Below are 115343 nucleotides of genomic sequence, written 5' to 3' on the forward strand. Positions count from 1 at the left end.
TGGATAGGGAGCGGCCGGGGTGAAACTGACGGGAACAAAACGTATCCCCGGAGTGAAGCGCCGATTCAAAGCCCAGGACAGATCACGCGCCTTTATCCATGGGGCACCAATCAACAGAAACGGAGTATCCGTTCCTCTTCCGACAGAAAGATTTGTTCCTTCGATCAGTCCAATACCGGGATAGACAACAGCTTCTTCCAGGCTACGGAGATTCGGAGAAGGATTAATCCATTCCAGTCCGGTTGAATCAAACCAGTCCCCCCGCTCCCAACCTTGCATTTTGACGACGGTCAAGGGTGCGTTGAGATGGCGTTCTCCATTAAAGTAACGAGCCAGTTCTCCCAAGGTCATGCCGTGACGAACCGGTTCAGGCATGTAGCTGGTGTAGCTTTCTTTCCCTGAGACCGAAAACGGTCCCTGAACAAAAGATCCGCCCAAGGGGTTTGGTCTGTCGAGTACGACAATCTCCACATGAGACTTTGCTCCCGCCTCCAACAAATAGCCGGTTAAAGTCTCATAGGTATAGAAGCGGACTCCGGCATCTGCCAGATCCACGATGATTGCATCCAGAGAGGACAATACCTGAGCCGAGGGCCTGCGTGCCGCATCCGTCGCACCGTAGAGGCTGGTCACGGGCAACCCACTCGGCTCATCGACCGTGTCGTGAACATCGGTCGTATCTAAAGCCGCCCGAATGCCGTGCTCTGGACTCAGAAGACGCGTCAGTTGAAAACCTGGAACTGCGGCAGCAGCATCCTTGTGCAAGATATCCACGGAACGCCGTCCATCTTGATCGAGTCCAGTTGGATTCGTCAGCAGCGCAGCACGAAGATGCCCACCGTGCTTGGTGACCAATTGACGAAGCTCAGCATAGTGATCTGACTCCAGAACATCGATGCCGGTCTTCACCTGGACATTACGGGTCATCCAACGGCGAAGCCCGGTCATAGATTCGTTATACCCGGTTACATGCGCGGCAAGGTCGTCACCCTTAAGATCCAGAGCGGCAGCGGCAGCCGTGGCCACGGCACCACGCAATGGAGTGATTGCCTTCTTCAGATGTGGATGAACAGAGTTGGTCAAAAGCACAACATACGTATCTGTGGTTGGATCCATCCACAGCGAGGTACCCGTAAAACCGGTATGACCGAAGGAGCCTACGGGAAACAGCTCGCCACGATTGCCTGAGAAGGCTGACTCAATATCCCACCCAAAACCCCGAAGCTGTGTTCCAGTCGCAGGCTGCTCAGGAATCGACATCTTTTGAGCTATTAACTGCTGCATCGGAAATGCAGAAGGTTTGCCTGCAAGTAAATAGAGAAGACCCTGGGCATATCGTGAGACATCATCAGCAGTACTAAACATTCCCGCATGGCCGGCAACACCGCCCATCCTTCTGGCCGTAGGATCATGAACCACACCGCGTAGTACGTGATTCTGCTCATCGTACTCGGTCGGAGCAATCATGGATTTCCAATCAGCAGGAGGAAGATACCGGGTATGCGACATTCCTAAAGGGATAAAGACATTCTCACGCGCATATTCGTCCAGAGTTTTGCCGGAGAGCTTCTCCACTAAAGCGCCGAGGACGATGAAATTAATGTCACTGTAGCGGAATTCGCTGCCAACAGGATTCAGAGGAACACAGGTAAAGGCACGGCGGAGTCCCTCTTCTTTACCTCGCCATTGATCCTTAAGCTCGACATCAGCCGGCAATCCAGAATAATGCGTCAAGAGGTCACGAATCGTAATGTGGTCTTTACCGGATTGACCGAACTCGGGCAGATATTTGGCAACCGGATCACTCATGCGAAACATGCCGCGTTGGTATAGCTGCATGATGGAGGTAGCTGTAGCCATCGGCTTCGTGAGTGAAGCCATATCGAAGATGGTGTCCTCCGTCATCTCTTCACGGGTAGGCTCAAGAGAGCGCATTCCGTAGGCGCGGTGATAGACGACCTTGCCGTTATGACCGATGACAACGACGGCTCCCGGAATTTCCTTATTTTCGATACTGGCCTGTATCAGGCGATCAATCGAGGAAAAATCCTGGGCGCGAACAACAACACAGAGGAAACAGAGGAATGCAAATACAGCGACAAAACGACAGCGCGATATCATAACGTTCTCCGAGAGTCAGTCAGCAAAAACTTGCCTGGAGCATTTCCCGCAAAGGTGTAGACCAAGGCACAGAGCATACGCAGCTTTCCACAAAAGAGAGCCTCTCTTCTGTATCGGCAGCAAGTCTATACCTATGCGAGAAATGCTTTAAAGTCCAACAACCTTGAAGATGCGCTTGCCTTTAGAGCATTTCAGGTTCAGTGCAGCCCCAAACGATTGACGGAGTGTCGATCTGTCAAGAAACAATCAGACAGCTCCACCTGTTGCGGGACCATACCCAACCAAATGCTCTAACAACTTGGAGACTGGGAATTGGCAACCAAGGGAAAGCATTGCATAGTTGGGGATAATTGTTGCACAGCCGCGCAATAACCGACAGTCCCACTTGGCGGCAGAGGATGAACATAGTCAGCGTCGTCGCTTTTGCTACCCTAAAGCTATGAGCTTTTCTACGAGAAATTCGCGTTTCCCCTCAGGCCAAACGTTGCTGATCGATGCCGACGACACGCTTTGGGAGAACAACATTTATTTCGAACGCGCAATTGCCACATTTATCTCTTATCTGAATCATCACGAATACACACCGGAAGAAGTCCGCGAAAAGCTATATGAGGTAGAAAGAGCCTGTGTAAAGGAACGGGGCTACGGGCTGGCAAGCTTCACGCATTCGCTGATCACCTGTTTTGAACGTTTGAGCCCGGAACCTATTACCAAAGAGAAGCACGAAAGAATTGTGAGTTTTGCTCAAGCCATTGCAGAAGAGGATATCGAGTTGCTTTCCGGAGTTGCCGAATCACTCCCCCAATTGGCCTCTCGTCATAAATTGATCCTGATGACCAAAGGCAATCACGAAGAACAGACGGATAAGCTGGCTCGTTCTGGTCTGGGAATGCACTTTGCGGCTGCAGAAGTCGTAAAAGAAAAAGATGCCGATACGTATCGCAATGTCTGCAGGAAATACGACCTCAATGCTCAATCAACATGGATGATCGGTAACAGTCCCCGTTCCGATATTAACCCTGCGCTCGCCGCCGGGCTCCATGCAGTACTCATCCATCATCCGTTTACTTGGGCTTTGGAGCATGAGTCATTAAGCACGCCGTCTGAAGGCCAACGCTTCCTGACGGTAGAAAACTTTGGTTTGCTTCCGGATTGGTTCTAACAGGCATTGTTCAGGGCCAGAACTAGAGCTAACACCCAGACCGGAATAAGTCCGTAAACGGTCGGGGCTAAACATCTCCTTCTTCCAAACCAGTACCTCTCGGCACAATACCAACGCCGGAACAGTTAGAATTGTTCAAAAGAGGTACACCTCACAATTCAGACTGTCTCGCTTTGCGCATTCCGGCAGCAAATTACGCCGGTTGAAGCGAATACGACAGTACAATAGTTCTGCCAGGCTTTTCCCTAATTAACAACATTCGCTCAAAGGGCTATATGCCTATTCTTTTAGTGGTAATTTCTTGCCTTTGTTTTGCCGCAGCTGGGGTTGTGTATTACTCGATCGCCTCGCATCGGCTACGCGCAGCCCCGTGGGAAGCTCTTGTTGCGCAAATTCAGCCTGTTGACCAAAAAATTCTGGAATCCATTGCCCTAACCACGTTACAACCGAGAACAAATCCGGTGATCCTGGAATCCTCGGAATTATGGGATCTCCTTGGTGGACTTGAAGGACTTGAGCGAATGAAGAACAACTCATTCATTCTCATTGCGCTTGCAGCATATGCCCAACGATGGAATCAAAAGGAAGCGTCAATAGTTGCCGAACGCATGCGCCATGATGCCATCCAGATCAAAAAGGCCCTCCGTCACATCCGGTTAGGACTGCTGCTGCACCGACACCCCTACGGACAACCGTTCTATCTCAACGATGCCGTCACCGCGTATTACCTCATGACGCAAAGATTGTTAATGCTTTACCAGGTGAGCCATGAGGGACTGCTTCCCCAACTTTCGCAAGCGCTCTAAGAACAAGCCTGTAAACGACACAAAATAAATGAGATAAAGATCGGGATGAATATTTTCTTCTTGACCTGGAACAACGCATCTGATACCAACTATTTAGAGTCATGCAAACGGATAAGGCAGTTTTGGACATCGATCTAGTCTTGATGAAAGACTCCAGCAGCTCTGTCTCCTCCGTCATTGCCATGCAATCCGATTTTTCCATTATGGTGCGAATTAGCATCGGAGCGGGTGTCATGGCCTAGCGAACTCACCAGTTCACACATCGAGGCCATCACCCGCTGAAGCGGCTGGTGGCCTTTCCTTTTGCCCTCAATGAAATGGAATTGGAGATAGAAATTGAGTTCTGTAACACTTGCATCCATCGAAGCAGCTCACGAACGTATCCGATCCGCAATTCACTGCTCTCCCTGCCAGATCTCGCATAACCTTTCCCAGTCTGCGGGACTACCAGTCTTCCTGAAACTCGAAAACCTGCAGCGCACGGGATCGTTTAAAGAGCGTGGCGCACTCAACAAACTCCTCACATTGACAGAAGAGGAAAAGCGTCGTGGCGTAATCGCAGCAAGTGCAGGAAACCATGCCCAAGGAGTCTCCTATCACGCCTGCAGCCGGGATATTCGAGCTCAAATCGTGATGCCACTGGCAACCCCGCTGGTAAAGGTCGCGGCAACCCGCGATTTTGGAGCAGAAGTCATTCTTCATGGAGCCAACTACGATGAAGCCTGCGAGGAAGCTCTCCGTCGCTGCAATACCGAAGGACTCACCTTCATCCACCCATTCGATGATCCGGAGGTCATTGCAGGGCAAGGAACGATCGGCTTGGAGCTACTCGAACAAGTTGAGGACTTGGAAGCTGTAATCGTACCAATCGGTGGTGGAGGGCTTATCAGCGGAATCGCCTGTGCAGTAAAGGAATCAAATCCAAAGATTAAGGTCATCGGAGTTGAACCGGAAAAACTGCCATCCATGCAGCGAGCTCGTGAACAAGGTATGCCGATTACCCTGCCGGCTGAGGCAACCATTGCCGACGGTATCGCCGTAAGGAGAGTCGGCGAATACACCCTTCCTCTGGTACAGAACTATGTCGATGACATTATCTCCGTCGATGATGAAGAGATTGCCAGCGCCATTCTAGTGCTGCTGGAACGCGAAAAGACACTCGCCGAAGGAGCTGGAGCCGCGGCCCTTGCAGCCCTGATGCAACACAAGACGCATCTCGAAGGCAAGCGAACAGCAGTGCTCGTCTGCGGAGGCAACATCGATGTTACCCTCCTTGCCAAGATCATCGAGCGCGGACTGGTGAAAGACGGACGTTTGCTTCGTGTTCGGGTCTACCTTCTGGACAGACCTGGAGCATTACTTCAACTGACCGAGATTCTGGCTAAACTTAGGGCCAATATCGTAGAGACGTTGCATAACCGCGCTTACTACGGAGTAAGTCTGGGTGAAACGGTAATCGATATTACGCTCGAAACCAGGGGTGCGGCCCATATCGCCAGCATTTCCGAGGCTCTAGACGAAGCAGGATTCCGCTTCGAGCGAATTCAATAGATGCCCTCACGTCATATTTCAGTCGCATAATCATCGAACGCCCACACTTCCGGCCCTGTATTGGCCGGAAGTATGGGCTACGAAAGCCGTCTATACGGTATTCGCACCAGGCTTTGTTTTTAGCTCCAGAGGCTGCCATCTTTATATCCCGCTTGACCCTTCTCTCCTCAATCATCTAGTTTGGTCGGCGAAGATTTTTGTAGCAGACCTCACCTCTCGAAACGGACATATGTCTGAACAACGGGATCGATACGGCCTTTTTCGAAATCCGCCATCCACGATAAGAGCAGCTGTACCTGAACTTCTGCCCATATTTCTCGCGATTTCTGCCCTATTTAGGAGGAGACAGGCTCCATGGAATACATACTTGCCCTTGATCAAGGCACTACAAGTTCGCGTGCGATTCTCTTTGCCAAGGATGGCAAAATCGTTGCTCAGGCGCAGCACGAGTTTCAGCAGATCTACCCTAATCCTGGCTGGGTAGAACACGATCCCTACGAAATCCTCACATCGCAATTGAGTACCGCAGTAGAAGCTCTGGGCAAAGCCGAAGCAAGACCCCGAGACGTAGCCGCGGTCGGAATTACGAATCAGCGTGAAACTACGATCGTGTGGGACAGAGAGACAGGAAGACCTGTTTATAACGCCATTGTCTGGCAGGACCGGCGCACAGCATCGGCCTGTAGCAAACTTGTAGAAGATGGCGCAGAAAAAATCATCCGCGAAAAAACAGGCCTGCTAATCGATCCCTACTTTTCAGCCACGAAGATCGCATGGATACTCGACAACGTACCCGGCGCAAGAGAGAAAGCGGAAGCGGGGAAATTGGCGTTTGGAACAGTAGACAGCTGGCTGATCTGGAACTTGACGAGCGGAAAGCGGCACCTGACAGACTACACCAACGCATCCAGAACCATGGTCTTCAACATTGCCGAAGGGCGATGGGATCAAGAGATTCTCAAGCTTCTAAATATCCCCGAAAGCATGATGCCGGAGGTCGTCTGGTCGAGCGAGACAGTTGGCGAGATCACAACGACACTAGGGCTTGGCTCAATTTCTATCTCTGGAATTGCTGGCGATCAACAATCTGCGCTCTTCGGCCAACTTTGTTTAAATCCCGGCGAGGGCAAAAACACTTATGGAACGGGATGTTTTCTTCTCCAGAATGTAGGCAGCCGATTTGTCCTTTCGGAAAAGAAGCTAATCACTACCCTTACCTGCAGTCTCTCCAGAAAACTGGAGTATGCATTGGAGGGCAGCATTTTTGTTGGTGGAGCAGTGGTACAGTGGCTGCGAGATTCGATGAACTTCATTCGCAGCTCGCAGGATGTTGAGAATCTGGCGCTCACAGTCAAAGACAGTGACGGAGTTGTTTTTGTTCCTGCCTTTGTTGGCTTAGGCGCTCCTCACTGGGATCCCTATGCCAGCGGAATGATCATCGGACTGCAGCGTGGAACACAACAAGGCCATATAGCCCGGGCAGCACTGGAGAGCATCGCATTCCAAGTGGCAGATGTTGTCGAGGCCATGAATACCGATGCGCAACAGCCCTTTCAAGAACTGCGTGTAGATGGAGGAGCCTGCATCAATAATCTGATGATGCAGTTTCAGGCCGACATCTTGGGTATTCCTGTCGATCGTCCTGAACATATCGAGACAACTGCATTGGGCGCAGCGTATTTGGCTGGACTTGCAACTGGATTCTGGGGTAGTCCGCAAGAGATATGGGCAAAACGCAAGAACAACACACGCTTTGAACCTTCGATGGACACAACACGGGCAAAAGAGCTGCGACACAAATGGCATAAAGCCGTAGAACGAGCAAAACACTGGACAGAGGAGAGCAATTCATCCCGATGAAACGCGAAGAGATGCTGGACCGCCTCGCAGGCCGCTCGACTCCCTGGGACATCGTCGTCATTGGTGGTGGGGCCACTGGCGCAGGCATTGCCGTCGATGCTGCCTCGCGAGGATTTGAGGTGCTTTTGCTTGAAAGCGAAGATTTCGGCAAAGCAACTTCGAGTCGCAGCACAAAGCTGGTCCATGGCGGGGTCCGCTATCTGGAGCAGGGCAACATCTCCCTTGTTATGGAAGCATTGAAGGAGCGTGGGATTCTTCGTCAAAACGCTCCCCACCTCGTTCACGATCTCGCCTTCGTCGTGCCCAATTACTCCTGGTGGGAGACTCCCTTCTACGGAATAGGAATGAAGGTCTACGACCTTCTAGCCGGAAAGTATGGCTTTGGCAAATCTCGGATTCTCACTCAGGAAGAAACATTGCAACGAATTCCTACGCTCAAGACCGACGGCCTTCGCGGAGGGGTTGTATATTACGATGGGCAATTCGATGATTCCCGTCTGTTAATTCATCTGTTGGCCACAGCTGCCGATCACGGAGCAACGCTGCTGAATTACATGCCGGCAGTGGAATTGACCAAAGATCAGGAAGGCTACCTAAACGGAGTCGTCGCTCAAGATAGCGAAAGCAGTACGCGATACACAATCCCCGCAAAGATCGTAATCAACGCAACGGGCATCTTTGCCGATCAAGTCCGCCGATTGGCAGAACCCGAAGCCAAAAGCATGATCGCCCCTAGTCAGGGTATCCATCTGGTCTTTGAAAGATCGTTTCTGCAAGGTGACAGCGCCATTATGGTGCCCCATACCCGAGATGGCCGCGTACTCTTCGCAATTCCCTGGCACAATCACGCTGTCGTGGGCACAACCGATACGGCCATCGATCAGATTTCCTATAATCCCCTGCCCTTCGCAGAGGAGATAGAATTTGTCCTGGAAACAGCAGCTCAATATCTGAGCCGTCCGCCTAAGCGAAGCGATGTACTCAGTGTTTATGTCGGCATTCGTCCCCTGGTAAAGCCCATCACGTCGGACGGGCAACCGGGCAAAACCTCGACAATCTCCCGCGATCACACTATTCATGTCGATAACTCCGGCTTACTGACCATCGTGGGGGGAAAGTGGACGACCTATCGGCACATGGCAGAAGACTGCGTCGATCACGCAATTATGCTGGGCAAGCTGCAAGATGAAAGTTGCATGACCAAAGATCTGAAGATCCATGGCTACCACGACCACATCGAGGATTTAGGAAACCTCTGGGTCTACGGAAGCGATGCAGACAAGATCCGAGCTATTGCCGATACAGATGCAACCTTGGCCGCACCGCTCCATCCTCAGCTTCCATACACTGGAGCCGAGGTTATCTGGTCGATACGAGAAGAGATGGCTCGCACGCTGGACGACGTCTTGTCACGACGCACAAGAGCACTTTTTCTCAATGCTCAAGCTGCAATGGATATGGCTCCGATGGTGGCCAAACTCATGGCGAAAGAACTTGGCAAAGAGCCGTCCTGGATTGATGCACAACTTTCCGATTTCCTGGCTCTTGCACAAAAGTATTTAATCCAGTAAAAACAAGAACGCTTCATCGGCATCTCGAAACAAACAAATCTGATCCAGGTACGTGAGGGAATGCGATCTCCTTATTTCGGCGAGTTCATGGGCACGTTGATCATGATTCTGCTTGGTGACGGCGTTGTTGCCGGCGTATTGCTCAAACGCTCGAAGGCAGAAAGCTCCGGATGGATGGTAATTACCGCGGGTTGGGCCTTCGCTGTTCTTTGCGGAATCTTTGCTGCCATCTTATGCGGAAGTCAAGATGCGCATCTCAATCCTGCAATCACATTGGCATTTGCAGCCAAGAGCGGAGACTTTAGCAAGCTGCTTCCCTATGCACTGGCACAAACCGCCGGAGCTTTCCTGGGCGCAACGCTTGTGTGGCTACACTATCTTCCGCACTGGAAGGAATCCTCCGATCCGGAAGCAAAGCGTGGAATCTTCTGTACGATTCCCGCAATACGCCAGCCTTTGGCTAACCTCTTCAGCGAAATTATCGGGACAGCAGTCCTCGTTGTTGTAGCAGGCGCAATGAGTTCGAAGCTGGTTCTCTCTTCCGGAGCAGCGGCAGGAGTTTCACCTTACCTGGTCAGCTGCCTTGTCTGGGGAATTGGCCTTTCCTTGGGAGGAACAACTGGTTATGCAATCAATCCAGCTCGGGATCTAGGTCCGAGAACAGCACATTTTGTGCTACCTATCGCAGGGAAAGGGACTTCGGACTGGAGCTATGCACCCATCCCCATTCTTGGACCGGCAATCGGAGGACTCTTGGCGGGCCTGTTCCTGCGAGCTTTGGGAGCATAAATCAGGCACCTTTTCTCGGAGCACAATCTTCCATATCCCCTTGTATCTTTTTAACCGCGTGGGGAACGGCGGGCCATACAACCGCGATATTCTCGATTGCTCCCTTCGGACTACCGGGAAGATTGAGGATCAAGGTTCGTTTTCGAATTCCAGCAACAGCACGCGAGATCATTGCGAATGGAGTTTTGGCAAGGCTGCTCGCACGCATCGCCTCCGCAAAACCAGGGATATCCCGGTCCAATATCTTCAGTGTCGCTTCCGGAGTCACATCCCGTGGAGACACTCCAGTTCCTCCAGAGGTCAATACCAGATCGAAGCTTCCACTGTCACAGAGTTCCACCAAGCGGGCCGAAATTTGATCGGCTTCATCTGGAATCACCTCGGTAGCACCGATTTCTACAGTGCGCTCGGAGAGCCAGGCAGCCAGGGCCGGACCGCTTTCGTCGATTCGTTCCCCTCTCGAACCTTTGTCGCTGATTGTTAGAATTGCAGCCTTCATTCCTCTATTTCGTCTCCTCAAACTCCAGGTAGCCGCTCTGCTCCGACAGGAGATGAACCTTGACCACATCTCCAGGAGAAAACAGTACACCTTCTTCCGGAAGTAAAGCCAGGCCATCGGCACATAAGAGGGTCTTTAGGGCTCCTGTATTCTGTTTCCCTGCACTATAGGCAATACGTTTTCCATCTTCGACAGCAAGACGCACACGCAGAAACTGCAAACTGCCGGGCTTCTTGCGGATCTCTTCCTGCAAAATCGCGGTGACCGAAGCTCTCAATACCCTTCTATGTCCCAGCATCTTCCGGAGTGCGGGCCGCACCAGCCCTTCGAAGGAAATCAGTGAAGCAACCGGATTTCCGGGGAGACAAAAGATCGGTTTGCCATTGTGCCTGTAAAAGCAAGTTGGCGATCCCGGTCGCATCGCCACCTGAACGAATATCTCCTGGGCTCCAAGATCCTGAAGTACCGCACGCACCAAGTCTCTGGCACCAACAGATACTCCAGCAGAAGTAATCAAGGCATCTGCCTGAAGCCCCTCCAGGATCTTTTCCCGATGTTCAGCATGATTGTCTTTTGCAATGCCGAGAATCAGAGGGATTGCGCCACATTCGGCAACTGCAGCTGCCAAGGAAGGTCCGTTGCTGTTCACAACTCGGCCATAGCCAGGAGCGTGACCAGCTTCAACCAATTCATCTCCTATCGAGAGGATGGCCACACGAGGTCTGCGATAGACTACCGCGCTATGTTTCCCGCAACATGCCAGCATGTTGATCTCAGCTGGCCGAATTAAGACCCCGGGCTCAAGCAATCTCTCACCGCTACAAACATCTTCCCCCGCGCGGCGAATATGTCTGTAGCGACGAACGGGCGCGTCGATCAAAACATGACCATCGCTCTCAACTGCTTCCTCCAGGGGCACAACAGCATCTCCGCCAATAGGAATTGGAGCACCTGTCATGATTCGGATTGCAGAGCCTTTCCGAAGCGGCTCCGAAGGCACAGCACCCGCAGGAAGGCATCCAACGATAGGAAGGCTAGCAGGACTCTGACAATCGTCGGCATGTACCACATAGCCATCCATTGCAGAGTTGTCATACGCGGGAAGATCCCAAGGAGCGACAATCTCCTCGGCAAGAATGCGTCCGAAAGAGTCCTCGATTTTGGCAACTTCTGTACCTAGAGAAGAAACATGTTCGAGGATGAGGAAACGAGCCTCCTCAAAACTTGGCATAGTACAACCCAAAGATCCTGCATGTGACAGGCAAAAAATCCCTCCTGTTTGCAGCAGGATATCAGGAATTCCTCCGCCAGGGAGGCAGGCACAGATCTGCTTCCGCAGGGTAGTTGGAGTAATAGATCGAAAGCTTACAGGTTATGAGGAAGGTTGTACTCCCCGATGCACAACCCTTGTACACCGGGGAGAGGAAGGAAGATTCGGCTAGCAACAATTTTGGAAGACACTGCTCCCCATACAGCTGGAGCCTTGGCCATTCCGTACAATCTTCTCGCCAGCGGTATTGCCCAAGGTTCCGCTAAAAGGTGCAGCAAGGTTGATATCCAGCCCCATCATTTGCGCCATAACTACGACGGCGTCACGCTGATGGTCGATATTGGGAATGCAAGGAGGCTCTGCATCGATAAAGAAGATCACCTTGCCATGCTCGTTGGGCACTGGATCCATCACGGGTAGAGGAGAACCTCTCAACTCAAAACCTTCGACGTTTTTATAGATCAGCGTCTGTGTCATACCCATATATTTCAGATCCGCCCCACCTCCTCCGGCAAAATGACCGCTGACATCCATATAGTCGGTAGTCCAGCGATCAGGAATAGGAAGACTGACAGCAAGGTCCCACCCTTGCCCCAAAGGACGCATACCTTCCGGCCATAGATTCTTGTCTCTGATGTCCTTTTCCAGTTTGCTGGCAGAAAGATTCCTTTTGATATCTGGCGTTAACTCCAGCTTGTATCGTCTAGGCGCAAGCATAAGTAGCGGACGATCCTTTGTTTTTTCATCGTACGGTTCATAAGGATTGTTCCATTGATCGTGAATGCCGGCACGGTAAGTGTGGCCACAATCCGGCGCAAATACATCGATACCGGAAACGGCATCGGCGTTTGAATCAATACTCAAGGCAAAGACGAAGCATCCTTGGATCTTCACTTCCAAAGTAAAGCTACTGGTATTGGGGTTTGGCTGTGGATCCGAGGGGACTGAGTTCTGAGTATCCATCATGTATCTCCATTAGGTTTGTTTTTCCAAATCCGACGGCATAAAACGAAGCCCAATACCGGGGGTGAAGATACCCTTTGGAAGTAAGCTCCGTTTGTGCCTTCTCCAAGGCTAGCGGGACAGAAGACCCAGCCATAAGTTGCTTATAGAAAGAGCGCATCAGGGCTGAGCTATATGCAGAGTCTACACTCCAGTGCGTCGCGATGATCTGCGGCACACCAACTTCTGCAAAACTACTGACCATGTCACTTACAACGTTGGCATCGAGAGATTCCCTGTTCCCGGTAGAACACGCCGACAAGACAGCAAGGATACATTTCTTAGGACGAAACTGACGAATATCAGAGGCGTTGATAGACGGCGGATATGTATCGGAAGAAACCGAGGCAGCAGAGAGTAGCAACCGCGTCCGGCTGCTCCAGGATTGTGTGTGACCCGCAAAATGAAAGATGGTCGCCGATGGCAGCGCACGCAGGACTGTCTCCCTCTGCGCATCCTCGCCAACCAATAACGTTGCGTGGGGAAGAATCCCGGCAATAAAACGTGCCTCCTCGGCCGCATCGGGCAAAGGTGGCCCTGCAGACATAGGAAGTTTAGGGTTCCCAATTATCAATGCTTTACCATTGCGCAGATTTGCCAGAACCCCAGATGCGGTATTCGATTGCTCCGGCTCATCCTCGAGAATGGAGACAACATTGGATAGAGGAGAAATCCAGCCCCAATAACCATCGAGAAAAGGAAGTGCAGCAAAGGGCAAACCTGACAGGGAGGAATCCGGTTCAAGATAGATCGACTGCCCGGCATCATATCCACGCCACACGGGACCAACTAACAGTCGAAACAATTCGCGTCCGTAGTTCTTAAGGTCCTCGTCATTCTCGTTGGACATCTTGACCAGCTGCGTAAATACCTCGACCTTCTGTATAAGCTCCTGACGCGGAACCGGGACAAAGTGCATCGAGACACCTTCCCTATCGACACGCCAAAGCAGAACCCCATGATCAAAAACGATGTGCCCGAGCAAGGCTCCCTTCCGTAACCGCGTCTGCTCTTTGGCAATCGCATTTTTCACGCACTCGGGATTCGCCTGCATACAGTGCACGGCGTAATCCGAACCAAGCAGTTGCCCCCGGTAATGTTCCCAGACGGCCAACGCCTGACTGGCATTATGATTTACCTCGAAGCTGGCTAAAGTTAATCCCGCGTAAATCGGCTCCATCTGACGCAACCAACTCAAACGGTCTTCGGCAGAGTCCAGATGTGCTCTTTCGGAATCCGCCCATTGGGCAGCAGAACTCAGCAGGGATTGCGCTTGTTGCCACCGCCCAGTTTGCATGAGGAGCGACCCCCGAGTAGCAACCAGAGCGAACCTCAAGTGGGGATTACTGTCCTTCGGCAAGACTGTTTCAGCTCGGTTCAACAGAGCCGTCGCAGCATCGGACTCCTGATGCTGAACCTTGAGTCCGGCTAAGCCAATCAGACCCTCGGCCATATACAAATTGAAGCGTTCGGCATTCGGCAGATGAGTATATTTATTCTCCGCAATAGCCAATTCCCTTTCCGCCTGTCCTTCATCTCCAACTCGAAGAAGAGCCTGAACCAGACGAAATCTCAATGCCACTTCTACAGAATCGAGATGCAAGGGTACTGCCGTGGCCAGCGCTTCCTGGGCGATATACAAGGAAAGACGAGGCCTCGACCGGGAGACCTCTGCATATCCCAAATCCGAATAAAACTGCAGGGCTCGCAATACCGGATAATTACCTGACCAGTAATCGCGGAGTCCGGCAATATCTAGTTTCCATGCGGATTCGTAGTTACCAAGGCTGTTATCCAGAGCAGCCGTAATTCCCAAAGCACGAGAGCCCAAAATCCGATATTGACTGGAACGGGCCAGATTATTTGCCTCATCCAGCAGGACCTTCTCCTCATCGAAGCGCTGACGGATGGCGTAACAGCTGGAGTAATCAATAGCAAATTGGCCTTTCATCCAAACATAGGGAGAATCCTTGAGTCTTTTCTCAAGCTCCCGACTGGCATCCAGACAATTCTGGCCATCCAATAGACGCTGATAGGCGTACACCTGTTCCACACGCGCTCGGGCTTCTCCCACGGAGCTATCTGCCTCTGCGAAAAGAGCAATAGCAGTATTGGCGGCTTGAAGACCCTCAGATGGCAGTCCTTTAGCATTTGCCTGAATTGCATCAGCCAAAGCCCGGATTGCTTTCCCCCACTTATCGGAGGCCTGCGACAGAATCAGGTCACTCAACCAGGGATCGTTGTGTTGCTTCTTTAGGGAGTCAGAGAGTGCGGAGAGGACGACACGGGCTGGGAGACAGGATTCGGTACAAACGGTAGGGGTTTCGGGAAAAGCCGCTCTTAATAAATCGGGTAACTGCGTCGTGGAAAGCTCTTCATCTTGTTTCGGAATCTTGGACTTGTCCATCGCTAAGGAAAAGATCCGGCCATGGTCTAATGGGGCATTCTCTATATATCCCTGATGGGATTTGGTCTTTTCTTCAACCTCTTTGAGGTGCCGCTGCCCATCGGCTAGCCATCCGGAATCCTTCTCCACAGAAAGAAAAGTCTTCCAGGTACGAATAGCATTCTGGTACTGGTACAAATATTCAAAGGCAATTGCAAGGTTATAGAGAGCAATAGAGTCATTCGGAGACTGAGAAAGCAAGCGTCCAAGGAGTTCTACCGCGGTCCCGATATCCTGAGGATTGTCGCTCAGCTGGCCACGCTCAAAATAGGCAATAGCGCTATCAAGCAGCAGAGCATGATCGGAAGGATGGAGCAACAAGAGATGATTCGTTGTTTCCATCGAGCGGTCCAGATTGCCATCGAGAAGATGGGCCCGGGCCTCCAATTCCAGCCATTTGGGATCTTGAGGATCGCGTTCGAGCTGACGGGCAATTACACCACGAGCCTCCAGCAATGACGCTGGTTGCTCAGCAAAGGAACTGCCGTCCCGCATAACCCTCTTTGGCTGCAGAGGCGAGAAGCGAGCGCCAGGAATCCGCAACTCTAGAATTCTATTCTCATCGTAAGCCTGAGCGATGAGCCGATCAGCCGAATGATGTGCCCGATACCAGAACCAGACGGATATACCTACGGCGCAAACAAGAAGCGAAGCCGCAATCCGCCAAGCGGATCGCGATCGCCCGAAATTCCACACAGAAGGGCGAAGAACCTTCTTGGATTCGGAGCCAGCCGGAACCGACTCCGACATACGGCGCGCCATCTGCTCCTGCCACGTAACAGTTGCCGTATTCGCACCCTTAAGAGCTTGTGCTTCTTCCGGCTTCTCCCCTTCTTCCACGGCTTCCAGCGCCTGACGCAAAAGAAGGCTGCATCCGGGACAACTTGAAGCATGGCTCAGATACTCTTCGGCTTCGTTCTCTGGAAGTCCCCCAATGCACAGTAATCCCCAGACATCGTACGGAGGACAATCACCTTTCGTCTGACGGAAAGCTGGAGTTTCTTTCATTTCCGTTCTTCCTTTCGACTCCGCTTTCTAATTTCTCTGCCGCTGCAACTTGACTGATAGAGCGGGTCGGAGAGGACCCTATAACTTTCCAGGATCATCCATTCTCCTCCGGAGGCAATGCTGAAATGAATCCCTGCTGGGGCACGGAATGGAATACGGGACCACCTTTCACTTGTAATCGCAAGAACCGTGCCGTCCTGGCAAGTGAACTCTCTACCCCTTTTGTACTTAATTGAAAGGTTGGTATAGAAGAAATGGCCTTTGCCGTAAGTCCCTGTTTGTAATACAACCGGAAAATGGTGCGATCGCGTTTCGATACGTCAGATTCGGAAGCCGAGTCGAGCAACGTTTCCAGTTCTTTCAATTGAATTTGCTTTTCAATTTGGTCGGCATTGCCCCACTCGGCCGGGGCAAATTCCAGTGGATCAACTTCAGAATCCATCGGCCGCTGCGCTCCACCACGCTTCAGAGCCCGCCGACCACGAAAGTAGTCGTGAGCAACATTTAGAGCAATCACTCGTAGATAGCCACTCGTCGCGTCCGCGTGCTTCGCACGGAACTCCCGAAGGATGGAACAGTCGTTAGCACAGAGTTTGAGGAAAGTTTCCTGCACAAGATCATCAACGACAGAAATGCCACTTTCCCCCCAAAGTCGTGCCACTCTATAAATCACCAAGGAAATTGGGCGTTGAAAACGCCGGACAAACTCCCTCCAGGCATGGAAATCCTGGGATGCTGAACAAAGACTGACCAGTTCATCCGACGGCAAGCTACTGTAATCCAAAGGGTTCAGTCTCCAACTACAGGGATTTGTCCCTGATGTAAACCAATCGATATCGATTGATTTGCTATTCCACTGAGATCGGCCTTCTCAAAACTCTCATAATCAGGAAAAGGGCAAAAGCTATTGATCCCGTTTCACAAGATAAGGGCAGCTACTTTCAGCTGGTACCAGATCTTGCATGTCATCTAGAGTGAACTGTTTTACTTCTGCTTTGGTCTCATCGTTGTTCTTCCGCAGGTAGTCCTCAGTACCCACCAATTAGTAATCTCGCCGATAGATAGAGCGGGAAGATTCAAAAGGTATTCTTCAATTCAGTTACGGCTAGAACAACATTGCGTAAATATTTGTTTTTAAACTATTTAGCCATAGACACGTAGAAGCATCTCTGCTTAGGAACTTATTAGATCTCTACCCAACTCTGCAAGGCAACCGAAAGACATCTAGGCAAAAAGCCTGAGTACAAGAGGTTGTTCAAATGATTGCATACTTGAATTGCAATTGTGACACGAAGTTTTCCAAAAGACTCTCAGTTCGTTAACAAACATCGCGTTATCTTATCGACGAGAGAGAATAAATCCCGGAAGAAAATCTTTATATTCTACTCATCAACAAGGATTTATCAATTAGCTCCATATTTCCACCATTCGTAGGTTGACTGTCCCAGGAATCGGGTTCATCCTCACAAATGGCGTACTTTGTTGCGTCCGATAAGGCAAATCCAACGTCTATTGGTGTAACACGTAAGAAGCTCGGATCGTCGCGAGGATTACGCGCTGCAGCAGATCGGGATTTTTGACTTTGGCCAAGATAACCAGCGCGTTCTTTAGGCCTTTCGAGTATTCTGTAGGAAAGAATCCGGTCGGATAGGAGGCTAGCATGGAGCGTCAAGATATATGTCAGCAGCTCATCGATGCAGTAAACGCAGCGATCTCAGCAAATCCCCACATCGCCGCTGCTATGAAAGCGCTGGAAGTCTCCGGCATCGAACTCCAAAGCTTGCACATTACTGCCAATTTGAGAACCACTCCGATTTCGACGCAGCTGAGCGATTCTGAATTTCTGCATACACTCCGCATCATTCCTGATCTCGAAATCACGGAGGGGCCAGAAAACAGCTAACGCGGCCGAACGCAATCTTCCGTCTTTACACAGCTATTTCCCGGGTCCATTCAGAAAACTTTAGTTTTATCTGTATCTCTCCCCACCCCTTCTAATTTCAGCTTGTCCCTGTGCCCTGTTCCAGGACGTAACGATAGTTTGTCCAATCTGTTCCGTTCATCCCAGAGAGCAGAGGGGAGAACCAGACCGAGGCATTTCTGCCGCGGGGTTCGTTCCTTTCTATACATACAGAACGCCAGATTCCAGCTGTCAGAACCGGCGAAAAATGCCCGCAAGGAACGATCCATGTCACCACTCAATTCAAAACTGAAAAAGATAAGCCGCCGCAATCTTCTGCGGAACACCACGCTTGCGTATCCGCCAGCCATACCATCTCCGGATCCAATTACCGGTCCTCCAGCCAGGGTTGGAGGGATTTGGGCTGTAACGATTACCTATCTCAAAGGAACAGGACATCAGCTTTTCCTGACCAGCAGGAAGGAGAAGTTGTTGCAGGCATGCATCAGGGATCCATTTATGAAGGGTCGCTGCAAGGAGAGATCGCATCAAACTAGATTCTCCTGCATAGCGCTCTTCCGGTAGGAGGAAACGAAATCCATTACAACTTCAAAGGAACAATTGACGGAGACACAATGAGCGGGGATGTTGCACTCGGGCAATACGGCAAAGCCAAATGGGCAGCCTCGCGAGCCCGAGCCTGAAACTTGAGCCTTCTGCCATGCTCCCAGCCTCAAGCGCGGCAGAGGTATTCTCCACTATTCCCAATCCAGCAGTTGCACATTTCGCAAAATTCTACGAACTTTCTTCGGCGATATAGATAACTTTTCCGCTACCTTAGATATCTTTCGTCCTTCACGCATCCAGACCTTCGGAATAACGATCTCGGCAAACTCCTCCGTAACTTGCTGAAAGGTCTTTTCGCCTAATACACCATCCGACCACAAACGCAAGGTTTGATCGACCCCGGTCGCACGCAGAATCCGTGACTTTAGAATGCTTAGCTCTCTCGATAGATGATCACGATCTTCCGTACTGAGCAGTTCGGAGGCTAACGATGCGAATTGCCTTGCGGTCTCCCACTCTTCAAAGAAGTCGCTGGCTGCCGTCAGCCCACGTGCGATATAGGCGCCTGCAAGCAGTCGCTTATTTTGCGTCTGCCTGGCTAACCCAATTGCCTCTTCGGCATACTGCACAGCACGTGCCGCATGAACCGCAATATCCTGAGTTTCTTCAAGCTGCTCTTCTACACGAACGTTCTCCACATCAGCCTGTAGGACCTTAGCGCGCGCCATCAGGATGTGGTCGTTCTTCTCCTCTCCAAGACGAAAGGCCTTTGCTGCCTCGCTCGAAGCTTGATCGATGTTCCCGCTGTCCAGATGCACTTGACCGGCATTCACGAATACCGACCCCAAGCCGACCTGGTGCTGATGATGGGCATAGATATCCTTGGCACGCTCAAGCAGTTCCAATGCTTCACGGCATATCTCAAGATAACGAGCATGATGCGTACCCCGAGCTCTACCCGAATCCGATCGATGGCTAAGCTCAAGGGCCATAAGTCTCCTTACATATGCGGCGTTCACCAGTGCACGAGCAAGATTGGAATGATGAGGAAACTGTTTTGAATAAATTGAAATTGCGCGGCGAAAATGTTCGAGCGCCTTACCGTATTCGCCGGAGCGACGCACGAATCTTCCCCGTGCAGACTCAATATTTCCAAGAGAGAGCGCATGCCCCGTAGGCTTCAATTCCAGCTCAGCTTCATCCAGAAGAATGAAAGCTTCCTTGCGTTGTCCTCGCTGAAACAGAAGCCAGCTTTCATGAATCTTGATCATCGCGACTAGCTTGGGAGCCTGGATGCGGTTCGACAAAGCCTTGGCTTCCGCGATATGGTGCAGAGCTTTCTGATACTCCCCCTTCTTCCGATGAGCGCGTGCCTTCCAGAAATGCACTAAAGCAACCAGGCGCGGCTCGGAAATCTCCTGTTGCGCCTGTAGCACAAATTCAAAGATTTCTGTTGCAGTCGATGCATCTTCAGAGGCAAAAGCATAAAAGCCTTCCACCATACGCAACTGCAGATAGTCGGATAACTTCATCTCTCCGCGATTGAGAGAGGAGAAGCGCTTCAACACATCTTCGAAGATATGCAGGTCCCGATAACCCAGATCCACCCATCGCACCAGGCAGAGAAGATAGGAAATGGCAAAAGGATCTTCCGGAACAATGCCTGCCAGGATCTTTGCGGGCCGCTCCAGTAACTGAAATCCCTCGCTAACTCGACCTCCGAGCAGCGCATCATTTAGTTTTCGCAGTAAGTTTGGGGAAAGCGACATGGAAGCATCATTCTAGATGCCGCCATCCATAACGGTCGAGCTCTCATTTTGGCGATTCTTGCAGGCAAAGCTCTAGCGCCGTAGCTTGCATATACAAATCAAGAGCTTCCGTCCCCTTTACCAGTCCGAGGAAGCGATGAAAAGGGAAACCGGGACAATACAGCCCTCATGTCCCTCGTCCGAATCGGACGGCTCCGGGTTGCTCATTCTTACATCTAACAATTACCGTGCAAGACCAGATAGAAGATTTACCTGCTGCCGAAAACCTGGCACACAGAAGACACATTTTCTCCTGACAGCATCTTACGAAGGAATCTCTAGGCAAACTATGGCGCAATCAATGAATCGAGTCCCAGCCCCCGCTTTGTCCGAATCTCAACCCACAGACTTCCGCTTCCGTGAAGGAAACGAATTGCTAGAAGTTGCTGGATACATGGTGGATCACGGAGCCGCTGCCATGAATCTTCCCGGTGGTTTTTTGTTTATGAAGAGGGCGATTCGAGCCACTGAATCTGTACTCATATCCACGCAAGAGGCTATCGAAAAGCTTGCCAGCATAAGAACTTCCGCAGAAGCGTTGGGAGATCGCCCGATACTATTTGCCTGCACCAGCGCTAGGGAAGCGCAACTAGTAACGAGCAAGGACGATCCTCGCGACCAACGTTTTCTCACTGGGGTAACAACCATCGACAACTTACACGGCTATTGCGGAGGCATGGATACCGCAATCCATCGCGCGCTCTCCTACGCTGAAAGTGCAGATGTTATCTGCTATAAGGTCTCAGAGCTGAACTTGTCGGAAGCTGAGCGTTTTGCAGCAGAGCTGTCGGCAGCCCTTCCAGAGAAGCAACTCGGCTTCGGCTTTGTCCCTGTCTCGAAGGAGATGAAGCAACAGGAACTCGATTATGCCTCGCTCCAGAAGAAACTGCAGAAGATGGGCTACACCTATTTCTTCTTTAGCCAGTGCGGCTCGATGGTTTTCCCCTCGTTTCCTGAAGCCTCTCCATGGATTATGTTTGACGATCAGGAATCCATAGATGGAGAACACAGGGGCAGATAGTTTTCACCATCACTAGAGAGAAGAACACCGCTTCTTTTACCCACAGATTATCTCCGTGCAAAATACAAGTGGGAGATGCTAGATTGCTCGCTATGCCTTGGCGTGGCACCGGAATCTCCCGCTTTCTATGCATTCTGACAGGACTTTCCCTCATTTCTTCTCTTTCGCTGGAAGAGGTCAAAACCACTCCATACCAGGCCGAAACCACAAGGAAGATGGCTGCACTTCTACGAAAAATCTTTGAAGACAGCGATTGGAAGGCAGATCCCAATAAACCTGCAGAAAGAGCTCAATACTATCGATCCCTCATTAAGGCCGGGTTAAGTCCCGAACACGAGTTGCTGGTTCGCCAGGAATTAGCGAATGAATTGCTCCGTGCAGGCGACAGCGAAGATGCCGTGAATACGTTGGAGGCTCTTCGCACGATGATTAAGGAAAGATCACTTCATATTCCAGCTCTACTTGATCGGCAATTACACGAAGTCCTCGCCATCTCCTATCTGAGATTAGGAGAACAAGAAAACTGTATTCACTTTCACGGACAGAAGTCCTGCATCTTTCCTATTCGCGCATCGGGAATCCATCAACTGCCCAGAGGCGCCCAAGGCGCAGTACGTGAGCTCACAACCCTTCTCGAAAAAGATCCAACCGATGCGGAATCCCGCTGGTTACTGAATGTCGCCTACATGCAGCTTGGCAAATATCCGCATGAGGTCCCTGCTAAATGGCTCATCCCCGAAAGGCTCTTCGAATCGGAATACGATCTGGGAGAATATCCAGATCTGGCTCCGGCTGCGGGGGTCGCGATCACGGGACACTCCGGCGGTGTCATCATGGACGATTTTGATGGTGATGGACTGCTTGATCTGGTCGTCTCCTCGTCCGGCCCGCGCGATCAGATGCATTTATTTCATAACAACGGTGACGGCACATTTACAGACCGCAGCGTTGAGGCTGGCCTGACAGGAGAGACCGGAGGGCTCAACATCGTCGAAACCGATTACAACAATGATGGGCATCCTGACATTCTCGTTCTACGTGGTGGCTGGTGGGGAAAGTTCGGCCAGTATCCGATGTCTTTGCTGAGGAACAATGGAAATGGGACTTTCGACGATGTTACCGAAGCTTCCGGACTTCTATCGATGCATCCGACACAGACGGCAGCGTGGGCCGACTTCGACAACGATGGATGGCTCGATGTATATGTCGGCCATGAATCGACTCCCGGCAGCCTTCATCCTTCTCAGCTCTTCCATAACAACGGAGACGGCACCTTCACCGAAGTAGCGATTCCGAATCATCTTGCAGAAATGAGCTTCGTTAAAGGAGTCGCTTGGGGAGATTACACCAATGACGGCAGACCAGATCTATACATTTCCATCAAGGGAGCAAAGAACCACCTTTTCCGGAATGACGGACCGCGAGATCCCGCTCACCCAAGCGCCGGTCAATGGTTATTCACGGACGTAAGCGAACAAGCCGGAGTCACTCAGCCCATAGAGAGCTTTGCTACTTGGTTCTTCGACTTCGATAACGACGGATGGCCGGACATCTTTGTTGCCGGCTATTCGACCGAATCCATGCAAGACGTTGGCGCCTTTGAAACCGGGCTTCCTACGCACGCTGAAACGCCTCGGCTCTACCGGAACAACCACGATGGAACCTTCTCAGAAGTCAGTAAAAAGATGCATCTCGATAGAGCAATTCTGACGATGGGATCCAATTTTGGCGATCTCGATAACGATGGATGGCTGGATATTTATCTCGGGACCGGAGATCCCTCCTACCAGGCACTACTACCGAACAGAATGTTTCGGAACAAACAGGGAAAATCGTTTCAGGATGTAACCACCTCCGGCGGATTTGGACATCTGCAAAAAGGCCATGCCGTCGCCTTCGGTGACCTGGAAAATAACGGGAATGAAGATATCTTTGAAGAAATGGGGGGAGCACTTCCCGGAGACACTTATCAGAGCGTCCTCTACCGGAACCCTGGACATGGAAATCATTGGATCACGCTCGAGTTGGAAGGCACGAAAACTAATCGGCTGGCGTTTGGGGCTAGAATCCACCTAACTGCAACAGGCAATGCCGGAAAACGTGAAATCTATCGTACTGTTGGTTATGGCTCCAGCTTTGGAGGCAATCCCCTTCGGCAGCATATCGGCTTAGGGGATGCACAATCGGTATCGGAAATAGAGGTGGAGTGGCCAACCAGTAAGTTAACTCAGAGATTTCATCAAATTGCCGTCGATCGGATGTACCATCTCCGCGAAGGAGACGAAAGGCTCAAGCCCGTGGCTCTGAAGCAGGCATTACTTCTTGGCCAGTCAACTTCATCGCAAGAAATGAAAATGTCTCATTGACCCAATTGAAAAAACGATTTACAAATGCCGTCTAGGAACTTGGAGGGGGGAAATACATGATTCAGGTAATTAAGAAGTTATCCGTTGCAATGCTGGGAGTGGCACTCATCTGCGGTGGTATCGCTGTTCGCGCACAATCAGACACAACTGCAAAATCTCCTGCCGTTTTGACATCTGCTGACGCGACTAAAATCTTACCGCCATCGGTTTTTTTCCAGGGACAATCAGCTTCTATTCAGGCGCGCAACTCGGGTGGAGTACGCTTCTCGGATGGGAAATATGTACTCGTAGCACTGGTGGATGCCTCGGGGTATTCAAGCTCAGTGCAGCAAAAATACCAGTCGTATCTGATCACTGAAGTTCCTCTTGAATTCGACGGACATCAGTTGCCCGTAGGAGCTTATGGCTGCGGATTCCGTGCCAACAATCAATTTGTAATCATGGATCTTAGTGGTAAGGACATTATTACGGCGCAAGCCACGCACGATGAAGCACTCCATCGGCCCACGCCACTCAAAGTTGTTGCAGGCGATAAGGCGGGGAGCTACCGTATTTACCAGGGACGCGAAGCTGTCACCTTCTCGCGTGCCGAAGGTTCGGCGAATTAACTTATTCCCGCTTTCGTAGTTACAATTCAGATGCTATGAAAAACCGGCTTTGGATGGCGTTGCTGTTCGGCGTTGCCGTTATCAGTCAATCTCAGACCGCCGCACCGCCACGGTCAACAGCCATCCAAGCCGCAGATGCTGCATTTCGAGCCGGCTACGCTGCAATGATGCGCAACGAACTCTCCGCTGCGCATACCCAATTTGCCAAGGTCGTTCAACTCGCTCCACAAATTGCCGCAGGGCACAGTGCTTTCGGCGCGGTCCTCCTGGCAGAAGGTGACAACGCTGCAGCAGTTCGAGAGTTGGAGAAGGCTCACAAGCTGGATCGTAACGACAATACAGCTACGATAAACTTGGCCACAGCCTATTCCCGACAGAATACCTTTCAATCGGCTATAACACTCTTTCGATCTCTGGAATCAGCCAAAATCACCCTACCGGCAGCGGCAGTTGCTGCATATGCCAGAGCACTCGACGGCCTCGGGCAACCCGCGGAAGCCGAAACTCAACTTCGGAACGCCCTACTCTCCTTCCCTGCAGACGCAACTCTCCACGACAACGTGGGAACCGTTTTAGCAGAGCAAAAAAAGCTCGACGAGGCAGAAAACGAATTCCAGAAAGCTTTAACTCTTCAACCGAATCTGACTCTTGCTCGATTTCATTTGGGCTCTCTCCTGTTGATGCAAGGCAAGGTAGCCGACTCTATTGATCAGCTCAAAATCGTTCTGGCCCAAACGCCCGATGATTTCGAGACAAATCTGCAGCTGGGTAAAGCGTTGCAGGCGGCAGGCAAAGACAGTGAAGCACTCGCTCCCCTACGGCAAGCACTAAAGATCAACCAATCTTCCTCCGATGCACAGTACGCTTTAGCCATCGCATTACAAAACACAGGAAAACCGGAGGAAGCACTTCCCTTCTTTCAATCAGCAGTTACGGCAAAACCTGAGGATGCTGCTGCACTGACTAATCTGGGATTAGCTATGGTACAGGTAGGCCAGGCCAAGGAAGCTGTACCGGTTTACGAACGCGCGCTTAAACTAGCTCCCCGAGATCCCGTTCTGCACCAGGATCTGGGTGTGACCTATCTACAGCAGAACCATATAGACCAGGCAATAGAAGAATTCCGTACAGGCCTCGCGCTAGCACCTGATAGCCCGCAACTGCACTATGACCTGGGACTCGCTCTCAAGCTTCAGGACAAGGTCTCCGAAGCCATTCCAGAATTCGAGCTTGCTGCAAAACAAGATCCCACGTTGCCCGATCCGCCCTACACGCTTGGCATCCTCTATATGCAAATGGGAAAATTTCAGGAAGCAGCCCAGGAAATGGAGAAAGCTCTCAAGCTTAACCCTTCCAATGGAGAAGGATGGTCAATTCTGGGAAGCATTTACAAACAAGCAAACGAACCGGACAGGGCAATTCCTGCGCTAAAACGAGCAATTGATCTTCTCCCCAATCAACCGAGCCCGCATATCACGCTCGCATCCATCCTCCTGCAACGGGGAGATAAAGAGGGAGCTGCTGCCGAGCGCAAGATAGCTGCAGATCTGAGTCGTACAGCGGTTACACACCAACGCGCCACTTTTGCTTTGCAAAGCGGTAAGGCCTTATTCCAGCGAGGCCAACTCACAGAAGCATTACAGCAACTGGAAACAGCTATCTCTGCCGAGCCGGATCTGGCGGAAGCACACCGGGAGATAGCAAAGATCCTGCAACAACAGGGCAAAACTGCAGATGCCGCTATCGAACGCAACAAAGCTGATTTACTTGAATCTCAAAATAAGTCCAGCCACGCAAATTAGGCCATTTTCACAAATGCTGTATCCGGACTGATGAATGAGATCCGTGCAGACCGATACACCTCTGGTGAAGACGGGGTACTCTTCTGTTCTGATGGCATTGTGCCTATTGTGTAGTGTATTTTTCATTCTCTATACTCTGGACTCACGAAGGTGATTCGGCTCGTCCCCAAAGGGCCGGGAGGTTATGGTTTGAGCTTCAGTCGCCGCAGATTTTTGAGATCGCTTTCTCGCTCGACACTCGTGCTAGCGCTGGAAGATGTCTTGGCTTTGGCCGCTCCCGCACAGAACTCCCGGCCAACTTATGACGCAAAGCCTCAGGCAGCCCCCAAGAAATTACCCTCCCCTGTAGCCGGAACACTTTTAGGTGTGAGCTTCATTGACATTGCAAAACAATCTGGTCTTAACATCAAGACGATCTATGGCGGCGAGCACAAAAACAAGTATCTTCTCGAAACCACTGGATGTGGAGTCGCCTTCTACGACTACGATCAGGATGATTGGGTGGATATCTTTCTTGTAAATGGCTACCGTTTGGAAGGGTTCCCAAAGGGACAAGAACCTGTCTGCCACCTCTTCAAAAACAACCGCGATGGAACCTTTACCGACGTAACAATCAAGGCGGGCCTAGCTCGCAGTGGATGGGGTCAAGCCTGCTGCGTCGGCGATTACAACAACGATGGCTGGAACGATCTCTTCATAAGCTACTACGGACAAAATGCACTCTATCGCAATAATGGAGATGGGACTTTTACCGACGTCACCGCAAAAGCAGGATTGCTACAGTCCCGAACCCGATGGAATTCAGGTTGTGCCTTCCTCGATTACGACCGTGACGGACATCTCGATCTGTTTGTCGCAAATTATATTGATTTCGACGTAAAGACCGCTCCACTACCCGAAGCTGCAAACTGCTTATACAAAGGCATCCAGGTTGCCTGCGGTCCTCCTGGACTTCAAGGCGGAAAGAATATCCTCTACCACAATAATGGCAATGGGACTTTCACTGACGTCTCGGAGAAAAGCGGCATAGCGAATACGATTGGGACCTATGGACTCAGCGTGGCAATAGCAGATCTCGATGACGACGGCTGGCCGGACATATATGTCGCCAACGATTCTACCGCTGCAACTCTTTATCAAAACCAGAAAGACGGAACCTTCAAAGATGCAGCGATTGAAGCGGGCGTAGCCTATTCTCCCGATGGCAAACCTCAGGCAGGGATGGGAGTATCTATAGGAGATTTCGACAGAGATGGAAAACTCGACATCGTCAAAACAAACTTCGCCGGCGATACTCATTCCCTCTACCGCAATCTCGGAGATGGAATGTTCGATGACTACACCTATCTTTCAGGCTTAGGCATCAATACCCGGCTTTTAGGCTGGGGCGTTGGATTTTTCGATATGGACAACGATGGCTGGCCCGACCTGCTGGTCTGCAACGGACACGTCTATCCTGAGGTCGATGGTACGCACATCGACGCTCCCTATGCAGAGCACAAATATCTATACCGAAATCTACGCAATGGTCAATTTGAAGAAATTACCAATCAAGCCGGAACAGGCATCACAGACGCTGCTGCTGCCAGAGGTTGTGCCTTCGGAGACATCGATAATGACGGCGACCTCGATATCGTCGTTAACTGCATAAACAGTGTTCCACAGCTCTTACGATGCGATTCCACACTCAATCGCAGCTGGATCAAGATTCGGCTCGTCGGAACGAAATCGAATCGTACCGGAATTGGGGCTAGAATCCGCGTATCTGTGCCAACTACTTCCGACAACAAAAAGCTCCCGGTCCAGATGGAAGAAGTTCGTAGCGGCGGAAGTTACTATTCCCAAAACGACCTGCGTATCCACTTTGGACTCGATACCGCATCCAAAGCCGACGTAGAAATCCGTTGGCCATCTGGACAATCGGACACACTAAAAGGCTTGGCTTCTAACCGTTTGTATGTCGTTCAAGAAGGAGGAAAGATTCTGAAAGCAGACCCTCTGAGATGACCTTGTGCTTTTGCACTCCAGGGTGCTTTTCGGCGTACACCTGAAATGAAACGCTCTAGTCAGGATTAGGACGAGGACGCTCTGCTTCTTGTAGCTTTTTCGCCATGGCAGCTTCTTTTGCTGCATCTTCGGTCTTCCCCATCAACCGATACGCCTGGCTCAGAAAGTTGTGGGTGAGGTAATTCGATGGATCCATCTTTTCAGCCCGCTCCAGATAGGTAGCTGCGCTCACGGGATCTTCTCTACGGAGCAATACTTTCCCTAAAAGAATATATGGCCCAGTTGCATATGGTTCGAGGAGGAGAGCCCGCTGCAAAGCCTGCTGTGCCTTTGCATATTCCCCCGCACGGGAATATGCATCGCCAAGCCGGTCATAGACCCCGCCATAAAGCGGATTCTGCGCACGCTCTCTTTCAAACTCTGCAATCGCCTCGTCCAGACGCTCTCCAGATAAAGCAATCTCTCCTAAAAGCAAATGTGCTAGTGAAAGTTGCGGATTTAAGGAGATAGCCTTCTGGGCAAACTCCTTGGCCTGAAGCAGGTTCTCCCGCCGGAGAAGTATTCGTGCTGCGATCAGGTATGCTTCTGCCGATTCTGGAGCAAAGCCATACTGCCTTGCGAGCGCACGTCGCGCATCTTCAAATCGGCGCGTCTCTATATAGCAGAGAGCCAGTACATAGTCGGGATCAATTTTAGTCGCGGAGTTCCACCCATGTACCGTCTCCAGGATTGGAATGGCCTCTGTGGGACGCCCCAAACGAAAAAGCGTCAGACCTCGAATTTCCGCGGCTTCCATATCCTTGCTGTCTTGTTGCAGAGCAGCGGACAAAGCACGATCTGCCGCAGCAAAATTGCCCTGTGTATAAAACGCCATCCCGCGCAACCGTTCCACTCCTAAAGGCTCGGGCTGCTGTTGGGCAAGTACATCCAGTTGCTGTAATGCTTCGGTTACTCTGCCCTTGTCGATCAAGTTACGGAGCGCGGACAAATCAGCCAGCGGCCTCTTTGCCGGAGATACCGCAGGCGTTTGAGCACAAGCGAACAAGGAACAAAAGAAACTGAAGACCAGAACAAAAGATTTCGACAATGCCCCCTTCTCTTTACCAAAGAAAGGGGACATCCCGGTCATTACTTCTCTTCCTTGATGTTGGCCCCTGTGATGACGCCACTCACGAGAGAATCGGCACAACCATAGTAGAGAAACCATCTTCCCTGAAAGAAGACCAGCCCCTCCGAGAAGGTAGTTCCTGCTGCATATTGGCCGGATTTTTCATAGGGAAGCTCAGGTCGCAGAAAAGGAGAATCGGCACGGGCGAGCAGCTTTGCCGGGTCCTCAGCATTGAATAGGGCCTGCCCAGTCGCATAGGCACCGGCACCTAATGTGGTATCGCCCGAAGTAGCAGCATTCTTCCCGTTATACAGCACCACGATCCCATCTTTGGTGAGAACAGGAGGCGGCCCAACCTCCGGAAAGGAACTATCAAAACGACCTGCACGTTGAGCCAGAAGAACGAGCAACTTACCATTGTCGTCCTCAACGGGAGTCCAATGAATTGCATCGGGAGAACTCGCAAGATGAACCTCTCCCTCACCCCAGTACATCCAGTACTTGCCGCGAATTTTGACGGCCTTGAGCCGACCACCCGAAACTGCGGTGACAATTCCACCTGATTTGTATCTGAAATTCTGATATTTTCTACCTGCAGACTGAAAGGCGGGACCATCCTTTTCCCAGTGAAGCAAATCTTTCGAACTGGCAATTCCGATGGAATACGTAACCCGATTCCATTGTGTATAGGTGAGAATGTAGGTTCCATCTTCGAGCTCTACAATACGAGGATCCTCTACACCGCCGGGCCACTCTCTTGCTTTCTGAGCATCTTCTGCCGGAAAGAATACGGGCTCCGCACGCCGGGTGAGGTGAATGCCATCTTCGCTCTCCGCCAGTCCTAGACGGGAAGTATGGCCACCGATTTTCATTGTGCCGGTATCGTCTTCCGCTCGATATAAAACTTCTATTTTTCCATTCCGGACAATTGCAGCCGGATTAAAAGTGTGCAGCGCTTCCCAATGAACAGGCTTTTTCTCTATGGGATCAATAAAGACACTCGTCGGTTTCGGACGTAGTAATGGTTCAGTGCTATTAACCCGATGAAAAGAACCAATGCTCCACTCCTGAGCAACCGCGGTCTGCATCGCCCAATCGACAGCAGTAGAGAAGAGCACAACAAGTCCAACGAAGACAATACTTTTTGAAAACCTATTCAACCCAGTAACCCCTCGCACACAAATATTACTGCATCGCAGCCCTCGACCCCATCGCCCAGGAAAAAGGGGAGCATTTTTGCTCCCCTCTCTTCAAAACAGATCAGACCAAGGTCAGAACTGAAGACGTATTGAAAACTTCAGCTGACGAGCAGATGCACCAGGTGGCTGCGCAGTGGAGTATTGCGCTCCCTGGTCAATTGGCAAATTGCTCCCAGGGTTAGCTGCGTTAATGTGGTTGAAGGCGTTGAAGGCATCCATACGGAATTGGGCAAATAGACTTTCCTTAATCGGAAAATCCTTTTGAATAGCAATATCCGCATTGAAGAATCGCGGACCAAAGACGTTATTTCGACCGGCGTCTCCTATTTGGTCTAGTCCAGGTGTCGTAAAGCCGGTTGCTGTCCCGGAATAGAGTAGTCTTCTGGCCGTGGCGGGATTAAATGTGCCCATTTTGATAGACAAATTCCCTGCTCGTCCGTTGGGATAACAGGGAGCATTGCTTGGTACGTTTGCGGAACACCCTCCATAAATAAGGGTCATAGGTAATCCGCTAGACCAATTGACAACCGGACTTATCTGCCATCCGCCGATAACTTCATCGACTAGACGAGAAGATTTTGCCACAAACATTCGTCCATGCCCAAAAGGCAGTTGGTATAGGCCATAAGCGACTAGCTGTTGTTCACGAATATCGTTATTACGGCCCTTCACTGCATGGCGATCCCAAGTGGCAAAGCTTGAGTTGAAATCGTAGCCGCGTTGCCACGCATAGTTCGCAGTGAAGGAAAGCCCATGAGAAAACTGCTTCGCAACAGTCACCTGCAGAGCGTTGAAGTGAGAATCCTGATCGTCGCCATAGTAGCTGATTGCGTTGGTCCACCCACATGGGCCTTGGCAGGCGGGCAAACTCCCCCCATAATAACGCTGTAAGAAGGTAGTATTTGCCGTACCTCCTGTAGAGGATATCCCCGTCTTTACACTTGAGTCAAAGTGAAGTGGTTGCCCGGTAATACTGTATTGCCCAGGCAGGAAGATAGCCGGCTCATTGGGATTGGTATTATTGCCATCCCCGGCACTCAAGGTATGGGTCCCCTTATTTCCCACATAGGCGATCGTGAAAGAAAGAGTGGGCGTCAGCGACTGCTGCAAACTTACGTTCCATGCATCCAGCGTTGGAAGACGTAAATCATTAGGTCGAGCCTTTGGACTAACTCCACCTGGTCCGGAATAAGCTGGTGCTGGTATCAATCCATTTGCAGGAACCGCAGGTAAAGTCGCTGGAGGCGGTCCTGAAGACAAGGAGAATGCATAAGAGGTTGGGCCTCCAGTCGGCACAACCGTCTGGTTTGCAAGCACAGGCAAGTTCTGTGTAACAACGTGTCCAAAAATTGAACCGAAGACTCCAATATCAAAGCTTCTGCCATAACCCGCACGGATCACGGTCCTCGGTGCTACCTGGTACGCGATTCCTAAGCGGGGATTGTAGGCGTTGGGAGCCATATTCCATCCCATATTGCTAGGGATTCCACCGTATCCTGCCACATGAAGATATCCATCCCTGAGGTCCATCAAGGAACCGAAGCCCTTACCATTTACCGACTCAGGGAAATAGAACTCGTAACGGACCCCGTAGTTGACCGTTAGTGTCGATGTAGCTCTCCAGGTATCTTGTACATAAAAGAAATCCCGCTTCTGGAACTCCTTAGCGTTGGTCGACACGCTGAAGTACCGGCCAAACTGGGTTACCTGCCCTTTGGCTAAGGTGGCAAACCCGAGTCCTCCTGAAACTCCATTGGAGGTAGGCCCATTACCGAAGCTGAGAATGCCGGTACGGTCGGTATCGCTCGGCACTCGTAAATTGCGGGCATAACGCAGGTCGGCACCGATCTTCACCGCATGATTGCCTATCGTTTTGGTCCAATTGTTTACGATCTGGAATTGGTCTTCTCTCTCCGTAAGAGGACAATTGCAGCGAGTGATGTTCAATCCGCTTCCGTACTGGGCTCCAGTTCCTTGCGAATTGTCTGGACTGGTCTTAAAGTTCGTTGCTCCCACATCGGCGACATTGAAGCTTGGTGCACCGCCTGTAATGGGCGATCCGGTATTCAATCCTGGAATTCCTAACTGGGTTGCGAAAGGAACGGTTGAGTTGTATTTCGAAGTGCGGATATTATAACGATAATAACCAACACGAAAATCCATAACCAGCTTAGGATTTAGAGCTACGTCCGCTCCAGCAGCCAGGCTGTCATTTGCTCCCTTCGAGGTACCTCCGAAATTTGCAATTCCGAAGCCTGCGCCACCGGCCGGACCGAAGAGCGTTGTTCCGGTCAGGGTATCGGTAAAGCGGCTAAAGCGGGCAAAGGTGTGAATCCTCTCCGTTACCTGAAAATCTCCCCGCGTATCCCAGGCATCGCTATTGAAAAGACCTGTTCCGTTACCTGCATAGTTGTTCTGCAGGCCATTGTAATTCCCAGCTTTATTAGGTTTGTATGGCTGCAATAGTTTGAATAAATTGAGCGCCGGAGTAGAAAGCTCAGCTGTGGGAATTACATTTCCCGGATAAGACTGTCCATTCGACTGATAAATAATGCCATTTGCTCCCAGAGCCGCAGGAGACGAGTATTCGCTAAAATCGCACCCGGCAATTCCACTAGGACCTACCTGATTCCCCAGACAGGTACTGATCAGCAACTGTGAGGGCACAGTCATCGAAGCGGAGGTACCGACCTTCTGGCGGACCCCCTGATAATCACCAAAGAAGAACAGCCTGTCTTTTAGAACAGGTCCCCCAATAGAACCACCAAATTGATTCATCAAACCAGAGGGGAAAGCGCTACTAGGTGGCTGTGTAAATGGATCACGCGCCAGATTTGCATTGCTTTGACGATAGTCAAACAGACTTCCGTGGAAATTATTCGACCCCGATTTCGTTTGCGCCGTTACAACGGAGGAAACTGCCTTCCCAAATTCGGCGTCGAAATTTTGTGTTGTGATCTTGGATTCCGATAAGGCATCCATGGGAGGATTAACAACGATAATCCCAAGAATTGGATCTTGATTATCGGTTCCATCGAGTTGAAAAGCTACGCCTCCGAAGGCCTGACCATCTACCTGGATCTGTTTGCTTGCCTGGGGATTCTCTGATGCAGCATGACTCCATCCCAATTGCTGCGCTCCAGGCAAAAGCAACTGCAGATTCGTAAAATTACGATCTCCGATGGGAAGATCTTGAACTTCCTTTTGGGTAAAAGTGGTTGCAACATCGGCACGATCAGTCTTCAAAAGCGGCATGGAATCGGCTGTAACCTCTATGCTCTGAGAAGCTCCACCGACTTCAAGCTGGGCATCCACTTTAAGGGAGGAATCTGCAAAAACCTGTAATCCCTTAGCCGTGAAGGTCTTAAACCCATTTACGGTAACTTTGACATCGTAGACGTCGGGGATAAGGTGATCGACGCGATATGCTCCGGACTCGTTTGCCTGGACATTCACGGTCGTCCCCTTATTCTCATCTGTAACCGCAATTGCCGCATTGGGGATAGCTGCTCCCGTGTTATCCGTAATGGTTCCATACAAGGAACCATAGACTGCCTGTCCAAAACTGTTGAGGGAGATGGATAACAGAAATGCGCACAGATATAGTGCGTAGTACCTGAATACTCGCATGCCTGGACACCCCATAAATGATGCTGAACGCCAAACGACGTTCGCGTATTGCCGTTGTTTCCAACCCTGTAACTCGGGTTTCTTTTCTTCGTATCTTTTGGATCTCTAATGCGGGCTTCGAGTAATCTCTCTCGAAGATTCAAAGTAAACACTTCGATGTAAACCAACAGCACACTACGTCTTATGTTTACCAACTGTCAACATATTTCCGGCACAAATTCTTAATTTAGAGATAACATCCTGCTGAAAGCCTTTTCTTGGAACCACTCGACAGCTAGTCTTGCCATATATTCGCAGTTAGCCGATTCGCCAATTCAGAGGAGAGTGGAGTGACCTCTTTCTCTCCACCGCAAAAAATCTGCACTATTAACACAATGGTTAATAGTCATTTATTTGGAAAAGAACACTAGGTGGTTGCCCACTTAGTCGTTGATTTTCAACGCACGCCTACGCAGCAGGTGATTTGCCGTCATCTGCAATTCCTTCCGATCGCATACCTACGGTAGTCCCTCAAAGACTCATATTTCATGGTGCTATATTTGGTGCGGATACACTGAAGGAGACTGCCACATTGACTAAATCTTTCAACCGCTTAGGGGTGACTTCAGTTCTAGCTTCCCTTCTGGCTACCGGGTTCATTTGCGCTCCCTGCCTGGCGCAATCGACAGGAACTCCGGCAAAGAAGGCCACAACCACGGCGAAAGCTTCTACTGAAGAGATATGGTGGAAACATGCGGTGATCTATGAGATCTATCCGCGCAGCTTTCAGGACTCAAATGGAGATGGGATCGGAGACCTCAAGGGCATCACTCAACGTTTGGACTATTTGCAGTCTCTGGGAGTCGATGCTATATGGCTTTCTCCTGTTTACCCCTCGCCGCAGGTAGATTTCGGATACGACATCTCCAACTACGAGGATATCGATCCGAAGTACGGAACTCTCGCAGATTTCGACGAACTCGTAGCTGAAGCAAAAAAACGGAATATCCGTGTCATCATGGACTTCGTCGTAAACCATACTTCAGACAAGCATCCATGGTTTATAGAATCGGAAAGTTCAAAGACAAATCCGAAGCGGGATTGGTACGTGTGGAGAGACGGAAAAGGAGAGGGCATCCCGCCCAACAATTGGGAGAGCCTCTTCGGACATTCGGCGTGGAAGTTCGATCCGAAAACCAACCAGTGGTACTATCACAAGTTTTATCCAGAACAGCCTGACCTTAATTGGAGAAACCCCGCTGTAGAAAAGGCCATGTTTGGGGTGGTCCGCTTTTGGCTCAATCGCGGAGTAGCTGGCTTTCGCCTGGATGCTGTGCCAACCATCTTCGAAGACCCTCAGTGGCGTGACGAAAAGCCTCTTGGTGGAACCAACGACTATGGCGATCCGATCATTTCAGAAGATATGACGAGCAATCTTCCTGAAGTTCATGGTGTTATGCGGCGCCTGCGCAACGTTGTCGACAGCTATCCTGGGCATCGAGTCCTCATCGGTGAGACCTATCTGCCCAATATCGCGGAGCTGGACAGATGGTATGGCGGAGCCAAACGCGATGAGCTGCAGCTTCCCATGGACCTGCAAGTAGGATTCACGGATAAATTGGATGTTGGTCTGTTCCGGAAACGAATCGAAGAAGCCGAAACCCAGATTCATGGGAGCCAGCCCCTCTTTGTATTCGACAATCACGATAATCACCGGAGTTGGGATCGATATGGAGACGGAGTCCACAACGATGCCATCGCCAGAGTCGTCGCAACTGTTCTCTTTACAACCCGTGCTACGGCTTTGATGTATTACGGAGAAGAGCTGGGAATGGTCACCACAGAGCCAAAGAGCAAAGAGGACGTAAAAGATCCAATCGGAATTCTTGGCTGGCCGAAACAGAAGGGACGAGATGGAGAGCGAACGCCAATGCAATGGGACGATTCCCAAGCTGGAGGATTTAGTTCAATTTCTTCTACCTGGCTCCCTCTCGCGGAAGATTACAAAACTGTCAATGTAAAAACGGAAGAGAGCGATCCCGCATCCCTACTCAATTGGCACAAGAAGCTAATCTCCTTGCGTCGAAATGTCCCAGCATTACGGGATGGCTCGATGACAATGCTCAATCCTTCCGACTCCAATGTTCTCTCTTATCTGCGGAAAGGTCCTGCAGGGAAGGAGTCGATCGTGGTGGCCATGAATTTTACCGCCGAGCCACAAACAATCTCCTTCAATCTGACCGGAAATGGCGCAACAGGAAAAACCGTCAAGACGATACTCACTGACGATCCAAACCTCAAGGGAACAAGCAGCCTACAAAACATCAAACTTGCTCCATTTTCTTCCTGGATAGGATCTGTGCAATAGAACGGACCTCCTCCAGTCGCAAGTATCTTTAGGAGTGTCTCTCGGAGAGGGCGAAATGAATGCTTCAGGTCGCGGCTAGGTCGTGGCCATGAAGCATTCATGGATCACATCTCTTAGTGCTGACCAACAGACCTTCACCCGATCCATGCTGCGCCAATCTCAACAGACTCTCTACGCGGCCTTCCCCGGATACTTAGGTTTGGAATACTCCCGAGTTGGATCGTCATCCGGATCTGGAGTCTCCTGTGGAGGTCGCAGTTCCTCTGGGACATTGCGTAAATTCACACGAATGCGAGTCCACGTAGACGACTTCCCGCGCATGGAATCAACCAGAACATCATCGACAGCCAATCGTTGAGCCACATCCGGATGCCTGCCCTTCCATCGCTCCAAGCCTTCCAATGCTGCCTCTTTATCAGGAGAATTGGCGATAACAAGTAACGGCATTTTGACGCGGGGCTTTTTTGCCGTGGCCTTTGCTCGGGATGGAGCTACTCTCGGAGCCTCTCCTTCCATTTTGCGGAAATGAGGTGGCCAAGGGGCATCCCCCAAACCTTCTGTTTCATGCCTAGCCGCAATCTCAAGTAGTTTATCGAGCACTCCAACTTCAGTGTTCATGTCCGCGTGGGGGTCGCCTATTTCAGCAAAGCGTTGTGGCACTGTCAGAACGGTGAAATCGGCTGGATCACACTCGGAAACTTCGTTCCAGAAAAGCGGAGTCGATACACGGGCGTCTGGAAGAGGGCGGACGGAATAGGCTGAAGCTGTAGTTCGATCTTTGGCGTTCTGGTTGTAGTCGAGGAAGACTCCGTGCCGTTCCTCCTTCCACCACTTGGAACTGGCAAGTAAAGGCACTCGTCTCTCCACCTCCCGAGAAAGAGCCAATGCAGCACGACGGACCTCCTGGAAACTCCAACGGGCTGCAATCCGGACATTGATATGCATCCCTCGCGAACCACTGGTCTTTGGCCAGCCGCGTAAGTCGACCTCTTCTAGAAAGTCCTTTACGACCAAGGCGACCTGCCGAACCTCCGTCCAGCCCATTCCAGGACCAGGATCAAGATCGATGCGCAACTCGTCAGGATGTTCCAGATCGCGTGATCGCACTGCATGCGGATGAAGTTCGAGACATCCGAGATTGACAATCCAGGCTAAACCCGCGGCATCATCGACAACCAGTTCTTCCGCAGTCCGTCCCGAGGGAAAAGAGAGGGTCACAGTGCTGAGCCATTCAGGCAGATCGTTTGGAGCACGCTTTTGAAAAAAGGCCTGCTCCTCAGCGCCATTCACAAAACGCTTTAGAACGATAGGACGATCTTGAATTCCAGCTAGAGCCCCTTGAGCAACAGTCAGATAGTAATGTACGAGGTTAAGCTTCGAGAACTTTATCTGTTTTGAAAAATAGAGTTTGTCAGGATGTGTTATCCGGACATTGCGCCCATTGATGGAAAGTATTTCGGATGCCTCTTCTTTTTTGGCCACGATGCGCCCTCTATCTTGGGTAAGGTCTCCGTAGGATAGCTTTCATCCAACCGGACGTAAATCAATTAGATGCACTCCAATGGTCATCGTGCTGATGGAAGAGGATCTTGCGACAGGGACATCCAGATTCGATTCTTAAGCAGTGACAACCTGCATAGCCGCAGCAATATCTTCAGCAATCATTCTGCGCTTACTCTTCTCAATAAAGAAGCTTGGACCGGCCTGAACATAAGAGGGAAAAACACGTATTCCATTATAGAAGTACTTCTGACCTCGAAGCTTGTAAGTAGATCCTGAAGGAATCACTCTTTTCTGTCCATTTCGCTGAGCAATCATGTTTATAGCTTTAATAGCCACGTCTCCCATCAACATCAGTACCTTGGTCCGGGGGAAAAGTGTTAATTCCCTTTCCAATAAGCGAGAACAGTTTTGAACTGTCTCAGAACGTATTCCATATCCGGTCTTGGCACACTTAACCGCTGTCGTAAGATAGACGCCCAGCGAAATGAGTTCCTTCACAGAGGACACTTTCACTCCGGCATCACAAAAGGCTTGAACGGTAGTCTCTTGGAATAGTGGCTTTCCTTTGGCGTAATAGTAATCGTTCGGATTTTCAGGTACAGCTTCCGAAATCATCACCAAAGAAATAGTTTCGGGCTTTACAGCTACAGAGGGCACCAGGTGACAATCATGCTTCACATCTACACAGTCAAATGACTTACATGCTATGCAATCGCCGATTCGCATAAGTTTATTAACGGTACCTCCATCAGGCAAAGCTTCACCCTAAATCCGAAACCAATAGAGCATTTCCCTCTGGAAGTTTACTACCAGGAACAGGTAAACGAAATTTTAAGTGAATACCTGATGGACAGGAAGAACACAGTGTGATGTTCAAAAAGCTGACGAGGAGTATAGAAGAATTCCGTGCTGCCGGAGCGCGATGAATATCACGCTCCAGGAAAAACAAATTCAGCAGTTCCGTTACAGAATGAGAAGTGTTCTAGCTATCTTTCCGATAAAGAAGCTCACGTATTGCTTTACGGCGAGCCGCATTCAACTCGCCATTACTTCCCTCATCTTGATTTGTCGCAGCGTCATTTTCTTCCGGTTCGCTGCATGCCGGGCAACGGTTGGCGAAGCCGGGTTTGTCCGGCTTCAGCTCAAACTCTTCTGAGCAAATAACACAGGTTCTAATTGGAAAGCTCATGGTCACTCTATGTTAATGGAAGCGATTTTCTACTTCCAGTCCGGTTTGTCCACAGCAGGGCCCGCTTTCAAAGTGTGGTACAAAAATTTGTACAAACCTTGAAAGAGGCCTTTCACCGCTTCTACTGAGCCACATCTACAACGATTTTCCCATTCTGCTGATTGGATTCCATGTATTTGTGCGCTTCCACGATCTGAGAAAACGGAAATATCCGGTCGATTTTGGGCTTCAGCTTTCCTTGTTCAAGATGTTGGTAGATGTAGGATTCTGCCTTAGCCCGTATAGATGGATTTGAGGTTACCTCCCACAAGGTGTACCCCCGAACCACAAGCCCCTTCTGCAGAGCAGGAAACAGCGGAAAAGGTGTAGGCTCCAGACTCAGAGCTCCATATTCGACAATCTGAGCGCCATAGGCGCAAGCTTTGGCTAAAGTTTCGACAAAGCTTCCCGCGACGGGATCGAAAACCAGCTCAACCCCCTTGCCCCCTGTCAGTTTTTCGACACTGGCGGGCAGGTCCTCTTCGCTACTCGCAATCACGGCGTCAGCTCCGAAGTCGAGCAGGCTCTGTTTTTTTGCCGATGTTCGAGTAACAGCTATGGGATGTGCTCCAGCTAGTTTTGCCAACTCGATTGCCGCCAGACCTACACTACTACTTGCAGCAGTAATCAAGACGTGCTGCTCCGGCTGCAACGCACCCCGGTAGATCAGTGCTCCCCACGCCGTTAGATACTGCATCCAGATTGAAGTACCCTCGAAGCGTGAAAGATTTTCGGGATAGCGGGTCACTGCAGTAACCGGAACAACTGCCGACTCGCCGTATACGCCGTAGGAGTTTTGGGAAAACGCAGGGATGGTACTTACGCGGTCGCCCACTTTGAAAGAAGTTACACCTGGTCCAACTGCATCGATGATACCGGAAGCTTCGTAGCCAAGACGCGCAGGTAATTGAGGCATTTCAAGGTAGACTCCGGTTCGAAACATCACTTCCGCGCGATTCAACCCGAGAGCCTCGATCCGAAGCCGTACTTCATTTTCTTTAGGCTCTTGTAAGGGGAGATCCTCTATCTGCAAAACTTCAGCAGGTCCTAGTTTGTGAAATCGAACGATTCTCGCCAAGCTATATCCCTCATACCACTAAGATGGATATCTGATGAACTGGTAGCCATTACGGATTCTGCTTTGAATATGGAAATATGTGAAATCCTGCCTTGATCGGGTGACACATAAAATTCCGGCATTTGCTTCGTTCTCCGGCACCCTTCGAAACCTCATTTTTGTTACACTCCGCAGCATGAAAGTTCTTCTGGCTCTTCTCTTTGGCATAGCTATGGGTGCATTTGCTCAAACGCCAATCGATACCGTGTACTACCATGGCCACATCCTTACCGGAGAGGGGCTAGAGCAAAATCATTCCGTCTTTGTTAGAGCCATCGCAGTCAGTGAGGGGAAAGTGCTCTTTACGGGCGACGATGCGGACATGCTTCGCCTTGCCGATGAGAAGACGCAAAAGATTGACCTGAATGGTGCGTTCGTCATGCCAGGCTTCAATGATGCTCACCTTCATCTGGGGGGAGCAGGGCGCACCAAACTCACCCTAGAACTGACAGGGGTCTCTTCGCTTGAAGAGATGATGAAGAAGATTCATGCTGCCGCAATAGCTTCGCCTCCAGATCATTGGATAACAGGCGCGGGCTGGGATCACACCTTGTGGAGCAATCAGATTCTGCCAACACGCAAGGATCTTGACTCCGCCACGGGAGATCGTCCGGCCATCTTCGAACGTATCGATGGACACATCGCCGTGGCGAATAGCGCTGCACTAAGGGCAGCGGGGATAACAGCCGCAACGATAACTCCGACAGGAGGCAAGATCGACCGCGATGCGCAAGGAGAGCCGACCGGCATTCTTCGAGAAACGGCAATGCAGCTGGTTTATAAACAAGTGCCGCCGCCAACACCGGAAGAACGTAGACGAGGATTGGAGTTAGCCATCGCCGAGGCGCTCTCTTATGGAGTAACCAGCGTGCAGGACAACTCCGACTGGGAAGACTTTTTAGTAATGGAAGATATGGAGCGGGAAGGCAAGCTTCCACTCCATATCTCAGAGTGGCTAGCTTTCAACGATCCTGTTGCCGTCCTCAAGGAGCACCGGATGGACCATTCTGAAAGCGATCCGATGCTGCACACAGGCATGTTGAAGGGGTTCATGGATGGTTCACTAGGTTCGAGAACTGCAGCCATGAAATCTCCCTATGCGGACGATCCCGGGAATGCGGGCATTCCTCGTCTCGACCAGCGCAAGCTGAATGCGATGACAACGGAGCGCGCCCAGGCAGGTTTCCAGATGGGCTTTCATGCCATTGGAGACCGCGCAGCCAGCATGGCTCTCGACGCCTTCAGCCAAGCCGTAGATGCGCGCCGGAAGATGATCGCCGCCTCCGCACCAAACCTCAGAAAGCAAGCAGCAGACAAGAAGAATGACGATCCCCGGTACCGCATTGAACATGCACAGGTGGTCGATCCAGTAGATATCCCTCGATTCAAGCAATTAGGAGTAATTGCATCCATGCAACCCAATCATCTGCTGACGGACATGAACTGGGCAGAGCAACGTCTAGGTCCCAAGAGAGCGGCATATTCCTATGCATGGAAGGCATTTCTCGATGCCGGAGTTCCTCTGGCCTTTGGCACCGATTATCCAGTTGAGCCCGTCACTCCATTTCGCGGAGTCTACGCCGCTGTCACGCGCAAAAATGAAGCCGGAACCAAAAGCTATTTCCCTGAGAATCGGCTCACGATTGAACAGACGCTTTATGCGTACACACAAGGATCAGCTTATGCAGAACGGGCAGAGACAAGAAAGGGCAAGCTTCTTCCCGGCTTCTATGCCGATTTCATTGTGCTAGACAGAAATTTAATGAAGGTGCCACCGGAAGAGATTCTTAAAACGCATGTTCTGCGAACAGTCGTAAATGGAAAGACCGTCTATTTGAAGACGGCTTCAACTGAAACTGAACAAGCTCGTTAGGATAAATCAGGTCATCGGCCCAATCCTGCGCGAAGAATGGCGTGTTCGGTGTATCCCGCGATAAGACCAGGCTGCTATAACTGAGCCGGCTGGATTTAAAGCATTTCCCGAAATACTGTGAACTTGTCAAGCAGGGTGAAGAGCGGCTTTCTTTCCACCCCAGCAAACCAAAGACAGGTTTGCTAGGGCCCCCGGTCTTTGGCGGAAAGCCGCGCCAACTTCTATTGTTTTGATCTACATCTTTTCGGGAAATGCTTCTAGAGGAGCAAAATTCTTCTATGCAAGTTGGAGTCTTCACACCTTTGCTGTCGCAGCTTTCTTTGGACTCGGTTCTAAAGAAACTGAAGCATCTGAATATCGATGCCGTTGAGTTCGGAACCGGCAACTATCCGGGAGACGCACACTGTAAGCTTTCAATGTTGGAAGACAGTACCGCCCTTAGCGAATTCCAAAAGCAACTAGCCGATCACGGTATCACGATCAGCGCACTCAGTTGCCACGGAAACGCGCTGCATCCCGATCCCGCACGGGCTAAACACGACAGCGAAATCAGTCGCAGAACGATTCTGCTGGCAGAAAAACTCAGCATCCCCGTGGTTGTAGACTTCTCGGGCTGCCCCGGGGACTCGCCTTCGGCCACGGCTCCTAATTGGGTCACGTGTCCTTGGCCTCCGGATTACTTGAAGGTCCTCGATTGGCAGTGGAATGAAGTTGTAACGCCATATTGGATTGAGCAAGGGAAATTTGCTGCCGACCATGGAGTGAAGATCGCTATTGAAATGCACCCTGGCTTCGTGGTCTACAACCCGGAAACAATGCTCAAACTACGTTCCATCGCTGGACCAAGTGTGGGATGCAATTTCGATCCAAGTCACCTGTTCTGGCAGAGCATCGACCCGATTGCGGCTACTCGCCTTCTTCATGAGGTAATCTTCCATGTTCATGCCAAAGATACCCAGCTTTACCCGACAAATCTGCCACTAACGGGAGTCCTCGACACTAAGCCGTATACAGACGAAAAGAATCGGGGCTGGATTTTCCGTACCTGCGGATATGGCCATGGAGCAGAGTGGTGGACGGAATTCATCTCAACCTTACGAATGTTTGGCTACGACTATGTGCTCTCCATCGAACACGAAGACAGCCTACTCTCCCCGGAAGAAGGACTGACCAAAGCAGCTAATTTCCTAAACAGTATTGTGCTTCGCGATCAACCCACCGCAGCCTGGTGGGTATAGCAAGGGGACAAAACAGGTGAAATCGATCAGGACGGCAATCTGCGGTACCGGCTTCATGGGTAGGGTACATCTGGAGGCAATACGACGGCTGGAGCATGTGGAGGTCGCCGCCATTGCCGGTAGGAACAAAGCGGCGGCACAGCGTCTGGGTGCCGGATTCGCTATTCCACGTATAGTTACCGACTATCGAGAACTTCTCGACGATCCGGAAATTGCTTCAGTACATATATGCACACCGAATGCACAGCACTTCCAAATGGCAAAGGACGCTCTCGAAGCAGGCAAACATGTCATGTGCGAAAAGCCCTTGGCAACAACAGTAGAAGAAGCCAAAGAACTGCTTTCCTTAGCTCAAAAGAAACGATTGCGTAATGGTGTCTGCCATAATCTTCGCTACTACCCCATGGTGCAACAGATGCGGAGCATGTGTAAGGCCGGCGATCTTGGAGAAATCCTTATCGTCCAGGGGACCTACTCCCAAGACTGGTTGCTCTACGACACCGACTGGAACTGGCGTATCGACGCCAAGACAGGTGGTCCCTCCCGGTGCATGGCCGATATAGGCTCGCATTGGTTCGACATGGCTACCCACATCACCGGACTGAAGGTCACCTCCCTTTGCGCTGATTTACAGACCTTTCACCCCACGCGTAAACGACCAAAACAGGCTGTCGAGACCTTCGCGAACAAAATGCTTTCGACTGAAGACTATATCGAAACGCCCGTAGATACCGAAGACTTCGGAGCCGTGATTTTTCGGATGGGCCCCAGAACCCGAGGCGCTGTAACCGCCAGTCAGGTCTCTGCCGGATGCAAAAACCGGCTGAGCATCGAGATCTATGGAACCAAGGCCTCTGTCGCCTGGAACCAGGAGCGTCCGGACGAGCTGTGGAGCGGAAATCGAGATACCGGAAATCAGATTCTGATCAAAGATCCATCGCTTCTCAGCCCCGAAGCACGCCGGTATGCAGATCTTCCTGGCGGCCACAGTGAAGGCTATGACGACACCTTCAAACAGGTCTTCCGGCGCTTCTATGCCTCGATCGCCGATGCCAGCCTTGAACCGGAATATCCTCAGTTCAGCGATGGCTTACGCCAAATGATCATTCTTCAGGCCGAACTGGAAAGCAATCAAAGGAGGGGCTGGGTTGATATTGCCGATCCGTCGCTCACCCTCAAGGATGAAGGCTGAGTCCAATCCCCCCTGGAGAGCCCTCATTCGGAGAAAGTCTTCGGCCGCGCCTCAGACCAGGGAGACCTGTCTTGTTTCGGCTCCGTCCTACTACAATCAGAGGAAAGGATTGGAAGAATGGCGGAACTCAGTAGGACAGGCATCTCCCTCGAGCAAGATCTGCTAGAGGGCTTTGACAAACTGATCGCAAGACGAGGCTACAAAAATCGTTCCGAAGCCCTGCGGGATATGATCCGAGAGGAGCTTCTCTCGGATGTCATTGACTCCAACCTGCCGGTAGTAGGAACCCTGACCCTGGTCTATGACCACCATATTCCTCATCTCTCCCAAAAACTGACTGAGATCCAGCACCACGCCGGAGCCATGGTATTGGCGGCCACTCACGTCCATCTCGATCACAATTACTGCCTCGAAGTCATCATCATGAAAGGTCGCAGTCGCGAGCTCCAGAAAATCTCAGACCGCATGCTGGCTACCCGTGGAGTCGAGTTAGGCAAACTGGTCTTGACCAATTCGGGGAAAGAGATCAAACACAAGGCCGGGACACATCACCATCATCACCACGGCGCTGCCCCTTCCCGAAGTGATACGTAAAGATACTGGCACATAAAGCCGGAGAAGAAACCAAAGGCGAATTTTCGGAAGAGCTCAAAAGAAGAGGACCGACTAGAAAAAGAATCGCGCTCAGCCGAGCAGGCATGAGCGCGACAAAGAACATCAATCCAAAAACAAAGGGGCCATTGCATCAACAGTTAGAACGTGAAGTGCACACCTACCTGAGTTTTACGAGGTGAGGTAGCAGAGCTCACGTGTCCGAATGTTGGATTACCTTCATACCAAGAGGTATTCACGTAATCGAAGATTGTGTGGTTGAACAGGTTGATAGCCTCTGCGCGGAACTCCATGCGGAGTTGTTCCCATAGCGGAAATTCCTTGGAAATTGAGCTATCGAACTGTGTCTGACGAGGACCACGGCCAACACCGATACCGGCATTACCGAAAGTTCCCTTTACAGGATTTGTGAAGGCAGCACTGTTCAGCCAGTTCGTGATTGCCTGCCCAGGCTGAATCTTCTGCCCTGGATTGATGTTCGGACGAGTCGTGCTGTCCGCAACACCTGAATTCAGGTACGTACCATTTGTAACTGTCAGCGGCGTTCCAGAGCGAACAGTCAGGATGCCAGCCCACTGCCATCCACCTAACGCGCCTCTTACAAAACGAGGCTGCGCAGAGAAGGAAGGTAGCTGCCATGAATAGTTGGCCACAAGGATGTGAGTGCGATCAAAAGTTGCTGGACCACGATCAGCGCCAGGATTACGGCTGTCTTGAGGACTATAGGTATCGGAAGGTGCATTGGTTAACACCTTCGAAAAGGTATAGGCCAGATCGAGAGTCAACATCTTGCCTAACCGTTCATGCAGTGAACTCTGCAGACCGTGATAGGAAGAGCTGGCACTCGGAGTAAACAGCGGAATTGATCCATATCCTAAATATGGACGCACCTGGTTAACATTGACAGTTCCATTCGCCACATCAGCGTTTGGAGTATTGGCGTTGAGCTGTAGCTCGTACAGAAGGTGGGTTCCCTTTGTGCCGACATAAGAGACGTTCACTACTGCATGGGTTCCCACTTGCTGTTCAATGCCTAGTGACCATTGCTGGTTATATGGCAAACGATATTGACTATTGAAAGCAGTAACGGAGACAGGGGAGTTTACCGTCTGACCACCAGAACCGCCAGGATTATCTATCGAGACGTTATAAAGAGTGACGGAGGAGTTGAACGGAGGATTGCTCTTGGCCCCGAGTTCATAAGGAGCGGTACGATCAAAGTACCGTCCATAGCCGGCGCGGAGTGCAGTTTTTCCATTCCCAAAGATGTCATAGCTGAAGCCTAGACGTGGAGAAAGGTTAAGCTTATAGGTCTTGTAGATTGCCGATCCGTATGGAGAATTGACACCGGCAACAACGATGCCGTTCGTCGGTAGATAAACTCCGTTGGAAAGCTGTGAAACCGGGATCGTACCCAAAGTTCCATCGCTATTCACGGTCGGAGCTAAAGCTGACTGATACAACGATGGGTAGAAGGTTGAGTTCAGATTGTTGGAATCAATCTCAGGTCCATAATAGCTATAGCGCAAGCCATAGGTGAGACTGAAACGAGGATGAATCTGCCACTGATCCTGAGCATATGCCTCAGCATCCCAATAACGCAGATGCTGCATCGGGTTCTTCTGTGTTTCGGCATATGTATCGGCAAAGCCTAGCAGCATGTCAGCCAAATCATTGCCTGATTGCGTTCCATTGAAGCTGAATGAGCCATTTGTTAAGGAATTGGCATTGTCCTCGTTCTTACCTTGTTGTGTCAGGAGGACACCAAAGCGCATATTATGACGATTCCGGTGCCAAGACAGGTTATCCGTCCACTTGTGGTAGAAGAAACCATTCAGGAATGGCCAATCTGCATTGATACCGGCATAGCGCTGGAAGCTCAGATTAGGAATTCTGTTGCTAGTATTGGTGTGATTAGGGAAATAGTACGGGATATTCAAGCCGCTCGCACGAGAACGAGATGCTGTCGGATCGATCGAGATCCGGATGATGTTGTGGAAGATACCAAATTGGGCTTCGTTGACCAGATTCGGAGTCAAGGTTCCCACCACATTCAAAGCGAAGCTGTGTAGAGGCTCAAATTCCTTACTTCCTGCTACGTTCGGAAGCGAGTTGTCGTTCCATAACGAGTAGGGCGAAGTAATATGATTTTGATCCTGGACATAATGGGCAAATGCCTTCCACTGATCATTGATGCTGTAATCGAGGCGAATCAATTCTTCGCGAACGGTGGTGATAGTGGGAAGGGCCGAAACATAGTTAACACCAGTATCAGCGTTATAGGCACCGGCTTTAGGGTAGAAGGTATTCAAAAGGGCAAGAGAATTGGAATTCAACAAGCCTGTGGGAATTTTGTTATTCGGGAAGGGTTGACCTGCGACGCAACCGGAACAAGCGGCCTTGGTCGCAACGTTTGCAGGTACCACAGGCTGAGGTACACCCATTGCTGCATAGTTGGAAAAGTCACCGGCTCTTTCCAGATCGGTAGGAACTCTGGCTTGGAAGGTTCCAGAAGTTTGGCTGATGCGCCGCCACTCTTGCGACCAGAAGAAGAAGAGCTTGTCCTTCTTAACCGGACCTCCCAACGTATATCCCCAGTTGTTATAGTGCTCCGGCGGACGCTTGACGCCACCCAGATTGCTAAAGTAATTATTTGCGTTCAGGTAGCTGTTGCGCATGAACTCAAATGCCGTTCCATGGAACTGGTTGGTTCCAGACTTCAGAATGGCATTGATGGATGCACCGGCGCTGCGGCCCTGTTCTGCGGTGTAGTTACCACGATCGATGCGGAACTCTTGCAGCGCATCCACGTTTGGAACAAGAGCGTTATTGGAGTTGTAAACGTCCAGATTCGGAACGCCGTCAATTGTCCAGTTGTTCGCGTTTTCGCGTACACCATTGACGGAAGCACTGAGACCGCTATTCGAACCGAAACCAGCTTCACTACCGATATCGCTTGAGACGCCCGGAACCAAAGCTACAAGTTGAATAAAGTTACGTGTGACTAGAGGAAGATCCTGAATGGCCTGCGAGGTGACGACCTCGCCTACGTTGCCCGTCTCCATGTCGACGGAAATCGCGTTGCTCTGTACTGTTACTGTTTCGGCTACACTACCTGGTTTCAACGCCATGTCGGCCTTAATGTGCTCACCTGTATGAAGAATGAGCTCAGGCCTTTCCGTTCTATTAAAGCCATCTTTCTGAGCAGAGATCTTGTAGCTCGCAGCAGGAAGACTGACAAAAATGTAGCTTCCATTTGCGTCCGTCTGCGTACGCCATTGCACGTTAGTGTCTAGTTGGGTTGCAATTACCTCGGCATTTGGAATGACCGCGCCAGAAGTATCAGTGACCGTACCAGCCACAGAACCTGCGTTACTAACCTGGCCTATGACATTCCTTGTAAAAAATACTGCCAACAACACCAACAAAAGAATGCGGACTTTTGACCACATGATGGTGTCTCCCTTTTCGTTTGAACTAACTCACATCTCTATCGAGACTCTCTGCGAGGTACCTTTTGGAGGTGCCGTCACAGATCCGGGACTCGATGCCTACTGAAAGCATCTTTGTCGATAGAGTATATATGACTATACAACTTGACAACACAATAATATTTCAAGATTCCAACAGAAATTCCTGGTTTCGACACTCTAGAGACAGAGTGCGATCGCATGCGGAGTGACACGACCAGACGTCCAAAAGGTAGACCACTTCCTACTCCGCTATAGACCACTTTAGGAAGTATTGGGATATCAATCGATGTATCTGTGTCGAAGAGTAAATCCGGTACTTTTCTATATACAAGATTCTCAAATGTTTACTTCGCACCCGCACGATGCCCAAGCCAAGCATCCGGCCATAGGGGATGCACCTCTTTGGTTAGTCCACTTCGGAGTCGTCTTCTCGCTGCAACTGCTAATTTCATCAAACAAGAAATTTAGCATGATGTCCAGAAGTAAATATGTATAGACTTCTATACCTAACTGTCCTATTATGCGCCAAACAACGGCTCACGGTTTTCTTCAAAGCCAAATCAAGATTGGCGACACCGGGAGCAACCAGCGAAAGGAAAAATCAACGCAATGTTGAAAAAGAAAACGATCCTGCAGATTGCTGTTCTGGTTCTGCTATCGTCAGCAAACGGCTGGACACAAAAGGTCCAGAAGACAGATGTAGGAAGTCTTATCCCAGCCTCTGACATAGGCACTTCTACATCGATTTCCAAGCCAGTGCTTATTCCTACAGGAGGAGAACTGATCCTTTCAGATTCCCCGGAACAAATTACCGACACTGCTACCCTGCCCGCGGCCTTCTATCGCGATACGGTTCATGGGGCCTTCCGTGTCTTCTACCATCATCAGAATGTGACCGCTGCGACACTCTCCGTAGGTCTGGCGATCACCAATACGAGCAGCGGAACCGAAATTCTCTTCTCTCATGGCAAAGGGGCGAGCACAAACTATTATCCCAATGCCGCCGGACAAGATGCTCTCTCCGAGTTCCTTTCCAATCATCGCTCTGTAACTTTCCTGGCAATTCTGGCACCTGGTCAGACCTATTACTCCGTTCAGGACAACGAGTCCGGCAACACCGCCTCTGGATTCGAGGAGTATTTCCTGCTTTCCTTCCCCTCCAGAAGTGCAACAAAGTCCCTTCCTCTCTCGCTATTAGAGAAGCTTTCGCCTTCCACAGCATCTGATACCAAAGACGTCCTTTCGTCACTACCTCAGGGCTTCGGAACAGGAAAAGCCACGGTTACAACACTCGTTTATTCCGGAAACCATCCAGCTGACCCAACAACGCTCCCGATCCTGAGCCCGGATGAGCACGTTCGTGCAAAATTCGCTCACTTCGATCGACTGGGAACATTCAACATCGATACAACACTGGGAACACAGGGACTGGATGTCGATACGGCAGCGCCTGGGCATCCATACTCCGACGTTATGCCAGGAGAATATGAGCTAGGCGTTGACGCAGTCGATGGCGGGACGCAGGTCTACAACGATGGAAATTATGGAGTGCTTTACAAATTTTTTGTCCGCCTGCAAAGCAAGACGCCATTCTCAAACACACCGCTGGGACTCCTGATGCAACCTACCGGCGGAGCTGGCAGCTTTGTCATGTCAGTGAATGGGCACAAAGCTCTGTCTCCGTATGTGGACTACACCTCAGCCTGGTGGTTCTATCAGGTGAACACACACACGAAGTCAACGATTATCGAACTCGAAACAAGCCTCACCGGCGGATCAGCCGGTCCTCAGCAGTTGTATTTCGTACCAAACTTCAGCGCCAAATAAGCTAGTTATGATTGGCAAAATATCGGCGCCCCATTCTGAGGAACGCCAGAGGCGTGACGAAGGACGGGGTAACTAAGACGAAAATTGCGGTATCCGGAAAACAGTGAATCAAAAACCACGCTTGATACGGATACCGTACTGATCAACCTTCCTTACTCATTCTTCCGACAGACACTAGGTCGGAAGAATGAGTGGCTATAAACATAATGTGCTGAATACTCTCAATTCGGTTGACGGCTACGATCCAGTCCTTCCGAAAGTACAGCGCGCTACTGTTATCACCGTAATCGCATCCTTATAGCCTTGCACCTTTCTGAACGCGCCGGGGTCCATTCATTTCTCGCTTATTCCGTGCGAAGTGCTTCCATAGGTGCAATCGACGCGGCACGGCGGGCAGGAACAGCAACGGCGCAACCGGCAACAAAGACTATGCCTGCAATGGCAAGCGCTAAGCTCAGCGGGTCCAGAGGCGACAATTTATAGAGCATGGACTTGAGCGGGCGAACAGCAACGAGTGTGAGAGGAATTCCGAACACAAGGCCAGCCAGGAGCACCCATGCGCTCTCTCGCATCACCATCGCCAGCATCTGCCCGCGGCTGGCTCCCAACGCCATGCGTACTCCGATCTCCATGGTGCGGCTGTTCACACGGGAAGAATGCGTGCCATAAATGCCAGTAGCAACGAGCAATGCTGCAAGCAATCCGAAAAAGCCGCCCATTGCGCCAAACATGCGGGCCACATCATAGGACTCTTCAAACTGCGCCTTTTGGGTCATAGGGTCTTCGAGCGGCATATTCGGATAATGCTCTGCCACAACTCTTTGCAACTCCGGCAGCATTCTCTTTGCAGAGCCACGCGTGCGTACTTCGATTTGCATAGTGCCAAGTGGTGGCCACTGCAGGGAGTTGCAATATGCCATGGGCGTTGGCTTCTCGGTCACTGAGCGGTACTTGTTATCACGTACCACGCCTACGATAGTGGAGTGCGGCATACCGCCGCCCACCACATGGCCCAGCGGATTGGTATTTGTAAGATACTTCTTTACGAACGTCTCGTTGACCACTGCTACAGAAGGCGTGTTTGGTTTATCCGATTCAGCAAAATCGCGACCGACAAGAATAGGAATACCCATGGTGTGGAAAAAGTCGGGACCGACCCCATTTGAGACCAGTATTTCTCCTCTTCGCTCTAAACCATCCAGAAACAAATTTCCTGTATTAAACCAGCCTGCTCCGGGGCGATTCATTACCAACGACACAGACTCCACCCCAGGTACTTGGCGAAGCCTTTCGAGCAAGTTGCCATAGAAGATCTCTGTACCAACCTGCTCCTGAGGAGTAACGCCGAAGACCAAAAGTTTTTCCGCCTGCATGCCCAGATCTTGCTCTGTATAGTTACGCAATGTTCGCAACAGCAGACTGGCAGCCATGAGCAGAACCAGGCAGATAGCTATCTGTGCACTAAGCACCACACGCGCGGCCAGGACCCGGTTCCGATTGGCAGTCATGTTCGCGGTTACGGATCGTAACGCCTCTACCTCTGGTGCATGCAGCGCACTCTTGAGGGGAAATACTCCAATGGCCAACGCAGCCAAAGACGACAAAACCAATGTAAACAGAAGTACAGTTCTGTCTGGGCTGAAACCTTTTTCGAAATTAATCGATACGGCTAACGCGCGCGTCGCGAATTGCGCAAAAATCCAGCCTAGTGCAGCGCCCAAAGACACCAATACCACGCTCTCACAGACCAACTGGCGAAAAATCCTCGTTTTACTTGCGCCAATCGCTAATCGCACTGACAACTCACGCTGGCGCACAGTGTTGCGCGCCTGGATCATCGTGACGATATTGGTGCAGGCAATAAGAAGGATCAGAACGACAAGGACCGACAATATCTGCATTGGCTCACGAAAAGCTGTGCTGTGAACACCCAAGCCCCGTGCTGGAGTAAAATCCAGCAGCGGTTTCCAGCGTTTTGAGTCAACGACGCCAATAGTCTTCCGCACCACTTCGCCGAATGTACCACTAAGCGCCAGCTGAGCTTGCTGCGGAGTAATTCCGGCGCGCATGCGCGCCATCATCTGCAGACACGCCCACTGAGGAGTTCCATAAAGGGAGTTAACCTCTACTCGCATTCCCAGTGCATTCAGTTCTGGCCGATTCTGCAAGGGAATCCAGAAGTCAGTTGATGAAGACGGCCCAGCCCCCTTGAATTCTCGGCCGGCGACGCCCACAACCGCCATGGGAACGCCTTTCACATACAAGGTCTTTCCCAGGACTTCCGGATCGCGTGAGTAACTCCACGTCCAATAGTCATAGCTGATAACCGCCACTGACGCGTGGTTCTTTTCATCGCTAATCGTGAACCCACGGCCACGATCCAACTGCACACCCAAGCCCGAAAAGAAGTTACCGCTCACCTCTTCCCCCTCAGCTTGCTCCGGTAGTTGACCGTGACGTACCGCGACCTTGCCATTTGCGCTAAGAGGAACAGAGGCAATCAGTTCCTCGAAGATATCGCTGCGTAAGCGCAGAGCCTGAAACGTCGGTTCTGTAAAAGAAGTGTTTTCGTCTCCGCTATTCCCGGCTGGAGCGCCCATACCATTGGCCATGCGCACGTAGTACAGACGCTCGGAGCTGCTGCCGGGCAGCCAGCGCATGAGCAGCGCATTCATCACGCTGAATACCGCTGTGTTAGCACCGATGCCTAGAGCCATCGTGAGAACGGCAAGAGTTGTAAAGGCCGGAGTCTTAGCCAAACGGCGTACACTGTAGCGCAGATCGGACACCCAGCCTTCCAACCCATTCCACAACCACGTTTCGTGTGTCTGATCCCGCAGCGTAGTCGGATTGCCAAAGGCTCGAAGTGCAGCATAGCGGGCTTCTTCAGCACCCATCCCGTTGGCTATGTTTTCCGCAATCTGCTGATCGAGATGAAATTTCAGTTCGGCGTCGAGGGAGTCAAGCTCTCGTTGACGATGGAAGAGCATCCGCATCCGCATTTTGAGTCTTTCTAGCCAGTGCATCGTTTCTGTCTACCTTTCAGGCCTCTTCGATTACGGAATTGATGGTCGAGGAGAGTCGCCTCCAATTGAAGGTCTCACCATCAAGTCGCTTTCGGTCCGCAAAAATGAACGAAGAGAATTTCACCCGTCGTCCTGTCTCACATTCCAACCAGTTCGCTACGCTCCAACGGTACTTGGCCTCAAGCGAAAATATCTTGAGAACGAGCAGATCGAGAGTATCCTGCACCGGACCGCTTGGTTTCCTCATACCTAGAATATCTACAACTCATTCTGTAGATAGTCAAGGCATCGAATGCGAAAACTCTTGGCAATGTGACATGCGTTACATATAGAGGGAATAACACGAGACCAGTAAGCAGGAGTCACTCACAGGTCCAAGAATTGGAGAGCGATGGAAATCCAGCCTTTGCGTTGGGGAGCGCACGCGCCGCGTAATTCGCAGCAGCGTTTCGTTGCGTTGAGAGTCAAGGGAGGCAAGGCGCTGTATCCGGCGCGGAAGGTCTGTCTAACTTACGCGCCAAAACGCCTCCGCCAATCTACCGTTGTTAGCAGAATGGGGCAACGATTGCGTACCCCACCCGCTAAGCACCGCACGCATCTCTGTCTACTCGGCGTCTTTCACACAGCGGAAGCCTAAGGCACCGGAGCGATCATAACCAGGAGCCATCAGCAACAGCTTTCCGTGTTGATCGTTCCTGTAAGCCTGAGGGAAATACCAGATTGAGCCAGTAGGCTGGTAATAGCTGCCGCCACGTAAAATTCCCGCACGAGTATGGTCGTCCTTGTACTCATCGGTCCATTGCCATACATTGCCCACCATATCCATCACACCAAATGAACTTGCTCCGGAAGGATGTGCATCAACTGCATCGGGGCCACGCATGGTGCGGCCGTGATCTGGCTGCGGGACGAACGACGGATTCCAGATATCACCCCATGGATAGGTCTTCTGTGTTGTTCCTTGTGCTGCCAATTGCCATTCCCATTCATGAGGCAATCTCTTCCCTGCCCATTGTGCATAGGCCCTGGCATCTTCAAGAGAAACCCAGGTTACAGGCTTATTCTCCCAGCCAGCAGGATACTTCCCGCCTTTCCAATCCTTTAGGAAGTTGAGAGAATCCTTTGGCTGATAATGGCTCTCATCGAGAAACTTCTTGAACTCCGCATTCGTAACCGGATATTTGTCGATGTAGTAAGACTTCACCTGCATGCGATGCTCGTGATAACGGCGAGGTACATCTTCCCATGGATATTGAACATCTACTCCGACAGAATTCATCCCCTCGATCTCAATTCCTTCCACCTTAAAGAGAAAATCAGATGCAGGAATTTTGATCATGCCATTTAAAACCGAGCTTTCCGGCTTCGTAGCAGGAATTGCGACCAATTGCTGAGGCAACGAATGCCACTCGCCCGAGTAACTGGAGAGAGGACTGGACGTCATAGTTTTCATCTGTGACAGCAACGTATGGACCTTCTCATCCGGAGTTCCAGAGGTTGCAAGGATGGCTCCAAAACCATGAGCTTCGAGAGAGAACGAAAGCACATCCTGATTTCCATCTTTTTCAGGCTTTAATTCTTCTCCGTGGTACAGGTCGAAATAGTGCATCCCTGCCTGAGCGGGAATACTGATCTGCTGCCCAGCGACGTCATACTCATTGCGATTAACAATCGTCCAGACGGTTTCATTTCCTTTTGGCCAGCGGCTCGAAAAAACACCGAATTGATGCATGGGATAAAGCGGTTCCCATTCCTGGCTTACCAGGAATGGCGCCACAGCTCTCTCGATAGTCGCAACACGACGGGTAGCCTCGCTGTCACGCGGTGTAATGCCATTCCAGATACCCCAGATATTCTCCCAGCTCTCCCATCCCTCACCATTGAAGAAAGCAAACTGCAGGTCATCATTCTTGTCGCGGTTCCACCGGTCGGAAATGTTCACTTGATGCCTAGGCTCGAGCCAGCGATAACGATCAATCGTAGGAACAAATTGGAACCTATATTGTCCCCAGGTGAGGACGTTCCAGGCCAGCGCTTCATCGTGTGGCCCCAGTTCAGGCTCGAACACCAGAGGGTGCCCAATCTTGTCCGCGGCGAGAGGGAAGGCTAGTGGAACTCCATCCTGAGTGTCTCCATTAATGCCGTCCGCACCAATCTCCTTCATCAAAGCAACTATGGCATCCGGCCACGGCTTTCCTGGATGGCGCGTGCCCTGATCCCACATCATTATCGGGAAAAGTACACGTACCCCTCTACGATGGAAATCGGAGACCATTTGCTTAACACCAGCAATACCTCCTGGCATAGAAGTGACCATGTCAATCTGGTTGCGATCATCTATCCCAACGTTGGGATAAACCGCCCAGATTAGCACTGCGTCAATGCCTCCATAACGCTTTTCCAAGTCATCGAGATAACGATCGACGGTATATTTTCCACTTACCGGGTCATAGAAGTACCGGTCATGCACCATCATCTGGGGTTGGATAAAGCTTGACTGTGCCCACTGAGTCTCGGGGAGACGATATCGGGTATCGTCGTATCCAATACGGATACGACGCTCCATTCTCCAGTGCGTAATATCTTCGAGCCATTGCTGATGCGTTTTCTCTGTGCACTGCACAGAGGGCCGGCTTCCATCCGGGGAATAGGCGAGTTGCCAGCTCTCATGGGAAGCCAGACAGTCCGGGACCGGTATCTGCTGATCTCTTGGAGCAAAGTGGCTATCCTGTGCCACAAGTGAAATCGAAAAAACTATATTCAAAAGTGAAACAGAAGCTGCACGAGTATATTTCTTCAGATCCCCCATAGCCCTACCCTCGTCTATCTCTTCTTGCGCTGTATGCCACTTCGGTCTTTCTCTTGATACGAAGACAGCAGCCAGTTTACGAACTCACCGCGGGTGATTTCTCCGATCTTCCCATCTACTGCAACTCCGAGTTGACCCAGCTCCGCCCATTGAACATGGTTCGCGGAAGAAAGCTTCGCTAGGTCAGAAGTCACGCGAGGGGCAAATTCCCCTTCGAGCTGGCGTAGAGAAAATGCAATCTCCTTCCCTGTTACCGGATCTCCCGGTTTAAAGCTCAAAGAGTCCTCTCGTAACTCAACCAACCCAAGAATAGATGCCAGTTGAACATTCTGGAAATAAGGGGAATCCAGTTGTACATCATCAAACCAGACCAGAGGCTGCCCTGAGGAGATCAGTTCCCTCTGGAGGCTGTGCAGCTGAAAGGCATCGGAGTCGATCTGTTTAAGAGTAATTTTGTTTTTGATGGCTAGCGCAGCTGCCGCACCAGCCGCGCTGCCAAGTGCCCACTCAGTGGGGTGCAAACGATACGCACCGTTCGTGATATGAGTGGTTCCAAGGTTCTTGGATGCTGCCATCAAGTTATCGATGTTCACCGGCAGCATAGCTCCAAATGGAATCTGATAAGGCTTGGACGCTGGAAGATGCGGAACTTTATCGCAAGAATGAATGTCAATTGGATACTGGCCGATTCCAACCGAATCATCGAAGCGAACTGCCCGCGCATCTTTTGTAACCAAATCCTGTTCGCGAATGATACGCAGTGCCTTGATGCGCCGCGATTCACGAATATACGGAAACTGCGACAGACCGTCTGAACTATCCATTGCACTCGGAACGATCTTCAGGTCGGGATATCCCCGCCCCTGTCCATCATCCCGGGGCACCTCATGTTGCAACCACCACGCGAAAGCCAGCGATACTTGTTTCCCGTGCTGCATAGCTTTCGCCTGCTTCAGGGGATCGAGAGAAAGCAGATCGTTATCGCAGACATCATTACTGTCCCAATTGATCATGCTCAGATCGGAGGAGAACGCACCGGGCTTGAATTGTTCTTTTGCTACCAGGCGACGGTAGCTCCAGAAAGAACCTGGAGTATTGGGCATCTGCTTAAATACACCATAGGATAAGGTTTTTGCTTCGGCGTCGGTGGAATTAAGCGAGAAATGGGATAGATAGCCGTCATACCCCGCAGGCCTAGCAGTAGCCGAGGAGGAAGATCCCTGCTCAAGAACAAAGGCGTAGGTGAAACTCTGGGCTGCATCCGGATCGGCTTGAAGAGGCGCATCGGCCTCGCCTGTTTCCTTCTGCGATTCAGCGCCTGTTACATATTGAGCTCCGGACAAAGGCAAGAACTCACCTAGCTCTGTAGCATCGATAAAGATTGATCCCAAAAGGCGCAGAAGCTGATGAGTCTGGAAGCCATAGACCACGACGCTTTTGATCTTCCCCTGGCTGGTATCGGCAAGAACGGGAACCGTCCGCAACAACAGAGTAAGGCGTCCATCTTTTATGTAGGGATCCAGCATAGAGCGAAGGACATCATGGTCGACCGTAGCTTCGGAACATTCGTAGCTTACCCAACAAAGTCCTGGATTAAATGTCTTATCAGCCTTAACGCCTTCCCGCAGCATTGGAACATAGTGCTGTCGAATCAAGTGGCGTAGCTGTTGAAAAGACCGAGAGGATCCAGTCGTCTCAGTCAATTCGTTATCGTCAAAAGCGGAGATACCTTGGGAAGTCATCTGCCCACCAACCCAATTGGTAGGCTCGGTCATGCAAACGCGCATGCCATCTTCTGCGGCTTTCAAAGCTGCAGCGCTGCCTCCCATGCCGCCCCCCAGGACAACCACATCGCAGCGTCTTTCGGAGATTCGTTCAGGAATAGAAATTGTGGCAACCGCACTCGCCGCATTGCCCTCCGCTTGAACCGCGAGAGGATCGAGTACTTTGATTGTCTGGCCTTTCAGCACCGAAGCAGAAAGTCCACAGGAAAGACAACAGCACAGAAAAGATCTGAATAGTTTCGAACCCATTGGAAGCCCAAGAGAGAAGCAAACAAGGTACATAAAGAATATGTGCGGTCAGAGCGTACAACAGCTCCGACCGCACGTGGAAGGTTCAGTTTAAAAAACGTATTTCAAAGCAAACTGAATCTGACGTTGAGGAGAGCGAGACCCAGTGATCTGGCCAAAAACTCCCCAAGAGGTAGTGTTGGAAGGATTACCCAAACTGGTGATGTTGAATGCATTGAAGAAGTCAGAACGGAACTCGAGTCTCTGGCCTTCAACTACATGGAACGATTTGAAGAATGAAAGATCGACCTGACGGTATCCGGGAGCACGCTCCGTATGGACACCAGAGGTTCCGTATCCGGAAGGTAGTTCGTTTCCATAGGCGCAAACTCCATCATCAGGTCCGGTACAAGGAGTAGCGGAAGGATCGGTACCAAACCAATGATCTGCCGACCGGTTGACGATCTTCATCTTGCGATAGCGGTTGGCTCTCTGTGCCCAAAGGACTGCATTAGCATCCACTTCGCCCCAGCTAGTGATGTTCACCGGAAGACCTGTAAAGAATTTACCGGTAGCGCCAAATTTCCATCCGCCGGCAATTTGATTCAGAACAGGATTCCAATTTGCTCCATAGGCCTTGTTGTGCCCAAAAGGTAATTCGTACACACCCGTTGCACTTAGAGCGTGACGCACGTCAGTGTAGGACGGACCATAATCTGCGTCGGGATCGTAAGGATTCTGCCAGTAATTGCCAGCACCATTTACACCCAGTGTGCCGTAGAACCCTGGATAGTTGGTCATTGCCTTTCCATACGTGTAATTGACCGTATATTCAAGGCCATGAGAAGCACGATGACGAAACACAGCCTGCAAGGCATTGTAGTTCATCATCGATTCGGCATTAGTCAGCTTTACAGCGCCTCCAGAGCCGAGTTTTGTACCATCGACGCCGACAAAGTTCCGGTAAGGAGCCGTCGTTGGATCGCCGAGTGTACTCCATTGGTTGGCATTTACAGCGTCAATCAGGTGTTGACCAAGTTGACCTACATAAGCTGCCGAGATTGAAGAATCATTGCTGAGCTCGTATTCCACCGTCAGGTTATACTGCTGGGTCAATGAAGGCTTCAGATTCTTGTCCCACTCGTAATACGTGGTTGAAGCTGTAGAAGGAATCGCCGAGCCAAATCCACCTTCAACCTGAATCGGATTGCCTCCGGAAGTCGCGGTTGGATTCTTGGCGATATTGTCATAGGAGTAGTTAAACGGATAGTTCTGAGTTAAGCGCAGAGCTGTTCCTGTTCCTTCGAGGTAATTGGCTATTCCATAACCGCCACGAACTACCCAGCGAGAATTCGGCTGAAAAGCAAAACCAAAACGAGGTTCAAAGTTGGTATGAGTCGGGTTATACAATGCCCGGCTGTTGCCATTTTTGCCTGCGTATTCCAACGCCAGAGTATTGGGATTGATATTTACTTGCTTATTGTTGACTTCATAGATCGGCTGGAAGAACTCCCAACGCACACCAATATTAAAGGTGAGCTTTGAATTGAGCTTCCAATCGTCCTGAACAAAAGCAGCATTTCTCCACTGGCGTTGTCCCACATAACCGTAGGAAGCTCCAACTGTCGCTTCGGAAGAACGATCAAGTAGAAAGTCAGCAAAGGAAGATCCAGTTGCTCCAGCTTTTCCGCTGTATGCTCCGGAATAAGCAAACTGCCCCAGAGCGCCAGAATTGCCTGGGAAAATATAGTTTTGCTGATAACGAATAAACTGGACTCCGGCCTTCAGCATATGATGGCCCTTCTGCCAGCTAACGTTATCGGCAAAGGTGTAGTTGGTTTCATGCATGTTGACCATCCATGCCAAAGAACCAACACCGCTGACCAAGCCGTCGCTGAAAGCCATATAGCTAAACCCAGGTTGCATCTGCTTTCCGGGTATGCCGAGTATCGAGTTACCCTTCAGACCAAAAACGCCTGTTGGGTCGGTAGTATTTCCTTCGTCGTAGATGGAACGGCTAACTCCAGCGCGAGCTTCGTTCACTAGAGTCGGGGTAATGGTATGCGCCCAGCTGACTACGCCACCATAGAAGGGATAGTCGTTTGAACTGGGAAACTCAATCGCCAACACGCCAATGGGCATAGCGTCATAGGCATGGCCAGCTGTAAAGCGACCCCAAACAGCATCGCTCTCGCTGACTTTCCAGTCAATACGAGCATCGCCCTGGTCATTTCTGTTGAACTGCTTGTAGTGTCCGAGATAGTTGTTTGTTGCCGGGGTACCAGCAAGAGGAGTTTGGTTTGGTTGAGGATAGATTTCCGGATGGGCAAGCAAATACTTGGCAACCGGATTCACAATTGCCACGCCCTGGTTGTTCAGATAGGGTTTGAATCCATTCTGAGAGTCATATAGTTGCACAGGTGAATCCATGGCCAAGAGACTGGAAAAGTCTCCACTGCGCCAGGCCATCGGAGCCACATTTCGGGTATCCTCGCCACCTGTGTGATAACGCATGCCTTGATAGTCAACGAAGAAAAACAGCCGATCTTTCTTAATAGGCCCGCCGAAGGTCCCATTAAAGATGCTGTGGGTATAAACATTTCTTTTGGCTCCAGAATGTTTATGAGCCCAAGTATTGGCATCCAGCTTGTCATTTTCCAGGTAGCCATTTACGCTGCCATGAAATCTGTTTGTACCACCTTTGGTGACGGCAAGGATCAATCCGCCATTAGCATTGCCGAACTCTGCACTTGCATTGTTCGTGATTACCTGTACTTGATCCAACGCGTCCGGGTTTGGACCATAGCCAACGCTGTTGTTTAGCGTTTCATTGATCTCCACGCCATCGAGGATGAAGTTATTTGACATCTGGCGATTGCCGTTGAATGCCGGAATGCCATCATCAGACGTGTAGCGCTCGTCGGTACGGCCTGAAGGAAGAGAACCAACAGTTGCTGAAGGCTCCGTATTTACAGATCCAGGAACGAAATCCAGAAGGCTGACGTAGTTCTGTCCGTTAAGAGGAATGTTCTGAATAGTGTTTGAAGTGATTGTCGAAGCGATAGTGGCATTCTCAGCGTTAAGAATGGGTGCCATCTGATCATTAACGGTAACGACTTCCGATGCTGCTCCGACTAACAATTTGGCGTCAACTTTGGCTTGCTGGTTGATCTCCAGGTTAAACGGGCCAAATGTCTGAGAGCTAAACCCAGTTGCCGAGAAGGTAATTTTATAGGATCCGATTCTCAGATACTGGATGTAGTAAATACCAGCGTTATTTGTAACTGTATTGCTCGTCACTCCAGTTTCTGTATTCACGACAGCAACTTTTGCGCCAGAGATGACGGAACCTGTTGGGTCAGTAACTATACCAGTTACCGATCCAGTAACAGTTTGCGCATAGGCCAAAGAACTCAGGCAGAAACATAGCCCGAGAAGAAGTCGAGTTGTAAGACCCACGACTTTCATCTGTACTACCCCTTTCCCAGGTACACAATTTAGTCTGTGTATCGTTGCGAATCAATGTATAGTTGACCATACATAATTGCAACAAAATAATAGTCAAACCTTAGAATTCGGCTACTTCTACCAAAGAGATGCTCTACAGAAACTGAACAGAAATTTGCACGGCGCAAGTGTGCCTGAAATCTGGTACACCTGCAAACCATTCAAAACAGATGAGATAACAGTGAAGCCAATGGGGAAATTTGGTCTGGCCTCAACTTTATGGATTTCATGATAGCACGGCATGTCAAATTATCGTCCAAATGTATATACAATAGACATTTGCACGCTGAATCGTTTCAAGATTAGTGCTCCCACTCTCCTCTATGTGGCCATATTGTAGACATTCAAAAAAATAGAAACCGGGGTTTATGTTTCGACGCAGAGATCACCGAGACGCGTGATAAGAGAAGCAAAACCCTGCTGGCGTCTTCATTAAAGACCGACGCCAGCAGAATAAAGCCGGTATTACTGGACAGGAAGGATACTTCCTAGAGAGATGAACGCTAATTCAGCTTCCAGGGAGCTACGACCCATTCCTCGATTTGTTTGACGGCTACAGCCTGATCCGAAGCCTCACAAACGATCATCATGCTGAGAGATCGATCTTGTGGCACCGGAATATTCAGAGCTCCGTCCGCTGCAGAAGGCTTGAATGCTTCTGCCTGCTGCCACCTGCCCCCGCTGACTTCTCCAACGAGCACTATTGGCTGAGTCCAACGTTGAGCACCCGGAATTGTCAGCTTTCCTGTCCCCATGGGAAGTACTAGCATACAGCGACTCTTATCGAGTCCTTCGCGAGCGAAGGAGATGGCCATGAAATGCAAATCGCTGCCAAACAGCAGTCGATCTCCGGCAAATACATCTTTGGAGCTCTCGATTGCCTCGATCCCCTTCCCTTCTTCTGCTACGACAATTCCTGTCATCTGTGCATCGAGGCCCAGGCGAACAGATGTGCCGTTGGCCGGAACAGAGAAGTTCGGACAATCCTTCTTATCGTCGTAGTTGACCAGCACTGTAATCTGCCGCTCATCCTGAGAAGGAACCCGGAAAGCGTGTATGGAAGCATCGGCGGGCTCCAGCTTCTCACCAGAAACGCCCAGGGTCTCGAGCAAGGCACGGTAGAAAGCATGTGCGTACTGCTGATAACGAGGATCGCCGTGGAGCTCTACAGGATCTGCGCTGAAGATGACCCTGCCCTTGCCACGCTGATATTCCGTGACAACGGGGGTGCCATCGACGGCTTCCAGCAGGACCTTTGCTCCGGCAGGACGAGTCACAATACCAGGAGTGGCCATATATTCCGGCCAGGCAGAGCCCTTGGGTGCCGTCTTCAGCGCCCCCTTCTGGTAATTGATATTCGGGAACCGCTCGGAAACAAACTCTACACCGCACAAGTCCTTCAGTCGCTGCACCCGGTTACGTACGCGGAAAGAGTCGTAGCTCATATCTCCGGAGATATAAAGCTGTCCCCCCTTCTCCACAAACTCCTCTAGCCGTTTGATCACCCCGTCACTGGGGCAATAGGGCAACGGATAGAAGATCGTCTTTACGTTCTCGGATAGCGATTCGATAAAGTCATCCGAGAGCGAATGAAAGTGCACGCGCTGATCCATAAGCAAGCGGATACCATTCATCTCACCTTCGGCAACACTTGCTCCCAGGCCGCCCTTGCGATTGTCTGCTGCTATCAGGAACAAGGTTTCGCTCTGGTCATAGCGTGGCCGCAGATGCCGGAATAGCAATCCACTGTTCCTATAGAAGAAGCGGACATCTCGAGGAATTAGCTCATTCGGATAGTTGATCCCCCACTCAAAGGGCAGATCGGCAGGATATTTCCAGCACCAGTTCTGGATCTTCGAAGCCCCCAGAGCAAAACCATAGTGCGCAATAGCAAGGAAGAAGGACTGTTCGAAATGCTCAGTTCTTGCCGAAATGTACCCACTACAATCGAGCCAGGCCGGATGTGTCTTAACGCCAAACTCGCCAATATTGACGCCCTTGCCGCGAACACTCTGATCGAGAAATCTACACACCTGAGGGAAGCGGTAGTAGTCCTCACCGGCATCATTGAAGTACCCAAAGTTGGCCAACTCCAATTTCCCTAAAGCAGAGAGCAGATCAATACCGGATAGCGGCAATTGGTAAAACTCAGCCGTAACGGGATGCTTCGTGTCTACTTCACGAATCGTATCGTGCAGAGCATTCAGCCAACGACGCACAAGCTGAGTACGGAAATGGAAGTCGTCCAGGGTACGCAGATCGCCCCACTCGTCTTTTCCTGTGCGAATCGTCAACTTGCCAATAGGAGCTTCTGGAGGTGAGAGCTTCCAGGCATTACGAAGAGCCTCATCCGATCCATATTTCTCCTTCAGGTACTCGTTATAAAGGTTCTGCAGATCCGGCAGATTCGGATCGTGAAGCTCCAAATCGCCATTCAGGTAATACATGATGCCATTGGCATCGCGATAGCGTTTGGCGAAGGTGCGGGCGTAGTCCTTCTGATCCTCCAGATCCTTGTTGCTTACAGCCGTATTGCTGAAAATCAGCATGCCCGGAAAGAATGCTCCACCCACATCCTGCGTACTGAGGAGCATGGCATCGATCCATCGCCACCAAGCTTCTGTAGGCCGATGCTGAGGACCACGTAGTCCCATCAGATTTTCGTAGACATCGATGCAGGTATCTCTGCAGCCCTGGATATCCTCATGCCATGTCAACGGATTCTCATCCTGATCGACAAAGGTATGCAGATAGTCGTCAGTCCCTTGGAGGAAGAGGCTCCGTCCCTCAATTTGGAAGTAATTGTCCTTAAACTCAAAGGGCAGTCCCTTTTTCAGGATCTCCGGCTTCCAGACCAGGAATCCGCTGGTGAACTGGTCAATCTCTTCACCATTAAGAAAGAGCTTGGCGGTGATCTTGTAGCGATTCGCTGCGAAAGATGCGGGCTTCCACACGGTCTCTACAGCTGCAGTTGCTCCCACATCCAGCTTGACACGCTGACTTTGAGTAAAGAGTGCCTCTTCCCCATCGATGGTTGAAGCCTTCCATCGAACCTCAAGCTCGCGAGCTTGCAGACCAAAGTTGCTGACCAGGACGCGCATCTGCACACTTTCGCCATCGCGATAGGTGGAGTAGTTCGTCTCACAGGCATGCAAGAAGCATTTTTGTGCCAATGACCGAGCTACGGCCTGCAGGGCATTTGTCCCAAGCGCCGAGTTTTTCGCGAAGAGATCTTGATTCTCTACTCCGAAGCAAGCCCAACTGCTTCTCGCATAGGTGCCGCGCATGTGATGAACCAGAGCACCGGCCGGTCCACGCTTGCGTCCAAGAGAATCTTGTGCCTCAAGCACGGGAATCCAGCGGGCCTGATGCATCCCGGTAACAGCCGTAACTGCGTAACCTTCGAAATTGCCTTCCAGGGATTCCTTCGTAGAACCGGCAAGAACACTCTGCTCCTTTGCAGGTTGAATCGAAGAGACTCGCTTCAAACGGAAGTCCGGATCAAAGATGCCAATCTGCTTTTGGCTGATCTTCAGCTCATCCTGAGGGAATCCAAAGGCAGTATTCATGCGTATCTGCGGAGAGCGAGCTTCCAGCTTGAAGGCACCTGCCCGAACAGTTCCGGTAGCGTTCTGTAATCCGAAGCCAATGCGCAAAGACTTGCAGGTTGGTACCAGATAGATCAGACGCTCTACCTTATGCCAGTCACGCGATCCATGGACCCTGTCCAGATACATTCCGGCAGCGTAGGCCAAGTATCCCTTCTCATCCAGCTGCTCATATCCGATATAGCCCCATCCTTCAGGGGCGGCCTCAATATCTTCGGCTTTGAACCAAGCTTCAAAATAGAATTGTTTAGCCTCGCCCTCGGCCGGGATCTCGAAGAACCAGGCCGTATTTTGACCACGCACGCTGGCTGGAACCTGAACTTTGCCACAAACCTGGCTCCCTAGACCAGGAATCTGCGCGTTTTCGATGTTGGTATAGGCAGACTCAAGAGGCTTCCATCCTCCACCACTGTTCGAAACAGGGGGCATCAGGTTCTTCGACTGTTCTTTATTAACCGCATCCGCATAAAACTGCCACTGCCCGTCCTTCTCTATGACAGGAGATTGAAACGCGTAGCCGCCCGTCGTGAGCAGATCGCCGCCAGCAGAGAGGAACGCCATAACGCTACCCTGCGCAATCACCGGGAAGCTCTCTCCATAAGGAAGCACCAGCAGGTCATAATTGCGACGATTAAGCTGCGCGGCATCCGCCAACTGCTTCGCCGAAAGGAAACGAACATCGTAGGTCTGGGAAAGGATAGCTGCCAGTTGCTGAGGATCGGAGGCCGTCCCCTTCACTGGAATCGAATCGCGAAAAATTGCAGCAGTTGGCTTTTTGCGGATCACACCCTTTAGGGAATCGGTGTGAGAAAGCTGCATTGCCTGCCATATATCAATGACATCAGCAAACTCCCCAGCCTGATCACCTTCAACAAAGGTGACATCGGAGAACCAAGCTGTTCCTGAGGCTCGATAGATTCCGACGGCAATTTCAAAATAGGCGGTTGTTGGCAGGCAAGTAAAGGTGTGCGAAAAACGCTTCCACTCCCCGGTTCCCGTGAAGTTGCCAAAACGTTTCTCAGGAAGCTGCTTTCCATCTACGGTGAATTCCGTAGGACGTCCCTGAAACTCAAATTGCGACGCAGTAAAGTAAGCGCCAGCCTCTTCTTCTTGTTGCACCACATTTTCGGTCTTGACCCAACCGGTCATGGTGTATGTTTTGCCGGCTTCCGGTCCTAGCAGCAGGAATCGGGCATAATCGCCGGAGTCGGTATGAATGCGAACGGCACGCCGGCTTTTACGTCCTGAAACATCGACAAGCTCTGCCCCAGTAGTGAACTGCCAACCCCATGCTGATCCTTGGAAGTCTCCGTAAGGAAGAAGAGTAATTTTCTTACCCGCTCGACTTGCAGACTGACGAGCGGAATCCGGTATTACGGCACTTATCGCATTAGGGCAAAGCAGAGTGAGTCCTGTTGCCCCAATTCCCTGAAGGAATGCGCGACGACTTTTGCGACCAATTGCAGAATCAATCTCCGAAAAAATAGACATTGTTCGTCCATGCACTGCAGTCTCAGCATGGCAGACGTCTCTACTCCACTGCCGTAGCTGGAATTCGTAACACGGCTCGATACCGATCTCCACGATAGATCGAACGTGCCGTTTCAATGGGCTTCCCCTCTACGCTGACCAGCGTTCGGGAGATAACCAGTAAACTTGATCTGGGGGCAACATCGAGAAGTGCAGCTTCCTGCTTACTGGCAGATCTGGATTCCAAAATCTCGTCTGCGCTGCCAACCCGGATTCCGTAACGCTCCCGAAGGGTCTGATATAAGGAAGATCGCGCAAAATCCAGTTTCTCGATTCCCGGGAATTGATCTTCCGGCAACCAGAGCTCCTCAATAGCAACAGGCAGCGAATCAGCAAAACGCAGCCGGTTCAGTTTGAAAGCGGGAGCGCCAATTTCAATCGCCAGCTTGGAGGCAATCTCTCCTGGAGCAGGCATAATCCTGGCATCCAGAACCTTCGAAGTAGCTTTCAGCCCCAAAGCCCTCATTTCCGCAGTGAAACCGGAAAGGTGCGTAATATCCTTTTCCATTTTGGGCTGGAGAACAAAAGTTCCTCGTCCCTTATGGCGAGAGGCAAAACCCTGGCTTTTGAGAGCCTGTAACGCTTGGCGAGAGGTCATACGGCTAACGCCATAGATTCGGCTAAGCTCTTCTTCGCTGGGCAGCGGATCTCCCACCCGCAGCTTGCCAGATTCGATCATCTTCATAAGCTGGGTCTGAATCTGGAAGTACAACGGGGTAAAACTGTTCTTGTCGAGCGGCACAAAGGCATCTGCGGCTACCGATGCCGTTTCTGAACCCATTTTTCCCTGGGCCGGTATCTCCTTTTTAGACACTGATCGCTTCTCCTGTTGCTTCATTCCAATCTCAATTCGAACTGGAAGGGCAAATTTCTGGTGATATACCTTCCACTACCATTCGGCAGCAGAAAAGTTTCCTAAGAAACAGTATCAAACCAAGTTAGTAGCTTGCCCGTCCCAGTACAACGATTGCGATCAACAGAACAGCAATTCCACAAGACATCCAGCTTTTTGCCTGGCGTGAAGCCCCTCTCCACTCCCCAACTGCAGCACCGATCAGATTGGCAAGCAGCAAGCCGGTCGCCAGGCTCAGCGGCCATCCAATAGCCGTACCCAGCGCTCCCAAACGGGGTGCTGCCGCTCCATAAACGAATATGCTGCCGCCCCAGAGCAGGGCCATCACGGTAGATAAGGTGTAGAGCCTCCAGCTGCCAGCCAGCCGGAATTTGGCCATGCTGCGGTTCTTCCAGAGCAGATAAAGGCAGAAGCCAAGATTAGCGACCGATCCCGAGGCCAACATGACTCCCCAGATCAGGTTCGTGCTGGCAAACTCACTCAATCCGGAAGCACGCCCATAAGTAGCGATGGGCTGTGCAAGCGCAAAACCAATATTAAAGACGGCGGAAAGGATGCCGGACCCGACAACCAGCATCAGGGCTACGGCCAGCGGACGTGCATGTCCGACTAAGTCACCACGCTCTTTGGTTGACTGAGAGGCTTTTTCCCTTAACTGTCCGGCCCGTCCACATAAGATGATTCCAATTATCTCGATCCCCACTCCGAGGAAGATCATCTTGCCCGTATGTTGAAAGGCATTTTGAGGAGCCAGAACCAACATTGGCAACAAAGATCCGAGGGCCGAGCTAATTGCCAGAACAAAGGTATTCGCTAAGGAAATTCCGATTGCACTTACACTCTGGCCGAACATAATAGCGCCAAAGCCCCAGGCAAATCCGGTCAAGATAGCAATAACTATCGCCTTAACCGGGGCATGAAGGAGTATTATCCCTGCCGAGGGAGAAAGTACGCCTATCATCGCCGCGGGCATTATCAGGCAGGAAACAACAATAAAGATGCTCCAAACATTCTCCCATTCCCAGCGCCCAAGGAATCTCATCGGAAAGGTAAAACTTCCATTCATAACGCCCGACAATATGGCGAGCAAGGCACCGGCAGTGATTGCGCTTTCCATTCTTCTATCCGCCCTTTCAGGCCTGAATCTTAATCCCCTTCAGCCCTGGACAACCGGAATGACATTGGAAAATCCTACACAACAGATTTTTCTCTTCCGTCATCCACACCAGTAGACTATACAATAGGACATATTTACATTTACTAGATTTTTTTATTTGTTGTTCTGGAAAGGGTAAGGGGAATGTCGACAACCATAGACCGACTCAAAGGCAAACTGGTAGTCTCCTGCCAGGCCGCACCCGGTGATCCGCTCGAAGATACTGATGCAATTCGAAGAATGGCCCGCGCCGCTGTTGGAGGAGGGGCTTCCGGCTTACGTGTTAATAGCCCGGAACATATCACCGCAATACGACAGGACACCGACCTGCCCATTATTGGAATTCAGAAGAAATACTACGACGGAAAGAAGCTACGCATCACGCCGGACTTCGCCGCAGCATCTGAATTGGCTGCAGCCGGGGCCAGCATCATAGCGTTAGATTGCACGAATCGCACATGGCCTGCCGGTGAGCCATGGCGGGAGATCATTCAGCGGGTTCATAAGGAACTCAAGCTTCCTGTGATGGCAGATGTCGCTACGCTGGAAGAGGCTCTGGCAGCGGAGGCTGCAGGAGCAGATTTTGTCGGCCCTACCCTGAACGGCTACACCGAAGATACAAAAGGCATCGATTCTTTTAATTGGCCCTTACTGAAAGAGTTGTCCCAACGCCTGCATACCCCGATCATCGCCGAGGGGCATATTGCCACCCCTGAAGATGCACGGAGGGCGATTGCTGATGGAGCATGGTGCGTCGTCGTCGGCTCCGCGATTACCCGGCCGGGGACGATTACGACAAATTTTGTTCGTGTAATGGATTTTTGCCCTCCTGACACGCCCGCCATTGGAGTCGATATAGGGGGAACAGCTATTAAGGCTGGTTTGGTCGACCGCAATGGCAACGTTAGCCATACGTTCCAAGTCCCGACGAATGCGGCGCAAGGCGCCGAAGTCATCTCATCGGCAATGGCACAAGCAGTTGAAAAGGTCATTGCCATTGCTAAAAAAGAGGGGATTAAACCTGCGGGACTCGGTATTGCCAGTGCCGGTGCTATGAATGCAGATGCCGGAGTAGTCTTTGCGGCTACCGATAATCTCCCTGGCTGGACGGGCTTTCCTCTTCGCGATTACGCCGAAGGGCTCTTCCACATGCCGACATTCATTGAAAACGATGCTCACGCTGCAGTTCTGGCAGAGTTGCACTTCGGCGTCGGCCGTCATTTAACGGATTTCGCAGCTATCACGATTGGAACAGGAGTAGGCGGCGGAATCATCTCGCAAGGGAAACTACTCCGCGGCAACCACGGATTTGCCGGGACCATTGGGCACCACACAATTAAGGCCGGGGGACGTCCTTGCAACTGCGGGCGCGAAGGATGTCTGGAGGCTTACGTTTCTACCGTCGCGTTCGTTAAAGAATATCGGGAGCTGTGCCCGCGTCACCTTCCGAAAGATATGAGCGATTCCGATGCCGCCATGCAGATCAGCCAACTAGCTGCCTCCGGCGACGCTGCAGCCCGAAAAGTCTACAGCATCATGGCTGAATATCTAGCGGAAGGAATTGCGAACCTCTTCAATATCCTGGACCCTCAAGCAGTCCTGCTTTCCGGAGGCTTAATCGAAGGACAGAGTTACTTCCCTGGCGAAGTTCAGAGCCATGTCGAAGAGCTTTTGCACTTTGGGTCTCTGCGCAAACCGCAAATTCAATTCGCCACCGCTGGACGTTATGCAGGTCTTCAAGGTGCAGCGGCAATGGTCTTTGAAGCAGACTCTACACCCCGCTAATCCCCGTCCGCTTTTCCAGAAACGCCCCAATAATCATATTGGGGCGTTTTCTCTTTTATCTGAGGTCATAGCAATCAGGGCGAAGAACACGGCTAAAGTTGCGCACAACCACTGTCTCTCATCTCAATTACATCTGCCAATCGACAATGTTATACCGAAAGCCAATATAGAACGCCCTCAGATACAACAAGGATGATTACTTGAGCTTCCAGATGCGAAACTCTCCACTAGCATGCATCAGGCTCATGAGATAGAGCATTCCGTCATAGTAGCGAAACTGCCCTGCAGGGATGGGAACATCCCATAATGCTTTCACGAATTGCTTCGACGAAGGCTCAGTAGCGGCAAGACCGGCGACCGCATTTGTCCCAATCAACCCGGCAGAGTGCGTTCCTTCTTTCTTTTGTCCGTCAAGCGTATATACAGAGCCATAGGCGTCAAGCCCCTGGGAAAGAAAGAACTTCTGAATCCGGTCACTCAGAACCTGTTCCTGTGAATCCTTCCTCCACCAGGACCAATCGACGGACCAATTGCTGGCAGTACGCCAAGCATCGTATCCAAAGATTGCCGATTGCGGAAACGGAGTCTTCTTTGGCGTGCCATCGAAATTCGCATACACGGGACTAAGGCCGGTCTTGGGATCTGTTGTCTGTACGAAAAATTTCCGGCTAACCTCAGCGGCCTCTGCCCAGAACTGACGGTCAGCAACCGGTCCCCAACGAGCCCATAGTTCATAAAATGCGGGAAGATGATACGAGGGATCGGTGAAGGTGTTTCCCCCATTCCCCGGAACAAAGCGAATCATCTTGTATGTCTCTTCGGTTTCAGGGCCTACCGTACGAGGGCCGAACTTTGTCTGACCGCTTTTAACCTCACGGTGCCTCATCGCTGTAAGCAGTTGATCCGCCTCAGCCTTGTAATCATAGATTCCGGTCCCATTCCCCCACCGTGCCGCAGCGAAATAAAGTGACATGACAAAGTACTCTTCTCCGTCCGGAGCAGGAGTTTCTTCATTCGGGGAGCCATCGATCTTGCAGGACCAGGAGAAATATCCATAAGAGGGATGCTTGGGATCGCTTATGAACATATAAGTTTTCACCCAATTCCAAAGAGCATCGAATTCAGCCTTGTGATTGAGCTGAACCGAAATCATCATGCCATACGACATTCCCTCGGAACGCACATCGTGATTATTCCAGTCTGTCAAATAGGCCAGCGGTCCATTCGCATTCTTCCCGACGGGGAAATATAGGCTCTGCGTTTGAGGATCACCATGAAAGAGCTGAGCGAACGCCGCATCGATCTTGGCACGAATCTCCTCATTGGAGTGTCCCGCCTCGGTAAAGAGATTACGGTATTGTCCGGTAACGTAGGCTCCCGATCCATCGGTGATAGCCGAAGCGGTCACCGGAGTAGCGGACTGAGCAAAGGTCGGAGGCAAAAGCACTAGACCCAAAACGACGGGAATCAGAGATCGGAACCGGGTATCCATAGCGGCTACCCTTTTACTTGATAAAGCGCTTTAATGCAAGAAATATCTATGTCTCTCGAAGACTCTGGCGCTTATGAATGGAACGCCCCGGTTCCCCGGACGTCTCTAGTAGATCCATCCCGGACATCCTGCTCACCATCCTTCCTTACCTAGGCCAAAGTGAGCATGCGCATCTCTCCAGAAACATACGAAATCGATGCCAGGCAGATGCTGGCGTGATGGTAGCCACACCTCTGGCGGGAGTGGCACTGGTCCTGATTAAAGATCTCTACCTCCACGAAGAGATCCGTCGCCAGGACCATAGCCGATAGTCTGATTACGCTATTTCCCTCTATTGAAATAGTTTTTATTGTGATATGTTGTTTCCGTTGTGAATGGCGCTCCTTCATGGTCGCAGTCCAGTTCTGCGCAAGAGATCGGGAGCCCCGCACAAAAAGCGGGTGAGCTCAAAACAAGTAGGAGTTCTTACCGTGCAGACTGCGATCTTCGGAGCATTGGAAACATGCGTAAAAGTACTTTGGCGCTGCTTGTAGGCAGCATATTGAGTCAGGCCGGAGCTTACTCTCTTGCCGACGTCAAGCCTTCGGCTCTCTTTAGCGACCATGCGGTGATACAAGCGGGCATGTCTGTCCCCATCTGGGGGAAGGCAGATCCTGGCGAAAGAGTAACCGTAATACTGAATGGGCAAAGAGGGTTGGCGACAACCGCCGCCGACGGCCGTTGGACAGTGCGGCTCAAGAACCTGAAGGCAGGTGGTCCATATGAAATGACCATCTCAGGGAAAAACACTCTCACGATTCATGACGTCCTGATAGGAGAGGTCTGGCTGGGATCGGGCCAATCGAATATGGCCTTCACGATATCCAAAAGTAAAAACAAGTGGGCGGGACTAGAGAATGAGGACGAAGTAATTGCCGCGGCAAATTATCCTCAAATCCGGATGTTCACCGGTGTAACGGCAAGGACACTTGAACCGCAGGACGAAATCAAGGGCGAGTGGCTCGTCTGTACTCCAACAAATGCTCCGGGATTTTCGGCTGTGGGGTACTTCTTCGCTCGCGACCTTCATAAAGCTCTGCAAAAACCAGTTGGATTTCTCGCCATCGCATACGGAGGAAGTACCGCTGAAGCCTGGGTGCCGCGCGACTTGCTTATTCAAGATCCGCAGTTGAAGCCTTTGGTGGAGCGGCTGGATGCCCGTGTCAGCTATTTCAAAGCGCATCCCGGAGCCAGTGACGAACAAGCTCCTCCGGCACCACAAACCCTCAATGCTAAGGCACAAAAACCCGGTCCGATGCACGATCCGGTTGAAGATCAGCATCAACCTACCGTTCTTTATAACGGCATGCTACATCCCGTAATCCCCTATGCCATTCGCGGAATCCTTTGGTACCAAGGGGAATCTATCGTCGGAGGGAAACATGGAGTCGAACTCTATCCTCATGTGATGGAGACCCTCGTTAAAGAATGGCGCAAGGAATGGGGGCAAGGAGATGTTCCTTTCTATATAGTCCAGCTTGCGGCTTTAAAAAACGTCAGCAATAGTCCATCAGTTCGAGAAGCGCAGTCGAAGATTCTATCCCTCCCCAATACCGCAATGGCTATCACTATCGATATTGGAGATAGGAAAAACGTTCATCCCAAAGATAAGGAGACTCTCGGGGAGCGCCTCACGCGCATAGCGTTGGCAGAGGTCTATAAGCGAAAGATCGAAATCTCCGGACCTGTCTTTGAGTCAATGAAAACAGAAAATGGCGCAATCAGAATTAAGTTCTCCCATGTGGGAGGTGGCCTTGTAGCCAAGGGCGGACCATTGCGTTGGTTCCAGATTGCAGGCGCTGATAAGAAGTTCGTTGATGCTGAAGCATCGATCCAGGGAAACAGCGTAATCGTAAAGAGCGCAGAGATCGCGCAACCCGTTGCCGTACGATACGCATGGGCAAGCTATCCGGAGAATTGCAATTTGTACAATGCCGCAGGTTTACCTGCTGCTCCTTTTCGGACAGATAGCTGGGATGCTCTCTCTGAAGATGCTGCAAACTTTACTGGGAGATAAAATTCCCAGAACAACCCTCTACGAAAGGCGCGCATAATCCTCTTATTCCAAGCGCGCCTTAACCCAAGATAGATTGAATGCTCACTCATAGCCTTACTGAAGGCGCTTCATTCAATATCAGTTAAAACTGAAGAGATCGGAAGTTGAGCTTCAGGCATTTAGTCCTGGATCAGGACACCATTCCAACCTAAGTGGCATCAGACGCTTCGTCCGGGATGCCGGCTCCTAGCATAGGTACTATATACACCTTAGGAGAATCATCTCTCACCAGAGAAATGCCATCAGAGCAAAGGAAGTTACTTAAGTTTAGAACAAAGATAAAAGTGTACAAACTGGAAACAGCCGAGAGAAAAAAGGCATCTTCCGCCAGAGAAGAGAATCTAATGCTGGCTTCGATTTCAACGCGAATAAATTCGCTTCCTCTTCCCTGTTAGCGATCCTTCGACTTCGTTACCAATACGAAGGGCTGTAAATTACCCTGCAACAAAACTCGATAATTTCCTGTCTAATCGTATATCGTAATTCCATCGCTATTTAAGGACGTTCACCGTCACAGGGCCACTAACCTAGGGCTTCCCATAAATGGGCCACGGTAAACTGCGCTCCCGAAGTAGCATTATTCCGGAATGGGGGTGAAGAACGTCATCGTCAGACCAAAGACAGTTCGTAATCTCATATATTTCGCTCTTGCTCCTCTGAACCGGCAACGCAAATTGTATTTTTGTGAACAGTCAAAACGATAGAGTAATTATCACGTTGGGCTATTGTCATGATGTTATGTTTAAGAATTTCTCCTTGGCATGATAGATAATCGAAAGCATGGATTCTCTCTTCGCGCAAGAGCACGCGAATTTCTACTACCTCCAATTGAAGATGGATTAATTCTGGGGCGACAGTCGCCTATTGGTCCGGTAGCGATTGGTAAGGCATTATCGTTATTAAGTACGACACCGTATGAACATGTACCAGTAGAGGACAGTGTAATTGGGGACGTCCTGGTACGAGCTGCCATTTTACGTAAATTGCCCGCACAAGATCTTCTGGATTTTGTGTTAAGGGAAATCAAGCCACTCATGGGCCCCGAAGAAATACTCCACTTAAAACTGGAGGTAAATATTCATATCGAGGTCCGCGAGGCATGAGCGGAATTACTGTAGCCGATTGCCTTATTTCACATCTTTTGCAGGTTCATGCCGAAGACCGCTACCGGGACGCTGTCAGGGAAAAAGCAACGGCCAGAGTCTTTGCGGTCTTCGAGGCAAACCAATACTTAGGATTGGTCACTGAGAAACAGGCTGCTCTCTTCCCTGATCGCATCTTTGCCGATCTCCTGGTAACGAGGCAGCCTCAACCTATTCCCGACCACACCGCCCTACATTTTGCACTAGAGCAATTACAAGCAGGTAAAGCAGAGTATCTTCCTGTTGAGGACCAATCAGGGAAGTTCCGGGGAGTTGTATCTCAAGCCTCTCTCTTTGCAGCCCTCGCAAGTGTTGAATCGAATCTACGCAAAGAGAGAGAAGAGCTGATTCGGCAGATCCAGGTGGAGCTCAAAAATCACCTCATCGCCTCGGCAGTCTTTGACAACACGAGTGAAGGCATTCTTGTCATGGGTGCAGATACCTCCATCATCCAGATCAACTACGCTTTCACAAAATCGACAGGCTACACGCTAAAGGATGTACTGGGATGCTATCCGCGAATCCTCGACTCAGGACGTCATAACCGACGATTTTATGCCGGGATACTCAGGACCCTGCGCAATGCGGGCGAATGGAGCGGAGAGATTTGGAGTCGCCATAAAGATGGTGAAATCTATCCTGAATGGCTCAACGTAAATGCGGTTTTTGATAATGAAAATCGGATCACACATTATGTAGCCATCTTCTCCGATATCTACACGCAGAAGCACATCCAGAAACATCTGCAGCAACTTGCCTATTATGACGCGCTGACCGACCTGCCCAATCGCCAACTCTTTTATGACCGGATCAGTCAGACGATTATTCAAGCCTCCAGGAAAGGCTGCGGCTTCTACCTGCTATTTCTCGATTTCGATGGCTTCAAAGATGTAAACGACAGCCTCGGACACGGTTTTGGCGATCGTTTACTAAAAGAAGCCGCCAACAGGCTGAGGAACCTGGTTAGCGAATCTGACACAGTGGCACGCCTTGGTGGAGATGAGTTCACTTTACTGCTTCAAAGAACCAGTAAAGAAGAAGAGGCGTCTGCAATCGCCGCAAAAATCGTTGAGTCCTTCGCCGGTCCCTTCGAGGTGGGACACCACAAAATATTCCTTACCGCCAGCGTAGGTGTGGCGCGATACCCAGATGATGGCGAAGACGTCGATACTCTCATGAAGAATGCCGATGCGGCCATGTATCAGGCCAAAGCTGAGGGCCGTAACCGATATCGCTTCTTTACTACCCAGCTAAATGTCGATGTCTCAGAGAGACTATATATGGAGAACGCCTTGCGCTCCAGTCTGCGGGAAGGCGGTCTATACCTGATGTGGCAGCCACAGGTGAGGCTCAGCGACGGCTGCGTGGTTGGACTGGAAGCACTGTCCAGATGGCAACACCCAAAGTTAGGAGAAGTACCGCCATCGAGATTTATCCCCTTGGCGGAGAAGGCCGGTCTGATGGAAAGCTTTGGCTCCTGGATACTAGATGCAGTTTCCGTCGACATCTCACATCTTTCGCAAATAAGAGAGGCTTCCCCCTTACGAATAGCCGTGAACTTTTCTGCCGTACAGATCTATGACGGACCAGCCGTAAAACGAGACATTTTGAATCTTCTGGAACGATCGGGGCTTGAGCCAGAGAATCTCGTACTGGAAGTAACCGAATCGATCTTTATGAGCAAAGGGCATTCCACCGATGAGGTTCTGGCGGAATTGGGAAGCTGGGGGCTGCAGATTGCGATCGACGATTTCGGTACTGGATATTCAAATTTGTCCTACCTCAAACGCTTTGCCGTCCATCATCTCAAAATCGACAAGAGCTTTATCCGTGATTTAGCCGAAGATATTACAAGCCGCCAATTAGTGATGGCAATCGTGCAGATGGCACACAGCCTGAACATTCGCGTCATTGCGGAGGGAGTGGAAACGCCACAGCAACGCGACATTCTGATGGATCTGGGATGCGACGAGGCTCAGGGCTATCTCTTTGGACGGCCCATGAAGCTCTCTCAACTCCTTCAAGAAAATCGCCTGGATACCACCCCAATACCGGATTTCTGCTAAAGGCATTTCCCGTTCGACAGTCACAATAAAGAGCGCCCCACCCTTCAGACTATCACCAGGCCAGAGGAATGGGGCCGCCTACGTTACCAGCTAAATAATGCTACAACGGTTTGTACAAAGACATGTCCTGACTCGGATCGAGTTCCAGCAGAGAATCGTCCCAGTGCTGGACCGTTAATGCCCATCTCGCCTTCTCTCCTCTCACATAGTCCTCAACGTCGGGGAATAGCTCCCGAATGACCTGTCCGCGTGTCTTGTCATCTTTCTTCGCCTTATTAGGAGCAGGTGCAGTAATGATAATCATGAAATCCCAATCGGGAGACAGTTGATGTTGCTTGCGGGTAAAGATCTGCTCACTGATAACAAGACCCTTGTCGATCGAGTACTTCATGATCGGGTAGTGATATTTGCGATAGAGCGCCAACCATTCGTCTTGCTTGCCTGGCGGAACCTTGTAATAGGAAACCTCTATTTGTGGTTTGTTCGGATCGGCACGTCCGGCTACTGCTTGAGCCTTTGATTCACTGGCCCCGATACTAAACCCCAACACAATTAAGCAGAACAGTAATGCTTTTTTCAACGAGACTTCTCCTTTTTTAGTTCATTCAAATGCAATGTGTTTGTTTTGAGCTAACGTTCGAAGACCAAGGAAGCAGCATCATCCTCAAAGCCAAAAAGCTTTGGGTAAGGCGAAGGGGTTCGATAGACCACGGCCAACCGGTACCATCCCTTATGATCGATAGGAATACGGACAATTCCCGCGTCATTACTCCTCAAGACTGGACCACGCGAAGCGGTGCGATCATCTCCGACCTCTACAGACGCACTAGCCAGCGGCTTGCCTTCAAACTGAACAGCCACCTCCAGAAAGCCTCCAACCTCGACAGCAAAGGGATCTGTTTTCGGAATCAACTCCAACCGATGTCCAACAGGTCGATCAAAACCGCTGCCGGAAGCACCGACATGCAGCAGTGCTTTGCTGAATTTGATGTAATGCCCCGAATCCGCAGCAGAGGGATACTCTGCCAAAGTCGTCGCTATTGCTTTGCCATCCTTTGTATGCACATAAAAGCCGTTATCGTAGAGCGAAGTAATAATCCACGTTCCATTGGCACTTGCAATATCGGTCTGATCGGCAATATCGAGGCTTCGTTCATCTGCACAGCCAGTCACTCCGGAAAGCAGAGTAGTTCTCTTGCCTCCCGGGGAAAGGGTATCGAGAGCAATCAATCTTATACGATAGATTTTCTCGTATATCTCCGGATCGCCATACCTGGCAACAATATGGACTTGTTTCCCTTTAATCGAAGGGAAAAGCGTGACTTCATGAGCTCGTGCGCTTACCGCCATTGTAAGTGCAAACAACATAACTGCTGTCAGGCTTCTCTTCTTCCCTATCTTCATCTCCGCTCCTACCATGCCAACTTAAGGCCGAATTGAATTTGCCGGGAAGAAGCCTGTGTAGAGGTAAGCTTTCCAGCGTCGCCAACCGCGTTGCCACTATCGTCGAACACAATGTTATTGCTGAGCGGAGGAGCAAAGTTCGTATGATTCAGGACATTGAAGAACTCCGCGCGGAACTGAAGATGCATCGTATCGCTGATGTGATTCAGGCTGGCGTTCTTGTAAATGGAACCATCCAGATTGGTAAAGCCTGGACCTTCGAGAGTATTCCGTCCGGCATTCCCCAGGCGATTACCCGGATTCGGAAAAGCAAAGCATTCTGTCTTGATGTAATGCCCGGCATTCCCCGCATTGACTGCCGATTTGCAACCAGCACCATTGAGACGATCTGGATAGGCCCATGGATCTTTGCTACCTAAACCAAGAGGATCGCCACCAAGAAAGACTGAAAACGGTGCGCCCGTCGAAGCTTGGAATATTCCGCCGATTTGCCATCCTCCAAGAACCCACCGCAAAGGAGTTACCGATCCACGAGCGTCAGGCAATGTCCACAACCCACTGAAAACGGCGTTCTGCCCTAAATGAAAATCGGAAAGGCCACGCCTGGTTTTGGGATCAAACCATAGAGGTACGGAAGATGCAGAATTCAGATATTGATCTCCTGCCAACGTTGAAGATCCGTCGTCAATCGATCTTTGCCACGTGTACGAGCCTTGCAACTGAACGCCATGAACCGGGTTTACGCGGACGCCAACCTGTAAGCCGTGATAGTAAGAATCTGCATCATAGGTCAAAGCATCCAGTTGACCAACTTTGGGATTTAGTAAGGTCTTCTTTGCCGAGTCTGTTGGCCAGTAATAGCTTCCATTGATTCGTGTCGGCATTACGATATTGATGTCATCGGTAGCGTACGGCAAATGAATACCGCGGGAACCGACATACCCTACAGAAAGGATCGTTCTGCGAGCAAGCTCTTGCTGCACTTGCAAATGCCATTGCAAAACATAGCTGCGGGCAGGATTCTGTTCAATCCAGACCGTACGTTCTCCAGCCAACGAATTAGGATTATAGTTTGCCAGCGCCAGATCATAAGCCTGATGGGGAAAGGCTCCTTGAGGCAAGGTGGATGAGGAAAGAGTGATGTTGTACGGAGCTCCCGCAGAAGCTAGCCTTAAAAACTGATATGGCAGCGGCAACACATCAAAAGCCCCAAACCCTGCACGGATCGCAGTCTTGCCGTTACCGAATAGGTCGTAGGCTAGTCCTACTCGGGGCTCGAAATTTCTGAAAGTTGGATTGGAGAAATAGGGATCGCCCAGATGTGCCGTCGTTGCCGTCGGACTGGTAAGAACGGCAATTTTGCCATTCACCTCAGAAGGCACGGTGCTGATTTCATACCGCAGACCAAGGTTGACGGTTAGCCGCTGGCTCAGGTGCCAATCATCCTGAAGATAGCCCGCAAATAAACTGGCCCTTAGGCCACGAGTCGTGGCAGTACTGGGAAGAGTAGCTGAAAAGCGCAGCGGCTGATTCGTCAGAAAGCCCTTCAAAGATCCAAATGAGAATCCACCATTCTCCGAAAAGTGGAAGAGGTTATTAGACTGCATCCTCTCCACCGCGAAGCCAAAACGTAAGCCATGCTTCCCACGTAAAAGAAAGGCATCATCATAAAACTGGAAGGAGTTCCAACCAAAGACGAAGTTCGCAAATGCTCCAGGTCCTCCCTGAAACTTCGCAAGCCCAGGAACACTGATAATCGCTGCCGGTCTTCCAGGAACACTTCCTAACGAAGTATCATCTGCAAGTGAATTGATCGCCTCGTTTGGCACCAAATCGGCATAATTCCGATTAAATCCAAAGCGTGCCGAATTCACCAGGCCAGAGGAGAAATTATGCGTCTCTTCTATGACCAGAAAAGGCCTTTTCAGCTTATGCCGGAAAAGAATGTTGTTCAGCTGATCGGGTTGAGAGAGATCGCTCTTGTCGAGGAGAAAAGTTCCATAGATTCGATCCCGGTCTGAAAACACGTGATCAACACGGGTGAGATAGAAGTCTTCAGTTCCCGCCTGTTTGGTTGCAACCGAATAATAACCAGTATCTCCGTTGTTCGAGAGCCCCGCGTTCGGAGAATGATAGAAGGCGAGGAAGGGCTTCACGTTGGGATCAACCACTATATTCCCGGAAGACAGGATTCCATTTTTTGCATTCTCCGACGGAACGGAGCTTACCTGCGTAACGGTCAAAGATTGGCGCAACCCTTCATAGTTTCCAAAGAAGAAACTCTTGTCATGACGAATTGGACCGCCTAAAGTACCCCCAAATTGATTACGTCGGAAGGGCAGCTTCTTCGAACTATCGAAATAATTCCGCGCATCCAGCACGTCATTTCGCAAGAATTCATAGGCACTTCCATGAAATTCATTTGTTCCTGATCTGGTTACTGAGTTCACCACACCGCCAGAGGTCTTCCCATATTCGGCAGAGTAGTTGGTGGTAAGAACGGAAAACTCCTGAATAGCATCGACTCCCAACTGCGCCCCCAGAACATTACCAGGAGCATCGTTCGTGTAATCATTGAAGCTGATACCATCCTGGCGATAGTTATTCTGAGCAGAGCGCGTGCCGGAGATGCTTAACTGAGTTCCGAATCCGCGAGTGACCTTGGTAGCATCACTCGATCCATTCGATCCAACAGAGGCTTGATTCCGCACAGTGTTTACCCCAGGTTCCAAGGCCGCTAATTGTGTCCAGTCGCGTCCATTCAAGGGCAATTGTTGAAGCGTACCTTGATCTATTCTTTCCTGAACACCATCCCCAGACAGTTCTACTTGGACCGCAGCAGCGTTAACCGCAACAGTCTGGCTGGCCCCGTCTACCTGTAGCTGCACATTGAGGACACGCTGATCTCCAACAGTAACAATCACACCACGTGCTGTCGATACGGCAAATCCCGATGCAACAATCTTCACGTCATAGGTTGCAGGAGCTAGATTGGGAATTGAGAATAGCCCGTCGCCACTCGTTTCTGTTTGATAGGTGATGCCTGTTTCCCGACCGACTGCCACAACTTTTGCATGAGCAACGAATGCATTCGATCCATCATGGACAGCTCCAAGAATTGAGCCACCCGCAACTTGAGCCTGCAAATCTGGAGCAATCGATAACAACAGAACAACAATCAACCACGTCAAAAAGTATCGCTTCTTCACCAGCCTCATATAGTTCTCCATCAACAACCCTGTACAGATACACGTCCACTGTTCCGCTCATAGAGCAGAGGTTCACGGGCGTTGTTCCTTCTTACTAGCCCTTCGAAAATTTCAATTCGAGAAAGATGGGAAACTTAGCGGCAACAAGGAGGGTGCACAGTTTTCCTTATGAAGGCTGCGCGATATTGCGAAACAAACTGTATAGAAAGCAAAGTCATTGGAAATCTCGCAAAGGATCTCAAGCTAAAACAAAGGACAGCGAAGCATACACCTCACCACCTACGGCAAAGCGTGTACGCAGATAAGATGACTGCTGATACTGCAAATCAGAAAGGAAGCATCTGTGTCGCGCGCAGGATTAACAACAACAACGACAACAGAACGTCGACGCCACCGAGTGGTGGACTATAAGGGGCTCGAGAGTGTAACTCTGGCAATTCATCGACATGTTTAGCTTATAGCATGTGTCAGCACGGAAACGTAGTGACACGTAACACATTCTGAAGGTTTTCTCCGAAAATTGCAACACCAATTCGCACATGTGGCAGGACCTCTCTCACGAGACAAAGAACGACAAAAGAAAGATCCGGTGATGTCACAATGCAGAGGACGCCGCCCCTAAGATGCTTTCACTCTTTGCAAATTACACTTGCAAATCCTAAACGGATTGACTGACAATCTCGCCTGACTTATTGGGCCACGTTCCTGCGTCCTGAATGGCTGGTCAGGCCATTCCATGATATCGGGCACAACGGTCCGATGCCGGAAATCTGAACCAGATTTGAGGTGCCGGATATCATGAAGAACCTATACCGAATAGCTATTGCCTCTCTGCTACTAAACATTGTTTTCGTTATAGGTGGCAACGCCCAGGAAGCGCTTCCCGCCCCTTCTCCTCAAATACACGGAAAAGCGAATGAACCAGGACTGTTGTTCTACCTCTCCGGAGATCATGGTTTCAATGCAGACTATTCTGCAGGAGGTACCCCGGAACCGAATTTCCTCTCCGATGTAAAGATTCTGCCCAACGGAGCAAGAGGTTCGTATCTTCAGTGTGGTAATAATCAGCTGCTCTCTTATTGGGCTCCAGGGAATATCTATGCACAACGCGGCACGCTCTCTTTCTATTGGCGTTCTCGCGAACCTGTAGACGCAACCGAATTCCCTATCTTTCGCGTTGGTTATGCCGACCACTCCAGTTGGGACATGGTCTGGCTGCGCATCGACTACAACGGGCATGGATTCGATGCCTTCGTAACCGACACAAACCTGGGCCGAACACGTGTCTCATACAACATGCCGAACTTTCCAAAGCCTGCAGAATGGATTCATCTCGCCCTTACCTGGGATGAAACCGTCGGCATCCGTTTTTACGTTAACGGAGAGATGGTGGGAGAGAAAGCAGCTACCGGCGCCTTTGACACGGGACTCGATCAGTTCGGGCCACATTCACGAATCATCGCTCCGTCAGCAGTCGAAAGCTCCTACAACTTTGACCGCGGTGGCGATATCGACGAGTTACGCATCTATGACCGCATGCTCTCTGCCGATAGCATAGCCGATCTCGCAAAGGGCAATCTACCTCACGCAATTCCCCAAGTTCTTCGTTCTCTTGCCGATTCTGCTCCTCACGCTGCGGATAACAATACTTCATTGCCAATTGAAAGCTGGCAACAGGAATGGTGGTATCGCTACGGCTGGAATCGTCCGAACGATATCCCGGCGTTCCTTCCTGCCAAAGATACAACTATCCGCAAAGTCGAGATCCATGATGTTTACGACCTTAAGCGCTGGTGGTGGAAGGGTACCGATGGTATCCGCGAAACAACCTGGCCCGGAGTCTACAACCGTTCTCAGCTGCCTGGACGTTTCGACTACTTTCAACTTCCCGATTGGGACTGTTATTCGTTATCAGGAAAATCTGTCACCTTCTATATGCCCAAGGAACCATGGAATCACCTCGAGATAGAAGGTGGAGCATGGGGCAACATATCGCTGCTGACGCCAGGAGACGGACAGCCTGGAGCAATTGCCGATCCGGACCAGCACGACACTGCTCCGCTTTTATCAAAGACTCTTTTTACGCGGCCCAAAGGACAGGAACGCACCAGCCATCAACTTTCCGAAGCTATTACCGGAGAAAAGATACGCTTCACGAATGTGGAACAAGAGTGGCCTATCGAAGAATTCTCCGCTTACTATGTTCATCCCGGGAAAGAACCGGATGACATAGTAAAACTTCGCTACACGATCTCAGCGCATAACTCAACGGACAATCCATCGCTTGCACCGCTTCTCGCCTTCATCGCGAAGAGGTTTCCTGAAGACGAGCGAATGACAATGGTAGCAGCGCCCGGAAGTGGGTTTCTGCGCGCGATCCGTTTGGGAAGGAATCAATCCAAAGATCAAAAGAGCACAGCCCCGCAACCTGATAATCTGCCCATTATTCACATCCTCATCCCAGCTGATTTCCGAGGCCTCCAACAAACCATAGGACACGGCTTTTCCTATGGATGGGAAAATATGAACGCAGGACTGGATGGTATCGCCATCGATCTGCCTGCACTCACGCTAAAGCCGACTCATGGGGATGCTATTCCCATGAATATCCAAATCAAAGATCCACTCTGGCCGATGCGGGACATGCTTGATTTCAACTTCTCTGTTAAGCCAGGGGAGCCACATACACTGTGGCTGGATACACGCGACCGCATCTTGCCAAATGGCAAAAGCCTTTACCTCACGATTGCATCGGCAAGCAAAGAGTTCAATCAGGACTCCCTGGAAAGTGCTGAAATCCGTCTGATCTTCAAAGCTAAGAAAGATGCTCTACCGGAACACATCCTTGATCGCTTTACCCAGGTTCGGGATAACTACGCCAATATGGTGGAGGAGTCGGTCAACTCCCGTAAGCTAAATCTCTTTAATCGCTTTGATGCCGATATTACTGATTTACTCAAGGCCGATCCCGATAATGATCTCGGGCGTAAGTACTGGAATGAGATGAATCATGAACAGCTAAAACCGCCCTTCACTCTTCCAGCCACACCTCCCGGAGTGCCCGAATGGGCATTTCTTCAAGTTCAGAATCTCGGAAATCTCAAGCGTCAAATCAATTGGTATATCGATAACCGACAAATCTCAAATGGAGAATTCGGAGGAGGTCTCTCGGACGATAGCGATTATCTTAATTGGTGGCCAGGAGCAGCTTTCATGGGAATCGATCCAGATAAGCTAAGAAAATCGCTCCTCAAAACATTGGATGAAATGTACAACCAGCATATGTTCACCAATGGTTTGGCTACCGGCCAGTATGACGAGCTACACAGCTACGAAGATGGAATTAACGTTCTGGGCCAAGCACTGCTGATCGATTTCGGTAGCCCAAAGCAACTGGAACGGGCCATGGAGACTGCACGACGACTGGAGTGGCTGACAGGAATTAATATCGCAGGACAACGCCAGATACGATCTTCCTACTACAGTGGCACAAAGATGGCAGAAAACGGCGTTTGGGGATGGGCCAAATCTCGATCCTATATGGTCTTTCACCCTGCGCTTTCTCTTGTTCTCTTCAATGGCACGCCAAGAACCCGCAAGATGATTCTGGAAGTTGCCGATGGATTTTTGGCTCACAGGCACCGCGATCCCAATGGACAGTACAGCATGCACTATACCGTCAATTTCCATACGAACCAAGATCTCCCCGGCACTCCCGATCCGTGGTTCATCCTCTGGGCTGCTTATCGTTGGACCGGCGACAAGAAATACCTGGTTCCTTTTGAAGATGATCCTGTCTCCTCGCTACGCATGATCAATGCCGATGCGCTCGACATCCTCAAGGTTCGCAATACCTGGGGTGAAGAACTGATGAAAGCCGAACGCATCGAGCAACACGCCGGGTTCTTCAATCCAAGCGAAACACTTAACCAATTGGCATGGCAACTCACAGGAGATACCAATTACCTCAAAAAGGTTTATGCCTCTCAGATTGAGACCGCATTCGATCGTGAATTCATCAACACAGAAGGCAGTCTTTGGATTGATCGCATCTACTCCAATACAGCGGAACTGCAACGCGCGCGTCTTGGCGGTGTTGCCCTGGTACGCAATTATGTTTATCCAGGGAATGTCCTCAGTTGGAAATTTCAAACGCCGGCAAATGATCAAAGTGTCGCAATCCTGGTATCGGAAGGCGCCTCCGACCATATCAAGATCATTGCTTACAATCTCGAATCCGCACCAGTCACGGCAAGCATGACCGGCTGGGAGATAGAGCCAGGCAAGTGGGAGATTACACAAGGCACATGCGACGATACCGGTACCAACACTTTGCGGAATGTAGCCGCTCGAAGGGAGGAATTCGAACGTAGCCGCAGCCTTGCAATCACCTTTGCACCGCATACAACGACGGTTCTGGAGTTGAAGCTTATAGAAAAGGGTATTCCCTACTGGTCACGCCCCGACCTGGGTATCGGCCCCGACGACATCAAAATCAATGGAAACAAGATGAAGGTAACAGTCCACAGTTTAGGTGCCGTGGACGCGCCCCCTGCCCAAATTGTATTGCGTAATCGCAATGACAAAATCCTGGCAACAACCCACATCCCTGCGCTAAAAGCGCCTCTAGATCTGTTCCCAAAGACAACAGAGGTTCTACTCTCTTTGCCAGCAAACGCCGATTGGAAGGGCGGAAGTGTAACCATTGAGTCCAGCAGCCATCAGCCGGAGATTACATTAATGAACAATCAGGTTCGATTCTGAATAAGGAATCATGTATCCCGAAACGATTCTACTTTTTTACCAGCGTCGGCATCTGTAGAAACTGATCGGCAGAAAGGGCACGTGGAGTCATTCTTGCCATCAGAATTGCCCCTTTGAAATAGTCTCTCTTATCTATGCGTACACCGATGGAAGAACGTCCCGCAAGTTGAGGGACCAGTTTTAATTCCGCCTCGCCTTGGAGTTCGCCGTCTACGTAGTTCCTGAACTTTTCCCCATCATAGACAGCAGCAATCCGATACCATCGGCCAAGAGGATGCAACCGCGTGTAGTCCAATAGTGCTTTCTGCTGCCCTCCCGCTGCTGCAAAACTATCCAAACACCATTGTCCATCGACAATACGCAATTCAAAGAGCATCCGGGTCTTTGTGTCCTGCCCAGTTGAGGGATCTTGCTCTTGCAGATGGAAGAAGCGTTGTGCCTGCGCTCCATCTGGATCCGGGCGAAATATCACTTCCCAGGTAAACGTCTTGGCTCCAGCTAAAGGATGAACAGGAACGAAGAGTCCGTCGTCAATCCCATTGAAATCTATGGCCTTTCCATAGGGTGTATCAATCAGATGTGGGTGTCCAAGAATAGTAGTTGAATGTCCACCAAGTGCATCGAGCCGGTTAAAATACCAAACCTCGGCATGAGAAATCACTGCGATGGTAGAAGAATCAGTCTGAGCTAACGCGGGAAATTGAGCGTAAGAACTCAGCAACATCAGCAATATGCCAAAGCAGCAAGACATCCAAACTTTTCTCACGTCGGAAGCCTCCAGTTCACAGCCCCCTATAAAGCAATACTTGTGCAGCATCGCAGGATTCCTCTAGAGCATCTTCTGCAGAGGATAAGCCCGTGATTCTCGGCTTCTTCCCCGACAATCCCCCTATATGAATGTCCTCTTTCGAACCAAACCTACGTAGAGGAATGGATACTAGACGATCAGGATCTTTTCTGCAAGTTGGTGAATATTGCCGCCACCCTCCGCCATGATGGCTCCCTCAACGACTTCTTGAAAGACTTCGACCAATCGTGAAAGTTTTCGCATCAATCATACTCAGCTGATTTCTTTCCGTGTTCTAATTGTCCAGAAAGTCCGTGCTCCTCATTTCGTGGCAAAATTTCAGCACCTTTTGTTAGGAAACACTAGGAGGTGAGTTTGCGGCGTCCATATGCTCCTCGTCGTCCAGCGCTCGTGGATCTCACCTCGTCAGAAGCTGAAGTCTTCGAAACGTTGGGGAGACGGTTGACGGTTCGAAGCGAGGATACGATATTCAAAGAAGACGAACCAGCATCGAGTATTTATCGAATAATTGCAGGTAGGGTTAATCTTGCTACCGTCTCTCCGGAAGGACGGGAATTGATCGTGCGTGTTCTATATACGGGCGACTTGCTGGGACTTAGTGCTGCAATAGGAAAAACTAAGTATGAGGTTTCGGCTGTAGCTTCCAGTGCGAGCACACTTCAAGAGATCTCCACACAGACCTTTTTGCAATATTTGCAAAGCAGCAAGGCTGCAACCTCCTGCATTGTCAAAGCACTATCAGAAGAGTACCTCGATATCGTGGAACACACAAAGCTACTGCAGCTCTCGGGAGCAATCCTTGCCAAAGTGGCACGCATCATTCTCGAATGTGCTCCCTGCGCTGATATAACTCATCCATTTCCTCTCAGCTTCACCCACGATGAGATGTCCAGGATGGCAGGATGTTCGCGAGAGTCCGTTACGCGTACTCTCAATATCTTTAGAAGGAAGCAATACCTGGAAATACACGGGCACAGTATGAAGATTCTCGACCCAAAACAAATGATGGAGATTGCTGGGATCGACACTGCTGCCCAAAAAATAGCCTTTTGACGGTCCAGAGTATTTTCCCTTTTACTGTCTACCAGCCAAGATCGGCGAAGTGTGGTTTTTCTTGCCCCAAAACCACAGAACCAGCAGTTGTACGGTCTACATCTAGAGGGGGTAGCTCTAGCCTCCGGATATATCTGCTATCCGACTGAAGATACATAGCCTGGTCCGCTCAGCCAGTTGGATCTCGGAAGCCATGGCTTCCAGAAGTTTCACATAGAGAGGACCAGACATCGATTCAAAATCCAGAACTCTGCCACTCGGTATGGAGTGAACTTCTGTTTCGGTAATGATCTCTGCCGTGAAATTGTACGGTCCATTCGCAATAACTGCCGCCAATCCCAGAGGTGTTCCGGTACTCGTAGCGGAGTCCAGAATAATCTTGTCCGCTCCTCCGAAAGTCAACGAAACCTTCCCCTTCTGAACGACATATAGCTCGTTAGGCATATCGCCTTGATAAAACAGGCTTTTGCCAGGGCGGACAAGAACGGATCTCGACTTTTGCACCAAATGCCTGATCAGTTCGGGATCACTTCTAAGCACAGACGCGTCGGGTCGCATAAATCTACTCTCATCACAGACAGATTTGGAGTCCCAGGAGGAATCGATATTGCACTGTAAGTGAAAAATAAGACCAAGCAAGGAGATGATGGCAGGAACGGAAAGGGGCTAATGTGACGCGAGTCACCCTACTAAGTTCTATCTAATCTACTTTCAGATCGCCTTCTTCACGACTGCAGCGTATACCAGTGTGTTCGTCAACTGCGTTGCGACACCTAAGCATGATTTGCTCAAGGACTGACACAAAGTTTAAGGGATTATGATGCCTTGAATTCAGTAGCCGCTCGTATTCCGGAAAATTCAAAGTAGCAATAACACTCACTCCAGAGTTTTCGTGGACTCATTGTCAACAACGACAGCCCCAAACAAACCACAGTGTGCATTGATTGACAGGGGCACTCCATATCAGCATTTCTCGCATAGGTATTGACTCGCTGGGGATAGCGAAGGGCGCCCCACAGCGGGGCGCTAGACTTCGCTTCGATTGCACCAATCGGACGAATCGAGAGCTCAATAGTATGTTCGTTGGTTGAAGACCGGTCGAGGAAGGCTTGCTCTATTCCCAGAAGAGCGCCGGGTAACTCTACTCGGGCATAAGGCGTTGAGGACTCCAGTAAGTCAGCGACCGCCACAGCCACTCAAAAGGTCCGAAGGAAAAGAATCGTAGCCAAAGCAGGCTCGCAAGAATATTAAAGAACCATACGCATGCAACGACATAGATGTCCTGGTAGTACTCCAATCTTCCGTAAAGTTTCCATGGCCCCCACTTGAAAAGGAATTGGCAGGCAAGGCTGGTCAAGAGATAGTTGCTCAGCGCAGTGCGTCCGACGGCAGCCAACCCACGCTGCACAAACATCAGGATACGGTGACGCACCAGTAGGAGTAAAACCGAAGCATTGGCAAGCATACCCGCAATCTGTTGGACGCCATATGGCAGGAACATCCATTTTGTTGTAACAGCATCGCTAAAGCCAAAACGCCGGGAATGAGTAAGGCCAACAAGCACGATCGCACTTGTAATGGCATAACCGATTACGGCTATCGTCAGATAGACGCGAGAGGATAATTGCGCCGATAGAAAGCCCGTCTTGTAAAAACCCATGCCGGCTATGAGAATTCCGAGAACCTCGAAAATCCAACCCGAACGAAATATCAACGAAACGAATTCTGCTTCCCCTTTAGCATTCTCAGGCTCCGAAACCAGGTATCCACCGCGTCCTATAGCAACAGCCTCCGAAACAGCATGCAGTTCTTTCTTACGAAGAGCAATAGCGGAGTCTATGGCAGACTGCTGCTCGACACTTAATGCTTTATGTTTTGCGCGCGCAACTGCAGCGCTTTCCTGTAATGCAGCCGAACGTAACGCGCCCCGCAAATCCATCGCGTTACTGATACCTAGCGTGCCGCCCACCAGTGACACCCCAAGGCCAATCGTAATCAGACGACGCGCACTCATCTTGCGTAGTGGGTGGAGGGCCAGCAACGCTAAGCTTCCGTAGAAAAACAGGATGTCGCCATTCCAGATGAATACACCGTGAAGGATACCGAAAAAGAGAAGCCACATATTGCGTCGATGGAAGATGTCGACAGCAACCTCCGGTCCAGCACGCCGGTTAATCCGATCGAGCAGCAAAACAGTACCCGCGCCAAACAAAAGCCCAAACAAGGCGCGCATCTTGCCTTCAACGAATAGCCATTGGGCAGTCATCACTGCCATATCGAGCACGTGGTGCGTGCCAGTTTGGTTCACTACGTCGAGAGGAATGTCATGAAGGATACCTGTTGGAGAGGCAAAGTCCTGTATATTGGCCAACAATATACCAAGCAGAGCAAAGCCACGCAAAACATCAAGCGATGCAATACGGTCGACTGTAGTGACAGGTGCTACCAATTGGCGAGGAAGTTCCTCAGCTATCGTTCTAGAAACCACAGAGCAATCTCCTGAAGAGAATGGGTAAAGATAAACTTGTAGTCCTTCGCTAGACATTTCCAGACGGAAGGTACCGCTTCTTAAGTTTTCTTAGTCTTGAGCTAAAACACCTGTTGGCGCACTTTATTCCCCAAGGGCAAAAGAAAGCTGCACAACCATAGTCATTTCTGCCAGTAGGACACCTTTAAAAAGGGAACGCGTCGATTTCCCAGACAATTCACTACAGGATGCAAGGCCAAGGGAAAGACGGCTCTTCCAGAGCATCCGTCTCCGTTTACCAAGCAATAGTCGCCCAAACACAACGTTAAATATTGTTATCGGTTATTACATATTCAGAGATGCGGAAAAGGCTCACACACTCTCTCCTCATCTCTTCACAGAAAAAAGCGCTAGCCTAAGTTCGCCACGTAGATGCAGCGCGGGTATATTTCGAAATGCCATATCGAGGCAAGTGAAATCCGAGACCAGGAATGGCTGTTAAACGGCGATTCCCCAATAGAAGCCATCAGATTCTCAGTGTTGGCTCGAAATCATTTCATTTCTAAGATGATTCTGCACACCCGAAGAGCAAACTGATTCTCGTGTTCGGGGGGAAGGCGGCGTGCAAGTGGTCCCGATGCGCTGAGTTGCAGCATTCCGTGCAGAAATGACCAGTTTGCGAGCGCGCGCTCGGATATCTCCTGCTTTGCCCATTTTGGATTAATTTCGGCGATGATCGAGCACACCACGTCGAAGCATTTAGCCGCGGGGCCCTCGAGAATAGGTACATTGTGAGCCTGCACTACCTCGCGGTGAAACATGATTCCATAGTAACCGCGCTCTCGTCTGCCAAATGCCAAAAAGACCTGTACAACCGCAGCTATCTTCTTCTCCGCACTTTGCTCGTTTTCAGTAGCTTGCTCGATGCGATATAGCAATTTGTTAAAACCCTCGACAGCCAGCTGGAGCAGCAACTCCTCCTTGTCCCGGAAGTGATAATACGGAGCTGCCGTTGTCACTCCCAACCGCCGCGCCAGTTCACGGAACGAGATGCTGTCCGGTCCCATAGCCGACGACTGTTCCAACGCCGCCCGCAGCAGCGCAGCACGCAATCCGCCAAATTGTTCCTCTTTGTCGCTGGCTTTAACTTTTTTACGTTCGACTGTCTTGGTGCGGTTTTTGTTATTTTTTGACGCCTGCATCGAACCTCTCCTTGACGTACTAAGCAGTGCTCAGTATAAATGAAAACGGAAACTAAGCAGTGCTTAGTTTTTTTGAGGGGAAGGGTGTCACTACCGTTTGCGGTATGACACGGAGCTTCGCGGCTCCTCTACTGCGCTCAACTTCATCATCAGGAGTTTTCCATTGCGCTTGATTTCATGGTCATCCAGTGTTTTGCTAAGTTCAGCGTGCCTGCTCGTGCTGGCTATTGCCGGTTGCAGCAGCTCCACCCAGAGCTCCACCTCAGGATCTGGCGGTGGCTCGGGGAGCAGCGGCTCCACTACGAATTCAAAAGGAACTGTCAATGTGGCAGTTACCGATGACGCCACGGAGAACTGGTCGCAGGTTGGTGTCAAGATTGTCGGCATTGACCTGGTAAGCCAGTCGGGATCGAAGGTCAACGTCTATAGCAGCAACAGCGGTTCCTCAACGACCTCTATTAATCTCGCCCAACTTGACTCGGTCGATGAGCTACTGGCCAGCGCCAGTGTCCCGGCAGATACCTATGTCTCGGCCAATATCACTTTTTCTGCCAACAACGGCGACTTCTCTCTGGTGGCTTCCGGCGATGTCGACGCCAGCTTCCCTGAATCGTCTGGCAGTGTGGTCGCCAGCAGCAACATCGACGTGCAAGGCACGCAGGGATCGTCCGGCAGCGAGACGGTGACCGTAACAGTGAATTTCACCGCCGATGTCACCGTTAGCAGCAACAGCACCTCTACTGTCACCCTCGATGTCGATCTCAGCGATCCTTCGCTTCTCATTAGCCACACCTCCTCCGGAACAGTATGGGCGGTCAATTTGAGCCATGCCATTCATCAGAAGGTGGAGAAGGCGATCAATGCCGTGAAGATGCGCGATCCCTACGGCGAGGTCAACAGCATCTCCTCCGACGGTAGCTACTTCAACATGACCTTATATCGCGTCAAGCCTGGAACCACTACGGCCACCGAGACCTCAACCTCGGTGAATATTTACGCCGACTCAACCAATGGAACCGTTGTATACGACCAGGACGCCGGCACAAAAACAACGGTGACCAGCTTCTCCAAGATCGCCTCATCACTGTCCGGGAAGTATGTTCGCGTAACCGAACGCTACCAGCAGAATGGAGAGCTGGTTGCGGTGCGACTCTACGTCAGTTCTACCCTTTCCAAATTGATCGAAAGCCCCGAAGGTCACGTACTGCACGTTGACGGCACGAACAACCTCATGTATGTATCGAACGAAAGCGGGGGCGTCGACAAGATTTACATCGACTCCAACACGCAATTCTTCCTCCGTACTCCAGCCTCCAGCCAGTCCGATGCGACGGCGATTGGCACAGGCACAACCTGGTTCAAGCAGAATGTTGTTCGCGGATTCAAAGTTCACGTCGCAGTGCAGGATATCTCGACATCCCAGTGGGTCGCCAGTAACGTCGACATAGAGGATGCGCGCTTCGCCGGTAAACTTCAGAATGCCAGTTCCTCGTCCTTTGAGGTCAAGGCTGGTTTTGCTACGGTTGCCGACGGCTACTCGGTCACCCAGCCTTACATCTCCTCCAGCACCGCCAACGGAACCGACAGCAACGGAAACTCGGTGAGCGGATACAAGTGGTGGAACTTTGATTTCCCGACGCAGTTGAATAGCGGATCGAGCGCCATCGCTAACTTCGCTACCATCGCCAATGATTCGGTGAACTTCGGCGGCACGGTAGGTGCCATTCCCGTCTACGGCATCGTCAACGGCTATTGGGGTGACACTGCCAATCCCAGCGAGTGGACCTTTGCCTCGACAGAACTGGTTCCTATTCCCCTACCGCTCGGCACCGTCAGCAGTGCCTGGACAAGCACCAGCACCGGCGGTAGCTTCGGCGTGACCGTCTCCGGCGGCACGAATACTGCCACCGTCAACGTCAGCACGCAAACCAACAACGCCACGCTCGTCTATCAGGTCGCCCGAAGCGGAAATTCAGTCACCGTCACTCCCGAGGATCTGACCAACTCGAGCAATCTGCAGATTGTCCAAAAAGCCCTGTCCAACGGCGCTACCGTCGAGGTCTTCGGCATTCCGCAGACCGACGGCAGCATCAAGTGCTACGTGCTCCTCTACTACACAGGAACACTCCCCTCCAAGTAGTGGATCGTAGACCACTTGAGTGCCTCCGCCCTGCGCGGAGGCACTCAAAAATTGCGGTTTATTTCTCAAGACAATTTCACCAGGGGCGCTTGGTTCCCAAGTGCCCCTGATCCTGGATGAAAGGAATGTACCAATGATTCAACACCGTGTCTTTACCAATAGCTTGTGTTTGGCAACTGTATTACTGGCGGCGACTGGCGCAGGCGCACAAATTAGGGTGCCTGTGCCGCCACCGATCTCTGTTGCGCCTGTGAGTGGAAACGTTAATGTCAGCGGTGATACACAGCTTTCCATCACGCCTCCCGACAGAGATATTGGCGCGGAAATCAAGCGAATGACGAGAGATTACCAACTAACCAAGGAACAAGCTTCGCAGGTGAAGAAGGTCCTCAAAGAAGAGACCCCGAAGTACCAGGCAGTTCTCAAGGATTTCTACGCCGCTCAAGGCGTCCGCGCCAGACGCCTTGCCTCTGTACGACAGGAGGAATACGAACGGGTTTCAGCCATTCTTACTGAAGAGCAACGGATGAAGTACGAGAAAGATATGCAGCCGGAGACGTTTCAATCGGCAAAACCTGCGGCTCCATCCGCAGCACCACAGGCACTTTCCTCTATGCCCGCTCCTCCGCTGCCCATCCCGACAAATCCAGCAGTTGGTTCTTCGATTAGCCCTTTGCCGTCACCTCCGTCATCCCTTCCGGCTCCGCCCAAGGTCGACTTGGATGCCGAGGTCAAAAGGTTGACGAAAACATACAGCTTGTCCGAGCGGCAGGCAGCGCAAGTGCGCACCATTCTCAGCGAACAATCGCAGAAGGCGGACGCAGTTTTAAGTAACTTTTTTGCAAATCCCGTTCCCTCTGCCCAGCACCTGATTGCCATACGTCAGGAGGGCATCGACCGCATATCAGCTGTTCTGCCCCCAAGCCAGCGCACAAAGTTTCAGAGGGATACACAGGCCATCCAGTTGCCGTCGCTCAGCCTGCCTCCGGCGCTGCCGTTGCCGAATAACCAGCAAAACTGAATTGGCCATTTGGACATACCGGGCTGTATGCCAACACGACATACCTTTCTCGCCGAAGCGGGAGAGAACGCTGACCCGCTTACGTTGCAATACATAGCGGGTCACGATAGTATGAAAATGACAAGGCGACATGTTCACCCGCAGATCGATATGCTCCTTTTCCTTTGGTTGTTAGAGCTTGGGCTGTGAGTAAGAATCTGGTGAGAACAAATGCGTCGAACCGGTGTAAAATCCGGTGCAGTCAGAGTGGCCCTCAAGCAAGAGCTCTGATATGCTGTTAAAACTAAAGTAGTTGTTCAGTGCGGAAGTGGTGAAATTGGCAGACACACCATCTTGAGGGGGTGGCGCCGAGAGGCGTGGGGGTTCAAGTCCCCCCTTCCGCACCAAGCATTTGGTGCTTGTTTTTGGGTCTTTTTTCGAATTAGAGGTTTACCGATTATTCCATGATTTATCTGGTCGGCACTATTCACGTTATCGTCTGCTTGTTCCTGATTTTTGTTGTTTTGCTGCAACAAGGTAAGAGTGCAGATCTTGCCGGAGCATTTGGCGGACAGGGATCCCAAACAGCTTTTGGACCTCGCGGTGCGGCCAATCTGTTGACCCGTTTAACTACGTGGTCAGCCATCATTTTTATGGTTACTTCAATTACCTTGACGATCATGATGGTCCGGAGCAATGGAAGCCACTCGGTCTTCTCCGGCGTAAAAGCTTCCGCTCCCGCAAAATCGGGCAAGTAAGTTTTTCAAGTTTCAAGAAAGGGCAGGCATAACGCCTGTCCTTTCTTATTTAGTCTCCACACACGAATTCCTTTCTCTGAAGATCCAAAATTTCATGGCATGCCTTCCAAATAGTTAAACTGCACAATCCTCACGCAGGTCTGGTATCTTGTCACAGCAATAGAACGACAGACCAACTTCCCCGAGGACCGGAATCATGCAGTTTCGATCCGTATTTGTTGCGGTCACTATCGCCTTTGCTCTTGTTCTTGCAGCTTTCCTAATCAATCGGGCCCGCCCGCGTTCTGAAACACAACAGCCTACGGCAGATTTTGTACGTGCCTCAGGGAAATGTGCCGAGTGCCATGCTCGAACGCAGTATTCGGTGGTTCACGAATACGAGATGAGCGCTCACGCCCGCAAGGGAATCAACTGTCTCGACTGCCACCAGCCGGCAGACGGGCAAAAGCGGATGGATCACCACGGGTTCGTCATCAGCACACACCTGACTGCAGGCAATTGCCGCAGTTGCCACGAAGGCATCTATCAGGAGTTCCTTCGCAGCCGTCACGCTGCACCATCCTGGGGCGCAGTTTACGGAGAGAAGGGATTAACGCCGGAGCAGATTTCCTTTTCCGAGCAGTTCCAGCCCGGAGGAACTAAGCGCCCTCCACACCCTTTCATCTCTCTCGAAGGCGGTCCCGCAATGACCAGCGGTTGCGAACAGTGCCACTCCGTTGGAAAGCCCAATGAAGACGGCACCATCGGAACCTGCACAGCCTGTCACTCGAGACACACCAGCTCAATCGAATTGGCTCGCCGTCCTTCAACCTGCGCGCAATGCCACATGGGACCGGACCATTCGCAAATCGAAATTTATGATGAATCCAAACATGGAGTCATGTTTGCCGCACAAGAAAAACTGCTGAACCTGTCAGCTCCGCCTCGGCAGCTTACCACTCGCGATATGTTCGTGCCGACCTGCGCAACTTGTCATATGAGCGGTATTAACGGACTCAAGGTAACGCATAATCCTTCGGACAGGCTCTCCTGGTATTTGGCGAATGCTGTAAGCGAAAAACGTCCGAACTACCTGCAATCTCAAGTGGCAATGAAGCAGGTCTGCTCGCAATGCCACACTCAGACACTCATCAATCGCGTTTACACGCAGGCAGAACAGGTTGTCGCAACAACTAATACCCGAGTACTGCACGCAAAGGAGATCGTCGATGGATTGAGAAAAGATGGACTCGTATCCGGACCGCCCTTCTCCAATACGATCGACTTCACCTACTTCGACCTTTGGCACTATGACGGACGCACTTCCAAACACGGAGCCTTCATGGGAGGAGCCGATTTCGTCCAGTGGCATGGCAACTATCCCATGCTGCAGAAGACTGTTGAATTGCAATCTTTAGCAGCCCAGATGAGGAGCGGCCATGGCCACAAGTAGACTTCCAATCTTCAGCCATCCTCGGCTGACATGGATCTACGATCAACAGCTATGGTTGGAGTTGTTCGTTACCTCCAACCTGGCTGTCCTGGCAGCCGACATCTATCTAGCTCATTCCGTCAATCAGTTTCGCAATTCGGCGGAATATATCCCGCTGTATTTCTCCCTGGCAGGACCCTTGATCCTGATCCTCGGGATCGTGTGGAAATGGACCCTGGGTCGAAATCTGGCTTGGCACTGGCTAGGGCACCTCGTCGCCTGGTCTGCCCTGCTGGTTGGCTTAGCTGGGGTCATCTATCACCTGGACAGCAGCTTTTTTCAGGACCACACGCTCAAGAGCCTGACCTATGCCGCGCCTTTCGCAGCTCCATTGGCCTATGCGGGATTGGGGTTTCTATTGCTGGTCAATCGAATGGTAGATCCCAAAACTCCCGAATGGTCCCGCTGGATACTACTGCTCGCACTGGGCGGCTTTCTGGGGAACCTGGTGCTTTCCCTCACGGACCACGCCAGCAACGGATTCTTTTCAAAGACTGAATGGATTCCCGTTGTCTCCAGTGCTCTTGCGGTCGGATTCCTCCTGCTACCAATTCTGCAGGCAGTTCGCCCACGATTCCTGGATCTTTGCCTGGGCATACTTTTCGTGCAGGCCATGGTTGGAATCCTGGGATTCTGGCTTCACCTCCATGCCAACGTCTTTGTCCCCGGGCGTAGCTTACTGGATAAGGTCATCAACGGAGCTCCACCTATGGCTCCTTTACTGTTTCCTAACCTGGTGGGATTAGCCCTGATCGGGCTGTGGACCCTCGTGCCACACCTCCCGGAAGAGGCAAGCTCTTCTTATTTAGGCAAGCTTACGGGATGGTTCGCAAAACAAAATGCAGCCTCGACTACCAGTCTTTAAAAATATCTGCCTAAGGAAGAGGCTCTGCCAAACATGCTATTCTGTTGCGCACTTTGTAAACCTTGAAAGGGGAACGTAGTGTCAACTTTCGAAATACAAACCTTCCTTCAACGAACCAGGCTCGCTTACAAATTAGCGAGCCTTTTCTTTTTGGCATCCACCATCGTCTCCGCTCAAGTCGTGCCTACCCCGACCACGCCACAAGTCGGCTCGTCCAATCCTGCCATCGCCGAGCCGCTAATCTCCCGACCACACACCAAGCCGTGCTTCGTATCCCTCTTTCAAAACGTAGCTTTCGCTGACTTCAATTCAAAATTCTTTAGTTACGCTCCTCCGGCTAACTGCCCGGGACCATGGTCGAAGGTTGTCTTCACAGCAGACTTCACGGTAACCTCCGGACGCCAATATGACCGCACAGCCCAGTTCTATCTTGGCCACGTCAATCTTTATTACGGAACAACTGCAGAGCCACGCAGTAATCTGAGCCCTTCTTGGCATGTCGAACGGGATGTCACCGATCTGACGCCCCTCTTCAAGAACTCCCAATCTGGTGAAGCTGTTCTTGGAAACTTTGTGGGCGTCTACAACGGGGTTACCTACGATGGAATCATTTATGCAAATGCAGCATTGGAGTTCTACCCCGCATCCTTCATAGCTCCAGTGCCGACTACTCCCTCGGTTGTAGTCCCCTTGCCGGATGCCGCCGGAGGGGCAGCTACTTTAAACACCAGCTCAAGCCAACTTACCCAGCAAATAAATCTTCCGACCAATGTCGATCGGGTCTATCTTGACGTAATTGCGCAGAGCCAATCGAACGATGAGTTCTGGTATACCTGCGTTCCCAACGACGTCGCGACGCAACTGCAAAGTTGCGGGGCAACTGGATTTCGCGAGACAGAGGTGAGTATCGACGGAACTCCAGCCGGTGTGGCCCCCGTCTATCCATGGATCTACACCGGAGGAATAGACCCTTATCTGTGGGAGCCACTCCCAGGAGTACAGACTCTGACCTTTAAACCGTATCGGGTTGACCTAAGTCCTTTTGCCGGGATCTTGTCGGATGGAAATGCGCACACTATCGCCATCAACGTATTCAATGCCAATAGTTATTTCCTGGTCTCCGGAACGCTGCTTGCCTACACCGATCCCTTTAGCAGCAAAATCACAGGTGGCATTCTGCATAACGACTTGGCTGCCAACCCGGTACCTGTAGTCTCAGAAAAGTTGACTACCGATGCCAGCGGAAATATCTCGGGAACAGTCTCGGTCGGCTCAACCCGCAAATACACAATCTCCGGCTACATAAATACCGGGCATGGACGCATTACAACAACTGTCGAACAGAAGATGAATTTCCTGAATGCGCAGAAGTTCAATATCACTTCAAGCGTCTATACACAAAACATTGCTCAATCGACTACCGCCGACTCCAAAACCACAACCCAGGAAGGATTTCTCTCCTACACGACCGAGAATCACTACTCCTATCCCTTCGCCTTGAACTATACCTATGGAGTCAACCCAGATGGAACTTCGGCACAAACAACCACCAGCGATCAGCAATACATTCTGAAAGAGATAAAAGGGCTGAATAACTTCCCGCTTTATTTCAACAATACAAAGGAAGAGGTCAGCTCTCAAGACGTTCGGAACTTCAATGCCGCAGGAGCCTCTGTTGGAAATACGGGTTCTGCAACTGCTGCATATACACAAAAGGACACTTTGCATGGTTGCTATAGCAGAGTGCTGACGGCAGCAGATCGTAAATTGACCAACATTGAAGACAACAGACAGTGCCCTAGGGATTTCAAATAACCCGGGGACAAAAACAAAATTGGGCCCCGAGCGGATCTCGTTCGTGGGCCCTTTCTCTCTTCGAAGCCGCAACAGCTACAATCGCAACATGATCCGTGAGACTTTTCCCGTCGGTCCCCTTCAATGCAATTGCTCCCTCATCGTCGATGAAAACACCAAAGAAGCCATAGTCATTGATCCCGGAGATGAGATTCCCGAGATCCTAAAACGGCTGGAAAAGCACTCTGCAGCACTGAAGCAGATCATTGTGACCCATGGGCATATTGATCATGTCGGCGGAGCACTTCGTCTGAAGCAGAGTACCGGAGCACCCATATATCTGAATGAGAAGGATTTACCGCTTCTCAAGATGATGGAGATGCAAGCCGGATGGATAGGAATTCGGCCCCCCGAGGTGGCCCCGCCGGATGTCAACGCCGAAGAAGGGACAATCATCGGTTTGACCACAATTCCAGCAACCGTCCTGCATACTCCGGGCCACACCCCCGGAAGCATATGCCTGCACTTCGATACTCAGAAGCTGCTCATCGCGGGTGATACCCTCTTTGCCGGTTCAATAGGCCGAACAGATTTGCCCGGTGGGGACCCGAACAAGATACTCCGTTCGATCCATGATCGTCTTATGATTCTGCCCGACGACACCACCGTTATACCCGGCCACGGGGTAAGAACAACAATTGCACAAGAGAAAGAATTCAATCCGTTTCTAAAACCAGGAATTTCTTTGTAACTATTTATTTTTCATTTATTTATACGAAACACTTAAATCCAATGCTAGAAGGACTCAAAAGAGTAAACAAAGCGGCGGTCTGGGGTCCTCAATTCAACCAAGAAAGCCAATAAAACGCTATGCCAGGACAGCTGCCCAAGATCATTCTGGCATAGCGATAAATCTTTTATTTTCTTTTGATTACTTATATATTCCGAGAATTTCCTGCAACCAGGATTACCGCTGTTCACAGAGAGCTGAAACTGTCCAACAACGTTTTGAGACCGGAAGCAAACTCCTGAGTACTCCCAAGCAGACTTGCAACCAGCCATCCCGCCTCCGGGAAACCGAAAAAGTACCCGGGATGAATTGATACACCTTGACTCGATAAGCTGACTGCTGTCTCTTCATCCGGGCGAAGAGCTGGAACCCGGAGAACTGCGTACCAGCCGCCTTCCACCGCCAGCCGAGTTACCATCGTCTGTGTTGATAGCTGGTGGTCGAGTTCGGCCAGATTCCGCGAAACCCGCTCCCGGATCTGATTCTGAATTACTCCTTTACTTTCGAGCCAGTTGGGGAGAGCGCACTGAATAGGAGCGTTCATGGACAAGAAAGTGTCCGCGACAATCTCCAACCGAGCCTGAGCTTCCTTCCATTGCTTTCCGTGGCAGACGATCCAAGCCGCTTTCATCTGCGGCAAGCCGGAAATTTTGCTTAACCCGCTGAGAACAAAGGTCAGGGCCTGAGAACTCCCCGAGGCAAAGCTGAGGGAAGCCATTGAGCCTAAGCCGTAATCCAGAAAGACTTCATCCACGATCAAAGCAAGTCCGTATTCATTGCAAATGGATTCCAACTCCTGCCGCTCCCACCTCTTGGTGAAGTGTCCGGTTGGATTATTGGGATGAACCAGCACAATTGCCCGAGTCCTGGGACTGATCTTCTGGCGGAGCCCTTCGAAGTCGATCTGCCAGCCGTGGTCATATACCAACGGATAAGGAGTTAGACGAACATCGTCCAGCACGGCCAAAAAATCGAAGAGCGGATAGCTCGGCTGCGCAATCAACAGCTCATCCCCGGGATCGCAAAGCAATCGAAAGAGAAAGCTGTAAGCCTCACTCGTACTGGTTGTAAGCACGACCTGTTCCGGAAGCACCTCCGCCTGATGCTCTCTGTAATAGCCGCCGACTGCTTCCCTGGCAGAAACGATCCCTTGCGGAGCGGGATCGTATTCCAAAGCTTTGGGATTCTGAAGCGCCGCGAGCAAATCTTCCGGATAGTGAAAACCGCAATGTGTTGGATTCGAAGCAGTCAGATCAGCCAACGGCAATCCAGATTCCTTCCGTTCCCGCAATGCTCGCGCCAGAGGGGTCTCTGCTGTATCCCATGCCGTGCGCTTTGAAAAAGAAACCCTGGATCGACGTATCTCTGATTGTTCCTTCATGAATACCCTACTGCTCCTTCGTACATCACTTGCTTCTCATGCAGAATAGAAGAAAGTGAGCCGCATCGAAACCGGGCTCACCATTTCATCTCTTCTGGAGTCTGCTTCATGGATCATCGCATAGACCTGCGCGCTGTCATCTTCGATTACGGGAGGGTCTTAAGCCTTGACGCCGATGAAGTCGAGCATCGCGAGCTAATAGCTGCAGCCGGATTGCCGGTAGAGACTTTCGAACATCATTATTGGGCCAATCGCAACGACTATGACCGTGGAGACCTCACCGGCCGCAGCTATTGGGAAAAGATCGCCCGAGACGCTGGAGTTCATTTCTCCGAAGAGCAATTGGCTCATCTGATCGCTACGGACACGCGTATGTGGATCACCCTGAACGAACCGATGCTGGCGTGGGCAGAGCAGCTACGTGAGGCAGGATTCCGCATTGCGATCCTCTCCAACATAGGAGACAACCTGACCGAGCACATGATCACAAAGGTCGAATGGGTAAAGAGATTCCACCATGCCACGTGGTCCTCTCAACTCAGAATCGTGAAGCCCGATCCCGCTATCTACCTATACACAGTCGAGCATCTGGGGGTAAAGCCGCAGCAGGCTTTGTTTATCGACGACCGGGAAGAAAATATTCGCGGAGCAGAAGCCCTGGGCATGCTTGGCATTCAATTCACAAACATCGCAGCTCTTACAGTAACGCTCAAAGAACGAGGTCTCGATCAGATTCTGCCGTTACCGGAACAGGCAGTTGTGTAGAGTCTTCCCGTACTGCTCAATCACATAGCCGGGTAATTGACAGCTAATCAGGTCTAAAGGACGGCGACATACGGAACGGCTGGGTCACTTACGAGACATCAGCCAGCCCCAGCCCAAAAGCCTCCTCCAATTCGGAGACCCGATCCTTAGTCGGGCACACCAACAAAACAGCAGGTGCGGGTAATGGCTCGATACTTCCCAGATCGGCAACGCAGGTGGAATGCGATTGTCCGGCTTCTTGTCCTACATGAGAGACCAGCAGACATGGTGTATCGGGAAGTACCCCACTGTTCATCAAATCAGCTGCAATGCGGGCATAGTCCTTTCCAGGCATGTACATGGCAATGGCCGTTTCTGAAGACAGTTCGGGAATCTCCACAGGTGCCCCGAAGCGCGCCCGATGACCGGATAGGAAAAGCACCTGGGAACGCGAGCGACGATCTGTTAACGACATCTTCAGAGAGGCAGCAGCAGCAAAGGCAGCACTGATTCCCGGCACTACTTCGAAAGGCACACCAGCCAAAGAGAGTGCTTCCATCTCTTCGGAGGCTCGTCCAAATAGCATTGGATCACCACTCTTCAGACGGACAACACTGTTCCCTTCCTCCGCCAATGCAACCATGCGAAGATTGATCTCTTCTTGAGAGATCGCTTTCATCCCACAACGTTTGCCAACGTTTCGAACAATCGCCTGGACACCTGCCAACGCCAGAATGCCCTCCGGAACCAGATCATCGTGAAGGATGCAGGAGGCGCTCGCAATGAGTTTGGAAGCGCGTACAGTGAGTAGTTCTGGATCGCCCGGGCCTGCGCCAACAAGGTATACGGTTCCTGCAGCGGCTATCGACATAACGCCTCCTTCAAGAAATTCTTGGATTCAAAGTCTTTGAACGCCTATAACGATCTTGGGCACGATGCACGGAAAGTGCACACCAGCAATAGGTCAAACAGATCCCACCTTAGAGAAAGCTAAACTCTGTCACCGGTAGAAACCGCGCGCATCGCCAAAGACAGGCCCAACTAACTCTCTTTTTTCTCAGACGAAGCCTCCGTCAGGCTCTTGCGTCCCGCCATGGGGCTCTTGCGCAGATCGTCGCTTAGGAGAATTGCTTCGGCAATTTCTCTCATCGATTTCCGCCTCTGCCGACTTTCCTTTTGCAGCATGTGATAGGCAGCATCCTCATCGATGCCCAGGTCACGTTGCAGAACTCCCTTTGCCTTATCGATGATTTTGCGGAGTTCCAGCTTGTCTGAGAGCTGCAGATTTTCCGCTTCGAGGCGTACCCGCTCAATCTCAGCTCCAACCAAAAACCCAATCATCGACAGTAAGCGAACCTCTTCCTGGGAGTGCTGGTAAGGCTTACGATGTTGCAGATTGATGACTCCTACAACCTTTCCTGCACACAGAATAGGAATGGACAAGAAGGCTTCAAAGAGATCTTCGGGGAGGTCTTTAAACATCTTGAAACGCGTATCTTGCAGAGCTCCGGAAGAAATCGAAACCGGCTCGCGATGTTGCGCAACCCACCCCGTAATACCCTGCCCCATCTTCATTCCAAGATGATCGACCAGATTGGCATGCGGATTTTTCGATGCGCGTAAGACCAGCTCATCCTGCTCCAAGACATAAAGAAAACAGGAATCGCACGGTATCACAGAAGAAACAAAGTCAATAATCCGTTGCAACACAGCGTGCAATGGATCGGCAGCCGCCATCCGGCTTCCAATCTCATGCAAAAATTCCATGCTGCCGCTAGCTGCGGGCTCTGCAGGTTTGAGAATCCTAACAGCCTGAGCATCGATAGGTCGGTGCAACACGGCACGCGTGGAGCGATTCGGCACAGTCAGCGCATCCTGCTTTCCGCTGAGACTGAGCGCAGAACCTGTCCGCTTCCGTTCAATCAGTGCCGCAATCTGTGGAGCAGCTTCATTCAATAGCGACTCAATTCGAGGACGCGTGGGTTCGAAATCCGGAGCGATGCCGTGGCGATTCAGCTCTTCTGAAGTATTCGGGCCGATCGAGAGAATCACCGAGCCCCTCAAGCCTTCGCGCAGGGAGTCACTGCATCCCATCTGTGCCGCAACCTGGAAAAGGTGGATAACCTGAATCGCAGTCGTAAACAGAACCACATCGATCTGTCTGGCAGCAAGCGCCAGGACACATTCCCTCAATGGCTGAACATCTTCAGGAAGAGACCACTGATACAGAGGTACTCGAGTTACTCCGGAACTGTGCTCCGCCAGTGCGAGAAGGAGTTCAGGATTAGAGGCAGCATATTCCTGCACGGCAATCCTCATATTGCGGAGAGTAGAGCCAAACTCCTCTTCCATGGCCTGGACCAGCTCACGCCAGGTGCATGGTTGCGGAGCCGTCACTGTTACCGGAATATTCAACTCACGCAAAGCCGAGGCGGGTTTTGGTCCGCGAGCTGCGATCTTTACGGAGCGCAATGCCGCGAGAAAGGACTCCCGGTTATATTTAGCGCTAACGACATCGACCAGAGTTCGAACTCCGAGTTCAGTCAAAAAAATCACTAAATCGAAGTCGGCACGCATAAGTCCCGCGGCAAATTGCAATGCGTGCTCCTGTGACTCCAAGTGCATCTCGCGCACAGCCGGAACCACAAGGGCCTCACCGCCGAAGGAGCGGACGATACCTGCAATTTGCGCGCTATGTCTGGTTTCAAGCGCAAGAATCCGTAAGTCGTTGAAATAGCTCTCTGGCATGCCCTCTTTCAGCGCTTCTCCACAGGATTGCAGTGAGTTCGCTATGGTACCAAGATATCTCAAGTCCGTCCTTAGCCCTCTTGAAAGATCAACAGGAAACTGGCGCAACAAAGGATTTCGCACAGTACAGACTGGGCACTACTCAGAAAGCTGCTGGAATGATTCCCATTCTGCAAAAATCTCCTCTTCGGAATCAGGCTCCACCACATCTACCGGGAAGCGATCGGCAGGAATTTCAATCATGATCAAACCATCTTCCTGTCGGGTGCGATAGCTGGTAACACAGGCCTTTTCGCTGGCAGGTCTTGTTACTTCCCCAGACTCCAGACACACCTTCCAAGCATGTAGAGGGCAGATTACGGTCGAACCGGACACGATGCCATCGCTCAAAGGACCTCCACGATGAGGACAACGATCCTCGACAGCCAGGAAACGATCTCCGAGATTAAAGACGGCGATCGATTCTTTGCCAATCTGCACAGCCCGGCCTTCGCGCAGGGGAATATTCTTGGCTTCTGTGATACACACCCATTTTTTCGTCGTCATTGGATCACCTGTTCCATTGGCTGAATTTGTACGAATTGAGTTACATTCTTTGGCTGCTTCCCTTCTTGCCATGCGTCGTAAGAGAGCGCCTTTGATTTCGAAAGCCGATCGAGCAAGGCGTCTCTAACTGGCTGGGGAGCATACACGGTTTCACGTCGCACCTTTTCTATTCCAACTCGCTCGACGAAGTCATAGGTTCTCTCAAGATAGTTTGCCTGCTCCCGGTAATACTGAAAGAAGAGAGCTGCAGCTTCCAAAGCCTCTTCCGTAGTCTCAACCGTAATCAGGAGATCTGCCTTCCGAACAGATTTTCCGGCTGCTCCGCCTACAACCACCTGCCAACTTCCATCCTGACCGATCAAGCCAATATCTTTCACCGTCGCTTCCGCGCAGTTTCTCGGACACCCCACGACCCCCATCTTTACCTTATGCGGAGTAAATAGGTTCTCAAAACGGCGCTCCAACTCAATACCGGTCGCTGTCGAATCCTGTACGCCGAAGCGGCAGAACTCTGTCCCTACACAGGTCTTCACCATACGAACGCCCTTGGTGTAGGCCTGTCCTGAAGGCATATCGAGATCCGACCAAATTTTCGGAAGGTCCTCCTTCTTAACACCGAGCAGATCGATACGCTGGCTTCCGGTGACCTTGACCATCCGGACGTTGTACTTCTCTGCTGCATCGGCGATTCTTCGCAACTCATCGGGAGTTGTTACCCCACCGCGCATTCTCGGCACTACCGAGAAGGTCCCATCTTTCTGAATATTGGCGTGAACACGATCATTAATGAAGCGAGCCGAGCGATCTTCCTGATGGTCGCCGCACCAGAGCATATCCATCATGTAGCTGAGAGCAGGCTTGCAGACCTCGCATCCGACGCCATTGCCATAGATATCCAAGACATCCTGTACCGACCGCAGACGCTGTCCTCGCAAAATCTCACGCAAATTGTCTTCGGAGAAAGGTACACATTTACATAACACCTTCTTCGTCTCTTCCTCGAAACCCGGAGCAACAGCTTTCAGGATGCCTTGGCAAAGACCACTACAGCTCCCGCACCCGGTAGAAGCTTTCGTTGCCTCCTTCAATTGTGCAAGTGTACAGATACCTTTTTCCTGAATTGCATGAACGATCGTCCCCTTGGTAACGCCCATGCAACCGCAAACAGTTTCACTGTCCGGCATAGCGGCAATATCCGCTCCTTTATCTTCCGAAGGAGGAGGAAAGAGCAGATGTTTTCTCTTTTCGGTAAGATCCCTGCCAGAACGTAACCACTCCAGGTACTTAGGACTATCTCCGGTATCGCCGACCAGAATAAAACCCTGCAGTACGCCAGCTTTTACAACGAGCTTCTTATAAATACCGAGAGACGGATCTTCAAAGCGAACGACCTCTCCACCCGACAATGATTCATCCCACTGTCCGGCAGAAAAGACCTCGACACCCATTATCTTGAGCTTCGTCGCAGGAACGCTGGACTCGAAACCACTTCCCTTACTGCCGGTAATCGCTGCCGCAAGGATCTTGCCCTGCTCCATCAGCGGAGCAACCAGGCCATAGCAGGTTCCGCGATGCTCCACGCATTCGCCGACAGCATAGATGTTTGGATGCGATGTTTCCATGTGGTCATTCACAACAATGCCACGGTTTATATTCAACCCGGCGGTGCGAGCAATCTCAACATTAGGACGGATGCCGGCAGCGACCACAACCAAATCGGCATTGATCGTAGAGCCGTCCTTAAAAGCCACAGCTTCCACCTTGCCATTGCCAAGGATGCCGGTTGTACTACAACTCAGGAGCACCTTAACTCCGAGCCGCTCCATCTGGGCCTTTAGAAGAGAGCCTCCAATCGTATCCAACTGCCGTTCCATTAAGGTCGGCATCAAGTGTACGACCGTTACATCGCATCCTTGCACTTGCAATCCGCGGGCCGCTTCCAATCCGAGAAGACCGCCGCCTATCACTACTGCCTTCGTTTGTGGACCGGAGCGATCCAGCAACGCATGAGTATCAGCCAGAGTGCGGAATACAAAAACTCCATCGCGCTGTATCCCCTCCATCGGAGGAATAAAGGGAGAGCTGCCGGTAGCAATGATGAGCTTATCGAAAGCTGTTACGCTACCATCGTCGGCAGTCACCGTCTGCGCAACAGGATCGATGGAGTTGACTCGCACACCGAGTCGCAAAGTTATGTCATGCTTCCGATACCACTCGATGTCGTTCATAACAATATCGTCAGCAGACTTTTCTCCGGCCAGGACAGACGAGAGAAGAATCCGGTTGTAATTCACATGCGTCTCATCACCGAAAACGGTAATATCGAACTTTGGCGCGTGCTTCAAGATCTGCTCTACACAAGCGATTCCGGCCATCCCGTTTCCCACTACTACTAGCTTTTCTCTCATCACCACTCCTGTCCCTCCGGTCTACTTCCCTCTTCCACATCTTGTTATCTGGCGGACTTTTCGATCCGCACCGCACATTGTTTGTAATTCGGCTCGCGCGATATCGGATCAAAGGCGCTCTGCGTCACGTTATTTGCATTTGTTTGTGCGAAATGGAAAGGCATAAACACCTGTCCCGGGGCAATAACCTCGGTAATCCGAAGCTCTACGCGGGAAACGCGGCCACGCGCAGAAACTACTTCGACACTATCGTGATGGCGCAAACCAAGGCCGCGAGCATCTGTGGGATTCATCTCCAGCCATGCATGAGGAGAGAGCCGCTGAAGAATCGGAATAGCACCGGTCTTTGTTCTGGTGTGCCAATGCTCCACCGTGCGCCCTGTATTCAGAACAAGGGGAAACTCCTCCGAAGGCTGCTCAGGAAACGCCTCCCAATCGGCACAAAACAACCTGGCTTTACCGTCCTCCGTTTGAAAGATTCCATCGGAGTAAAGCCGCCGTGTTTCTGCAGGCGTCGATGTCTCTTTCTTGCTGTAAGGCCACTGGATACCGCCAACAGCTTCAAGAGACTCATATGTAATTCCCGAGTAATCACACAGGCGGCCTTCTGAAACACGCTTCCATTCGGCAAAAGCGTCTTTCGGAGTTCTCCAGCCTGGAAACAACTCTTCCTTACATCCCATTTCCTCAGCAATGCGCAGGAATATTTCAAAATCGCTGACAGCATTTCCAATCGGCGGTAATACTCGATTGACTTTACTGACACGCCGCTCGGAGTTGGTGTAAGTCCCTTCCTTTTCGCCCCAGGTAGCGGCGGGTAGCACCAGGTGAGCCAGTTCCGTGGTTGGTGTGGGATGAAAGGCATCCTGCACCACAAAGAATTCAAGATTGCTCAAAGCCTGCCGAAGCACATCGACATTCGGAAACGATACGATCGGGTTGGTGGCAATAACCCACAGAGCACGAATCTTCTTGGAGAGAACGGCTTCGATAATATCGGGATAAGCCAGACCACGCTTCGACGGAATACGTTCGAGATCTATACCCCAGAGATTTGCCAACTCTCTGCGGTCGCTTTCCTTTTCAAACTTACGGTAGCCGGGAAGGCCAGAGGTAAAACCGGCTTCACGAGTGCCCATTGCATTGCACTGCCCGGTAATAGAGAAAGGAGATGCGCCGACACGACCTATATTCCCTGTCAGCAGAGCAAGATTATTAATTGCATTAACAGTCTCCGTTCCCTTTGTGCTATGGTTCACGCCCATAGTCCAGCCGATGAAAGCTGCCTTTGCCTCTCCATATAGACGCGCAACACGATAAATCAACTCTTCGCTCAATCCGCTAATACTGCTGACATATTCCGGTGTGTACTTCTCAAGAAATGCGCACAATTCAGGGAACCCAGTCGTGTGCTGCTCAATATACTCACGATTGATCTTTCCCTCCCGAATCAGGATGTGCGCGATGCCATTCACCAGTGCCAGATCGGAGCGCGGCTTCAGGGGCAAATAGATGTCCGCCATCATTGCCGTCTTGGTCACACGAGGATCGGCAACAATCAATGTTTTCTTTGGATTCGCTTCCAGATAAGGACACAGCAGTGGATGGTTCTCTGCAACATTTGCACCGATAAGGAAGACCACATCGGCCTTAGCGATATCTTCGTAGGCTCCTGGAGGTCCATCGCTGCCAAAGGATCTCTTATAACCCGCAACCGCAGTCGACATGCAGAGCGTCGTATTCCCGTCGTAATGCGGCGTTCCCAGACCAAGCTGAACGAGCTTGCCCAGTGTATAAAATTCTTCCGTGACTAACTGTCCGGTGCTGATTACACCAACAGATTCTTTTCCGTAAGCTTCCTGCACCCGACGAAATTGTTGAACCAGGTGAGGAATCGCTTGTGCCCAGGAAACAGGTCGCAGCTTGCCATCAACACGAAGCAAAGGTTCAGTTGCACGTCCCTCCGCTCCCAACACATAGTGCTCGGCAAGACCTTTGGGGCACAGCTTGCCACGATTGACAGGATGATCAGGATTCCCGCGAGCCGTAACAGCGCGTCCATCCTTTACCCCAACTAACATGCCACAACCCACGGAGCAGTAGCCACAAGTAGTCTTGACCCAGCGATCAGCTAGTTTCTGCGCGGAGACATGGCCAACTAACGTGTCGGAAGCAAAGGCATACTTTGCCTGATTTGTATCGAGTCCAATCAAACGGCGAATATTCATGCAGCCTCCTCTTCATTGAGATAGGAAGCTGCAATGTTCTTTGGAACGACACTGACGAAGAAGAGATAGCGGCCCAGAATCTCTATTCCGAAGGCCACCACTAGGGCCACCGCAATGTCCATGACGGTGGAAGCGGAGTTCAATAACCAGATACCGAGAATGAGCAGGCCGCCAAGGCGCAGTAAGAAGAGGTCACGCAGCGCCGTCCACAAAAGCATTCCAGTGGAATGCAGCTCATGCGTTTCTGCCTTCCTTAGCCACAGAAACTTACCTATTTGCTGGAGAAGGATGGCGACTGCAGCTGCTCCCGCTATTCTCACCAACTCATGTTTTGCAGCAGGAACAATCAACGCAGCAAAGAGCGAACCCGTTAGCACGCCACTAAGAAAAAATTCGGCAAAAGTGTTTTTGTTATTCCATGCAGGACGGGCCGGAACCGTATAGAGGCGAGCACTGGCAAAGACTCCCGCAACCCCACTTAGGACTGTTCCGATGCCGCAGAAGATGCTTGTCCAGGTTCCGAGCCATAATGACGCTGTATAGAGAAACCCGAATCCGGCAAATGCAGAGAAGAAGAGAACCTCGCGGCTAAGCCAGGAACGACGCCACATTCGTAGCGCTCTATATGCATACACCGGTCGGCCAAGATGCAAAGTCGAAGCCGAGAGAGCCAACAGAGTAATCAATAGAGCTCCGGAGGCAGCCTCAGCAACCGTCACCGGCCCCTGAAGGAGATGCAAGCCAAGAATTGCGGTCATCGCTCCCACGGCCAACTGCGTCATCACCGTCATGGCAACCAACGGCCAATGTGGATGTTCGACGGGAACGCGATTCGTATCGACACGCCCTACATCCGGAGGCAGCAGTTCCGGGAGGCTGATTCTTGTCGTTGAAAGACTATCGTCTGCAGTCGGCAGACCGGGCGCATTCGCTGTCGAGGTATAGTTCTTTCGCCATTCCTCGATGTTCACAATTTCAATCCGAATCGCCTGTTCAGGACAGGCAGAAACACAGGCAGGTTCGCGATCTTGAGCCAGTCTTCCGTAGCACATATCGCATTTGCCAACTACACCACGCTCAGGATTGTACTGAGGAACGCCATAAGAACAATTCCAGGTGCAATACTGACAGCCAATACAGGCATCGGCATTATGAAGAACAATTCCTGTTACCGGATCTTTCCGATAGGCATCTACAGGACAACCGGTAAGGCAGGTGGGCTCGACACAGTGATTGCAGCCCATTGAGAGATAAAGGCGTTTGGTATCAGGGTACGTGCCACCCTCGATTTCTCCGACACGACGCCAGTTGATCTCTGCGGGGTTTCCATTCTGCTCATTGCAGGCCACAACGCAACACTTGCACCCGATGCACTTCGACATATCGAAGTGAAAGCGGTACTGTTCACCCTCTTGCGGACGGCGGCTTGGCAGCGATGCGCCCTCGACCCCACAGCTGACAGCTGTCGAGGCAGACGAGGACACCACAAGATACTGCTCCCCGTTTTCTGTTGCTTGTTCCAGCAATGGCAGAATCAAAGTCGGCTCCGCGGCAAATGAATCTGATAGTTTTCCAGGGAAAGCGTGCAAAGGCATCAACACGCGCGTCTTCCCACAAGAATCCTTCAGTTCTGGGTGAATGCCCTGCGCAGGAAATACAAGCAGGGGCTTTGCTCGCCGGGGAGCAAGGTGCTGTGTGGCTCTTCTTCGCTCAACACGTCCAGGTGCGGGAAGAAGCTACAACATCGTTTAGAGATCTCGCCGTAGAAGCATTGTCTTCAGTGACATGCCATGGAGAGCTCTCTAGAGGAACACCAACGAATAAAGAGGTTTCCCTATCGGTCGGTGTAGGGAGATCGTACTTCAGCTTCGCACGGTGATCAAGAGGAAAATTTCAGAAGCGGGATTCTGTTAATGATGTACAGTCCGCATCTCGGGCGATGACGTTTATCGCAGCTAAAAGTTGGGCAGCAAAAACTTTCATTGGCGTGGCAACAGAACAAGATTCTCTTTTGTTGGCCATAGCCGCTCCATCAAGTCTCCTCGTAAAGAGGCCACCAAGCTGCTTTTCTATTGCTTCGCTGCAGGAGCTATGGTATTTCCTTTAAACACGGATCGCATCCTGCTGACACCCCGACGTGTCAATTGATCCGGCCCCACACAAGTTGCACTCCAAGAAGACCTCGCAACGGCAGTGGTTTGGGGCGAAGTACATCATCTTTCCAAATCTGCAACAAGACAATACGGCGCACGATCATCTGCTGCCTTTCGAAGATAGGAATCAGGCTGCCCGTCGCAGGCTGAGAATCCGATCTCTCCTACAGCACAAGGAAATTCGTCTGCGCATTCAACGCCAGCTTCCACCAAGAGGAGAGTCTAAGTGAATCGCAAAGCCTTTCTACAATCCGGACACTTCCCTACTCTGATCTCGGCATTTCTCTACTTCGACGTCAGCTTTATGGTTTGGGTCTTGCTAGGCCCCCTGGCTCCGTTCCTCTCAGAACAGCTCCATTTGACGGCAACACAGAAGGGACTCCTCACGGCCATTCCTCTCCTCGGGGGTTCGCTCTTTCGCCCAATCCTCGGGGTTGTAGGAGATCGCATCGGAGGTCGCCGTGCAGGGTTATTGGGGATGGCCGCTTCTCTCGTCCCACTAATTCTCGGCTGGCACTTTGCGCATTTACTCTGGCACTTCTATGTCGTCGGATTCTTCCTGGGCATAGCTGGGGCAAGCTTTGCTGTCGCATTGCCTCTCGCCGGCAGATGGTATCCACCGGAACAGCAGGGATTGGTGATGGGAATTGCCGGGGCAGGAAACTCCGGAACCCTAATGGCAACTCTTTTCGCGCCTCGTCTCGCTCAACATATCGGAGTCGCCAATACCTTTGCGGTGGCGATGATGCCGATGATTGCAGTTCTGCTCTTCTTTGCCATCTTTGCGAAAGACAGCAGGAAGACCGCGACAACTCCTGCCAAAGGGCATGCCGGTATCTTCAAAGAAGCTGATACCTACTGGATGTGCTTCTTTTACAGCCTGACCTTCGGAGGCTTCGTCGGACTCACCAGTTATTTAACCGTCTTCTTCTCCGATCAATACCATCTCTCGAAGGTACACGCCGGAGATTTCACAACCCTGGTCGTCCTCTCAGGAAGCTTTCTACGTCCTGTCGGAGGGTGGATCGCAGATAAAGTGGGAGGCTTTAAGTTCCTTATCATCCTGATGCTCAGCGCCGCCTGTCTCTTTGCCGGAATCAGCACCCTTCCTCCAATAGGAATTGCCACGACACTCCTCTTTGTTGCAATGGGGATTTTAGGAATGGGAAATGGAACAGTCTTCCAGCTGGTTCCGCTACGCTTTTCGTCCAAAGTTGGGGTGATCACAGGTATTGTTGGAGCCGCAGGCGGAATTGGCGGCTTCTTCCTTCCCTTCGGACTGGGGCTGATCAAGGGCACAACAGGGCATTACGGCAGTGGATTTCTGCTCTTCGCGGGACTCTTCGTTCTCGCAGCGGGCACACTTCTTGCCTTAGGGACAAGATGGATCTCAACCTGGGAACCCACAGCCGCAGCAACCGCAGGTATATTCAGTCTGCAATATGTGTTGCGAGACTCCAGAGCGCAACAGGTGCGGCCTACGGTATTAACAGCCAGCGCGCAGGAAGGGCAAGCGGCCCCGGCTGCTGAATAAAGACAGCAACTCTTCGAAATCGAGCTGCTGTCCTATTCTAGAGAACAGGAGAACATTACTTTTGGGAGGCAGCTCGATGCCGGAGGAAAACTTTCAGGGACTGCGGGTATTGGCACTGGAGAGCCGTCGTGCCCGCGAGGTCGCTAAGCTGATCGAGAATAACGGAGGATGTCCGATCGTCGTACCTTCCATGCGGGAGATTCCTCTGGAATCGAATCAGGAGGCTCTATCTTTTGCCGCCAATCTTATCGATGGTCAATTCGATGTAGTTCTCTTCCTGACAG

At 51.0% G+C, this 115343-nt stretch carries 74 protein-coding genes and 1 tRNA gene (2 of these 75 only partly in view); 37 read left to right on the forward strand and 38 right to left on the reverse strand.

Features of this window, described 5'->3' with window-relative positions; all coding sequences use genetic code 11:
* On the reverse strand, positions 1-2121 hold the 5' portion of the coding sequence (locus tag AC6I7T_RS05300) for a serine hydrolase (RefSeq protein ID WP_497792283.1). It extends 267 nt beyond the left edge of the window; 2121 of the gene's 2388 nt are visible here — the first part of the coding sequence; it begins with the start codon at positions 2119-2121; its stop codon lies off the left edge, out of view.
* 439 nt (positions 2122-2560) lie between these two features.
* Between AC6I7T_RS05300 and AC6I7T_RS05305 the strand changes: the two genes are divergently transcribed.
* The 7 genes from AC6I7T_RS05305 to AC6I7T_RS05335 all read left to right on the forward strand — a co-directional run bounded on the left by AC6I7T_RS05305 (position 2561) and on the right by AC6I7T_RS05335 (position 9860).
* On the forward strand, positions 2561-3283 hold the full coding sequence (locus AC6I7T_RS05305) for an HAD family hydrolase (protein WP_497792284.1): 723 nt from the start codon (positions 2561-2563) through the stop codon (positions 3281-3283).
* Positions 3284-3558: 275 nt separating this feature from the next.
* The gene (locus tag AC6I7T_RS05310) at positions 3559-4089 is read left to right on the forward strand and encodes a hypothetical protein (RefSeq protein ID WP_497792285.1); all 531 of its coding nucleotides are present in this window, start codon (positions 3559-3561) and stop codon (positions 4087-4089) included.
* A gap of 101 nt (positions 4090-4190) precedes the next feature.
* Entirely contained in the window at positions 4191-4331 is a 141-nt protein-coding gene (locus AC6I7T_RS05315) for a hypothetical protein (RefSeq protein ID WP_497792286.1), read from the forward strand.
* Between the two features lie 94 nt (positions 4332-4425).
* Positions 4426-5640: a threonine ammonia-lyase gene (locus AC6I7T_RS05320; RefSeq protein ID WP_497792287.1), complete on the forward strand. Its 1215-nt coding sequence runs from the start codon at positions 4426-4428 to the stop codon at positions 5638-5640.
* A 354-nt stretch (positions 5641-5994) separates the two neighbouring features.
* Positions 5995-7500 carry a glycerol kinase GlpK gene (gene glpK / locus AC6I7T_RS05325; RefSeq protein ID WP_497792288.1) on the forward strand — a complete coding sequence of 502 codons (1506 nt, stop codon included), beginning with the start codon at positions 5995-5997 and terminating at the stop codon, positions 7498-7500.
* Positions 7497-9071, forward strand: coding sequence for a glycerol-3-phosphate dehydrogenase/oxidase (locus AC6I7T_RS05330; RefSeq protein WP_497792289.1), 1575 nt, complete (start codon positions 7497-7499; stop codon positions 9069-9071). Before glpK ends, AC6I7T_RS05330 begins: the two co-directional genes overlap by 4 nt.
* Positions 9072-9131: 60 nt before the next feature.
* A complete protein-coding gene (locus AC6I7T_RS05335; protein WP_497792290.1) occupies positions 9132-9860 on the forward strand; it encodes an MIP/aquaporin family protein in 729 nt (242 codons plus the stop codon).
* A gap of 1 nt (position 9861) precedes the next feature.
* On the opposite strand, the gene AC6I7T_RS05340 is transcribed toward AC6I7T_RS05335, so the two are convergent.
* From AC6I7T_RS05340 to AC6I7T_RS05360, 5 genes are all read right to left on the reverse strand, one after another.
* Positions 9862-10359 carry a MogA/MoaB family molybdenum cofactor biosynthesis protein gene (locus AC6I7T_RS05340; RefSeq protein ID WP_497792291.1) on the reverse strand — a complete coding sequence of 166 codons (498 nt, stop codon included), beginning with the start codon at positions 10357-10359 and terminating at the stop codon, positions 9862-9864.
* A 4-nt stretch (positions 10360-10363) separates the two neighbouring features.
* Entirely contained in the window at positions 10364-11590 is a 1227-nt protein-coding gene (locus tag AC6I7T_RS05345; RefSeq protein ID WP_497792292.1) for a molybdopterin molybdotransferase MoeA, read from the reverse strand.
* Between the two features lie 207 nt (positions 11591-11797).
* A complete protein-coding gene (locus AC6I7T_RS05350) occupies positions 11798-12595 on the reverse strand; it encodes a hypothetical protein (protein ID WP_497792293.1) in 798 nt (265 codons plus the stop codon).
* Positions 12537-16085: a CHAT domain-containing protein gene (locus AC6I7T_RS05355; protein WP_497792294.1), complete on the reverse strand. Its 3549-nt coding sequence runs from the start codon at positions 16083-16085 to the stop codon at positions 12537-12539. The genes AC6I7T_RS05350 and AC6I7T_RS05355 overlap by 59 nt, the downstream gene beginning before the upstream one ends.
* A gap of 94 nt (positions 16086-16179) precedes the next feature.
* Positions 16180-16869 (reverse strand): RNA polymerase sigma factor, encoded by a 690-nt coding sequence (locus AC6I7T_RS05360; protein ID WP_497792295.1) that lies wholly within the window; start codon positions 16867-16869, stop codon positions 16180-16182.
* A gap of 876 nt (positions 16870-17745) precedes the next feature.
* On the opposite strand from AC6I7T_RS05360, the gene AC6I7T_RS05365 reads away from it, so the two are divergent.
* Positions 17746-17988, forward strand: a complete 243-nt coding sequence (locus tag AC6I7T_RS05365) for a hypothetical protein (RefSeq protein ID WP_497792296.1) — start codon at positions 17746-17748, stop codon at positions 17986-17988.
* A gap of 755 nt (positions 17989-18743) precedes the next feature.
* Here the strand turns inward: AC6I7T_RS05365 and AC6I7T_RS05370 are convergent.
* On the reverse strand, positions 18744-20321 hold the full coding sequence (locus AC6I7T_RS05370) for a tetratricopeptide repeat protein (protein ID WP_497792297.1): 1578 nt from the start codon (positions 20319-20321) through the stop codon (positions 18744-18746).
* A 340-nt stretch (positions 20322-20661) separates the two neighbouring features.
* Here AC6I7T_RS05370 and AC6I7T_RS05375 point away from each other — a divergent pair, with 340 nt between their 5' ends.
* The 5 genes from AC6I7T_RS05375 (at position 20662) to AC6I7T_RS05395 (ending at position 28164) form a co-directional block, all read left to right on the forward strand.
* Positions 20662-21381, forward strand: a complete 720-nt coding sequence (locus AC6I7T_RS05375) for a hypothetical protein (protein ID WP_497792298.1) — start codon at positions 20662-20664, stop codon at positions 21379-21381.
* Between the two features lie 92 nt (positions 21382-21473).
* Entirely contained in the window at positions 21474-23747 is a 2274-nt protein-coding gene (locus tag AC6I7T_RS05380) for a CRTAC1 family protein (RefSeq protein WP_497794557.1), read from the forward strand.
* Between the two features lie 56 nt (positions 23748-23803).
* Positions 23804-24355, forward strand: a complete 552-nt coding sequence (locus AC6I7T_RS05385; RefSeq protein WP_497792300.1) for a hypothetical protein — start codon at positions 23804-23806, stop codon at positions 24353-24355.
* A 35-nt stretch (positions 24356-24390) separates the two neighbouring features.
* The gene (locus AC6I7T_RS05390) at positions 24391-26157 is read left to right on the forward strand and encodes a tetratricopeptide repeat protein (RefSeq protein WP_497792301.1); all 1767 of its coding nucleotides are present in this window, start codon (positions 24391-24393) and stop codon (positions 26155-26157) included.
* A 189-nt stretch (positions 26158-26346) separates the two neighbouring features.
* Complete coding sequence (locus AC6I7T_RS05395; protein ID WP_497792302.1) at positions 26347-28164, forward strand: CRTAC1 family protein; 1818 nt, start codon at positions 26347-26349, stop codon at positions 28162-28164.
* A gap of 55 nt (positions 28165-28219) precedes the next feature.
* Here the strand turns inward: AC6I7T_RS05395 and AC6I7T_RS05400 are convergent, their stop codons facing one another.
* The 3 genes from AC6I7T_RS05400 to AC6I7T_RS05410 all read right to left on the reverse strand — a co-directional run bounded on the left by AC6I7T_RS05400 (position 28220) and on the right by AC6I7T_RS05410 (position 34101).
* Entirely contained in the window at positions 28220-29293 is a 1074-nt protein-coding gene (locus AC6I7T_RS05400) for a tetratricopeptide repeat protein (protein ID WP_497792303.1), read from the reverse strand.
* Positions 29293-30432, reverse strand: a complete 1140-nt coding sequence (locus AC6I7T_RS05405) for a glycoside hydrolase family 130 protein (protein ID WP_497792304.1) — start codon at positions 30430-30432, stop codon at positions 29293-29295. The genes AC6I7T_RS05400 and AC6I7T_RS05405 overlap by 1 nt, the downstream gene beginning before the upstream one ends.
* A gap of 111 nt (positions 30433-30543) precedes the next feature.
* Positions 30544-34101 (reverse strand): TonB-dependent receptor, encoded by a 3558-nt coding sequence (locus AC6I7T_RS05410; RefSeq protein WP_497792305.1) that lies wholly within the window; start codon positions 34099-34101, stop codon positions 30544-30546.
* A 571-nt stretch (positions 34102-34672) separates the two neighbouring features.
* Here AC6I7T_RS05410 and AC6I7T_RS05415 point away from each other — a divergent pair.
* Entirely contained in the window at positions 34673-36448 is a 1776-nt protein-coding gene (locus AC6I7T_RS05415) for a glycoside hydrolase family 13 protein (RefSeq protein ID WP_497792306.1), read from the forward strand.
* 171 nt (positions 36449-36619) lie between these two features.
* Here the strand turns inward: AC6I7T_RS05415 and AC6I7T_RS05420 are convergent, their stop codons facing one another.
* From AC6I7T_RS05420 to AC6I7T_RS05435, 4 genes are all read right to left on the reverse strand, one after another.
* Positions 36620-37930: a DNA polymerase domain-containing protein gene (locus AC6I7T_RS05420; protein WP_497792307.1), complete on the reverse strand. Its 1311-nt coding sequence runs from the start codon at positions 37928-37930 to the stop codon at positions 36620-36622.
* Between the two features lie 135 nt (positions 37931-38065).
* Entirely contained in the window at positions 38066-38677 is a 612-nt protein-coding gene (locus AC6I7T_RS05425) for a uracil-DNA glycosylase family protein (RefSeq protein ID WP_497792308.1), read from the reverse strand.
* Positions 38678-38933: 256 nt separating this feature from the next.
* Positions 38934-39140: a hypothetical protein gene (locus AC6I7T_RS05430; protein ID WP_497792309.1), complete on the reverse strand. Its 207-nt coding sequence runs from the start codon at positions 39138-39140 to the stop codon at positions 38934-38936.
* Positions 39141-39261: 121 nt separating this feature from the next.
* A complete protein-coding gene (locus AC6I7T_RS05435; RefSeq protein WP_497792310.1) occupies positions 39262-40257 on the reverse strand; it encodes a zinc-dependent alcohol dehydrogenase family protein in 996 nt (331 codons plus the stop codon).
* Between the two features lie 79 nt (positions 40258-40336).
* Here AC6I7T_RS05435 and AC6I7T_RS05440 point away from each other — a divergent pair, with 79 nt between their 5' ends.
* The 4 genes from AC6I7T_RS05440 (at position 40337) to nikR (ending at position 45193) form a co-directional block, all read left to right on the forward strand.
* Positions 40337-42169 carry an amidohydrolase gene (locus AC6I7T_RS05440; protein ID WP_497792311.1) on the forward strand — a complete coding sequence of 611 codons (1833 nt, stop codon included), beginning with the start codon at positions 40337-40339 and terminating at the stop codon, positions 42167-42169.
* 278 nt (positions 42170-42447) lie between these two features.
* Positions 42448-43407, forward strand: a complete 960-nt coding sequence (locus AC6I7T_RS05445; protein ID WP_497792312.1) for a sugar phosphate isomerase/epimerase family protein — start codon at positions 42448-42450, stop codon at positions 43405-43407.
* Positions 43408-43423: 16 nt separating this feature from the next.
* Positions 43424-44599, forward strand: a complete 1176-nt coding sequence (locus AC6I7T_RS05450) for a Gfo/Idh/MocA family protein (protein WP_497792313.1) — start codon at positions 43424-43426, stop codon at positions 44597-44599.
* 117 nt (positions 44600-44716) lie between these two features.
* Positions 44717-45193, forward strand: coding sequence for a nickel-responsive transcriptional regulator NikR (gene nikR, locus AC6I7T_RS05455; protein WP_497792314.1), 477 nt, complete (start codon positions 44717-44719; stop codon positions 45191-45193).
* Between the two features lie 158 nt (positions 45194-45351).
* Here the strand turns inward: nikR and AC6I7T_RS05460 are convergent, their stop codons facing one another.
* Complete coding sequence (locus AC6I7T_RS05460) at positions 45352-48663, reverse strand: TonB-dependent receptor (RefSeq protein ID WP_497792316.1); 3312 nt, start codon at positions 48661-48663, stop codon at positions 45352-45354.
* 630 nt (positions 48664-49293) lie between these two features.
* On the opposite strand from AC6I7T_RS05460, the gene AC6I7T_RS05465 reads away from it, so the two are divergent.
* Positions 49294-50511 carry a hypothetical protein gene (locus tag AC6I7T_RS05465; protein ID WP_497792317.1) on the forward strand — a complete coding sequence of 406 codons (1218 nt, stop codon included), beginning with the start codon at positions 49294-49296 and terminating at the stop codon, positions 50509-50511.
* 344 nt (positions 50512-50855) lie between these two features.
* Here the strand turns inward: AC6I7T_RS05465 and AC6I7T_RS05470 are convergent, their stop codons facing one another.
* The 8 genes from AC6I7T_RS05470 to AC6I7T_RS05505 form a co-directional block, all read right to left on the reverse strand.
* Positions 50856-53513, reverse strand: coding sequence for an ABC transporter permease (locus AC6I7T_RS05470; protein ID WP_497792318.1), 2658 nt, complete (start codon positions 53511-53513; stop codon positions 50856-50858).
* Positions 53514-53553: 40 nt separating this feature from the next.
* Positions 53554-53784: a hypothetical protein gene (locus AC6I7T_RS05475; RefSeq protein WP_497792319.1), complete on the reverse strand. Its 231-nt coding sequence runs from the start codon at positions 53782-53784 to the stop codon at positions 53554-53556.
* Between the two features lie 357 nt (positions 53785-54141).
* Complete coding sequence (locus AC6I7T_RS05480; RefSeq protein WP_497792320.1) at positions 54142-56160, reverse strand: formylglycine-generating enzyme family protein; 2019 nt, start codon at positions 56158-56160, stop codon at positions 54142-54144.
* Between the two features lie 200 nt (positions 56161-56360).
* Positions 56361-58316, reverse strand: a complete 1956-nt coding sequence (locus AC6I7T_RS05485) for an FAD-dependent oxidoreductase (protein ID WP_497792321.1) — start codon at positions 58314-58316, stop codon at positions 56361-56363.
* Between the two features lie 153 nt (positions 58317-58469).
* On the reverse strand, positions 58470-61826 hold the full coding sequence (locus AC6I7T_RS05490) for a TonB-dependent receptor (RefSeq protein WP_497792322.1): 3357 nt from the start codon (positions 61824-61826) through the stop codon (positions 58470-58472).
* 542 nt (positions 61827-62368) lie between these two features.
* Positions 62369-66964, reverse strand: coding sequence for a type 1 glutamine amidotransferase family protein (locus AC6I7T_RS05495; protein ID WP_497792323.1), 4596 nt, complete (start codon positions 66962-66964; stop codon positions 62369-62371).
* 40 nt (positions 66965-67004) lie between these two features.
* Complete coding sequence (locus tag AC6I7T_RS05500) at positions 67005-67817, reverse strand: GntR family transcriptional regulator (RefSeq protein ID WP_497792324.1); 813 nt, start codon at positions 67815-67817, stop codon at positions 67005-67007.
* Positions 67818-67941: 124 nt separating this feature from the next.
* Complete coding sequence (locus AC6I7T_RS05505; protein WP_497792325.1) at positions 67942-68973, reverse strand: L-rhamnose/proton symporter RhaT; 1032 nt, start codon at positions 68971-68973, stop codon at positions 67942-67944.
* A gap of 183 nt (positions 68974-69156) precedes the next feature.
* Here AC6I7T_RS05505 and AC6I7T_RS05510 point away from each other — a divergent pair, with 183 nt between their 5' ends.
* On the forward strand, positions 69157-70797 hold the full coding sequence (locus AC6I7T_RS05510; protein WP_497792326.1) for a putative N-acetylmannosamine-6-phosphate 2-epimerase: 1641 nt from the start codon (positions 69157-69159) through the stop codon (positions 70795-70797).
* Positions 70798-70993: 196 nt separating this feature from the next.
* Here AC6I7T_RS05510 and AC6I7T_RS05515 read toward each other — a convergent pair whose 3' ends face one another.
* On the reverse strand, positions 70994-72289 hold the full coding sequence (locus AC6I7T_RS05515) for a family 8 glycosyl hydrolase (RefSeq protein ID WP_497792327.1): 1296 nt from the start codon (positions 72287-72289) through the stop codon (positions 70994-70996).
* A gap of 77 nt (positions 72290-72366) precedes the next feature.
* Between AC6I7T_RS05515 and AC6I7T_RS05520 the strand changes: the two genes are divergently transcribed.
* From AC6I7T_RS05520 to AC6I7T_RS05535, 4 genes are all read left to right on the forward strand, one after another.
* Positions 72367-72600 carry a hypothetical protein gene (locus tag AC6I7T_RS05520; RefSeq protein ID WP_497792328.1) on the forward strand — a complete coding sequence of 78 codons (234 nt, stop codon included), beginning with the start codon at positions 72367-72369 and terminating at the stop codon, positions 72598-72600.
* A gap of 191 nt (positions 72601-72791) precedes the next feature.
* Positions 72792-74345, forward strand: a complete 1554-nt coding sequence (locus AC6I7T_RS05525; protein WP_497792329.1) for a sialate O-acetylesterase — start codon at positions 72792-72794, stop codon at positions 74343-74345.
* Between the two features lie 800 nt (positions 74346-75145).
* Entirely contained in the window at positions 75146-75487 is a 342-nt protein-coding gene (locus AC6I7T_RS05530) for a hypothetical protein (protein ID WP_497792330.1), read from the forward strand.
* Positions 75484-77592, forward strand: coding sequence for a putative bifunctional diguanylate cyclase/phosphodiesterase (locus tag AC6I7T_RS05535; protein ID WP_497792331.1), 2109 nt, complete (start codon positions 75484-75486; stop codon positions 77590-77592). The genes AC6I7T_RS05530 and AC6I7T_RS05535 overlap by 4 nt, the downstream gene beginning before the upstream one ends.
* A 100-nt stretch (positions 77593-77692) precedes the next feature.
* Here AC6I7T_RS05535 and AC6I7T_RS05540 read toward each other — a convergent pair whose 3' ends face one another.
* The 3 genes from AC6I7T_RS05540 to AC6I7T_RS05550 are packed head-to-tail and all read right to left on the reverse strand — an operon-like array spanning position 77693 to position 82214.
* Positions 77693-78172: a hypothetical protein gene (locus tag AC6I7T_RS05540; RefSeq protein ID WP_497792332.1), complete on the reverse strand. Its 480-nt coding sequence runs from the start codon at positions 78170-78172 to the stop codon at positions 77693-77695.
* Positions 78173-78222: 50 nt separating this feature from the next.
* Positions 78223-78996, reverse strand: coding sequence for a DUF4198 domain-containing protein (locus tag AC6I7T_RS05545; RefSeq protein WP_497792333.1), 774 nt, complete (start codon positions 78994-78996; stop codon positions 78223-78225).
* Between the two features lie 8 nt (positions 78997-79004).
* Entirely contained in the window at positions 79005-82214 is a 3210-nt protein-coding gene (locus AC6I7T_RS05550) for a TonB-dependent receptor (protein WP_497792334.1), read from the reverse strand.
* 789 nt (positions 82215-83003) lie between these two features.
* Between AC6I7T_RS05550 and AC6I7T_RS05555 the strand changes: the two genes are divergently transcribed.
* A complete protein-coding gene (locus AC6I7T_RS05555) occupies positions 83004-86969 on the forward strand; it encodes a LamG domain-containing protein (protein WP_497792335.1) in 3966 nt (1321 codons plus the stop codon).
* A 28-nt stretch (positions 86970-86997) separates the two neighbouring features.
* Here AC6I7T_RS05555 and AC6I7T_RS05560 read toward each other — a convergent pair whose 3' ends face one another.
* Positions 86998-87735, reverse strand: a complete 738-nt coding sequence (locus AC6I7T_RS05560) for a LamG domain-containing protein (RefSeq protein WP_497792336.1) — start codon at positions 87733-87735, stop codon at positions 86998-87000.
* A 396-nt stretch (positions 87736-88131) separates the two neighbouring features.
* On the opposite strand from AC6I7T_RS05560, the gene AC6I7T_RS05565 reads away from it, so the two are divergent.
* Entirely contained in the window at positions 88132-88830 is a 699-nt protein-coding gene (locus AC6I7T_RS05565; RefSeq protein WP_497792337.1) for a Crp/Fnr family transcriptional regulator, read from the forward strand.
* A 117-nt stretch (positions 88831-88947) separates the two neighbouring features.
* Here AC6I7T_RS05565 and AC6I7T_RS05570 read toward each other — a convergent pair whose 3' ends face one another.
* The 3 genes from AC6I7T_RS05570 to AC6I7T_RS05580 form a co-directional block, all read right to left on the reverse strand.
* Entirely contained in the window at positions 88948-89388 is a 441-nt protein-coding gene (locus AC6I7T_RS05570; RefSeq protein ID WP_497792338.1) for a Crp/Fnr family transcriptional regulator, read from the reverse strand.
* A gap of 583 nt (positions 89389-89971) precedes the next feature.
* Positions 89972-91318 (reverse strand): DUF418 domain-containing protein, encoded by a 1347-nt coding sequence (locus AC6I7T_RS05575; protein ID WP_497792339.1) that lies wholly within the window; start codon positions 91316-91318, stop codon positions 89972-89974.
* Between the two features lie 530 nt (positions 91319-91848).
* Entirely contained in the window at positions 91849-92499 is a 651-nt protein-coding gene (locus AC6I7T_RS05580; RefSeq protein ID WP_497792340.1) for a TetR/AcrR family transcriptional regulator, read from the reverse strand.
* A gap of 163 nt (positions 92500-92662) precedes the next feature.
* Between AC6I7T_RS05580 and AC6I7T_RS05585 the strand changes: the two genes are divergently transcribed.
* The 8 genes from AC6I7T_RS05585 (at position 92663) to AC6I7T_RS05620 (ending at position 101278) form a co-directional block, all read left to right on the forward strand.
* Positions 92663-94639 carry a DUF4382 domain-containing protein gene (locus AC6I7T_RS05585; RefSeq protein ID WP_497792341.1) on the forward strand — a complete coding sequence of 659 codons (1977 nt, stop codon included), beginning with the start codon at positions 92663-92665 and terminating at the stop codon, positions 94637-94639.
* Between the two features lie 133 nt (positions 94640-94772).
* Positions 94773-95660, forward strand: a complete 888-nt coding sequence (locus AC6I7T_RS05590; protein WP_497792342.1) for a hypothetical protein — start codon at positions 94773-94775, stop codon at positions 95658-95660.
* A 301-nt stretch (positions 95661-95961) separates the two neighbouring features.
* Positions 95962-96046: transfer RNA gene (locus tag AC6I7T_RS05595), tRNA-Leu, on the forward strand.
* 57 nt (positions 96047-96103) lie between these two features.
* A complete protein-coding gene (gene secG / locus AC6I7T_RS05600; protein ID WP_497792343.1) occupies positions 96104-96397 on the forward strand; it encodes a preprotein translocase subunit SecG in 294 nt (97 codons plus the stop codon).
* Between the two features lie 196 nt (positions 96398-96593).
* Entirely contained in the window at positions 96594-97829 is a 1236-nt protein-coding gene (locus AC6I7T_RS05605; RefSeq protein WP_497792344.1) for a multiheme c-type cytochrome, read from the forward strand.
* Positions 97816-98733 carry a hypothetical protein gene (locus AC6I7T_RS05610; RefSeq protein WP_497792345.1) on the forward strand — a complete coding sequence of 306 codons (918 nt, stop codon included), beginning with the start codon at positions 97816-97818 and terminating at the stop codon, positions 98731-98733. The genes AC6I7T_RS05605 and AC6I7T_RS05610 overlap by 14 nt, the downstream gene beginning before the upstream one ends.
* A gap of 78 nt (positions 98734-98811) precedes the next feature.
* Complete coding sequence (locus AC6I7T_RS05615) at positions 98812-100548, forward strand: peptide-N4-asparagine amidase (RefSeq protein ID WP_497792346.1); 1737 nt, start codon at positions 98812-98814, stop codon at positions 100546-100548.
* A 43-nt stretch (positions 100549-100591) separates the two neighbouring features.
* Entirely contained in the window at positions 100592-101278 is a 687-nt protein-coding gene (locus AC6I7T_RS05620) for an MBL fold metallo-hydrolase (protein WP_497792347.1), read from the forward strand.
* Positions 101279-101504: 226 nt separating this feature from the next.
* On the opposite strand, the gene AC6I7T_RS05625 is transcribed toward AC6I7T_RS05620, so the two are convergent.
* Positions 101505-102698, reverse strand: a complete 1194-nt coding sequence (locus tag AC6I7T_RS05625) for a pyridoxal phosphate-dependent aminotransferase (RefSeq protein WP_497792348.1) — start codon at positions 102696-102698, stop codon at positions 101505-101507.
* Between the two features lie 108 nt (positions 102699-102806).
* On the opposite strand from AC6I7T_RS05625, the gene AC6I7T_RS05630 reads away from it, so the two are divergent.
* Positions 102807-103463: an HAD family hydrolase gene (locus AC6I7T_RS05630; protein WP_497792349.1), complete on the forward strand. Its 657-nt coding sequence runs from the start codon at positions 102807-102809 to the stop codon at positions 103461-103463.
* Between the two features lie 88 nt (positions 103464-103551).
* Here the strand turns inward: AC6I7T_RS05630 and cobA are convergent, their stop codons facing one another.
* The 6 genes from cobA to AC6I7T_RS05660 form a co-directional block, all read right to left on the reverse strand.
* Positions 103552-104313, reverse strand: coding sequence for a uroporphyrinogen-III C-methyltransferase (cobA, locus tag AC6I7T_RS05635; protein ID WP_497792350.1), 762 nt, complete (start codon positions 104311-104313; stop codon positions 103552-103554).
* Positions 104314-104483: 170 nt separating this feature from the next.
* Entirely contained in the window at positions 104484-106253 is a 1770-nt protein-coding gene (locus AC6I7T_RS05640) for a uroporphyrinogen-III synthase (RefSeq protein WP_497792351.1), read from the reverse strand.
* Positions 106254-106328: 75 nt separating this feature from the next.
* A complete protein-coding gene (nirD, locus tag AC6I7T_RS05645; protein ID WP_497792352.1) occupies positions 106329-106736 on the reverse strand; it encodes a nitrite reductase small subunit NirD in 408 nt (135 codons plus the stop codon).
* Entirely contained in the window at positions 106733-109144 is a 2412-nt protein-coding gene (gene nirB / locus AC6I7T_RS05650; protein WP_497792353.1) for a nitrite reductase large subunit NirB, read from the reverse strand. The genes nirD and nirB overlap by 4 nt, the downstream gene beginning before the upstream one ends.
* Before the next feature lie 44 nt (positions 109145-109188).
* Positions 109189-111372, reverse strand: a complete 2184-nt coding sequence (locus tag AC6I7T_RS05655; RefSeq protein WP_497792354.1) for a molybdopterin oxidoreductase family protein — start codon at positions 111370-111372, stop codon at positions 109189-109191.
* Positions 111369-112910, reverse strand: a complete 1542-nt coding sequence (locus AC6I7T_RS05660; protein WP_497792355.1) for a DmsC/YnfH family molybdoenzyme membrane anchor subunit — start codon at positions 112908-112910, stop codon at positions 111369-111371. Before AC6I7T_RS05660 ends, AC6I7T_RS05655 begins: the two co-directional genes overlap by 4 nt.
* An 841-nt stretch (positions 112911-113751) precedes the next feature.
* Between AC6I7T_RS05660 and AC6I7T_RS05665 the strand changes: the two genes are divergently transcribed.
* Both AC6I7T_RS05665 and AC6I7T_RS05670 read left to right on the forward strand, forming a co-directional pair.
* Positions 113752-115059 carry an MFS transporter gene (locus tag AC6I7T_RS05665; RefSeq protein WP_497792356.1) on the forward strand — a complete coding sequence of 436 codons (1308 nt, stop codon included), beginning with the start codon at positions 113752-113754 and terminating at the stop codon, positions 115057-115059.
* 76 nt (positions 115060-115135) lie between these two features.
* A protein-coding gene (locus AC6I7T_RS05670; RefSeq protein WP_497792357.1) for a uroporphyrinogen-III synthase crosses the window boundary here: on the forward strand, positions 115136-115343 show its 5' end (the start). 668 nt of this gene lie beyond the right edge of the window; 208 of the gene's 876 nt are visible here — the first part of the coding sequence; its start codon is at positions 115136-115138; its stop codon lies beyond the right edge, outside the window.

The organism is Humiphilus diazotrophicus (assembly GCF_059726315.1).

Bases quoted from the DNA above. Each gene is read 5' to 3' on its own strand.
- AC6I7T_RS05305 (WP_497792284.1), top strand. From the start codon at position 2,561: ATGAGCTTTTCTACGAGAAATTCGCGTTTCCCCTCAGGCCAAACGTTG.
- AC6I7T_RS05310 (WP_497792285.1), top strand. From the start codon at position 3,559: ATGCCTATTCTTTTAGTGGTAATTTCTTGCCTTTGTTTTGCCGCAGCT.
- AC6I7T_RS05315 (WP_497792286.1), top strand. From the start codon at position 4,191: ATGCAAACGGATAAGGCAGTTTTGGACATCGATCTAGTCTTGATGAAA.
- glpK (WP_497792288.1), top strand. From the start codon at position 5,995: ATGGAATACATACTTGCCCTTGATCAAGGCACTACAAGTTCGCGTGCG.
- AC6I7T_RS05330 (WP_497792289.1), top strand. From the start codon at position 7,497: ATGAAACGCGAAGAGATGCTGGACCGCCTCGCAGGCCGCTCGACTCCC.
- AC6I7T_RS05335 (WP_497792290.1), top strand. From the start codon at position 9,132: ATGCGATCTCCTTATTTCGGCGAGTTCATGGGCACGTTGATCATGATT.
- AC6I7T_RS05340 (WP_497792291.1), bottom strand. From the start codon at position 10,359: ATGAAGGCTGCAATTCTAACAATCAGCGACAAAGGTTCGAGAGGGGAA.
- AC6I7T_RS05345 (WP_497792292.1), bottom strand. From the start codon at position 11,590: ATGCCAAGTTTTGAGGAGGCTCGTTTCCTCATCCTCGAACATGTTTCT.
- AC6I7T_RS05350 (WP_497792293.1), bottom strand. From the start codon at position 12,595: ATGATGGATACTCAGAACTCAGTCCCCTCGGATCCACAGCCAAACCCC.
- AC6I7T_RS05355 (WP_497792294.1), bottom strand. From the start codon at position 16,085: ATGAAAGAAACTCCAGCTTTCCGTCAGACGAAAGGTGATTGTCCTCCG.
- AC6I7T_RS05365 (WP_497792296.1), top strand. From the start codon at position 17,746: ATGGAGCGTCAAGATATATGTCAGCAGCTCATCGATGCAGTAAACGCA.
- AC6I7T_RS05370 (WP_497792297.1), bottom strand. From the start codon at position 20,321: ATGTCGCTTTCCCCAAACTTACTGCGAAAACTAAATGATGCGCTGCTC.
- AC6I7T_RS05375 (WP_497792298.1), top strand. From the start codon at position 20,662: ATGAATCGAGTCCCAGCCCCCGCTTTGTCCGAATCTCAACCCACAGAC.
- AC6I7T_RS05380 (WP_497794557.1), top strand. From the start codon at position 21,474: ATGCCTTGGCGTGGCACCGGAATCTCCCGCTTTCTATGCATTCTGACA.
- AC6I7T_RS05385 (WP_497792300.1), top strand. From the start codon at position 23,804: ATGATTCAGGTAATTAAGAAGTTATCCGTTGCAATGCTGGGAGTGGCA.
- AC6I7T_RS05390 (WP_497792301.1), top strand. From the start codon at position 24,391: ATGAAAAACCGGCTTTGGATGGCGTTGCTGTTCGGCGTTGCCGTTATC.
- AC6I7T_RS05400 (WP_497792303.1), bottom strand. From the start codon at position 29,293: ATGACCGGGATGTCCCCTTTCTTTGGTAAAGAGAAGGGGGCATTGTCG.
- AC6I7T_RS05410 (WP_497792305.1), bottom strand. From the start codon at position 34,101: ATGCGAGTATTCAGGTACTACGCACTATATCTGTGCGCATTTCTGTTA.
- AC6I7T_RS05425 (WP_497792308.1), bottom strand. From the start codon at position 38,677: ATGCGAATCGGCGATTGCATAGCATGTAAGTCATTTGACTGTGTAGAT.
- AC6I7T_RS05430 (WP_497792309.1), bottom strand. From the start codon at position 39,140: ATGAGCTTTCCAATTAGAACCTGTGTTATTTGCTCAGAAGAGTTTGAG.
- AC6I7T_RS05445 (WP_497792312.1), top strand. From the start codon at position 42,448: ATGCAAGTTGGAGTCTTCACACCTTTGCTGTCGCAGCTTTCTTTGGAC.
- nikR (WP_497792314.1), top strand. From the start codon at position 44,717: ATGGCGGAACTCAGTAGGACAGGCATCTCCCTCGAGCAAGATCTGCTA.
- AC6I7T_RS05460 (WP_497792316.1), bottom strand. From the start codon at position 48,663: ATGTGGTCAAAAGTCCGCATTCTTTTGTTGGTGTTGTTGGCAGTATTT.
- AC6I7T_RS05465 (WP_497792317.1), top strand. From the start codon at position 49,294: ATGTTGAAAAAGAAAACGATCCTGCAGATTGCTGTTCTGGTTCTGCTA.
- AC6I7T_RS05470 (WP_497792318.1), bottom strand. From the start codon at position 53,513: ATGCGGATGCGGATGCTCTTCCATCGTCAACGAGAGCTTGACTCCCTC.
- AC6I7T_RS05475 (WP_497792319.1), bottom strand. From the start codon at position 53,784: ATGAGGAAACCAAGCGGTCCGGTGCAGGATACTCTCGATCTGCTCGTT.
- AC6I7T_RS05490 (WP_497792322.1), bottom strand. From the start codon at position 61,826: ATGAAAGTCGTGGGTCTTACAACTCGACTTCTTCTCGGGCTATGTTTC.
- AC6I7T_RS05495 (WP_497792323.1), bottom strand. From the start codon at position 66,964: ATGTCTATTTTTTCGGAGATTGATTCTGCAATTGGTCGCAAAAGTCGT.
- AC6I7T_RS05505 (WP_497792325.1), bottom strand. From the start codon at position 68,973: ATGGAAAGCGCAATCACTGCCGGTGCCTTGCTCGCCATATTGTCGGGC.
- AC6I7T_RS05510 (WP_497792326.1), top strand. From the start codon at position 69,157: ATGTCGACAACCATAGACCGACTCAAAGGCAAACTGGTAGTCTCCTGC.
- AC6I7T_RS05515 (WP_497792327.1), bottom strand. From the start codon at position 72,289: ATGGATACCCGGTTCCGATCTCTGATTCCCGTCGTTTTGGGTCTAGTG.
- AC6I7T_RS05520 (WP_497792328.1), top strand. From the start codon at position 72,367: ATGGAACGCCCCGGTTCCCCGGACGTCTCTAGTAGATCCATCCCGGAC.
- AC6I7T_RS05525 (WP_497792329.1), top strand. From the start codon at position 72,792: ATGCGTAAAAGTACTTTGGCGCTGCTTGTAGGCAGCATATTGAGTCAG.
- AC6I7T_RS05530 (WP_497792330.1), top strand. From the start codon at position 75,146: ATGATAGATAATCGAAAGCATGGATTCTCTCTTCGCGCAAGAGCACGC.
- AC6I7T_RS05535 (WP_497792331.1), top strand. From the start codon at position 75,484: ATGAGCGGAATTACTGTAGCCGATTGCCTTATTTCACATCTTTTGCAG.
- AC6I7T_RS05545 (WP_497792333.1), bottom strand. From the start codon at position 78,996: ATGAAGATAGGGAAGAAGAGAAGCCTGACAGCAGTTATGTTGTTTGCA.
- AC6I7T_RS05550 (WP_497792334.1), bottom strand. From the start codon at position 82,214: ATGAGGCTGGTGAAGAAGCGATACTTTTTGACGTGGTTGATTGTTGTT.
- AC6I7T_RS05555 (WP_497792335.1), top strand. From the start codon at position 83,004: ATGAAGAACCTATACCGAATAGCTATTGCCTCTCTGCTACTAAACATT.
- AC6I7T_RS05570 (WP_497792338.1), bottom strand. From the start codon at position 89,388: ATGCGACCCGACGCGTCTGTGCTTAGAAGTGATCCCGAACTGATCAGG.
- AC6I7T_RS05580 (WP_497792340.1), bottom strand. From the start codon at position 92,499: ATGCAGGCGTCAAAAAATAACAAAAACCGCACCAAGACAGTCGAACGT.
- AC6I7T_RS05590 (WP_497792342.1), top strand. From the start codon at position 94,773: ATGATTCAACACCGTGTCTTTACCAATAGCTTGTGTTTGGCAACTGTA.
- secG (WP_497792343.1), top strand. From the start codon at position 96,104: ATGATTTATCTGGTCGGCACTATTCACGTTATCGTCTGCTTGTTCCTG.
- AC6I7T_RS05605 (WP_497792344.1), top strand. From the start codon at position 96,594: ATGCAGTTTCGATCCGTATTTGTTGCGGTCACTATCGCCTTTGCTCTT.
- AC6I7T_RS05610 (WP_497792345.1), top strand. From the start codon at position 97,816: ATGGCCACAAGTAGACTTCCAATCTTCAGCCATCCTCGGCTGACATGG.
- AC6I7T_RS05625 (WP_497792348.1), bottom strand. From the start codon at position 102,698: ATGAAGGAACAATCAGAGATACGTCGATCCAGGGTTTCTTTTTCAAAG.
- AC6I7T_RS05630 (WP_497792349.1), top strand. From the start codon at position 102,807: ATGGATCATCGCATAGACCTGCGCGCTGTCATCTTCGATTACGGGAGG.
- cobA (WP_497792350.1), bottom strand. From the start codon at position 104,313: ATGTCGATAGCCGCTGCAGGAACCGTATACCTTGTTGGCGCAGGCCCG.
- nirD (WP_497792352.1), bottom strand. From the start codon at position 106,736: ATGACGACGAAAAAATGGGTGTGTATCACAGAAGCCAAGAATATTCCC.
- nirB (WP_497792353.1), bottom strand. From the start codon at position 109,144: ATGAGAGAAAAGCTAGTAGTAGTGGGAAACGGGATGGCCGGAATCGCT.
- AC6I7T_RS05655 (WP_497792354.1), bottom strand. From the start codon at position 111,372: ATGAATATTCGCCGTTTGATTGGACTCGATACAAATCAGGCAAAGTAT.